This is a genomic window from Paenarthrobacter sp. YJN-D (assembly GCF_015040335.1).
Lineage (GTDB): Bacteria > Actinomycetota > Actinomycetes > Actinomycetales > Micrococcaceae > Arthrobacter > Arthrobacter nicotinovorans.
The window spans coordinates 2,112,835-2,228,177 of record NZ_CP053549.1 but is presented as its reverse complement, the minus strand read 5'-3'; the positions used below and the strand labels follow the sequence as shown (position 1 = coordinate 2,228,177).

General features: G+C 63.7%; 106 protein-coding genes, 1 tRNA gene and 1 pseudogene (2 of these 108 only partly in view). 43 read left to right on the top strand and 65 right to left on the bottom strand.

From position 1 onward, the window contains the following. Both HMI60_RS10490 and HMI60_RS10485 read left to right on the top strand, forming a co-directional pair. Window positions 1-1,358 carry the 3' portion of a DUF58 domain-containing protein gene (locus HMI60_RS10490; RefSeq protein ID WP_193589607.1) on the top strand. The gene continues 136 nt to the left of window position 1, outside the view, so the window shows 1,358 of its 1,494 coding nt (coding positions 137-1,494); its start codon lies off the left edge, out of view; it ends in the stop codon at window positions 1,356-1,358. Then, complete coding sequence (locus tag HMI60_RS10485; RefSeq protein WP_193589606.1) at window positions 1,355-3,856, top strand: DUF3488 and transglutaminase-like domain-containing protein; 2,502 nt, start codon at window positions 1,355-1,357, stop codon at window positions 3,854-3,856. The genes HMI60_RS10490 and HMI60_RS10485 overlap by 4 nt, the downstream gene beginning before the upstream one ends. Before the next feature lie 127 nt (window positions 3,857-3,983). Here the strand turns inward: HMI60_RS10485 and HMI60_RS10480 are convergent, their stop codons facing one another. Both HMI60_RS10480 and rsmI read right to left on the bottom strand, forming a co-directional pair. Next, window positions 3,984-5,465, bottom strand: coding sequence for an NAD-dependent succinate-semialdehyde dehydrogenase (locus HMI60_RS10480; RefSeq protein ID WP_018777331.1), 1,482 nt, complete (start codon window positions 5,463-5,465; stop codon window positions 3,984-3,986). Window positions 5,466-5,625: 160 nt separating this feature from the next. After that, window positions 5,626-6,555 (bottom strand): 16S rRNA (cytidine(1402)-2'-O)-methyltransferase, encoded by a 930-nt coding sequence (gene rsmI, locus HMI60_RS10475; protein ID WP_370583985.1) that lies wholly within the window; start codon window positions 6,553-6,555, stop codon window positions 5,626-5,628. Window positions 6,556-6,764: 209 nt separating this feature from the next. On the opposite strand from rsmI, the gene HMI60_RS10470 reads away from it, so the two are divergent. From HMI60_RS10470 to HMI60_RS10460, 3 genes are all read left to right on the top strand, one after another. Then, complete coding sequence (locus HMI60_RS10470; RefSeq protein WP_370584106.1) at window positions 6,765-8,441, top strand: dolichyl-phosphate-mannose--protein mannosyltransferase; 1,677 nt, start codon at window positions 6,765-6,767, stop codon at window positions 8,439-8,441. A gap of 10 nt (window positions 8,442-8,451) precedes the next feature. Beyond that, window positions 8,452-10,284 carry a long-chain fatty acid--CoA ligase gene (locus HMI60_RS10465; protein ID WP_193589604.1) on the top strand — a complete coding sequence of 611 codons (1,833 nt, stop codon included), beginning with the start codon at window positions 8,452-8,454 and terminating at the stop codon, window positions 10,282-10,284. Window positions 10,285-10,525: 241 nt separating this feature from the next. Continuing rightward, window positions 10,526-10,918 (top strand): hypothetical protein, encoded by a 393-nt coding sequence (locus HMI60_RS10460; RefSeq protein ID WP_193589603.1) that lies wholly within the window; start codon window positions 10,526-10,528, stop codon window positions 10,916-10,918. Between the two features lie 2 nt (window positions 10,919-10,920). Here the strand turns inward: HMI60_RS10460 and HMI60_RS10455 are convergent, their stop codons facing one another. Continuing rightward, window positions 10,921-12,087: a TIGR01906 family membrane protein gene (locus HMI60_RS10455; RefSeq protein WP_018777326.1), complete on the bottom strand. Its 1,167-nt coding sequence runs from the start codon at window positions 12,085-12,087 to the stop codon at window positions 10,921-10,923. Between the two features lie 141 nt (window positions 12,088-12,228). After that, complete coding sequence (locus HMI60_RS10450; RefSeq protein ID WP_018777325.1) at window positions 12,229-13,224, bottom strand: stage II sporulation protein M; 996 nt, start codon at window positions 13,222-13,224, stop codon at window positions 12,229-12,231. A 126-nt stretch (window positions 13,225-13,350) separates the two neighbouring features. Here HMI60_RS10450 and HMI60_RS10445 point away from each other — a divergent pair, with 126 nt between their 5' ends. Further along, complete coding sequence (locus HMI60_RS10445; RefSeq protein ID WP_110504572.1) at window positions 13,351-14,157, top strand: RDD family protein; 807 nt, start codon at window positions 13,351-13,353, stop codon at window positions 14,155-14,157. Here HMI60_RS10445 and HMI60_RS10440 read toward each other — a convergent pair. From HMI60_RS10440 to HMI60_RS10420, 5 genes are all read right to left on the bottom strand, one after another. After that, window positions 14,141-14,992 (bottom strand): pentapeptide repeat-containing protein, encoded by an 852-nt coding sequence (locus tag HMI60_RS10440; protein ID WP_193589602.1) that lies wholly within the window; start codon window positions 14,990-14,992, stop codon window positions 14,141-14,143. The two genes, HMI60_RS10445 and HMI60_RS10440, sit on opposite strands and share 17 nt — an antisense overlap. A gap of 201 nt (window positions 14,993-15,193) precedes the next feature. Beyond that, window positions 15,194-16,426: an Ig-like domain-containing protein gene (locus HMI60_RS10435; protein ID WP_193589601.1), complete on the bottom strand. Its 1,233-nt coding sequence runs from the start codon at window positions 16,424-16,426 to the stop codon at window positions 15,194-15,196. Between the two features lie 106 nt (window positions 16,427-16,532). Then, complete coding sequence (gene ahcY / locus HMI60_RS10430) at window positions 16,533-18,011, bottom strand: adenosylhomocysteinase (protein ID WP_193589600.1); 1,479 nt, start codon at window positions 18,009-18,011, stop codon at window positions 16,533-16,535. A 45-nt stretch (window positions 18,012-18,056) separates the two neighbouring features. Next, window positions 18,057-18,275: a Trm112 family protein gene (locus HMI60_RS10425; RefSeq protein WP_018777320.1), complete on the bottom strand. Its 219-nt coding sequence runs from the start codon at window positions 18,273-18,275 to the stop codon at window positions 18,057-18,059. 139 nt (window positions 18,276-18,414) lie between these two features. Next, window positions 18,415-18,792 (bottom strand): DUF3499 domain-containing protein, encoded by a 378-nt coding sequence (locus HMI60_RS10420; protein WP_026267105.1) that lies wholly within the window; start codon window positions 18,790-18,792, stop codon window positions 18,415-18,417. A 141-nt stretch (window positions 18,793-18,933) separates the two neighbouring features. Between HMI60_RS10420 and HMI60_RS10415 the strand changes: the two genes are divergently transcribed. Further along, complete coding sequence (locus tag HMI60_RS10415; protein ID WP_018777318.1) at window positions 18,934-19,452, top strand: metallopeptidase family protein; 519 nt, start codon at window positions 18,934-18,936, stop codon at window positions 19,450-19,452. 54 nt (window positions 19,453-19,506) lie between these two features. On the opposite strand, the gene HMI60_RS10410 is transcribed toward HMI60_RS10415, so the two are convergent. From HMI60_RS10410 to HMI60_RS21175, 3 genes are read right to left on the bottom strand one after another with little or no spacing between them, the layout of a single operon-like run. Beyond that, window positions 19,507-21,231 (bottom strand): DUF5719 family protein, encoded by a 1,725-nt coding sequence (locus HMI60_RS10410; protein WP_189075887.1) that lies wholly within the window; start codon window positions 21,229-21,231, stop codon window positions 19,507-19,509. After that, a complete protein-coding gene (locus HMI60_RS10405) occupies window positions 21,224-24,610 on the bottom strand; it encodes a glycosyltransferase family 2 protein (protein WP_193589599.1) in 3,387 nt (1,128 codons plus the stop codon). The genes HMI60_RS10410 and HMI60_RS10405 overlap by 8 nt, the downstream gene beginning before the upstream one ends. An 11-nt stretch (window positions 24,611-24,621) precedes the next feature. After that, the gene (locus HMI60_RS21175; protein WP_018777315.1) at window positions 24,622-25,167 is read right to left on the bottom strand and encodes a WhiB family transcriptional regulator; all 546 of its coding nucleotides are present in this window, start codon (window positions 25,165-25,167) and stop codon (window positions 24,622-24,624) included. A 374-nt stretch (window positions 25,168-25,541) separates the two neighbouring features. Between HMI60_RS21175 and HMI60_RS10395 the strand changes: the two genes are divergently transcribed. After that, window positions 25,542-26,237 carry a TIGR03089 family protein gene (locus tag HMI60_RS10395; RefSeq protein WP_193589598.1) on the top strand — a complete coding sequence of 232 codons (696 nt, stop codon included), beginning with the start codon at window positions 25,542-25,544 and terminating at the stop codon, window positions 26,235-26,237. 24 nt (window positions 26,238-26,261) lie between these two features. Here the strand turns inward: HMI60_RS10395 and HMI60_RS10390 are convergent, their stop codons facing one another. After that, window positions 26,262-26,828 (bottom strand): GtrA family protein, encoded by a 567-nt coding sequence (locus HMI60_RS10390; protein WP_018777313.1) that lies wholly within the window; start codon window positions 26,826-26,828, stop codon window positions 26,262-26,264. 179 nt (window positions 26,829-27,007) lie between these two features. On the opposite strand from HMI60_RS10390, the gene HMI60_RS10385 reads away from it, so the two are divergent. The 5 genes from HMI60_RS10385 to HMI60_RS10365 are packed head-to-tail and all read left to right on the top strand — an operon-like array spanning window position 27,008 to window position 32,636. Continuing rightward, complete coding sequence (locus HMI60_RS10385) at window positions 27,008-28,195, top strand: 5-(carboxyamino)imidazole ribonucleotide synthase (RefSeq protein WP_079581090.1); 1,188 nt, start codon at window positions 27,008-27,010, stop codon at window positions 28,193-28,195. Beyond that, window positions 28,192-28,755, top strand: a complete 564-nt coding sequence (purE, locus tag HMI60_RS10380) for a 5-(carboxyamino)imidazole ribonucleotide mutase (RefSeq protein ID WP_018777311.1) — start codon at window positions 28,192-28,194, stop codon at window positions 28,753-28,755. The genes HMI60_RS10385 and purE overlap by 4 nt, the downstream gene beginning before the upstream one ends. Before the next feature lie 11 nt (window positions 28,756-28,766). Then, window positions 28,767-30,392, top strand: coding sequence for an LCP family protein (locus HMI60_RS10375; protein ID WP_079581091.1), 1,626 nt, complete (start codon window positions 28,767-28,769; stop codon window positions 30,390-30,392). A 54-nt stretch (window positions 30,393-30,446) separates the two neighbouring features. Next, entirely contained in the window at window positions 30,447-31,697 is a 1,251-nt protein-coding gene (gene manA / locus HMI60_RS10370) for a mannose-6-phosphate isomerase, class I (RefSeq protein WP_193589597.1), read from the top strand. A 3-nt stretch (window positions 31,698-31,700) separates the two neighbouring features. Beyond that, complete coding sequence (locus HMI60_RS10365; protein WP_193589596.1) at window positions 31,701-32,636, top strand: peptidoglycan bridge formation glycyltransferase FemA/FemB family protein; 936 nt, start codon at window positions 31,701-31,703, stop codon at window positions 32,634-32,636. Between the two features lie 167 nt (window positions 32,637-32,803). On the opposite strand, the gene glpX is transcribed toward HMI60_RS10365, so the two are convergent. Beyond that, on the bottom strand, window positions 32,804-33,826 hold the full coding sequence (gene glpX, locus HMI60_RS10360; protein ID WP_018777307.1) for a class II fructose-bisphosphatase: 1,023 nt from the start codon (window positions 33,824-33,826) through the stop codon (window positions 32,804-32,806). Between the two features lie 200 nt (window positions 33,827-34,026). Here glpX and HMI60_RS10355 point away from each other — a divergent pair, with 200 nt between their 5' ends. From HMI60_RS10355 to HMI60_RS10335, 5 genes are all read left to right on the top strand, one after another. Next, window positions 34,027-34,701, top strand: coding sequence for a DUF4245 domain-containing protein (locus HMI60_RS10355; protein WP_039240321.1), 675 nt, complete (start codon window positions 34,027-34,029; stop codon window positions 34,699-34,701). A gap of 57 nt (window positions 34,702-34,758) precedes the next feature. After that, a complete protein-coding gene (locus HMI60_RS10350; RefSeq protein ID WP_018777305.1) occupies window positions 34,759-35,373 on the top strand; it encodes a carbonic anhydrase in 615 nt (204 codons plus the stop codon). Window positions 35,374-35,460: 87 nt separating this feature from the next. Next, entirely contained in the window at window positions 35,461-36,888 is a 1,428-nt protein-coding gene (locus HMI60_RS10345) for a class II fumarate hydratase (protein ID WP_193589595.1), read from the top strand. A 185-nt stretch (window positions 36,889-37,073) separates the two neighbouring features. Then, a complete protein-coding gene (locus HMI60_RS10340; RefSeq protein ID WP_193589594.1) occupies window positions 37,074-37,742 on the top strand; it encodes a TetR/AcrR family transcriptional regulator in 669 nt (222 codons plus the stop codon). Beyond that, window positions 37,739-39,412 (top strand): MDR family MFS transporter, encoded by a 1,674-nt coding sequence (locus tag HMI60_RS10335; RefSeq protein ID WP_193589593.1) that lies wholly within the window; start codon window positions 37,739-37,741, stop codon window positions 39,410-39,412. The genes HMI60_RS10340 and HMI60_RS10335 overlap by 4 nt, the downstream gene beginning before the upstream one ends. Here the strand turns inward: HMI60_RS10335 and HMI60_RS10330 are convergent. Continuing rightward, window positions 39,409-39,885 carry an NUDIX domain-containing protein gene (locus tag HMI60_RS10330; RefSeq protein ID WP_018777301.1) on the bottom strand — a complete coding sequence of 159 codons (477 nt, stop codon included), beginning with the start codon at window positions 39,883-39,885 and terminating at the stop codon, window positions 39,409-39,411. The two genes, HMI60_RS10335 and HMI60_RS10330, sit on opposite strands and share 4 nt — an antisense overlap. A gap of 66 nt (window positions 39,886-39,951) precedes the next feature. Beyond that, window positions 39,952-40,503 (bottom strand): A24 family peptidase, encoded by a 552-nt coding sequence (locus tag HMI60_RS10325; protein WP_193589592.1) that lies wholly within the window; start codon window positions 40,501-40,503, stop codon window positions 39,952-39,954. 61 nt (window positions 40,504-40,564) lie between these two features. On the opposite strand from HMI60_RS10325, the gene HMI60_RS10320 reads away from it, so the two are divergent. Together HMI60_RS10320 and HMI60_RS10315 are read left to right on the top strand one after the other, a co-directional pair. Beyond that, entirely contained in the window at window positions 40,565-41,326 is a 762-nt protein-coding gene (locus tag HMI60_RS10320) for a hypothetical protein (RefSeq protein ID WP_193589591.1), read from the top strand. 31 nt (window positions 41,327-41,357) lie between these two features. Further along, a complete protein-coding gene (locus tag HMI60_RS10315) occupies window positions 41,358-42,002 on the top strand; it encodes a GNAT family N-acetyltransferase (protein ID WP_018777298.1) in 645 nt (214 codons plus the stop codon). Window positions 42,003-42,097: 95 nt separating this feature from the next. On the opposite strand, the gene HMI60_RS10310 is transcribed toward HMI60_RS10315, so the two are convergent. Further along, window positions 42,098-43,492, bottom strand: coding sequence for a PhoH family protein (locus HMI60_RS10310; RefSeq protein ID WP_227453513.1), 1,395 nt, complete (start codon window positions 43,490-43,492; stop codon window positions 42,098-42,100). A gap of 237 nt (window positions 43,493-43,729) precedes the next feature. Then, on the bottom strand, window positions 43,730-44,533 hold the full coding sequence (locus HMI60_RS10305; protein WP_051088482.1) for an isoprenyl transferase: 804 nt from the start codon (window positions 44,531-44,533) through the stop codon (window positions 43,730-43,732). Window positions 44,534-44,640: 107 nt separating this feature from the next. Here HMI60_RS10305 and HMI60_RS10300 point away from each other — a divergent pair, with 107 nt between their 5' ends. Then, on the top strand, window positions 44,641-45,282 hold the full coding sequence (locus HMI60_RS10300) for a hemolysin III family protein (protein ID WP_039240310.1): 642 nt from the start codon (window positions 44,641-44,643) through the stop codon (window positions 45,280-45,282). 357 nt (window positions 45,283-45,639) lie between these two features. Here HMI60_RS10300 and HMI60_RS10295 read toward each other — a convergent pair whose 3' ends face one another. After that, complete coding sequence (locus HMI60_RS10295) at window positions 45,640-45,948, bottom strand: hypothetical protein (protein ID WP_055975197.1); 309 nt, start codon at window positions 45,946-45,948, stop codon at window positions 45,640-45,642. A 106-nt stretch (window positions 45,949-46,054) separates the two neighbouring features. Beyond that, entirely contained in the window at window positions 46,055-46,960 is a 906-nt protein-coding gene (gene mca, locus HMI60_RS10290) for a mycothiol conjugate amidase Mca (RefSeq protein WP_039240309.1), read from the bottom strand. 73 nt (window positions 46,961-47,033) lie between these two features. On the opposite strand from mca, the gene HMI60_RS10285 reads away from it, so the two are divergent. Together HMI60_RS10285 and greA are read left to right on the top strand one after the other, a co-directional pair. Further along, window positions 47,034-47,492, top strand: a complete 459-nt coding sequence (locus tag HMI60_RS10285; protein ID WP_018777292.1) for a DUF4307 domain-containing protein — start codon at window positions 47,034-47,036, stop codon at window positions 47,490-47,492. A 152-nt stretch (window positions 47,493-47,644) separates the two neighbouring features. After that, a complete protein-coding gene (gene greA, locus HMI60_RS10280; RefSeq protein ID WP_018777291.1) occupies window positions 47,645-48,139 on the top strand; it encodes a transcription elongation factor GreA in 495 nt (164 codons plus the stop codon). 105 nt (window positions 48,140-48,244) lie between these two features. Here greA and HMI60_RS10275 read toward each other — a convergent pair whose 3' ends face one another. From HMI60_RS10275 to HMI60_RS10260, 4 genes are read right to left on the bottom strand one after another with little or no spacing between them, the layout of a single operon-like run. After that, window positions 48,245-48,859, bottom strand: a complete 615-nt coding sequence (locus HMI60_RS10275; RefSeq protein WP_018777290.1) for a rhomboid family intramembrane serine protease — start codon at window positions 48,857-48,859, stop codon at window positions 48,245-48,247. A gap of 14 nt (window positions 48,860-48,873) precedes the next feature. After that, a complete protein-coding gene (gene ilvA, locus HMI60_RS10270; protein WP_018777289.1) occupies window positions 48,874-50,112 on the bottom strand; it encodes a threonine ammonia-lyase in 1,239 nt (412 codons plus the stop codon). Between the two features lie 3 nt (window positions 50,113-50,115). Further along, window positions 50,116-51,393 carry an AI-2E family transporter gene (locus HMI60_RS10265; protein ID WP_018777288.1) on the bottom strand — a complete coding sequence of 426 codons (1,278 nt, stop codon included), beginning with the start codon at window positions 51,391-51,393 and terminating at the stop codon, window positions 50,116-50,118. Between the two features lie 60 nt (window positions 51,394-51,453). Further along, a complete protein-coding gene (locus HMI60_RS10260; protein WP_227453512.1) occupies window positions 51,454-52,404 on the bottom strand; it encodes an aldose 1-epimerase family protein in 951 nt (316 codons plus the stop codon). A 99-nt stretch (window positions 52,405-52,503) separates the two neighbouring features. Here HMI60_RS10260 and galT point away from each other — a divergent pair, with 99 nt between their 5' ends. The 3 genes from galT to HMI60_RS10245 are packed head-to-tail and all read left to right on the top strand — an operon-like array spanning window position 52,504 to window position 56,104. Continuing rightward, complete coding sequence (galT, locus tag HMI60_RS10255; RefSeq protein WP_193589589.1) at window positions 52,504-53,655, top strand: galactose-1-phosphate uridylyltransferase; 1,152 nt, start codon at window positions 52,504-52,506, stop codon at window positions 53,653-53,655. After that, a complete protein-coding gene (gene galK, locus HMI60_RS10250; RefSeq protein WP_193589588.1) occupies window positions 53,652-54,812 on the top strand; it encodes a galactokinase in 1,161 nt (386 codons plus the stop codon). Before galT ends, galK begins: the two co-directional genes overlap by 4 nt. A 53-nt stretch (window positions 54,813-54,865) precedes the next feature. Beyond that, window positions 54,866-56,104: an acetyl-CoA C-acetyltransferase gene (locus HMI60_RS10245; protein ID WP_193589587.1), complete on the top strand. Its 1,239-nt coding sequence runs from the start codon at window positions 54,866-54,868 to the stop codon at window positions 56,102-56,104. 110 nt (window positions 56,105-56,214) lie between these two features. On the opposite strand, the gene HMI60_RS10240 is transcribed toward HMI60_RS10245, so the two are convergent. After that, window positions 56,215-57,123 (bottom strand): Bax inhibitor-1/YccA family protein, encoded by a 909-nt coding sequence (locus tag HMI60_RS10240; protein ID WP_018777283.1) that lies wholly within the window; start codon window positions 57,121-57,123, stop codon window positions 56,215-56,217. 418 nt (window positions 57,124-57,541) lie between these two features. Here HMI60_RS10240 and HMI60_RS10235 point away from each other — a divergent pair, with 418 nt between their 5' ends. The 5 genes from HMI60_RS10235 to HMI60_RS10215 all read left to right on the top strand — a co-directional run bounded on the left by HMI60_RS10235 (window position 57,542) and on the right by HMI60_RS10215 (window position 62,644). Beyond that, complete coding sequence (locus tag HMI60_RS10235) at window positions 57,542-58,876, top strand: branched-chain amino acid ABC transporter permease (RefSeq protein ID WP_227453511.1); 1,335 nt, start codon at window positions 57,542-57,544, stop codon at window positions 58,874-58,876. A gap of 9 nt (window positions 58,877-58,885) precedes the next feature. Further along, window positions 58,886-59,854 carry a branched-chain amino acid ABC transporter permease gene (locus HMI60_RS10230; RefSeq protein WP_018777281.1) on the top strand — a complete coding sequence of 323 codons (969 nt, stop codon included), beginning with the start codon at window positions 58,886-58,888 and terminating at the stop codon, window positions 59,852-59,854. Then, entirely contained in the window at window positions 59,851-60,927 is a 1,077-nt protein-coding gene (locus tag HMI60_RS10225; protein WP_193589586.1) for an ABC transporter ATP-binding protein, read from the top strand. The genes HMI60_RS10230 and HMI60_RS10225 overlap by 4 nt, the downstream gene beginning before the upstream one ends. After that, window positions 60,924-61,694: an ABC transporter ATP-binding protein gene (locus HMI60_RS10220; RefSeq protein ID WP_018777279.1), complete on the top strand. Its 771-nt coding sequence runs from the start codon at window positions 60,924-60,926 to the stop codon at window positions 61,692-61,694. The genes HMI60_RS10225 and HMI60_RS10220 overlap by 4 nt, the downstream gene beginning before the upstream one ends. A gap of 92 nt (window positions 61,695-61,786) precedes the next feature. Next, window positions 61,787-62,644: a phosphotransferase family protein gene (locus tag HMI60_RS10215; RefSeq protein ID WP_064721921.1), complete on the top strand. Its 858-nt coding sequence runs from the start codon at window positions 61,787-61,789 to the stop codon at window positions 62,642-62,644. An 87-nt stretch (window positions 62,645-62,731) separates the two neighbouring features. On the opposite strand, the gene HMI60_RS10210 is transcribed toward HMI60_RS10215, so the two are convergent. The 5 genes from HMI60_RS10210 to HMI60_RS10190 form a co-directional block, all read right to left on the bottom strand. After that, a complete protein-coding gene (locus tag HMI60_RS10210) occupies window positions 62,732-64,090 on the bottom strand; it encodes an ABC transporter substrate-binding protein (RefSeq protein WP_018777277.1) in 1,359 nt (452 codons plus the stop codon). A 238-nt stretch (window positions 64,091-64,328) separates the two neighbouring features. Continuing rightward, entirely contained in the window at window positions 64,329-65,441 is a 1,113-nt protein-coding gene (locus HMI60_RS10205; RefSeq protein ID WP_227453702.1) for an ABC transporter permease, read from the bottom strand. A 74-nt stretch (window positions 65,442-65,515) separates the two neighbouring features. Then, window positions 65,516-66,205 (bottom strand): ABC transporter ATP-binding protein, encoded by a 690-nt coding sequence (locus HMI60_RS10200; protein WP_189075902.1) that lies wholly within the window; start codon window positions 66,203-66,205, stop codon window positions 65,516-65,518. Next, window positions 66,202-67,287, bottom strand: a complete 1,086-nt coding sequence (locus HMI60_RS10195; RefSeq protein ID WP_193591102.1) for a peptidoglycan-binding protein — start codon at window positions 67,285-67,287, stop codon at window positions 66,202-66,204. Before HMI60_RS10195 ends, HMI60_RS10200 begins: the two co-directional genes overlap by 4 nt. After that, a complete protein-coding gene (locus HMI60_RS10190) occupies window positions 67,284-67,649 on the bottom strand; it encodes a hypothetical protein (protein ID WP_110504374.1) in 366 nt (121 codons plus the stop codon). The genes HMI60_RS10195 and HMI60_RS10190 overlap by 4 nt, the downstream gene beginning before the upstream one ends. A 424-nt stretch (window positions 67,650-68,073) precedes the next feature. On the opposite strand from HMI60_RS10190, the gene HMI60_RS10185 reads away from it, so the two are divergent. Together HMI60_RS10185 and HMI60_RS10180 are read left to right on the top strand one after the other, a co-directional pair. After that, window positions 68,074-68,742 carry a response regulator transcription factor gene (locus HMI60_RS10185; protein WP_110504372.1) on the top strand — a complete coding sequence of 223 codons (669 nt, stop codon included), beginning with the start codon at window positions 68,074-68,076 and terminating at the stop codon, window positions 68,740-68,742. Continuing rightward, window positions 68,708-69,931, top strand: a complete 1,224-nt coding sequence (locus HMI60_RS10180) for a HAMP domain-containing sensor histidine kinase (RefSeq protein WP_193591101.1) — start codon at window positions 68,708-68,710, stop codon at window positions 69,929-69,931. The genes HMI60_RS10185 and HMI60_RS10180 overlap by 35 nt, the downstream gene beginning before the upstream one ends. A 648-nt stretch (window positions 69,932-70,579) precedes the next feature. Here HMI60_RS10180 and HMI60_RS10175 read toward each other — a convergent pair. The 23 genes from HMI60_RS10175 to HMI60_RS10065 all read right to left on the bottom strand — a co-directional run bounded on the left by HMI60_RS10175 (window position 70,580) and on the right by HMI60_RS10065 (window position 93,858). Beyond that, a tRNA-Leu gene (locus tag HMI60_RS10175) sits at window positions 70,580-70,653 on the bottom strand. 21 nt (window positions 70,654-70,674) lie between these two features. After that, window positions 70,675-71,595 (bottom strand): N-acetyltransferase, encoded by a 921-nt coding sequence (locus HMI60_RS10170; protein ID WP_193591100.1) that lies wholly within the window; start codon window positions 71,593-71,595, stop codon window positions 70,675-70,677. A 91-nt stretch (window positions 71,596-71,686) separates the two neighbouring features. Continuing rightward, window positions 71,687-73,141, bottom strand: a complete 1,455-nt coding sequence (locus tag HMI60_RS10165) for an NAD(P)/FAD-dependent oxidoreductase (protein ID WP_018777275.1) — start codon at window positions 73,139-73,141, stop codon at window positions 71,687-71,689. A 38-nt stretch (window positions 73,142-73,179) separates the two neighbouring features. Continuing rightward, the gene (locus HMI60_RS10160) at window positions 73,180-74,583 is read right to left on the bottom strand and encodes a S8 family serine peptidase (protein ID WP_193591099.1); all 1,404 of its coding nucleotides are present in this window, start codon (window positions 74,581-74,583) and stop codon (window positions 73,180-73,182) included. Then, entirely contained in the window at window positions 74,580-75,536 is a 957-nt protein-coding gene (locus HMI60_RS10155) for a Ppx/GppA phosphatase family protein (protein WP_018777273.1), read from the bottom strand. The genes HMI60_RS10160 and HMI60_RS10155 overlap by 4 nt, the downstream gene beginning before the upstream one ends. After that, window positions 75,533-76,213, bottom strand: coding sequence for a DUF501 domain-containing protein (locus HMI60_RS10150; RefSeq protein ID WP_193591098.1), 681 nt, complete (start codon window positions 76,211-76,213; stop codon window positions 75,533-75,535). Before HMI60_RS10150 ends, HMI60_RS10155 begins: the two co-directional genes overlap by 4 nt. Before the next feature lie 68 nt (window positions 76,214-76,281). Then, on the bottom strand, window positions 76,282-77,040 hold the full coding sequence (locus HMI60_RS10145) for a septum formation initiator family protein (RefSeq protein ID WP_193591097.1): 759 nt from the start codon (window positions 77,038-77,040) through the stop codon (window positions 76,282-76,284). A gap of 146 nt (window positions 77,041-77,186) precedes the next feature. Next, entirely contained in the window at window positions 77,187-78,467 is a 1,281-nt protein-coding gene (eno, locus tag HMI60_RS10140; RefSeq protein WP_193591096.1) for a phosphopyruvate hydratase, read from the bottom strand. A 116-nt stretch (window positions 78,468-78,583) separates the two neighbouring features. Continuing rightward, on the bottom strand, window positions 78,584-79,183 hold the full coding sequence (locus HMI60_RS10135; protein WP_227453701.1) for a MazG nucleotide pyrophosphohydrolase domain-containing protein: 600 nt from the start codon (window positions 79,181-79,183) through the stop codon (window positions 78,584-78,586). A gap of 64 nt (window positions 79,184-79,247) precedes the next feature. Continuing rightward, window positions 79,248-80,390, bottom strand: coding sequence for an adenosine deaminase (locus HMI60_RS10130; protein WP_018777268.1), 1,143 nt, complete (start codon window positions 80,388-80,390; stop codon window positions 79,248-79,250). Between the two features lie 28 nt (window positions 80,391-80,418). Then, entirely contained in the window at window positions 80,419-81,102 is a 684-nt protein-coding gene (locus HMI60_RS10125) for a DedA family protein (RefSeq protein ID WP_055975192.1), read from the bottom strand. A gap of 192 nt (window positions 81,103-81,294) precedes the next feature. Further along, window positions 81,295-81,945: a DedA family protein gene (locus HMI60_RS10120; RefSeq protein ID WP_018777266.1), complete on the bottom strand. Its 651-nt coding sequence runs from the start codon at window positions 81,943-81,945 to the stop codon at window positions 81,295-81,297. An 85-nt stretch (window positions 81,946-82,030) separates the two neighbouring features. Next, on the bottom strand, window positions 82,031-83,341 hold the full coding sequence (locus HMI60_RS10115) for a thymidine phosphorylase (RefSeq protein ID WP_018777265.1): 1,311 nt from the start codon (window positions 83,339-83,341) through the stop codon (window positions 82,031-82,033). Next, on the bottom strand, window positions 83,338-83,742 hold the full coding sequence (locus HMI60_RS10110) for a cytidine deaminase (RefSeq protein ID WP_018777264.1): 405 nt from the start codon (window positions 83,740-83,742) through the stop codon (window positions 83,338-83,340). The genes HMI60_RS10115 and HMI60_RS10110 overlap by 4 nt, the downstream gene beginning before the upstream one ends. Window positions 83,743-83,744: 2 nt before the next feature. Further along, window positions 83,745-85,034 carry an ABC transporter permease gene (locus tag HMI60_RS10105; RefSeq protein WP_018777263.1) on the bottom strand — a complete coding sequence of 430 codons (1,290 nt, stop codon included), beginning with the start codon at window positions 85,032-85,034 and terminating at the stop codon, window positions 83,745-83,747. Further along, window positions 85,031-86,380, bottom strand: a complete 1,350-nt coding sequence (locus HMI60_RS10100) for an ABC transporter permease (protein ID WP_193591094.1) — start codon at window positions 86,378-86,380, stop codon at window positions 85,031-85,033. The genes HMI60_RS10105 and HMI60_RS10100 overlap by 4 nt, the downstream gene beginning before the upstream one ends. Continuing rightward, on the bottom strand, window positions 86,370-87,890 hold the full coding sequence (locus HMI60_RS10095) for an ABC transporter ATP-binding protein (RefSeq protein WP_026267097.1): 1,521 nt from the start codon (window positions 87,888-87,890) through the stop codon (window positions 86,370-86,372). The genes HMI60_RS10100 and HMI60_RS10095 overlap by 11 nt, the downstream gene beginning before the upstream one ends. Window positions 87,891-88,023: 133 nt before the next feature. Next, complete coding sequence (locus HMI60_RS10090; protein ID WP_179128338.1) at window positions 88,024-89,091, bottom strand: BMP family protein; 1,068 nt, start codon at window positions 89,089-89,091, stop codon at window positions 88,024-88,026. 282 nt (window positions 89,092-89,373) lie between these two features. After that, on the bottom strand, window positions 89,374-90,396 hold the full coding sequence (locus HMI60_RS10085) for an NADP-dependent oxidoreductase (RefSeq protein ID WP_110504352.1): 1,023 nt from the start codon (window positions 90,394-90,396) through the stop codon (window positions 89,374-89,376). Further along, the gene (locus HMI60_RS10080) at window positions 90,393-90,824 is read right to left on the bottom strand and encodes an organic hydroperoxide resistance protein (RefSeq protein ID WP_018777258.1); all 432 of its coding nucleotides are present in this window, start codon (window positions 90,822-90,824) and stop codon (window positions 90,393-90,395) included. Before HMI60_RS10080 ends, HMI60_RS10085 begins: the two co-directional genes overlap by 4 nt. 65 nt (window positions 90,825-90,889) lie before the next feature. Then, entirely contained in the window at window positions 90,890-91,324 is a 435-nt protein-coding gene (locus tag HMI60_RS10075; RefSeq protein WP_193591093.1) for a MarR family winged helix-turn-helix transcriptional regulator, read from the bottom strand. Window positions 91,325-91,445: 121 nt separating this feature from the next. Then, window positions 91,446-92,651 carry an amidohydrolase gene (locus HMI60_RS10070; RefSeq protein ID WP_018777256.1) on the bottom strand — a complete coding sequence of 402 codons (1,206 nt, stop codon included), beginning with the start codon at window positions 92,649-92,651 and terminating at the stop codon, window positions 91,446-91,448. 109 nt (window positions 92,652-92,760) lie between these two features. Continuing rightward, complete coding sequence (locus HMI60_RS10065; protein WP_018777255.1) at window positions 92,761-93,858, bottom strand: mannose-1-phosphate guanylyltransferase; 1,098 nt, start codon at window positions 93,856-93,858, stop codon at window positions 92,761-92,763. Window positions 93,859-94,147: 289 nt separating this feature from the next. Between HMI60_RS10065 and sdhC the strand changes: the two genes are divergently transcribed. The 5 genes from sdhC (at window position 94,148) to HMI60_RS10040 (ending at window position 98,557) form a co-directional block, all read left to right on the top strand. After that, window positions 94,148-94,528 (top strand): succinate dehydrogenase, cytochrome b556 subunit, encoded by a 381-nt coding sequence (gene sdhC / locus HMI60_RS10060; protein ID WP_018777254.1) that lies wholly within the window; start codon window positions 94,148-94,150, stop codon window positions 94,526-94,528. Window positions 94,529-94,531: 3 nt separating this feature from the next. Next, window positions 94,532-94,993: a succinate dehydrogenase hydrophobic membrane anchor subunit gene (locus HMI60_RS10055; RefSeq protein ID WP_017197835.1), complete on the top strand. Its 462-nt coding sequence runs from the start codon at window positions 94,532-94,534 to the stop codon at window positions 94,991-94,993. A gap of 99 nt (window positions 94,994-95,092) precedes the next feature. Further along, window positions 95,093-96,892: a succinate dehydrogenase flavoprotein subunit gene (gene sdhA / locus HMI60_RS10050; RefSeq protein ID WP_018777253.1), complete on the top strand. Its 1,800-nt coding sequence runs from the start codon at window positions 95,093-95,095 to the stop codon at window positions 96,890-96,892. Further along, on the top strand, window positions 96,892-97,674 hold the full coding sequence (locus HMI60_RS10045) for a succinate dehydrogenase iron-sulfur subunit (protein ID WP_018777252.1): 783 nt from the start codon (window positions 96,892-96,894) through the stop codon (window positions 97,672-97,674). The genes sdhA and HMI60_RS10045 overlap by 1 nt, the downstream gene beginning before the upstream one ends. A 115-nt stretch (window positions 97,675-97,789) precedes the next feature. Continuing rightward, window positions 97,790-98,557, top strand: coding sequence for a carboxylesterase (locus tag HMI60_RS10040; RefSeq protein WP_193591092.1), 768 nt, complete (start codon window positions 97,790-97,792; stop codon window positions 98,555-98,557). A 72-nt stretch (window positions 98,558-98,629) separates the two neighbouring features. Here HMI60_RS10040 and HMI60_RS10035 read toward each other — a convergent pair whose 3' ends face one another. Next, window positions 98,630-99,931, bottom strand: coding sequence for an ABC transporter substrate-binding protein (locus HMI60_RS10035; RefSeq protein ID WP_193591091.1), 1,302 nt, complete (start codon window positions 99,929-99,931; stop codon window positions 98,630-98,632). Between the two features lie 109 nt (window positions 99,932-100,040). Between HMI60_RS10035 and HMI60_RS21265 the strand changes: the two are divergent. Both HMI60_RS21265 and HMI60_RS10025 read left to right on the top strand, forming a co-directional pair. Continuing rightward, window positions 100,041-100,856: pseudogene (locus tag HMI60_RS21265) on the top strand (glycoside hydrolase family 43 protein); the annotation flags it as partial. Window positions 100,857-100,907: 51 nt separating this feature from the next. Then, window positions 100,908-103,157, top strand: a complete 2,250-nt coding sequence (locus HMI60_RS10025; protein ID WP_370584105.1) for a hypothetical protein — start codon at window positions 100,908-100,910, stop codon at window positions 103,155-103,157. A 16-nt stretch (window positions 103,158-103,173) separates the two neighbouring features. Here HMI60_RS10025 and HMI60_RS10020 read toward each other — a convergent pair whose 3' ends face one another. The 9 genes from HMI60_RS10020 to HMI60_RS09980 all read right to left on the bottom strand — a co-directional run bounded on the left by HMI60_RS10020 (window position 103,174) and on the right by HMI60_RS09980 (window position 110,325). Beyond that, window positions 103,174-103,326: a hypothetical protein gene (locus tag HMI60_RS10020; protein ID WP_018777248.1), complete on the bottom strand. Its 153-nt coding sequence runs from the start codon at window positions 103,324-103,326 to the stop codon at window positions 103,174-103,176. An 18-nt stretch (window positions 103,327-103,344) separates the two neighbouring features. Next, window positions 103,345-104,430 carry a YihY/virulence factor BrkB family protein gene (locus HMI60_RS10015; protein WP_018777247.1) on the bottom strand — a complete coding sequence of 362 codons (1,086 nt, stop codon included), beginning with the start codon at window positions 104,428-104,430 and terminating at the stop codon, window positions 103,345-103,347. After that, window positions 104,357-105,034 (bottom strand): 2'-5' RNA ligase family protein, encoded by a 678-nt coding sequence (locus HMI60_RS10010; protein ID WP_018777246.1) that lies wholly within the window; start codon window positions 105,032-105,034, stop codon window positions 104,357-104,359. The genes HMI60_RS10015 and HMI60_RS10010 overlap by 74 nt, the downstream gene beginning before the upstream one ends. A gap of 4 nt (window positions 105,035-105,038) precedes the next feature. Then, a complete protein-coding gene (gene trpS / locus HMI60_RS10005) occupies window positions 105,039-106,148 on the bottom strand; it encodes a tryptophan--tRNA ligase (RefSeq protein WP_039240278.1) in 1,110 nt (369 codons plus the stop codon). Window positions 106,149-106,168: 20 nt separating this feature from the next. Further along, window positions 106,169-107,002, bottom strand: coding sequence for an exodeoxyribonuclease III (locus HMI60_RS10000; RefSeq protein ID WP_055974664.1), 834 nt, complete (start codon window positions 107,000-107,002; stop codon window positions 106,169-106,171). 10 nt (window positions 107,003-107,012) lie between these two features. Further along, the gene (locus tag HMI60_RS09995; RefSeq protein ID WP_018777243.1) at window positions 107,013-107,579 is read right to left on the bottom strand and encodes a hypothetical protein; all 567 of its coding nucleotides are present in this window, start codon (window positions 107,577-107,579) and stop codon (window positions 107,013-107,015) included. Between the two features lie 139 nt (window positions 107,580-107,718). Further along, a complete protein-coding gene (locus tag HMI60_RS09990) occupies window positions 107,719-108,552 on the bottom strand; it encodes an ABC transporter permease (protein ID WP_193591090.1) in 834 nt (277 codons plus the stop codon). Next, window positions 108,549-109,403: an ABC transporter permease gene (locus HMI60_RS09985; protein ID WP_064721934.1), complete on the bottom strand. Its 855-nt coding sequence runs from the start codon at window positions 109,401-109,403 to the stop codon at window positions 108,549-108,551. Before HMI60_RS09985 ends, HMI60_RS09990 begins: the two co-directional genes overlap by 4 nt. Further along, window positions 109,396-110,325, bottom strand: a complete 930-nt coding sequence (locus tag HMI60_RS09980) for an ABC transporter ATP-binding protein (RefSeq protein WP_193591089.1) — start codon at window positions 110,323-110,325, stop codon at window positions 109,396-109,398. The genes HMI60_RS09985 and HMI60_RS09980 overlap by 8 nt, the downstream gene beginning before the upstream one ends. A 312-nt stretch (window positions 110,326-110,637) precedes the next feature. Between HMI60_RS09980 and aqpZ the strand changes: the two genes are divergently transcribed. Beyond that, window positions 110,638-111,417 carry an aquaporin Z gene (gene aqpZ, locus HMI60_RS09975; protein ID WP_227453699.1) on the top strand — a complete coding sequence of 260 codons (780 nt, stop codon included), beginning with the start codon at window positions 110,638-110,640 and terminating at the stop codon, window positions 111,415-111,417. A gap of 86 nt (window positions 111,418-111,503) precedes the next feature. On the opposite strand, the gene HMI60_RS09970 is transcribed toward aqpZ, so the two are convergent. Continuing rightward, a complete protein-coding gene (locus HMI60_RS09970) occupies window positions 111,504-112,397 on the bottom strand; it encodes a bifunctional methylenetetrahydrofolate dehydrogenase/methenyltetrahydrofolate cyclohydrolase (protein WP_018777238.1) in 894 nt (297 codons plus the stop codon). A 133-nt stretch (window positions 112,398-112,530) separates the two neighbouring features. After that, complete coding sequence (glyA, locus tag HMI60_RS09965; RefSeq protein ID WP_227453698.1) at window positions 112,531-113,829, bottom strand: serine hydroxymethyltransferase; 1,299 nt, start codon at window positions 113,827-113,829, stop codon at window positions 112,531-112,533. A 237-nt stretch (window positions 113,830-114,066) separates the two neighbouring features. Between glyA and purU the strand changes: the two genes are divergently transcribed. After that, entirely contained in the window at window positions 114,067-114,918 is an 852-nt protein-coding gene (gene purU / locus HMI60_RS09960; RefSeq protein ID WP_193591088.1) for a formyltetrahydrofolate deformylase, read from the top strand. Between the two features lie 21 nt (window positions 114,919-114,939). After that, window positions 114,940-115,343, top strand: partial view of a class I SAM-dependent methyltransferase gene (locus HMI60_RS09955; protein ID WP_193591087.1) — the 5' portion only. 256 nt of this gene lie beyond the right edge of the window; only the first 404 of its 660 coding nucleotides appear in the window; it begins with the start codon at window positions 114,940-114,942; the stop codon falls past the right edge of the window.

Here is a 115,343-nt window from a genome sequence, read left to right as displayed (position 1 = left end):
TCCTGCTCCCCCTGGTTGCCCTTGCCGGAGTACGGGTCCTCAAGCCCAAGTTCCAGGTGTACAGGGAGTTCAATCCGTCCACGGTGGAAACATCCAGCACCACCACAGTCCGCTTGGCTGTTGCGCGGACGTCCTATTCCACGGGGCATGTGATCATGGAGGAACAATTGCCGCCCCGTTTCGGCCAGCCGCCTGCTTTCCGTTTCCCCGCCCGTTCCGCTTCGGGAGGCACAAGCCGCTACGAGTACCACCTCCGATCCGGTAAGCGCGGACAGTTCCGGATCGGTCCCGTCACCGCAGAGTTCAGCGATCCCTTCGGCCTTTCCTTGCGGCGGCACTCAATCGACGACGGCGACCTCCTCACCGTGACGCCGGCCGCCGTCGAGCTTCCGGTCACCGGCCTCGCCGGGGCCCGCGGGAACGACGGCGTGACAGCGACGCGGATCCGCGCCAACCCCAGCGACGACGACATCATGACCCGCGAATACCGGCACGGCGACCCCATGCGCCGCGTCCATTGGGCTGCCACGGCACGTCACGGCCAGCTCATGGTCCGCCAGGAGGAATCCGTGACCACCCCGGAGGCCACCATTGTCCTGGATCAGCGCTTCTCGGCCTTCGCTGCCGGCGCTGGTTCCGTTTTTGGCGGCCATGACGAAGACTCCGACCTGGTGACTGGCCCGGATTTTGAATGGATGGTGACCGCCGCCGTATCGATCGCGGCGCATCTGTCGGAGCGGAACTATTCGCTGCGGATTCTGGATGTGTTCGGCGCACCGGCATTCCTCCGTTCCCGCTCGGCACCGGATCCCGACGCGGAGGAATTCTCCGGTGTTGGCGGCCTCCAGGCCATCGCGGAAGGGTTGGCGGCCATCGAGCTCAGCGGTCCCCGGCACGCCAGGGCGGAGCATCACCGGCCGGAGAACGGTTCCGGTCGCCCGAGGCCCCGGCCTGCACGCACCGAACATCCGGCAACAGGGCAACGCGACGTCAGGACGGGCCAGGCACCGGCCGACGCTGCAGATTCAGTCTTCGACGACAGGCTTATGGACAAGCTGGCGGCACACCGTTTGCGGGGACCGCTTCTGGCGTTGTTGGGTGCGCTGACACCCGCGGAAGCCAGGGCGCTGGCCCCTGCGGCCGCCTATGGCGCCAACGCCTTCGCCCTGGTGGTCAGCGATTCTTCGCGAAGCAGCGAGGATGCCCTGGAGATCCTGCGCCAGGCGGGCTGGCGGGTTGCCGCCGTGACCTCGAAGACCCAGTTGGCGTCTGCCTGGTCCTCCTTCGATGAAGGTGGAATAGTCGCCGCCGCAGGGGCTGCCATGGATGTCAGGCGTGGAGCGGCGGTGCCCCGATGACGACTACTTCCCACCGGAACTCCCCGGCCTCAAACCCAGCGAACGGAACGCCCGGCCAGAAGCAGCCAACACCACCGGCCCGCCCAAGGACTGCGGGTCCGGGACCCTACCCATGGGTCATGGCCGCTGCCATTTCCGTAGCCGTCCTGGGCGCCGCTTTGTCGCTGAACGGTGTCCTCAGGGGCTGGGCCTGGTTCCTGCCGCTGATCACCACTGTCCTGGTGGTTGGCCTGACCCTGGCCGTCCTTCGGGCCCTCCGCGCCCAGCCCTTGCTGGCCACGCTTGGATCCTTTGTCTCCCTGGCAGCCGTGCTCACCTTCACTTTCTGCCGCCAGGACAGCCTGGCCGGCTTCATCCCCACTACCAGTACCTTTACCGCCGTCGGGCGCCTGATCAAACGAGCGGCCGAGACGGTGGTCTCGGAGAGCGCGCCGGTGGCACCGAACGCCGGGATCGTATTCGTCATGTGTGCGTGCCTGGGGCTCCTGGTGATCCTCATTGACGCTTTGGCGGTTCCTTTGTCCATGCCTGCTGCCAGTGGCATCGGGATCCTGGCGGTGATGGTGGTCCCGGCCACCATCAAACCCCAGAGCGTGGGCGTTGCCGGTTTCCTGGGTGCCGCCGTGGGATACCTGCTGATTCTCGGGTGCAGCCACTGGTTCGCCCCCGATGCCCGCCTGCAGTCCGGGGCGGGGCGGGGCGCCGGGCAGTTCCGGCGGTCGTTGGTGACCGGCGGCCTGGCGCTGGCCTTGACCATGGTGGTGCCCCTGGCGATTCCGGGATTCGAAACGGGAACGTTTCCTGAGGGTTCGCGGCTGAGTCCCTGGGGTGCTTCCAACGGACTAAACCCGATGATCACCTTGGGCAACAGCCTTCGGAGCCCCACCGGATCAGGCCGGATCACTTACTCAACCAGCTCCAGCGCACCGCTTTACCTGCGCTCGGTCACCATTGACCACTTCGACGGCGAAACCTGGGCGCCGGATGACCGCACGGCGCAGCGCCGGGCAGGTGCGGACAGGATCGAAACGGGCTATGCAGTCCAGGGTGAAATCGTTAATGCCGTTACTTCCGTCAGCGCCGGCCAGTTCACCAGCCCCTACCTCCCCGCACCGTTCGCCCCTGCCTCCGTCAACGGCCTCAACGGTCGATGGACCTGGGACCCTGACACCCTGAGCATCATGAGTACGGAAACCACGACGCGAGCACAGCGCTACGTGGTTTTCTCGGCCGCACCCAAAGTCACGGCAGCGGCCCTGGCCCAAGCTACCGCGCCACCCCGCTCCATCTCCGATGATTTCCTCCGGGTTCCCGGCAACCTGCCGGACATCGTCCGGCAAACCGCAGACTCCGTTACGGCGCCCGCGGGCAACAACAATTACGCCAAGGCGTTGGCCATCCAGAAGTACCTGAGGTCGGGCGCGTTCACCTATTCACTGCAAGCACCTGTCCAGAACGGCTACGACGGCAACGGCCTCTCTGTCCTGGCCGATTTCCTCACGGTCAAGAGCGGCTATTGCGTCCACTTCTCCTCAGCCATGGCCGTCATGGCGCGCGCCGAAGGCATCCCGAGCCGCATCGCGGTTGGCTACGCTCCCGGCCGCCTTACGGGAGAATCGGTTGCCCTGGTGGGACAGGGTTCGTTCCCTGAATATGAGGTGGACGCCAGGGACGCCCACGCATGGCCTGAACTCTACTTTGAAGGTCTTGGCTGGGTCCCGTTCGAGCCCACACCCTCGCGCGGCGTGGTACCCGACTACGCAACGGAAAGCTCCGTTGCCGGCAACCTCAGCACCAACACTGACGAGAAAGAAACCCTCACCACTCCCGCCCCGGTGGCTACCGCTCCCGGCCCTATCCCGGAGGTGGGCACACCCGCAGCAGGGTCCCCCGGCGTCAATCCCCTTCCTGCGATCGCAGCCGCGACGGCAGGGGTGTTGTTGCTGCTCGCTTTCCTGTGCTCGCCGAGGCTCAGCAGGATTGCCCTTCGACGACGCCGGTTGAGCATCAAACCCAGGGCTGACTCGGACATTCTGCCGCCAGGATTCAAGGATCCCGCCCCGGAACTGGCATGGGCTGAACTGCAGGATCTTGCCAGCGACTACGGGGTTCCTTCGACCTCCAGCGAGACGCCCCGGCACTTCTCCAGCAAATTGCGTTCCAGCGCCGCTTTGGGCGAGTCGGGAGGGCTCGACGACGCCGCGCACCAGGCCGTCGCGTCCCTCACCTCGGACTTTGAACGGCAACGCTACGGCCGCCTTACGGTGGCGGCCCCGGCGGCCGCGCCCCGCATCGCCGTCGTGCGTGAGTCGTTGCGGAACAATGCACGCTGGCTGGTCCGGTTCCGCGCGGAGTGGCTCCCGCCGTCGATGATGCGGCGCTGGGCCCGGGCACTCGGTGCGCCGTTCCGGGCCGTGGCTGCGCTGGGCAAGGCTGTGGCTTGGGCAGCCGTCCGCGGCTGGCGGTCCCTGCGCGGGGTCCTCCCCCAGCGGCGCTGACGCAGCGCCGGCGGTCTACGTCACTGAACGTCAAAGGGCCCGGCAGCGGAACTTGTGGTTCCGCTGCCGGGCCCTTCAATCGTCAACCGTCTTGTTGCGAGAGCGGTGGACGGGATCCCTGCGCAGTCTAGTCGGCGTACGGGTCCGCGATACCTACGTACTGGGTGTAGAGGTACTCTTCGATGCCTTCGGAGCCGCCTTCGCGGCCCAGGCCGGACTGCTTGACGCCACCGAACGGTGCGGCGGCATTGGAGATCACGCCGGCGTTGAGGCCAAGCATGCCGGTCTCGAGGCGTTCGCTGATCCGCAGGCCACGGTTCAGGTCCTTGGTGAAGACGTAGGCCACCAGGCCATATTCGGTGTTGTTGGCCAGGCGGACGGCATCGTCTTCCGTGGAGAAGGTGATGATCGGGGCTACCGGTCCGAAGATCTCTTCCTGCAGGATGCGGGCATCAGCAGCAACGTTCTTCAGCACCGTGGGCTTGTAGAAGTAGCCGGGACCATCCACGTGCGCACCACCGGTAACCGCCGTGGCGCCACCTTCGACAGCTTCGGTGACGAGGGCGTGGACGCCGTCGCGGGCCTTGCCGTCAATCAGCGGACCAACCTTGGACTCAGGCTCGGTACCACGGGCGGTGGTCAGCGAACCGATCTTCGCGGCGAACTTCTCAGCGAAGGAATCCGCGATGGACTCGTGCACGATGAAGCGGTTGGCCGCCGTGCATGCCTCGCCCATGTTGCGCATCTTCGCGGCGATGGCGCCTTCAACGGCTTTGTCCAGGTCCGCGTCCTCGAAGACAACGAACGGGGCGTTGCCGCCGAGTTCCATGGAGGTACGCAGGACTTTGTCCGCAGCTTCACGGATGAGGGCCTGGCCCACCGGGGTGGAGCCGGTGAAGGAGATCTTGCGGAGGCGGTCGTCCTTGATCAGCGGACCCGTCACGGCACCGGCCGTGGAGGTCTGGATGACGTTCAGGACGCCGGCCGGGAGGCCTGCTTCCTGCATGACCTGGGCGAACAACAGGCTGGTCAGCGGGGTCAGGTTGGCGGGCTTGAGCACCATGGTGCAACCGGCGGCGACGGCGGGGGCAACCTTGCGGGTGGCCATGGCCAGCGGGAAGTTCCACGGGGTGATCAGCAGGCAGGGACCAACCGGCTTCTTCTGCACGAGCAGGCGGTTCTTGCCGTCCGGGGCTGCGGAATAGCGGCCGGAAACACGCACCGCTTCTTCGGAGAACCAGCGCAGGAACTCGGCACCATAGGTCACTTCACCACGTGCCTCGGCCAACGGCTTGCCCATTTCCAGGGTCATGAGGAGGGCGAAGTCCTCGGCGCGCTCAGTCACCAGCTCGAAGGCGCGGCGCAGGATCTCGCCGCGTTCGCGCGGGGCCGTGCGGGCCCAGTCAGCCTGGGCGGCAGCAGCGGCGTCGAGTGCGGCGGCGCCGTCCTCAGCACCGGCGTCGGAGATGCTGAGCAGGACCTTGCCGGTGGCCGGGTCCTCAACATCGAAAGTTTTTCCCGATCCGGCCGGACGCCACTGACCGTTGATCAGCAGGCCGGTGGGAACGGAAGCCAGCAGTTCGCTTTCGCGTTCAACCGTGACAGTCATGGCGACTCCTTCGTCTAGGGTGCTTTGGAGATTTGCACCACTGGGGGTTCCTTGCCAGAAGTGGCTTGAATTACTGCCACGGTACTGCCCGGCCGGAAGCAGTGTCTACGCCTTGACGCACTGCCATACGGATGCCAATTTGTGCAGGTGCACAGCCATGTCAGCGGGCAGCAAGGACCGCCGAGTACAGCTCCCGTTTGCTGACCCGGGCGTCCTCGGCTACTGCCGCAACCGCTTCCTTGAGGCGGATCCCCTGCGATATGAGCTCGTTGACTGCCGCAACGTGGTCTTCGGGTTTGCCGGGCTCCTGTTCAGGCGCACCACCGACTACCACTGCTATTTCGCCGCGGACTTCGTTGTTCTCGGCCCACTCCAGCAGCTCACGGAGGGTTCCGCGGATGACTTCCTCGTAGGTCTTGGTGAGTTCCCGGCAGACAGCAACCCGGCGTTCGGCGCCGAAACGCTCGTGCAACGCGCGCAGCATGACCTCAAGCCGGTGCGGAGCCTCGAAGAAGACCATGGTGCGGCGTTCATCAGCGAGGTCGGCCAGGCGCGAGTTCCGCTCTCCCGACTTTCGGGGCAGGAAGCCTTCAAAGCAGAAGCGGTCCGTGGGTAGCCCGGACAGGGCAAGGGCGGTCAGAACGGCCGAAGGACCAGGGACCGCAGTGACCGTCAAACCGGCTGCAACGGCACCTTCCACCAAGCGGAACCCGGGGTCCGAGACTGCCGGCATGCCGGCGTCGCTGACCATCAGGATGGTTTTTCCGGCGCGGACGTGGTCCAGGAGTTCGCCTGTCTTGGCTACTTCATTGTGCTCGTGGTAGCTGATGACGCGTCCGGAAACCTCCACGCCCAGTGCTGTCACCAGACGGTGCAGGCGGCGGGTGTCCTCTGCCGCCACGATGTCGGACGTAGCCAGGAGCTCCACCAAACGGGTGGACGCATCGCCGACGTTCCCTATGGGAGTCGCCGCCAGGACGATCCTGCCGACCCCCGGTGCCGCACCGGAACCCGGGGCTACCGAAGGAAGCGCCCCGTCCTCGTCGTCGCTGAAGCGGGCCTCGTCCGGGGTATTGCGCTGTTCGTCCACCTGCCAAGCCTAATGCCGCGATGCCTGCAACGCCTCACCTCAACGCTGCGGCAAGCATGGAAAGGTAGCATGGGCGGGTGAACCAGTCGCCCGTTCCTGCCGCCGCTTCCGGCACTCCTGTGGCGTCGTCCGCCGTAGCCGAAACGGATGAGCCCGCAGTCCAACGTCCAGCCGGCCACCTCGACGACGCCGCGAAAGCACATAATGCAGTGCGCGGCGGCACGAGGCAGGCCGGCACCGGATACCTGCCGGGCCGGGGCCTTGAACGCCACCGTTGGATAGAGCGGCCCGCAGAGGCTTTCAGCGTGGAGGCCCTGCGCACCCGCCTGATCGGCGGAATCCAGAGCTGGCGCGACTACCCTGCGTCCCTGCGGTTGTGGTTCTGGCTGATTCCCACCATCACCGCCGTCCTGGGCGGAATTCTCCGCTTCTTCAGGCTTGACGCCCCGCACAGCCTGGTTTTTGACGAAACCTACTACGTCAAGGACGCGTACTCCTACTTGGTGAGCGGCTATGAACGAAGCTGGCCGTCCAACGCCAACGACTCCTTCAATGCCGGCAATCCCGATGTCCTCCTGAACACCCCCGAGTATGTGGTCCATCCACCGGTGGGCAAATGGATGATCGCTTTCGGAATGTGGCTGTTCGGCGGAGACAACCCCTTTGGCTGGCGCTTCAGCGCGGCACTGACCGGCACGCTGACGGTATTCCTCGTGGCGCTCATCGCCATGAAGCTTTTCCGCTCCCACACGCTCGGGGCGGTTGCGGGCCTGCTGCTCGCCGTTGACGGACACCACCTGGTGCTCTCCCGGACAGCCCTGCTGGATGTCTTCCTCGCGTTCTGGATCTTCGCCGCCTTCGGTGCCCTGCTGTTGGACCGCGACGACGGCCGCCGTCGTCTGGCTTCCCGGCTCGCCGCGCAGGCGGCTGCTTCACCAAGCGGCATCCCGTTGACCAGCCAGCTGGTGGCAGGTCCTTGGCTGGGCATGCGGTGGTGGCGCCTCGTTGCCGGCATCTGCCTCGGACTCGCTGTGGGCACCAAATGGTCGGCGCTGTTCTTCGTGGCTGCCTTCGGCGTGATGACTGTGCTCTGGGATCTGAACGCCCGCCGGATTGCCGGGATCCGGAATTGGTTCAGCGCAGGCATCATCAAGGACGGGATCCCGGCGTTCTTCACCATCATTCCGGTTGCCGTTGTCACCTATATCGCCAGCTGGACCGGCTGGTTCCTGTCCAAGGACGCCTACTACCGGCAATGGGCCACCACCAACCCGGCACCTGGCTGGGACTGGCTGCCTGACCCGGTAAGGTCCCTGGCCCACTACCACCTGGAAGCCTACAAATTCCACCAGGGGCTCAGCTCAGACCACCCCTATGAATCCAGCCCGTGGACGTGGCTGGTCATGGGCCGTCCCACGTCGTTCTATTACCAGTCCCCCAAACAGGGAACCTCGGGTTGCCTCGTGGAGACCTGCTCCTCGGCGATCCTGCCCGTGGGAAACCCCGTGGTCTGGTGGGGCGGAACCATTGCCCTGGTCATCCTCTTGTTCTGGTGGGCGGGACGTCGCGACTGGCGGGCCGGTGCCATCCTCGCCGGTGTTGCTGCCGGCTACCTGCCCTGGTTCATGTACCCCGAACGCACCATGTTCATCTTCTATGCGGTCTCCTTTGAGCCCTTCCTCGTGCTTGGCCTGACGTACGTGTTGGGATTGGTGCTGGGCCGCAGCAGCGATCCGCCGTGGCGGCGACGGTCAGGACTCTACGTCGTGGCCGTGGTCCTGGTGCTGGCTGTCCTCGCAACGGCTTTCTTCTATCCGGTGCTCACGGCAGAAGTCATCAGTTACCAGGAATGGCGCATGAGAATGTGGATGCCATCGTGGATCTAGGAGGCAAGCAGTGAGGGAAGCAAGCACGGAGCTCCTCTTCGAAGCCGACACGGACTCCAACGTCACCGACCTCCTTCTGGAGCGGTGCGCCAAGGATCCGTTCGGCGTCCTGTACGCGCACAACACCCCCAACGGGTGGCTGAACGTGTCAGCTGCCAGGTTCCTGGCGGACGTCACCGCCCTGGCCAAGGGCCTCATCGCAGGCGGCCTCACCCCAGGTGACCCTGTGGCGGTGCTGTCACGTTCGAGCTTCGAATGGACCTTGGTGGACTTCGCCATCTGGATGGCGGGCGGCGTCACGGTGCCCATCTACGAGACCTCCTCTGCCAGCCAGATCGAATGGATCCTGGCTGATTCCGGAGCCCGCCGCATCTTCGTGGAGGACGCCTCAAAGGCCGCGCTCGTCCATTCCGTCGTGGAAAAGTCAGGCCTCCTCGGCGAGGACCCCGTCGCCATCATCCGGATGGAGCACGACGGTGACGCACCCAACCTGACCAGTGTGTCCGCCGTCGGCATCGGCGTCATGGACGCTGAGCTGGAGCGGCAACGCAGCACGGCAAAACTGGCCGACATCGCCTCCATCGTTTACACCTCAGGCACCACAGGCAAACCCAAAGGGTGCGAAATCACCCACGGCAACTTTGTGCTGGTGGCCAGGAACGTTATTCCGTTCCTCCCGGAGCTTTTGATGCAGCCCGGCGCGCGGACCCTCATGTTCCTTCCGCTTGCCCATGTCCTGGCCAGGGCTGTGCAGGTTGTTTGCCTCACTGCCGGTATCACCCTGGGGCACAGCGCCGGTGCCAGCGGTCTGATGGCGGACCTGGGTTCGTTCAAGCCGACGTTCCTGCTTGCGGTTCCCCGGATCTTCGAGAAGGTCTACGCCGGGGCCAGCCACAAGGCCGCAATGTCAGGCAAGTCCGCCCTCTTCTCGGCGGCTTCTTCAACAGCGGTGGAATATTCGACGGCGGTGGACCTCGCCTCCCGCGGTGAGGGGCCGGGTCCGGGTTGGCTGCTGAGAACCAAGCACAGGACCTTCGACAAACTCCTGTATCCCAGGGTGCGGGAAGTCTTTGGCGGCGATGTCGGCTACACGGTGTCCGGCGCCAGTCCCCTGAGCCCACGGGACAACCACTTCTTCCACGGTGCCGGGGTTCCCGTCCTGGAGGGCTACGGGCTGACCGAGACCACGGCGCCCTGCACAGTGAACACCCCCACCATGTCCCGGATCGGAACGGTGGGCATCCCGTTGCCGGGCACCACCATCCGCGTGGCCGACGACGGTGAGGTGCTGGTCAAGGGCATCGGAGTGTTCAAGGGCTACCACGGAAACCCGGAGGCCACGGAGGCCGCCTTTGTGGACGGGTTCTTCCGCACAGGGGACCTGGGCGAGCTCGACTCCGACGGCTTCCTGACCATCACCGGCCGCAAGAAGGATCTCCTGGTGACGGCCGGCGGCAAGAACGTCGCTCCCGGCCCCCTGGAAGAAAAGTTGCGCGAACACCCGTTGGTGGGTCAGGCCGTGGTGGTCGGAGACGGGCGTCCTTTTGTGGCGGCCTTGATCAGTCTCGACCCCGAGGGCCTTGCGGATTGGTGCTCGGAGAATAAAACCGGTGCCCTGTCCCTCGAAGAAGCAGTCCGCGACGACCGCGTCAAGGCGGCCGTGCAGTCTGCTGTTGATGAGGCCAACAAGCTCGTCTCGGCCGCCGAATCCATCAGGAAGTTCGCTTTCATCACGGCGGAGCTCAGCGTCGAGTCCGGACACCTGACTCCGTCACTCAAGCTCAAGCGGGCGGCTGTGGTGGGAGACTTCGCGTCGATTGTCGAAAAGCTATACGCCAAGTAGGCCCACCACCTAGCAGCTCGTGGCCACCACCTGGTTCTGCCCTTTTCAGCACCTAATTTTGCCCAATCACCACCTAGCCAGGCCAATCTCTGCCTAGGTGGTCCTGGTGCACCCGTAGCGTTTCCTTCACGAACCAACGTTCAAAAGGGATCTCATGACAAGTCCATCACGCATACCAACACCCGCGCTCTACTATTCGCGTGTCCGGTCTACCTTGGTACCGCGAATCATGGGTTTCACCATGATTACGCTAAGCCCGGTGCTGTTCGGGCTGATCGTCCTCAAGAACACGCCGGAAGTGCTCTTCGCACCGCTACTCACCACCGCAGCTGGTTCATTCATCGCTTTCATGACCGTCACCGTCAAGGTCGACCCGCAAAACGTCGTGATCGCCTTCTGCGACGTCTTCAAGCGGACACTGCCCAGGGACCACATCGCAACGGTGACCACCGACAACGCGGCCGGTCCCAGCGGTTACGGGCTCCGCTATCTGGGGCCCGGGATGGTCGGTTACCTCGTCGGCGGTCCCGAGATCCATATCGGGATGAAAAGCGGCAAGGCCGTTATCGCCAGCACGGACCGCCCTGAACAGCTCATTTGTGTTCTGACCGGAAGTCACCCTCCGGGACAGTAGGTCTAGCGCTTTGAGCTCGTCGTTTCCTTGGAAAGGGCATCATCGTCTTCGGCTGCGCCGTCAACCGCACCATCAGAATCCTCGTCATCGAGCTTCTCCTGGGAAACGGCAACGCCGCGGCGCCGCTTCGTGGGCCACGTGAAGATGAACGTCAACGTCGCCGCGATGAACACCAAAGCACCGATCACGATGCCCGCGTCAACCCAGAACTGTCCCGGGAAGAGCCGGATCAGGGTGTCCTCCAAGGAGAACGTCCATGTGCCATTGGCAAAGAAGATCCGGTGGAATTCGGTGAAGAACTGCTGCCAGCTCAAAGCTGCCAGAACCGCAAGGCCGATGATGATGACAAGCGTGACAATGGAGCCGGCGAACAAGCCGCGGCGGATCCCGCCATTGCTGCGCTTTCGCAGGTACACAATGGCGATAATGCTGAGGATGATGAGCAGGACTCCCGCGCCGAATGAGGACAGAATCACCATCTTGACGTCCGCCATGTGCGCGACTTCGCTGTCCTTGAACAGCTTGGCGCCGTCTTGGTTGACCAAGCCTCCCAGGTACCGGGGACCCGCCCAGTTGCTGAGGTAGTCAACGGCATAGGAGCCATAGGTCATACGGTCGTCAGTGTTGAAGCCATAGCCGTCACCGGGGAAACCGGGACGGTTGTACTCCACCCACAGGAACAGTGGACTCGTGACCGCCCTGACTGCCAGAACCAAGAGGATCACGGGGTAGAAGACAGCCAACAGCACCTGGAAAACCCGGGGCCCTACAGGCTTGACCTTTGCCGCCTGCTCCCGTTCAGCATTGCGCCTGGCCACCTCATCTTCCGGCGGCCGGACCTGGAGGGCCGACGTCGGCAGCGGTTCGGAATAGTGCGACGGCTGCTTGCCGGAAGAGGCATTCGCAAGTGTGTCAGCGAACAGCGGCGGCTCCGTGTCGGCGTCCGCGGCTTCTGCAGCCTTCCGGTCTGCGCGGCTCTCCGGCTGGGCCGTTCCGGGCGCAGCTGACGCTTTTCCAGGCGCTCCAGACGCCGGTGCAGGCGCGGCGGTTGAGGCCGCGGATGAGGCACCACTGGACGTCTTTGGCTTCATCCAGTCGAAGGCCGGTTCGTTGGGGTCCTCGTGGACGTCCGTGTCCGGTTCTTGTGGTTTTGGGCTCTTGTCGCTCACAGCGGGGGTTCACTTCCGTAGGCATCCACCGGCGATTGCGTGCTGCCGGCTCTCTTGTCTGCCTTCGAGCCTACCGCCCGGCTTTGCGCCGACACGAGGAACTACCCCGCCTTGGAGCAGATTGAAACGCAACTGTAAGGTCTACGCGGCGATGCTTCTGTAACCGCCATCGTTGGCGTCCAAGTCACCTGTCTCCCCCGCACGGACAGCCCGGCCGCCAACAAGCAGCGTGTACGTCCAATAGCCGGCCAGCACCAGCGCGCCGATGGTGATCTTGGCCCAGACGGGGAGCTGGCTCGGAGTGACGAATCCTTCAACGATGCCGGAAACCAGGAGGACCAGCACCAGGCCCAGTGCGATGGTGATCAATGACCGCCCTTCATCCGCAACAGCCTGCATCCGGGTCCTGGGGCCGGGCCGCACCATGGCCCAGAAAATCCTGAGCCCTGCGGCGCATGCAATGAACACAGCCGTGAGTTCCATCAGGCCGTGGGGCAGGATGTAGCTGAAGAAGACGTCGATCTTGCCCGTTGCCAGGAAGACACCGGCGGCAACTCCCACGCCCTGGGCATTCATGAAAAGAATGTAGGGCACCCAGAATCCTGTGATGCCGAAGGCCACGGCTTGGGCGGAAATCCAGGCGTTGTTGGTCCACACGGCGCCGGCGAAGGAAGCCGCCGGATTCTCGGAGTAGTAATCGATGAAGTCTTCCTCGACGTACCTGCGCACCCTCTCGTCGCTGCCGAAGACGGCTCGAAGCGCATCCGGGGAGGTACCTATCCAGAAGGCATACGCGGCACCGACAACCGTGAAGGCCAGCCCGCACCAAAGGGTCAGCCACCTGATCCGGTAGAAGGCGGCCGGCAACGAGATGACGAAGAAGCGGGCCAGGTCTTCCATGAAGTTCGAGCGGGCACCGGTAAACCTGGTGCGCGCCTGCGCCAACGCGGCGGACAACGACGACGACAGACCGGTTTCAGGAGCCACCGAACGGATCAGGGACAGGTGCCCGGAAACTGTTTGGTACAAGCGCAGCAGTTCATCCGCCTCGTCTCCCGTCAACCGGCGCTTGTGCGCCAGGAAATGAAGCCGCGACCATTTGTCCCCATGTACGGCCGAGAAGGCATCGATGTCCACGGCACCACCCTAATGCCTGAGGCCCGCGCGAGCGCCTGATCGGCGTCGTTTTGGCCTGTCACGCCGCTAGACTCGTTGTGCAGGCGCTGCTGGGCGCCGCATTGTCCGGAAGGCGTGGGGGCTGGCTTGAGTTCGATCATCACAGGCGAGGCAGTGGTCCTCGAGCTGCGCTCAGCGTCTTTTGCGGCCCGGGGGCTGGGCCTGATCCTCGACGTCATCTCGCAGGTGGTCCTCGCGATACTCCTGATCATCCTGGTCCTGATGGCTTCTTCGGACCTGGACGAGTCGGCCATCCGGGCTCTGGTCCTCAGCAGCGTCGTTTTCTCTGTGGTGGTCGTCCCTGTCACTGTGGAGACCCTCACCCGAGGCCGGTCGCTGGGTAAGCTCGCCACGGGTTTGCGGATCGTCCGTGACGACGGCGGTTCCATCCGTTTCCGGCACGCCCTTATCCGCGGGCTCCTCGGTTTCCTGGAAATCTACCTGACCTTCGGCGGACTGGCCATCGGAGTGGCGCTGTTCAACGAGAAATCGAAGCGGCTGGGCGATATCGTTGCCGGCACGTATTCGCTCCGCCTGCGCGTTCCCTCGAAACCCCGTATCGTGCCCAACGCACCGCACTATCTGCAGGGGTGGATTGCCATGGCGGACATCGGCAGGGTCCCGGACGCCACCGCGCGCCGGGCAGGGACGTTTGTACAGCAGGCTTACCTGATGGCTCCCGCCTCACGCCTGGCCATGGCGATGTCCCTGGCCACGGAACTCGCACGCTATGTCGCACCGCCACCGCCGCCCGGCACGATCCCCGAGGACTACATTGGCGCAGTCCTCGGGGAACGACGCAACCGGGAGCTGGCGCGCCTGCGTCAGGCCGAACAGCGGAACGCCACGGTGGGCGCCCGCTTGCGCAAGCTGCCGTTTACCCAGGAGCCCTAGTTCCGGGCTGCCGGAGCCAGTGATCCGGTCTGGTGAGTTCCGTGGGCAGGAGCGTCCGTGCATCGCCTTCGGCAGCATTGACCTGCGGTTGAGTCAGGTAGAGGGCCCTGGACAGGTCCGCCCCCGCCAGCTCTGCACCACGAAGATCCGCCCCCAGAAGATCCACGTCAGCCAGGTCGCTGCCTGCCAGGTTGGCCCCTATCAGGTACGAACCCCGCAGATCTGCTCCACAGAGGCGCTGGTTCCCCAGGTCTGCGCCCATCAGGTCGGCACCCGGCTGGAGGCCGCCGTCGTGACTTTGCCGGTCTTCCGCGCCGTAGGACGCGCGGACTTCTTCGCTGACCTCCATCAGGAGGGCCCGCACCTGCCCGTGGTAGGTTTCGACGTCGGCACCCAGGACCGTGGCTGCGTCACCCACGGCGGTGGTCGCCAGCTGTTCCGCAAGGTGGGCGGCTGCAGAGGCGAGCTCGGGGTCGAACGTCCGTTGCCGGGCCTCGTTCAGGTACCAGAGCATCTCGTGGAGTTGCCTGACCCTTTTGAAAACGTCGAACATCGAGGACGCGGAGGCAGGGTTGTCCCGCCAGCTGTTTCCCCCGAAAGTGTGCTGGGAAACGAGCTGGCCGGCGCCGAAGCAATCGAAAACTGTGCAGCCGCGGAAACCGCGGGGGCGCAGCCGTTGGTGGATGGCACAGGAAAAGTCCCCGGCCAGGTTTGGGCACGCCGAGGCGGCAGGCTTGTCGATGGCAAAGTCCGCTGAGCGGGTAAATCCCAGTGCGGTGCAGCACAGCGCAAAGCAGTTGCTGCAGTCAGGGCGAAGAATTGGTGTGATGGTCATGCGGTGCTCCAAATGATGAAGAGGGTCCGGGGTAAGGAGCCGGGGAACCCGTCAGCGGGTTCCCCTGAGGGACACCCGTGATCACCAGAGGGCAGCACAAAGTGGAGGCCAACACATGGTCGGCACAAATAGTCCGGGTCAAAGCGAAGTCCGGGTCAAAGCGCGCAGGAAATAATCACTGCGGCCATCTTAACAGCAGGTCTACCGTTGGGCGTAGCTGGCCCAGGGAATGTTCCAGTCGCCGAAACCCTCCAGTGGCTCGACAGCCGGGGCTCCCGTGTTCAGGATCTGCACCACGTCGCCGGTCTTCATGTTGTTGAAGAACCAAGCGGCATCATCCGGCAGCAGGCCGACACAGCCGTGCGAGACGTTGACGCGGCCGATGGCTCCCCACGCTGATTCCAGCGCCTGGTGGACATAGACTCCGGACCACGTGAGGCGGTTGGCGTAGTCCACCACCATTGGGGCGTAGTAGCCCTTGTCGCCGGGCTTCAGGCCGATGCTGCCGGCGTTGAAATTGGATTTGCGTTCCTGCTCCAGGATCACTGCGTAACCGGTGGGCGAGAGCCAGTCTTCGCCGCCGAGAGACACGGGCGCGGTGTGGAGCAGTTGGCCGTCGGAGTACACGTTCATGGTCTTGGTGGTGTCATCCACCACGGCAATCCGCTGCGGACCCGTCGTAAAGGTGGAGACGACGTCCCCATTACCGATCATGTTGTTGCCGAAATCCACACCAAGCAGCTTCATGTCCACTGTGACAGTAGTGCCGGAGGCCCAGAATGCCTCGGGCCGGATCCGCACTTTCTTGTCGGAGTACCAGTGCCATGCCACAGGTTGGCCGGACGACACAGTGATGGCCACCCGCTTCTCCATGGCCACCTTGTCCACGACGGGTTCGCTGAAGTTGATTTCGATGGGCTGGCCTGAGCCTGCCGTGGTGCCGTTACGGGGGTAGATGGACGCGTCTGCCTCGTACGCGGCGGAAACCGTGGTGAAGGTCTGGGTCTTCTTGGTTTCCTTGCCGGCGGTGTCCACGACGGTGAAGGAGTAGTTGTACTGCGTCTTGAACTTCAGGACTTCCTGGGTAGTCCAGGTAGAGCCGTCAGGACTGATCTTGCCCACCACGGGCGCCCCGCCACCGGCAGGGGTCAAAACGACATCCTTGACCTTGCCGTTGACCGCCTTGATCTGGGGACCCACCACGGGATTCCATTCAACAGCCCCATCCAGCGGAGTGATGCCCAACTCCACGGGCTTGGCCTCGATGGTGGGAGTCGGGGAAGGTGCAGCAGCGTTGTTCTGCGTAGAACCGGGGAGCAATCCGGGTATGGTGGCCACGCCGATTCCGCCCGCCACAATGGCGGCGCAAATCCCTATGATGGCAAGGACCTTGCCCGTTTTCCGTTTGGCGGCCTGTGTCATGGTTCCCGTCATCCTGTCCCCCGGCAAGCTATACCGAACACCCAATTCTAGCCGAAAGGCCGGCCACGCTGTTCGCGTGTCCGGCCTTTCGCCATCGAATGTTCTTTGCGGAGGGCTGCTAGTAGCGGTAGTGCTCCGGCTTGTACGGACCCGCAACGTCCAGGTCCAGGTAGTCTGCCTGGTCCTTGCTCAGCTCGGTCAATTCCACTCCCAGGGCGTCCAGGTGCAGGCGCGCCACCTTCTCGTCCAGAATCTTCGGCAGAACGTAAACCTGCTTCTGGTACTCGCGCTCCCCGGCTGGCTGGTCCTTCTTGGTCCAGAGTTCGATCTGCGCGATCGTCTGGTTGGCGAACGAGTTGCTCATCACGAAGGACGGGTGGCCCGTGGCGTTGCCCAGGTTCAGCAGGCGGCCTTCGGACAGGACGATGATGGACCGCTCGGAGGCTGTCCCGGAGTCGAAGACCCACTCGTGGACCTGCGGCTTGATCTCGACCTTCTTGACGCCGGCAACCTTGGCAAGACCTGCGATGTCGATCTCGTTGTCGAAGTGGCCGATGTTGCCCACGATTGCTTTGTTCTTCATGCCAAGCATGTGCTCGGCCATGATGACGTCCTTGTTGCCGGTGGTCGTGATGAAGATGTCGCCTTGCGCCAGCACCGTCTCAAGCCTGGCCACCTGGTAGCCGTCCATTGCTGCCTGGAGGGCGCAGATGGGGTCGATCTCAGTAACGATGACCCGCGAACCCTGGCCACGCAACGCCTCGGCGGCGCCCTTGCCGACGTCGCCATAACCGCAGACGACGGCGACCTTGCCGCCCATCAGCACGTCCGTGGCCCTGTTGATGCCGTCCGGGAGCGAGTGGCGGATGCCGTACTTGTTGTCGAACTTGCTCTTGGTGACGGAGTCGTTGACGTTGATGGCCGGGAACAGCAGCTTGCCCTGCTCGGCGAGCTGGTACAGGCGGTGGACACCGGTGGTGGTTTCCTCGGTGACACCCTCGATGCGCGCTGCCAAGCGCGTCCACTTCTGCGGGTCGGCTGCGAGGGTCCTGCGGAGGAGGTTCAGGATGTGGACGTACTCTTCGGGATCGTCCTCGGTGGCGGCAGGAACTGCGCCGGCTGCCTCGAAGTCCACGCCCTTGTGCAGCAGCAGTGTTGCGTCGCCGCCGTCGTCGAGGATCATGTTGGGACCCAGCTCGGGGTTGGTCTCAGCGCCGGGCCAGGTAAGGATCTGCTCGGCAGTCCACCAGTACTCTCCAAGGGTTTCGCCCTTCCAGGCGAAAACCGGAACACCCTGGGGATCTTCCGGGGTGCCCTTGCCCACAACGACGGCAGCCGCGGCTTCGTCCTGGGTGGAGAAGATGTTGCAGGAGGCCCAACGCACCTCTGCGCCCAACGCGGTGAGGGTCTCGATGAGAACGGCCGTCTGGACCGTCATGTGCAGCGAACCCGCGATCCGTGCACCCCTGAGCGGCTGCGAAGCACCGAACTCGGCCCGAAGCGACATGAGGCCGGGCATTTCGTGCTCGGCAAGGCGGATCTGGTGGCGGCCTGCCTCGGCGAGGGAAATATCAGCCACTTTGTAGTCGAAAGTCATGGAAGTCCTTAGGGGTACCGTGCGGGTGTTAAGAAAAAGGGGCTGCTAGGCCTTGGCATCATGCTGGCTGGAGCCGGCCGCGTTGGCCGCTGCCAGGAGTTCCGGCGGCAGGAGCAGCGGAATGCCGTCCTCGATCGAGTAGCGGAGCTTTTCGCCGTCCGCGGCGGCAGCTGTTGATACCAGCTCCTCGCCCTCCTGGACCAGCGGTGAACCCGTCACGGGGCAGCGCAGGATGGACAACAGTTCAGGACTGACCTTTGGCATGAATGATGCTCCCTGGGTGGCGCCGGCCTGGCGCCGCTGGCGGATTTATCTGCAGATTCCAGACTACCGCGCAAGATCGCAGGGTTTTGATCACGACGCCGCTTTGAGTCACGACGCCGGTGCAGTCACCTTCGGTGGCTTAGGACGGTTCGCGGAGGATCCGCAGGTGTCCCCGGCGGGTACCTTCGACGCTTGCGGGCGGCTCCATCTGCGTGTGGTTGTGGCGGGCCGGCGTTTCGGGTGCCGCGGAGGCAGCCTCACGGACGGCGTTGGCCAGAGCGAGCAGATCGTCGGGTCCGGGCTGCGGTGGCGTGCTGGGCATGGCCAGGCGCAGCACTTCCCAACCCCGGGGAACGGTGAGGCTCTCGGCGTGCTGCGTGCAGAGGTCGTAGGCGTGCGGTTCGGCGTACGTGGCTAGGGGACCCAGGACGGCCGTTGAATCGGCGTACACGTACGTCAAAGTGGCCACCGCAGACTGGCGGCAGGCTGATCTTGAACACTGACGAATAGCACCCACAACATCCCAGATTAGCGCCACTTGGCTCCCGTGGCGCGCATTGAGCGTCCGTGGCTGCCCGGGAGGGGCTGGTATCGGCAGCTCCGGCGCGGTGCGCACGATGATGTCGCGCTGGCGGTTCCTCAGGACTAAAGTCGATATATGCAGTCACAGCCACATGTTCCCGGGTTTACCGTCCGGTGGACTGACGCCGATGGCGATCAGACAGAGGAACACGCCGTACCGGGCGTGCGGGGGTTCCGGAAACGCCGCCGCAACCGTCATGGCAGGGGACTGCGTGGCGAGCTGATGCTGCCCAATCTTCCGGGTTTCCGGACGCGTTCCGAGCGTTTCGACGACATGGTGCTTGACTCCGCCGAACGCCTTCAGGACATGTGGGGCAAACAATTGGACGGCGTTCTCTTCGCCGTTGATGAGATCCCGCCGAACCTGGAGCAGCTCGTTGCCACCGGCAACCCTGCACCCATGGGGTCCTACACTCCCGGCGGCCGTGGAGAACCGCCGATGATCACGGTCTACCGCCGGGTGGTGGAGCAGGGCTCCAACACCAGGGAAGAGTTGCAGGATCTCGTCCATGACGTCGTGGTGGAATACACCGCGGAAATGTTGGGCGTACCGCCGGAGACACTGGACCCGGTGTACCGGCGCCGGTACCAATAGGACGACGCCGGTCACCCGGCTGGCCGGTGAGGCCTGCAGCGGACCGAACCGCCGCTAGTAGCCGACGGAAACGGGAACCTTTTCAAGTCCCGCCGCAGCATCCTGGATCGCGACAACAGACACATCGTTGCGGCCCTGTTTTCCAAGGACCAGCGCGCCGTAGACGGGATCGCCGGATGCGGAAACAACGTAGCCCGCTATGACCGCGTCCCCGGCCTTTGCAGGGAGTTCAATGACTGACGTGGTTCCACCGGCAAGGTCCATGTCAACAGCCTTGCCTACTTTGCCGTCGGCCGTGACCGGGGCGTAGCTGACGGTAGCGCGGCCTTCGGGCACCCCGAAGCTCAGGGAACGCAGGCCATCGCGGGGAACGGCCACCAGGTGCTGGCTGCCAAGCCGGGCCGATGCTGGAGACCAGGCGAAATCGGTGGCCTCTTCGGCCTTTGAGCCGCGGGTGACCCTGGCCGATGCCACGAAGGAAACGTCCGAGCTGGCACGGATTGTGTAACTGCCGGCCGGAACTCCGTCGAGGCTCAGCGAGGCCACCGATCCACCCTTGACCGTCACCACTCCCCCGTTGGGAAGCTTTCGCTCGCCGTTCGCACCATACAACTTGACCTGGACCACGGCGTCCGTTGAGCCCGGAACAGCGATCTGGAGGGCCGGCACAGCGTCCGCGAATCCTGACTTGGCGGCGAGTGCCTTGATGCCTTCCGAGTCCTGGATGTCGACGCCGGACATCACCTGGAGGTTCGACGGTCCTTCACCCGGCGAGAGGTATTCGACTCCCCCGGGAGCCAGCCCGCGCAGTACGCTCTGCTGGATGGTTCCGGCCACCGGACCACCAGTGCTGCGCACGCGGATGCCCAGCTGGGATTGGCCCGGAGCGAGCCCGGCGAGGTTCACGGAGCGGGTGGTTCCCGGCGCCACCAGAAGCCCCCTGGCTCCCGGAGCCTGAATCTGACCTTCGTACCCGTAGAGATCAAGGCTCACCGTGGCGGGCGTCTCTGATGAATTGCTGAGATTGAGGACAGCTGTGCGGCCGACAGCCGTGTTCGCGCCCAGCACCCACGCATCGTTGCTCGGCGGCTGGCATTGTGCGGAAGCGAGGCCACGGAGGTCGCCGTCGGTTGCCGAGTAACTGAGGTGGGCTGCCAAGGATGCTTGCTCGTTTCCGATGGGCCCGGCTTCCACCACCGTGGGCGAGGTTACCGGACTGATGGAAGCCACGCCCGCAGCAAGCACAGGGGGACCCGCCGTCGGCGTAGGAGTGCTCGTGGGAGTCTTGGCGATTTCCGCGACGTTCCCGCCTCCAAGGGAAGTGACCTTGCTGCCGGGAACGGTGCCGGCCGGATTGCTCAGCACCACAGCGTTGAGCGCGCTGGTAGCCGTCGTCGACACGGGGCTGAAGTCAGCATCCGTGCCCACCACTGTCCCATTGACCAGGCGGGCCGGTTCCGGGCAGACGCCCAAGGCCCTGCCGGCGGGAACATCCGCCTGCTGCACGTCGGTGCTCGTGCCGCCGGAGGGACCCGGAACCATCGAGCTGGCAGCCACAGCGCCTCCCCCGGCAGCCAGGATGACCACTGCCGACAGAACACCGGTGACCATGCCTTTGCTGGAGCTTCGGGACCCCCGCATGCTGCGGGAAGACTGTTCGCTGCGGGAAGACTGTTCGCCGCGGCGAGACTTTCCTTTAAACGTTGGCTTGTCCTCGACCGGCGTTTCGCCGGCCGTCTGCGGTGCGTCGTCGGCGTTTTTCTTCTGCTCGTCAGACACTGCTGTACTCCTTACGGAGGGAGACTTCGTCCCTCGACATGCCGGTACGGGACCGGCGGGCAGGCATCGGGATCGCCAGCAGGACCGTCAAGGCGATCACTACGGCCTGCAGGATCCCGAGCCACAGGGCCCACGGGTTCGTGTAGCGGATCTCCAACTGTCCGCCACCGGCCGGCAGGTCGAACGCCTGTGACCACCCGGATGTTGTTGCCTGCAGCTGCTTACCGTCCAACGTGGCCGTCCAACCGGGATCGGATCGCTCAGCCACGACCACTTTCCTGCCCCCATCACCGGATGGGACGCTGGCGTTGACGTTCACATCCTCCGAAGGCAAGGTGCCCACAGTGCTTCCTTGGGCGTCGATGATACGGACACGATGCGCCGTTTCTGCGGCGCCCGCCGAGGGCTGGTTCCGCGGAGTTACGCGCCACAACCACCCGGCGTCGGTCTGGCCGACAGCCACCAACCCTGGGACGGCGTCGATTCTGCTTGCCGTCAGTTGGGCAGCATTGTCCGCGGCCTTGAGGACCACGAAACCGGCACCGAGTTGCTCGAGGTCGGGACGCGGGTCAACGCCGGTGCTCGCCACGATAGTGGCCACTGCCCGCCGCAAAGACGCTGTAGCGGCATCATCGCTCGTGATTTCCTCGCGTCCGGGAGCGCCAATGATGGTCCTCGCCGAGGCGATGGTGGACAAGCTGTCCAGGGTTGTTCCGGCCCCTCGCATGAGCGAGGAGGTAAACGCACCTTGCTCGCCGCTGGTGATCACCAATGTCCGCGTCCGCTCGGGTCCCTGGCCGCGGTCGACGGCGGTAGCAGGCAGCGTGCCTGATTCCATCGGCCGGACCTGACGCGGGCTACCCAATGACGAGGCCGCTTGCCGGGCTGCCGGGGCAGCCGGTGAATCCGTCGACGTCGAGGGCTGCAGGACGTTCTGCGCAGCCCAGGCACCCATTCCGGCCACAGGCCCGGCAACGAGGAGAGCAACCACCACACCGGACGCGACGCGACGCACCTGGAACTTCCGGCGGGCAGGATCGGATGCCCGCCGGCTCGCCGAAAAGAGCTTCTCCGCTCCGAGCAGGGCAGCACCGAGCAGCAACATGCCTGATGCTGAAACCGCCGGACCGGTAAACGGCCCGACAATGACGTTGTTGTTGACGCCGGTGGCTACATGCCCCACCAACCAGGCGCTGGCCAAGGTGGCCAGCGCAGCCAACCAGAACACCCTGGCCAATGCTGTGCGTTTGCCGGGGAGGAACAGCGAGGCCACCGCAAGCAGCAACACCGGAGCACCAATCAGCAAAGCCAGGATCAAAGCCCACGGAACAGCACCGGGACCGAACACCGACAGTCCTGTCAGGCCGCCGTCGATACTGAAAGCCAGCGGTTGGCCGAGAAGCTGCTGCCACAAGGGAGCCGCATCAAAAGCAAGGGGAAGTCCAGGATCAGCCAGCAGGGACCGGGGCCTGTCGAGGACGGAAATGCCGTACGGAAGGAACAACGCAAGAGTCGGCAGCAACGACCACCACATGGTTTTGCCGCGCTGTCCCAGAACTACGGCAGCGAGGATCACTGCAACGGCAATAGGGCCCAGCAACGACGGTGCTGAGGCGGTGACGACGGCCATCACCAGGCCGGCGGCCGCTGCAGCCGTCCAGGAGGATGTCCCGTTAATGCCGGGCTTACCGCGAAGAGGGGCCGGGAACCGGCCCGCAACGGCTGACGCGCTTCGCTGCGCGCCCGCCGTGCTTGATTGTGCCGTGCTCGTTTGACCGATGGCAGATCCGGACGCCCGCACCAAGGCCAGGAGCAGCAACGGCATCATGATGTGCGCCACGAGGGCACCGACGCGGCCTTCATTGATGGCGATCAGGAGACTCGGCGCACCGGCCCACAGCAGGGCTGCCACGGTCCGGAACCGGCGCTTGGTGGTCAAGGCACCCGATGCGAACCATGCTCCGACAGCGGACAAAGGCATGGCCAGGACGAGGAGCCACGCCATGGATGCATTCGCATCCCCGCCACCGAGGAGCGACAGCACCCATAAGACGTAGCCAAAGGGATCACCGTGGCCCGGAAGTCCGGCGCCCAGGGAAATCCACCACGTGGAGCCGTTGGCCCAGATCCCGGCCGGTGTCGCGGAAAGCGGGAGAAGCCCACCACCGGTGATCGCGTCGGAACGGAGCAGACCCAGCAAACCCACGAGGGCCGCTGCCAGGGCAACGCATGCGGCGGCAACAGCACCCGTTCCCACCCAACCACGTTCGTTCGTGGCCAGGGCGGCGAAGTCGTCGGCGGCGTCGCCACTTGGTTCGGGAGCCAGCAGGTCGCTCATGGGCGCGGCGTCATCGGCAGGCCGGATGGCTTCCAGCAAGGAGCGCCGGTTGGCCCGGACCTCGCGTGTTGGTGTCTGGAGGCCCCGGACGACGGAACGATGGACCCGTCGCGTTTTCGCAGCTGTGCGGCGCCCCCTCGCGATTGCGACAGGACGCATCAAAGCGGCAAGTGTGGCAGTGAACTGGGAGAAGCCATAGCCTGGCTCCTTCACCAGGATGCTCAGCACCAGGCGGACAACCGCGCCAAAAAGTGCTCCCAAAGCCTGGAACGGAACGTTCCACCAGGGCGTGTGCTTCAGGCGCAGGTGGATCTGGGCCTTGCGCGCTGCCGAGGACGTTCCCAGGCCATGGGGACGGTGCTCAACGTGGAACATCCGGGCGCTGGGCACAACCACCACGCGGTTCCCGGCGAGCCAGTTCCGCCAGCAAAAATCGACGTCGTCGCCGCTGCCGGGCAGCGCGGGGTCGAACCCGTCCAACTGTTCCCAGACATCGCGTCGGATCAGCATGCCCGCCGAATTGACCGCGAACGTGTCGGAGCGGGCGTCGTACTGCCCTTGGTCGACTTCGTCGGCGTCAATCAGGGTGAGTCGCTCAGCCCAGCGGCTCGTTGAGAGGCCCACATCCACCAAGTGCCGGTCGTTGTCCCAGCCGAGCTGCTTGCAACCAGCGACGGTTACCGACGGCGCGCGCTCAACGGCATGGAGCAGCTCCGCCAACGCGTCAGGCGCGGGCGCCGCATCATCGTGCAGGAGCCAGATCCACTCCACGGTCCGGCTGTCATCGGTCGCAGCAGCGGCGGGAGCGAGCTCCTGCAACCCCGCACGGACAGCCGCGCCAAAGCCTGACTTGGCTTGGTGGAAGGTGGTGGCATTGCCTTGGCCAAAGGCCTCCCGGAGCAGGCCCAGGGAGTTGTCCGTGGAACCTGTATCAACGCCAATGGCGGCATCTGCCGAACGCGTCTGGTCCGACAATGCCGCCAATGTCCTGGGCAGATAGTTGCCGCCGTCGTGGGAAACCACGACGGCGGTAACGTGCACTTCCTTGAGAATTAGACCGCTCGCTTCCTTAGCCGACGGCGCTCCCGCTCGGAAAGCCCGCCCCAAATACCGAACCGCTCGTCATTGGCGAGGGCATACTCCAAGCACTGCGAGCGAACGTTGCACGCTCCGCACACTTTCTTGGCATCCCGGGTCGATCCGCCCTTTTCAGGGAAAAACGCTTCAGGATCGGTCTGCGCGCACAACGCGTCCGTCTGCCAGCCAAGTTCACCTTCGTCATCGAAATCCCCTTGGCCGGGGAGACCGATCCACACAGGCTGTCCGGGCGTCTCAAGCGGACGGCGCAGCTCCATGGGAGGATCGTCGAGGTCTTCTTCCGGACCAGCCGGCAGGTCGCCAATCAATGCCTCATGTGCTGCGAGGAGGGCTGTCGCCTGATCCTCCAAAGACTGCTGCACATTCTGGTTGTATCGGTCTGCCGCTTCCGGATCCGCAGGATCTACGTACCAGTCTCCCGGCACCTCCCGCGAACGGTATTTCACCGACGCATGTTCTGCGACGACTGCATCTTCCTGGATACGCAACGCTTGCCCCATGGCGTCCCTCCTGAGTTTGCAGCTGCTGCTTGGATGTGTTTCCGATTCCCGGTGTCCCGGTTGTCTGCGCAGCGGCGTTGATTACTAATTACACGCGTGTAACTACCCGCCAGTCAAGCCGCGCCGGGATAATAATCAAGAAGCTGTGGAAAAGTGGGATGCGCCACGCCCAACATCCAGGCCGCGGCTTCCGCGGATTGCCGCGGGAAATGGAAGCACAGGATCGGTTGAGGTTAACTTTCGTTGAATTTCCGCGGAAATAGCAGCGGCACCCTCCCGAAGCCCAGCGAATGGACAAACATTGATGTGTCGCAATTCACATCCAAGGGGTTGCTGCCCGGAGTGGTGCGGAACCTGCGTGGCAAGATTGATCCATGAGCATTCCGGCAGTGAACTTGATGACCGCCCTGAGGTCCGGGAATTCCACCTCGCCCAGGCTCACCTGGTACGGCCCCGGTTCCGAGCGTGTTGAACTCTCCGGACGGGTCTTCGACAACTGGGTGGCCAAGACTGGCAACCTGCTGCAGGACGAACTCGATGCCGAGCCGGGAATGGCCGTCCGGCTGGACCTCCCCGCGCACTGGAAGTCCTTTGTATGGGCCCTTGCCGCCTGGCAACTGGGCATGGAAGTCGTGCTTGACGGCACCTCGGCGGAGCTGCTGATAACCGACAAGCCCGACGACGGCGCCGGGGCGGGCTTCGACGCGGTCGTCGCCGTGCCGCTCGCAGCGCTTGCGATGCGCTGGCCGGGCGAGCTGCCGTCCGGCGTCGTGGATTACGCGGCGGAAGTCCGCTCCCACGGCGACGTGTTCATGGCGCATGACGAACCCGGGGCGGAAAACTCCGCGGTACGTGGCACGGCCGGATACGCGCACTCGGCTCTCCTCGAGGGATTCGCGGCTGCGCAGGAACCGGGTGTCCGCCTCCTGGTCCGCGCCGGCGATGGCTTGGAATCATGCCTCTCGGCCGCCCTGGGAGCATGGAAAGAAGACGGCTCCGTAGTGCTGGTGCACGAAGATGTCGAGGTCACCGCGCATCTTCTGGACAACGAGCGCGTCAGCCGGCCTTAGCGTTTGTGCCGGCCTTAGCGTTTGTCAGGGCTTCTTGACCGAAGGAAACTCGCCGGTCGACGGGTTGCCGGCGCCGGCTTCCGCCCCCGCCTTGGCCTTGGGATGCATGTCCAGAAGTTCGTGGTCGTGCGAGAACTCGGGTTCCTGGTCGAGTTCCTTGTTGAAGACCAGGAAGCGGTAGGCAAAGAAGCGGACCACTGTCGCCACCAGGATGCCGACCACGCCGGCCGCGAAAAGCATGTTCTTGTCAGTGATGTTCAACCAGTAGTTGGCAATGAACGTGAAGCCGGTGGAGATACCGATGCCGATACCGTTGATGATGACGAACATCACGAACTCGCGCACAACGTTGTCCTGCCGGCGGTGCCGGAAGGTCCAGAACCGGTTGGCAATCCACGAGAAGATCGTCGCCACCACGGCACCGACAAAACGTGCCTTGGACGGGCTGTCGGTCATGGGGCCATGCATCAGGTAGTACGTGAGGCCGTTGTCGATAACGAACGCAACACCACCAACAGCGCCGAACTTGGCTACTTCGCGCCAGAAAAGCGAAGCAAGTCCGCGGATGCGATCTGCGAGTGTGGTGATCATGACCCTCCATGGCCGTTGAAAGTGGGCCGATGGGCCTCGACCATTTTAGCGCCGATTTCCAAGCGCTGCCCGGGAGTACGCTGTGAGAACGCCAATACAGTGGCCGGAACTGACGATAAATGGCGCCAAAAGGGCGGCAGAATCAGTGATCCCCCTGCCGGTTCGGTAGGCTGAACCTTGTGACTTTTCCAGTAATTGGCGTTGTTGGCGGCGGCCAACTCGCACGAATGATGGCTCCGCCCGCTACCGCACTGGGCTTTGAACTCCGCGTTTTGGCCGAAGGCGAGGACGTTTCGGCTGTGGCTGCCGTAGCCACGGCCCCCATTGGCGACTACAAGGACCTCGAGGCCCTCCTTGAGTTCTCAAAAGGCCTGGACGTACTGACGTTCGATCACGAACACGTCCCCACCGGGCACCTGAGGGCGCTGTTGGACGCAGGCGTCAATGTCCAGCCCGGCCCCGATGCCCTGGTCAACGCCCAGGACAAGCTCGTGATGCGGGCCGCCATTGACCGCCTGGGCCTGCCCAACCCCGAATGGTCTGCCGTGCACACGGTTGACGAACTGGTCGCCTTCGGTGACAGGATCGGCTGGCCCGTAGTGCTGAAGACACCTCGTGGCGGCTACGACGGCAAGGGCGTCAGAATTGTCGACTCCGCCCAGGAGGCCCTGGAGACCAACGATTGGTTCCAGGCCATGAGCCCCCTGCTGGCCGAAGCGAAGGTGGAGTTCAGCCGTGAACTCTCAGCCCTGGTGGCGCGCACGCCCAGCGGCGAGTCCCGGGCCTGGCCGGTGGTCCACACCATCCAGGTGGACGGAGTCTGCGACGAAGTCATAGCCCCGGCACAGAACATTCCCGTGGAAGTAGCTGCCGCTGCCGAGGAAGCTGCGCTCCGCATCGCCAATGAGCTCGGCGTCACAGGCGTGATGGCGGCAGAGCTGTTCGAAACTCCCGGCGTCGGCGCGGGCTTCCTGATCAATGAACTTGCCATGCGTCCGCACAACACCGGCCACTGGACCCAGGATGGTTCCATCACCAGCCAGTTCGAACAGCACTTGCGTGCAGTTCTGGACCTGCCGCTGGGCGCCACCGATGCGCTCGCTCCGGTAGTGGTGATGAAAAACTTCCTCGGGGGCGAAAACCAGGACCTCTTCAAGGCCTTCCCGCAGGCGCTGGCCTATGAGCCCGCGGCCAAGGTGCATTCCTACGGCAAGTCCGTCCGCCCTGGCCGCAAGATCGGTCACGTCAACCTCGTGGGCACCTCTGCCTCCGACGTCGACTCGGTGCGCCAGCGCGCGACCACCGTGGCCAACATCATCCGCGACGGCCGCAAGCCTGAGCAGCCCACTCTGGAGGAGACCGTATGACGACAACACCGCAGGCCCCGCTGGTAGGACTCGTCATGGGCTCGGACTCCGACTGGCCCGTCATGGAGGCCGCGGCCGATGCCCTGGCCGAGTTCGGCATACCTTTTGAAGCGGACGTCGTTTCGGCCCACCGTATGCCCACGGAAATGATCAGCTACGGACAGAACGCCCACCAGCGCGGTCTCCGCGTCATCATTGCCGGAGCCGGCGGCGCGGCCCACCTTCCGGGCATGCTCGCCTCGGTGACCCCCCTCCCGGTAATCGGCGTTCCGGTTCCGCTCAAGACACTGGACGGCATGGACTCCTTGCTGTCGATCGTGCAGATGCCGGCCGGCGTCCCCGTCGCCACGGTGTCGATTGCAGGGGCCCGCAACGCCGGCCTCCTGGCCGTGCGGATGCTGGCCTCCGGTACTGATGAACTTGCCGCCAAGCTTCGTGGCGACCTCCTGGCTTTCGCCCAGGAACTCAACGATGTGGCCACCAAAAAAGGGGAGAACCTTCGCCACAAGGTTGAGGAAGTCTTCTCCCCTGCCAACCCGTCAGCCCGGAGCCCCCGCTAGGAAGGCAGCGGATGACTACCATGCACAAGAACACGAATCAGCCCGGTTCCGCCCTGACTGATCCTGTCCGCTATCCATCCGGCGCCAGTGCGCCGGTGCGGACCAAACGCGCCTTCGTGCTGGTCCTCCTCACGCTCCTGGTCCCCGGCAGCGCACAAATCGTTGCGGGCGACCGCAAACTTGGCCGCATCGCGCTGCGCGTTACGCTCACGGTGTGGGCGCTGGCGCTGATAACCATCGTCATCGCAGTCACCAACCGGACCATGCTGCTGAGCATTGTCACCCACCCCGTGGGGTCGCTGTTCATTATCGTGGTCCTCGTGGCGCTGGCCCTGGGATGGGCCTACCTGTTCCTCAACACCCTGCGGATCATCAGGCCGACACTCCTGGCACCCGGCATGCGTCCCATCATTGCCGTCGTGGTGGCAATCTCCACCGTGCTGGCGAGCGGATCGCTGGGCTACATTGCCTATGTCCTGAACGTCAGCCGCAACGCAATCGGCAGTATTTTCGACGCCGGTCCCGCGATCGATCCCGTGGACGGGCGTTACAACTTCCTGATGATGGGTGGCGACGCCGGCGATGACAGGACGGGACGCCGTCCCGATAGCCTGTCCGTGATCAGCGTCGATGCGAAAACGGGCGAAAGCGCCATCATTTCAGTCCCCCGCAACCTCCAGAACGCACAGTTCAGCGAGAGTTCGCCCATGCGGAAGATCTACCCCGAGGGCTACAACTGCGGCGACGAGTGCCTCATCAACGCCGTCAACACCGAGGTGACCAACAAGTACCAGGACCTGTATCCGGGCGTTCAGGATCCGGGCGCACAGGCAACCCTGGAAGCTGTGTCCGGAACCCTCGGTATCACGGTCCAAGCCTATGTCCTGGTGGATATGGATGGGTTCGCCAAACTCATCGACGCCATGGGCGGCATCCGCATCAAGGCCGGCGGTTGGGTACCCATCAGCGGCCCCGTCACCGATGAGGCCAACGGAATCCATGGCATGCCCGACGGCTGGATCCCTGCCGGCGACCAGCATCTGGACGGCTTCCACGCCCTCTGGTACGGCCGCTCCCGCGAATTCGTGGACGACTACGCCCGCATTGCACGCCAGCAATGCGTGCAGCAGGCCATGCTCAAGCAGCTGGACCCGGCCACTCTCCTGACCAAGTTCGAGGACATCGCCAACGCCGGGACCAAGGTGGTCGATTCCAACATCTCGTCCAACCAGCTGGGCAGCTTTGTGGACCTCGCCTTGAAGTCCAAGAACCAGCCCGTCAAACGCCTCACCATCGGGCCGCCGGACTTCGACGCATCGTTCTCCACGGTGCCTGACTTTGACCTGATCCACTCCAAGGTCCAGGAAGTCCTCGCCTCGTCCAACAGCCCCAAGGCAAGTGACGCCGTCGTGACCCATGACCGTCCGGGCGCCGGGCCCGTCATGGCCGCCGGTCCGGTTACTGGCCTGCTGCCCGCAAGCCAACTGCCTTCACCCTCTGCGGACTTCACTCCGGTGACCACAACCCCCGACGGCACGCCGATCACCATTGAGTTGTTGAACGGCCTCAAAGCCCAGGGCGATGAGCAAGGCATCCGCGACCTCGTGGCCACCAACGGCCAGTGCGCACCACTGTAAATTCCCCCTTTGAGCTCCATCCCACGTCCAGCGCAACGATAAGGACTTTCTTTCGTGTACCAGATTGAGAATGTTTTGCGGCCCTATGCGTGGGGTTCGACGACGGCCATCGCCGGACTGCTGGGCCGGCAGGCCTCGGGCGGCCCGGAGGCCGAAATGTGGATCGGGGCCCACCCGGACTCCCCTTCGACGGCCATTCACCCCAACGGTGTCACCCAGCCCCTGGATGCCTTGATCGCCTCGGATCCGCAGCGCTTCCTTGGCTCCGAAAGCCTCGCCGGATTTGGTCCCCGCCTGCCGTTCCTCACCAAGCTCCTGGCGGCCGAAAAGCCGCTTTCCCTCCAGGTCCATCCGAGCCTGGAGCAGGCCCGTGAAGGGTTTGCCCGCGAGAACGCCGCCGGGATCGCCCCCGACGCCGCTGAACGCAACTACCGCGATGACAACCACAAGCCGGAAATGATCTTCGCCCTCACGCCCTTCAAGGCGTTGTGCGGCTTCCGCTCCCCTGCTGACTCCCGCGGCATCTTTGAACACCTGGCGCACGTCCTTGACTCCGCCGCCATCGACGTTCCCTCGGTTATCGCGGACGTCGTCACCGACCTTGCGCAAGCTGATGCTTCCGCTGCGCTGAAGGCTGCCTTCAGCCGGCTCATCCAGGGCGGCAGTGACGTCTCCGATGCCATTAACGAGGTAGTCGCGGTACTTTCTGCCGGGGCACCGCTGGAGCCGCACCGGGAAGCGCTGACCGCAATGCTGGACATCAATGAAGCCTTCCCCGGAGACCCCGGCGTCCTCATCTCCCTGCTCCTGAACCATTTGTCCCTCGAACCCGGTGAAGTGGTCTACCTCCCTGCGGGGAACATCCACGCCTATCTGCACGGCCTGGGCGTCGAGGTCATGGCGTCCTCGGACAATGTCCTTCGCGGTGGACTCACGCCCAAGCACGTGGACGTTCCGGAACTGTTGAAGACCGTACGTTTCGAATCCCTCGGGGTTCCACGCGTCGAGGCCAGCGGGACGGAGTTCGGACAGGAGCTGTACCGCCCGCCGTTCAAGGAGTTCCAGCTCCAGCGCATCGAGCTCGGCCCTGACGCAGCACCGGTGCCGCTGGCGCAGACCGGGCCCGCCGTCGTCGTGGTTGTTTCCGGCTCCGTGCTTCTCGACTCGCCCAAGAGCGACCTCCAGCTTGGACGTGGCGCTGCAGCGTTCATCCCCGACGTCGAAGCCCCGGTCAACGTCCACCCGGTCCAGGGCGCGACGGACACCAGCATTGCCTTCGCAGTCACGACAGGCTTGGGGAACTGAACCGTGGAATTCTTCCTCCAAACGCCCGCATGGGCGGCAGTCCAGCGTTCCCTGGGGCGCCGCGTCCACGAAAAAACCGGCCCCGGATGGAGTTTCCTCGCAATTGAGGAGAAGAACCCCGCCGGCAAAGTCATCTATGCCCCCTATGGGCCGGTGGCTGATTCCGTCGAAGCATTCGACGCCGCCACGGCGGCTTTGGTGGCGCTGGCCAAGGCGGAGCACGCCGTCTTCGTCCGGATGGAACCTGCTGCGGCAGGTTTTACCGCGTCCGACGCCGGTCCCCTGCTCCGCGCGCGGGGCTTACGGCCCGCGCCGGTCAACCAGCAGCCGGAACTGAGCTGGATTGTGGATCTGGACGGGGATTTCAAGGACGTCCTCGCGGGCATGAAGCCAACAAACCGGAACTTGTACCGGAACATCCACAAAAAGGGAGTGACGTTCCGGACCTCCCAGGACCCGGCGAACATCTCCATCCTGCTGCACTTCCTCCACCTGACGGCGGCGCGGAATGGCTTCAAGCCGCAGAGCGATGAATACCTGACCCAGGTGGCGGCGTCATTGCTGCCTGCAGGGGCCGGAACCTTGTTCATCGCCGAACTGGAAGGTGAGCCCATCGCGGCCGCCTTCGCCTACGATTCGGCAGATACCCGGGTCTACGCGCACGCGGCACTCGATGACACGCACCGCAAGCTCAGCGCAGGCATCCCCCTCCTGGTAACCCTCATGGCAGACGCCAAGGAAAAGGGTCTCAAGCACGTGGACCTCTGGGGCGTCGCACCCGAGGACCAGCCGGACCACAAATGGGCGGGCTTCACGGCGTTCAAGAAATCCTTCGGAGGCCGCGAAGTCTCCTACCCCGGCACCTGGGACCTCCCGGTCAACAAACTCCGCTACGGCGCCTACCAGCTGGCCAGGAAGCTCCGCAACAAACTCCGCTAAGCCTTTCCCCGCTCCACCCGCGCCCGGCACACCCCACAACAGCGCGAAGCGGAAGCCGGCCGGACACAGAGAAGGACGGCGGGTATCGCGACAGCGGCATCAAATCGACGAGGTACGAGGAGATAGCCGCCGAGCGATGCTCGCCGTCCTTCTGTGAGCTGCGGAGGTTACGCCTTGCGCGCGTACGTCTCCCACTTGGATGCGTGGTGCTCAGCATCAACGAAGCGGACGGTGCCGGACTTCGAGCGCATCACGATGGACTGGGTCAGGACGCGGTCCTTCTGGTAGCGGACGCCGTGCAGGAGGTCGCCGTCGGTGATGCCGGTGGCTGCGAAGTAGCAGTTGTCCGAGGTGACGAGGTCGTTGGTGGACAGGACGCGGTCGAGGTCGTGTCCGGCGTCGATGGCCTTCTGCTTCTCGTCGTCCGACGTCGGCCAGAGGCGGCCCTGGATGACGCCGCCGAGGGACTTGATGGCGCAGGCTGCAACGATGCCTTCCGGGGTGCCGCCGATGCCCATGAGGGCGTCGACGCCGGTGCCGGTACGGGCTGCTGCGATGGCGCCTGCGACGTCGCCATCCATGATGAACTTGGTGCGCGCGCCGGCTTCGCGGATTTCTTCAACCAGCGGGCGGTGGCGGTCACGGTCAAGGATCATGACGTTGAGCTGGTTGACCTTGACGCCCTTGGCCTTGGCGATGAGGTGCAGGTTCTGCTTGACGGGCAGGCGCAGATCCACCATGTCGGCGGCCTCGGGACCCGTGACGAGCTTCTCCATGTAGAAAACAGCGGAGGGGTCGAACATGGAGCCGCGCTCAGCGACTGCCAGCACTGCGAGGGCGTTGTTGATGCCCAGGGCGGTGAGGCGGGTTCCGTCGATGGGATCGACGGCGACGTCGCACTCGGGACCGGTGCCGTCACCAACCTGCTCGCCGTTGAACAGCATGGGGGCTTCGTCTTTTTCGCCTTCACCAATCACCACGACGCCGTTGAAGTGGACGGTGTGAAGGAACGAACGCATGGCGTCGACGGCGGCACCGTCGGCTTTGTTCTTGTCGCCGAAACCTACCCAGTGGCCGCCGGCAATTGCCGCGGCTTCGGTGACGCGGACGAGTTCAAGCGCAAGGTTGCGGTCGGGTTCGTCGATGCCGACGGCGAGCGACGGCGAAATCGTGGAATACTGCTGGGTCATTGGTGCAGGAGACACTTGAACCTCTTCTTCGAGTGACGATTCACGGGACCGGACATGGTTGCGCGGGGCAACCCGGGGTTCCTCTACCAACGATCATAGTCGCCACGTCCACTCCGGGTGGTTGAATGACCACCGGCCGCAATACCGGCGGTGAGGTTGCCCGATGTGTGTTCCCTGCCCCGATAAGGGATCATGGAAGGGTGAGTGAAACGCAGGACAAGCCCGCTGCCGGCAACCAACCGGATGCTGCCGCGGCTGAGCCAACCAGTGCCCCGGATGCCCCCTTCAAGCCCGTCATCGCGGCGAAAGCTGCCAAACGGGCCAACGCGTCCGTGATTGGCATGGTCATTGCCCTTTTGGTCTGCGTGCTGGCTTTCCTCCCCATCGTCCTGATGAATCCGGCTCCGAAGGGCGACGGCTTCAGGCCTCCCATCGATGTCTCCTCCATCGCCAGGAACGCCGAAGGTGTGGCGGGATTCACACCTGTCACTCCCGATACCGGCGACACATTTACCCCGAATTACGCGCGGTGGGAATCGGGCAGCGGGACAGGCGTGCCCACTTGGGAGGTCGGTTTCCTGACTCCCAAGGAAGCTTTCATCGGCCTCACCCAGACCAATAAGGCCAATCCCACCTGGGTATTGCAGCAGACGGGCAACCTCCCGGTCACCGGCACGCGCAACGCCGGCGGGCAGGAGTGGGAACTGCGCGATTCGGGCAAGGAAAAGCGCAGCATGGTCCTGGACTACAAGGGCACCACCATCATCCTGAGCGGCACGGCAAGCCTCGAGGAATTCGCGACGTTGGCCACCGCCGTCGTCAAGTCAGCGGACCAGAGCACCGCACCTTCGGCCTCAGCTGCCCCGTCCGCCTGACCGATTGGCGCGCAACAGTTTCACTGACTGCTGCCTCTGCGTCGTAAAGTAAGGTTCGTGCCTACTTACCTGACTCCAGCCCTGGCGTGGCGCCGTCTCCGCGAGGGCAACGAACGCTTTGTCTCCGGCGAATCCCTGCACCCCAACCAGGATGCCGCCCGTCGCTCGTCCCTCATCGAGGACCAAAACCCCTTCGCCGTCATCTTCGGTTGTTCCGATTCCCGGCTCGCTGCAGAGATCATTTTCGACCTCGGCCTTGGTGATGCTTTTGTCGTGCGGACCGCCGGCCAGGTGATTGACGATGCCGTCCTCGGTTCCCTGGAATACAGCATCAGCCAACTCCGGGTTCCGTTGATCGTCATCCTCGGCCACGACAGCTGTGGTGCGGTGAAGGCCACCAAGGCAGCTGTCGAGACCGGTGAGATGCCTGCGGGCTTCATCCGGGACCTCGTCGAACGCATCACCCCCTCCGTCCTGACTGCCAAGCGCAACGAGCAGGAAGACGTCAACGACATGGTGGTGGAGCACGTGAAGCAGACCGCCGCACGCCTGGCTGACAGCTCCCGTGTGATTTCCGACGCCATCGACGACGGCCGCGTCGCCGTCATCGGCCTGTCGTACAAGCTCGATGAGGGCCGCGCGGCCCTCGTTTCCGGGATCGGCAAGCTCTAAGAGGACGTGCTCCGGCGGCAACGCCGGAGCACGTAGCACTCTCCTCCGGGTTTTCTGTGAGGCGTCGGATCGCCATAAGCTAGCCCCATGACTTCCACCACTGAGTTCCGTATTGAACATGACACGATGGGCGAAGTTCGCGTCCCCGTGAACGCCCTGTACCGCGCCCAGACGCAGCGTGCTGTGGAGAACTTCCCCATCTCCGGCAAAACGCTCGAGCGCACACACATTGAAGCCCTTGCCCGGGTCAAGAAGGCCGCCGCACTGGCGAACGCCGAACTGGGGGTGCTCGATGGCGAGCTCGCCGAGGCCATCGCCGCAGCTGCCGATGAGGTTGCAACGGGCAAGTACGACGGCGACTTCCCGATCGACGTTTTCCAGACCGGCTCGGGTACCTCGTCCAACATGAACACCAACGAGGTCATCGCGGAACTGGCTTCCCGCGCCCTCTCGGCCGCCGGCAGCGACAAGGTGGTCCACCCCAACGACCACGTCAACGCTTCCCAGTCCTCCAACGACGTCTTCCCGACTTCCGTCCACGTAGCCGCCACCTCGGCCCTGATCAATGACCTGATCCCGGCCCTTGAGTACCTGGCAGCTTCCCTGGACCGCAAGGCCGTGGAGTTCAAGGACGTCGTCAAGTCCGGCCGTACGCACCTCATGGATGCGACCCCGGTCATGCTTGGCCAGGAATTCGGCGGTTACGCAGCGCAGGTGCGCTACGGCATCGAGCGCATCAACGCCGCTCTCCCCCGCGTAGCCGAGGTCCCCCTGGGCGGTACCGCTGTTGGTACCGGCATCAACACCCCGGCAGGCTTCCCGGAGCGCGTCATCGAACTCCTCGCAGCCGACACCGGCCTCCCGCTGACCGAAGCCCGCGACCACTTTGAGGCACAGGCGAACCGCGACGGCCTGATCGAGGGCTCCAGCCAGCTGCGCAACATCGCGATCTCCTTCATGAAGATCAACAACGACCTCCGCTGGATGGGCTCGGGCCCCAACACGGGCCTGGGCGAAATCGCCCTTCCGGACCTCCAGCCCGGCTCCTCGATCATGCCCGGCAAGGTCAACCCGGTCATCTGCGAAGCGTCCATCATGGTGTGCGCCCAGGTCATCGGCAACGACACCGCCATCGCCTGGTCCGGCACCAACGGCGCCTTCGAACTCAACGTCGGCATCCCCGTCATGGCCGCCAACCTCCTCGAGTCCATCCGCCTGCTGGCCAACACCAGCCGCGTCATGGCCGACAAGATGATCGACGGCATCACCGCCAACGTCGAGCGCGCCCGGTTCCTGGCCGAGGCCTCCCCCTCGATCGTGACGCCGCTGAACAAGTACATCGGCTACGAAAACGCCGCCAAGATCGCCAAGACCGCCGTCAAGGAGGGCCTGACCATCCGCCAGGCTACCCAGCAGCTCGGCTTCGTTGGCGAAGGCGAAGGCAAGGTCTCCGAGGCCGACCTCGACAAGGCTTTGGACGTCACCACCATGACGTCGCCGGCCCACAAGGCCTGACCCTTGGCTTAAACCCAAAGCACGACGACGGCCGGTACCTTTCGCACGAGAGGTACCGGCCGTCGTCGTACCCGGGAGTTTTTGTACACCAGGTGCCCTCAAGAAACCTCCTTAGCGGCATCAGCTGTACAAAACCTCCGAGCGAGATTTTGCACCCTACAGCGTAAAGTGCAAAACTTTACTTTGTGAGTAATAGTGCAAATATCGACGGCGGCCTCCGCGAGCGCAAGCGCGCCGCCACGCGGCTGGCCATCACGGCATTCGCACGAACCCTGACCGCCGAACGCGGCCTGAATGGCTACACTGTGGAAGAGGTGTGCGAAGAGGCGGGCATCTCCCGCCGGACCTTCTTCAACTACTTCCACTCCAAGGAAGACGCAGTCATCGGAGCGTTCTCCGATGACCTGCCCCAGGATTCGCTGGATAACTTCAACCGGGATCCTGAACGGCTGCCAGACGGCATCTCCGCCACGTTGCTCGCTGCCCTGTACCACCTCACCGTGGACATCGTGGAGCGTTCCACCATCAGCCGTACCGAGATCCAGCAACTGATTGCTGCCATCAAGGCCGAGCCCCAGCTCCTGGGCCGCATGACCCTTGAAGGCGAGGCCAGGGAGCGGCAGTTCATGGAACTGATCGCCGCCCGTGAGGGCCTCTCCCCCGGACATCCGGAGATCATCATGGCCTCGGCCGTGTTCGGCGCTGTTTCCAAGAAGACATCCCATCAGTTCTTCTCGGAGGACAACACGCGGCCTTACCGCGAGCTCCTGGACCAGAACCTTGCCGCAGCCCGGAAACTCTTATCGCAACCGCTGGACACCACTCCTGCACAGACACCGAAGGACCCCGCATGAGTACACTCTCGAAGGCGGCAGAACCACTGCTGCTGACCCAGAAACGGATCTGGATCATCTTCTCGGCGCTGATCGCAGGCATGCTCCTGTCCAGCCTCGACCAAACCATCGTTTCCACCGCCATGCCCACCATCGTGGGAAAGCTCGGCGGTGTCGAGCACCAGGCCTGGATCACCACGGCCTATCTCCTGGCCACCACGATCGTCATGCCCATCTACGGCAAGTTCGGTGACATCCTGGGCCGGCGCAACCTGTTCCTGGTTGCCATCGCCCTGTTTACCCTCGCTTCGGTGGGCTGCGCTTTCGCCACCGACTTCTGGGGCTTCGTGATCTTCCGCGCCATCCAGGGTCTGGGCGGCGGCGGCCTGATGATCCTCTCGCAGGCCATCATCGCCGACATCGTTCCCGCCAAGGAGCGCGGCAAGTACATGGGTCCGCTGGGCGCCATCTTCGGTCTCTCCGCCGTCGCCGGACCGCTGCTGGGCGGCTTCTTCGTGGACCACCTCACGTGGGAATGGGCGTTCTACATCAACATCCCCATCGGAATCGCGGCCTTTATCACCGCATGGTTCACCTTGACGCTTCCCAACAAAAAGGCCGAAAAGAAGATCGACATCCTGGGAGTCATCTTCCTCTCTGCCGCCACCACCTGCCTTATCTTCTTCACCGACTTCGGCGGCAAGAAGGACGAAGGCTGGGATTCACCCCTCACCTGGGCCTTTGGCGCCGGCATGGTGCTGGCCGCTTTTGCCTTCGTCATGGTTGAACGGCGCGCCGAGGACCCCATCATTCCGCTGAGCCTGTTCAAAAACCCGATCTTCATCAACGCGACCGCCATCGGCTTCACGCTCGGCCTGGGCATGTTCGCTGCCATCGCGTTCGTTCCCACCTTCCTGCAGATGTCCTCCGGTACTTCAGCAGCCGAATCCGGGCTGCTCATGCTGCCGATGATGGTTGGCCTGATGGGCACGTCCATCTACTCCGGTATCCGTATTTCCAAGACCGGCAAGTACAAGATGTTCCCGATCCTGGGTGCGGCGTTGACCATTGCGGCCATGCTGTGGCTGACCACCCTGACGGCAGCAACCCCGATCTGGGTCATCTGCGTGCAGCTGTTCATCTTCGGAGCCGGCCTGGGGCTGATCATGCAGGTCATCGTCCTGGTGGTGCAGAACTCCGTTCCGGCGGACCAGATCGGCACGGCAACCAGCACCAACAACTACTTCCGCGAGGTCGGTGCATCACTGGGTGTCGCCGTGTTCGGTTCCATCTTCACCAACCGCCTGGCTGAATCACTCAGGGAGGCATTCACCGGTGCCGGCGCTTCTGCGGAGCAGGCTTCGCAGTCCACCAGCACGCTTGATCCCCAAGCCCTGCCGCAGCTGCCTGAGCAGTTGCGGGATGCGATTGTGAACGCGTACGCCAATTCCTTGGCTCCAGTGTTCTGGTACCTGGTGCCGTTCATCGCCATCGCCCTGGTTTTGGCCATCACGCTGAAGCAGATCCCACTCTCCGACACCGCCGGCATGGTGGCCCGTGGTGAAGCAATCGGGGGCGCGGAGGCTGACAGGCTTGAGGCTGAGCGCCGTGAAACCACGCAGACGGCGCCGGACGAGGACGACCTCAGGACGGATCGCCCGACAGCCGACGCCGGAAGCCAACAGCACTAATCCTCCATTTGGTAAGCCACGGGGCCTTCGGGCTCCGTGGCAAGCCTGATGGCTTCAAGGTTGCCGGCGCTCATCTCCGGAAGATCATCCAAGGCGAACCAGCCCACGGCCAGTGATTCGTCGTCATTGACCCTGGCGTCTCCCGAGACGTACCTGCACCGGAAGGTGATGTCCAGGAAGTCGCACACGTCGCCGTTCGGAAAGGTCACGGGACCTACAACGCCGACGCCGACAATCCGTTCCGTTTCCGCCACCACCGCAGTCTCCTCGAAGATCTCGCGCACCAGCCCTGGGGCGGGGTGTTCGCCCGGTTCGAGCATTCCGGTGATGAGGGCCCAGTGCCCGTTGTCGGCCCGCTGGCCCAGCAGCACCCTGCCTTCGTCGTCGAAGACCACTCCCCTGACGGCCGGCAGCCAGAGGGGGTCATGGCCGATCTTCTCCCGCAGTCTGAGCACAAAATCCGGGGCACCCATGGTTCAGCGTTCCTCACAAGAATGGTCGGTCCCGGCGCGGTTTGCAGCCTTGCAGACAGGCTAGCCTCATGCGGGCAGCAGCACCATCGCAACAGCTGCTCCGGCCAGCATGAAAGGACCGAACGGAATGGCCGAACGCAGCGTTCCCCGCCGTGCGGCAAGGATGAACAAGCTCCACAGCCCTCCCAGGAGGAAGGCCGCAAAGGTTCCGGCAAAGATGTGGCTCCAACCCAAATAGCCCAGGTAGAGGCCCAGCACCCCGGCCAGCTTCACGTCGCCAAAGCCCATCCCTGGTGGATGGATGAACCGCAGCACGAAATAGAAGAACCAGAGGGCCGCGCCGCCGGCCAGAACCGCCAGCCCGGGCACCCCCAACAGAGTGGCGGATGCTGCCCCTCGCGTAGGGGTACCGGGGAGCGACGCCGCGATCGCGGCACCGAGCAACAGCACTCCGGCCACACCGTAGGACGGAAGCACAATCCGGTTGGGCAGCAAGTGGCTGCGGACGTCGATGACCGTGAGCCGGACAGCCATCACCACGAAATACAGGCAGGCTGCCGCCACCAGCCAAAAACCCAGCGGGCTGGCTGTCCAGAGCTCGGAGAGTCGTCGGATCACCCTCGGATGCTACCCCGTTTTGCTCGTCCGACCCGTTTGAACGCTTGGGTAAACTGTGGATATGGGGCGCTACAGTGCAGACGAACCGGGCTTTGACTTGTCCTCCACATTCCGGAATCTATGCCGTTCTTCGCCATGGAAGTGGACCACCCTGCGATTTGAATATCTTGAGCGGCCCGGCAGTGGCGCCAATATTGTCCGTGCCTGGCTGCGGCGCCCGGGGGCCCTCCGCCTTGAGACGGCTGACGGTCAATTGCTCCACAGCACCACCGGCATCAACGACTCCCGGGATGACCTGTACGTCAGCTCCACGCGACGGTCCTGGCTGCTGCCGGCGCATCTGGTAACCCCTGTCTACGACGACGCCGGGCTGGTGCGCAGGCGTCCCGAGGCGGCGTACGGTGAGCCGTCCTTCGGCAATGGCCGCCTGGCTGCAGCCTTGGATCCAGTGGAGTTGGCCGGCAACGCGCCGGTTCCCATCGAATTCCCGGACACCAACCGCGTCTTCCTCGAACCCCCCATGGAAGTGGACCACGAGGGCCGTCCTGCCCTGGAAACCATCGTTAGGCCCAGCCGGACCTACGTTCCTTCCGATCCCGCCCAGCCTTTGGTCCATCCCGGCCGGACGCTGATCAGGATCGACACCGGAACAGGGGTCTGCGTGGCCAGCCAGAGCCTGGATGGCGACACTTCCGGTACGGGCCACTGGCTGAAGATCCTGGGTGTCGACGAGTACATGCTCGATGACCTGTTCCTGGCGGAGTCCATGAACCTCACGGACGTCCGGCGGCACATTCCGTGGGACATCGGCCCGGCCGCCTGACCGCGCCGCCTTTTCGGGCTAAGCTACGGCGATGACATCGCTGGCAGACATCTGGCCCCCGTTCGGACTCATTCTCACCACCCCGAGGCTGACCGTCCGTCCGATTCTCGACGACGACATCCCCGCCGCTGTGGACGCGGCCCGCTCAGGTATCCACGAACCCGGCAAGAGCCCCTTCAGCACGCCGTGGGCTGAAATGCCGGCGGACGAGCTGGCACCGAACATGGCCCAGTGGTACTGGCGGTGCCGCGGAAACTTCACCAAGGATTCCTGGACCCTCCTCCTGGCGGTCTGGCGCGACGACGAATTCCTCGGCGTACAGGACCTCGGTGCCAAGAACTTCGCGACGCTCAAAACAGTAAGCACGGGTTCCTGGCTCAAGCAGTCCGCGCAGGGCCAGGGCGTCGGCAAGGAGATGCGCGCCGCCGTCGTCAGCTACGCCTTCGATTACCTTGGCGCCGAAGTGGCCGAATCCGAAGCAGCGTCGTGGAACCAACAATCCCTGGGCGTCTCCACCAGCCTCGGCTACGAACTCAACGGCATCTCCCGGGACGGCTGGGGAGAAAAAATCGAAGAAGTCCAAAGAGTCCGTCTCACCCCCACCACCTTCAAACGCCCCGACTGGACCCTCAAAGTCCAGGGCCACGAAGAACTAAAGAACTACCTGAAGCTGTAACTGCACCTGCACCTGCGTCGTGTCTAAGCGACGGCGAAGGGCCGTGGCCCGGCGAACCGGACCACGGCCCTGGACACCACGTTCCAAGGAGATGCTTAGATCTCGGCGCCCTCCAGCAATTCCGTAACAAGGGCAGCAATCGGCGAACGCTCGGACCGGGTCAGCGTGATGTGCCCGAACAGCGGATGTCCCTTGAGGGTCTCCACGACGGCGGCAACGCCGTCGTGCCGTCCCACGCGCAGGTTGTCGCGCTGGGCAACATCGTGGGTGAGGACGATCTTGGAGTTTTGACCGATGCGGCTCATGACGGTCAGCAGGACGTTCTTTTCGAGCGACTGGGCTTCATCCACGATGACGAAGGCGTCGTGCAGCGAACGCCCGCGGATGTGGGTCAGGGGCAGGACTTCCAGCATGCCGCGGTCCATGACTTCTTCCACGACTTCCTGGCTGACCAACGCGCCGAGGGTATCGAACACGGCCTGGGCCCACGGGTTCATTTTTTCGGACTCGGATCCGGGAAGGTAGCCGAGCTCCTGGCCGCCCACTGCGTACAGGGGCCGGAAGACGACCACCTTCCGGTGCTCACGGCGCTCCAGTACGGCTTCAAGGCCTGCGCAGAGGGCGAGCGCGGACTTGCCTGTGCCGGCCCGTCCGCCGATGGACACGATGCCCACGGAAGGGTCCATGAGCATGTCGATGGCCAGCCGCTGTTCGGCGGAGCGTCCGTGGAGGCCAAAGACGTCCCGGTCGCCCTTGACCAGACGGACCTGCTTGTCGGCTCCCACGCGACCCAGAGCGGATCCCCTGTTCGACAGAAGCACCAGTCCGGTGTTCACGGGGAGTTCGGCGGCTGCGGGAATGAAGACAGGTTCATGGCCGTAGAGCGTGGTGATTTCGTCGTCGTTGGCTTCTATTTCCGCCATGCCGGTCCAGCCGGAGTCCTTGACGAGTTCGTTGCGGTACTCGTCCGCCTGGAGTCCCATGGCGGACGCCTTGACCCGCATGGGGAGGTCTTTGGAGACCACCGTGACGTTGTGGCCCTCGTTGGCCAGGTTCTTGGCCACGGCCAGGATCCGGCTGTCGTTGTCGCCACCGCGGAAGCCCGCAGGAAGCACGTCCGGGGAAATGTGGTTCATTTCCACCCTGAGCAGCCCGCCGTCGTTTCCCAGGGGAATCGCCCGGTCCAGTCCGCCGTGTTCGATCCTGAGGTCGTCGAGGAGACGCAGGGCTTTCCTGGCGAAGTAGCCAAGTTCCGGATCGTGGCGCTTTCCCTCGAGTTCACTGATGACCACGATGGGAACTATGACCTCATGTTCTGCGAACCGCAGGAGTGCGTGGGGATCGGAAAGCAGGACGGATGTATCGATCACATAGCTGCGGCCCGTGGCGGACGCTGTTGCCCGCGCTTTTTGTGGGACCCGCTTGGCGCGAAAGGTAGCTGCACTTTCCCCGTCGGAAACCATTGCGGGCAGTTGCTCAGAAATAGCCACATCGACTCCAGCCCCGGGCGGTCGCCCGGCCTAATGGTGAAGCGGCTCGGCCGGAAGGCCGGGCGTGGCCTCCCATGTAACTGGTGCGATGTTCCGCTCCATATACTGGCCTCCCCGATCAGCGGGCGGTTTTGCCTGCTGATGGGATTAACGTAATCCCCGACACATTCATTTCCGCAATCCGTCGTCGGCAAGTCGCATGTCGGGCTCGTTAATTTTCGGTGAACCGCGCCTGGGCTAGGTTCCGTAGCGGCGCTGCCGCCCGGCATAATCCCTGAGCGCACGGAGGAAATCGACCTTGCGGAAGGCGGGCCACAGGGCTTCGCAGAAGTAGAACTCGCTGTAAGCGCTTTGCCACATGAGGAATCCGGAGAGCCGCTGCTCGCCTGAAGTGCGGATTACCAGGTCCGGATCGGGTTGGCCCCGGGTGTAGAGGAACCGGGAGATGTCGTCCACTGAAAGTTCATCTGCCACCTCGGTCATGGTGCGTCCTTTGGAGGCGGCGTCGTGCAGGAGTTCCCTAACGGCGTCGACAATTTCGCGGCGGCCACCGTAGCCGACTGCGACGTTGACGTGGATCTTTTCGTGGACCGGCGTCCGGGACGTGAGTTTGTTCAGCCGATCAGCCAGGTAGTCCGGCAAAAGTTCCGGTGCTCCCATGGCATGAACAGACACGTCTTCGTCTTCGTCGAGCCGGTCCATGGTGTTGGCGATGATGCCCATGAGCAGGTCCAGTTCCTCACCGGAGCGGTTCATGTTGTCCGTGGAGAGCATGTAGAGCGTGACGACCTTGACGCCCAGTTCCTGGCACCATCCCAGAAATTCGTGGATTTTGTCTGCGCCGGCCTGGTGTCCTTGGCTGGTGGGGGCATTGAACTGGCGCGCCCAGCGCCGGTTGCCGTCCACCATGACGCCGATGTGCCGTGGGATCTGGTCCTGCTTGAGTGAGCGCAGGAGTTTGCGCTCGTAGAAGCCATAGAGGAAACCGGGCAGCTCCACCGGACTCTCACCTGACTTCCTTGCTTGTACGACGACGCACATCCAAGGCTACCTTCCCGAGCTGCCGGGGCGGTGCAGTGGACAGTCAAAAACCGCCCAACACTTGTTACCCAGAAGTAACTTACCGAAACGTAGGTTATTCTTGGAGCATGGCTGAGCTCCTCGAAACCAAGCCCCTCTGGCGTGGATGGATCCACGCAGTTGCCGCTCCTTTTGCACTTGCAGCAGGGATAGTCCTGGTGACGGTTGCTCCCACTCCGGACCGCAAAGTCACGTCCACCATCTATGCCCTGACCGGTTTCCTGCTGTTTGGCGTCAGCGCCGTGTACCACCGGGGAAACTGGTCCCCTAAGGTCCGCATGCTCCTCAAACGGCTGGACCATACCAACATCATGCTGGTGATCGCCGGGAGCTACACGCCCCTGGCATGGTCCCTGCTGGAACGCTCTGAAGCTGTCACCTTGCTATGGCTTGTGTGGTCCGGGGCGATCGTCGGCGTCTTGTTCCGGATTCTGTGGACCCATGCTCCGCGCTGGCTCTACGTCCCGGTTTACATCGCCCTCGGTTGCGGGGCCCTGTTCTACCTGCCGCAGTTTTTCGCCGCGAATGCCGCCGCAGCCATCCTCATATGCGTCGGCGGCGCCCTGTACATTGCCGGCGCAGTGTTCTACGCCCTCAAGAAGCCAAACTTCAGCGCCCGGAACTTTGGTTTCCACGAACTGTTCCACGCCTTCACCGTGCTGGCCTTCGCCGCGCACTTCATCGCCATCATGATGGCCGTCCTGAGCTAGCCCGGACAAACGCTAGCCCGGAAAGACGGGTTCACCGCCCACAGCCATGGCCGCCAGCCGCGCCCCAGCCATGGAGGCAGCAACGGGACGTCACTCCGGGGGCCGCCGACGCGTCGTCGTACGTTTGATGGGCGACCACCACCCCTGGGCGGGCGACGTCAGCAACGCGCCGCACAGTTCGCGGCGATGCCGCGAGCCAGGACCGGCGACGGCGGCCGCAACCCGGCAGCGGCAAACGCCAAGCCGTCATCCCCGAACGGACGGCAGTGGACGGGATTGCCCGCGTGTTGCCGGAGATAGGCAGAGGGTTCCGAACCCAAGGCATCGCTTGCCCCGGGACAGCCGGTTCCGCCCGTTTTAGCGGGCTCCGGGGCCGCCATTGCCGATCTCGTCAGTGGGACCGCCGCTTTGTGCCGGATTCCCGTCCGCGGACGGCTCACCCGCTTCAGCAGCCAGACGGGCTTCCTCTACCTGTGCGCGATAGCGGACGCGTCGGATCCTCCGGACCATGTCCACGATCAGGAAGGTAGTGAGGATCACGATGAAGGCCGTGAGGACGAAACCCCACGTGCCCGGCGTCACCTGATCCTCGGACAGGCCGGGCCGCAGCGTGCCCGTGGGATCGGGCGACGGAGTGACGGTCAGGGCGAGAATCAAGTGGTGCACGGTCAAACCTTCTATGGGAACTGGTGCGCGCCGGCCGGCAAAGCGTAACCGGGATGCTGATGGGCCATCCGGTAATTTCTACGAACGATAGAAACTACCGGCGTTCTTATCTTATCCCTGCGAAGAGATCCTTTTCCGGCAGCTCGGAAGGCACACGGGACTTGATCAGGGTGTAGTCCTCCCAAGGCCATGTGGTCCGCTGCAGCTCCGGCGATACGGCAAAGAAGAAGCCCAAAGGGTCGATCTGGGTGCGGTGGGCCCGCAGGGCGTCGTCGCGGACCTCGAAGTAGTCGCCGCAGTCGATCTGGGTTGTGGTCTGGTGACCGCCGGCGGGTGGCGTGTGTCCCTCGGCGTCGGCCTCCAACCACGCCGCCAGCCGCTCGGCGTACGGAGACTGCAGCCCTGCTTCCTCCAACGCGAAATGGAGGGCACGGAAACGTGCGGGGCTGAAAGCACGGTCGTAGTAGAGCTTGTCCGGGGCCCACGGCTCGCCCATGCCGGGATAGCGTTCGGGATCGCCCGCGGCTTCATAAGCTTCAACCGCCACCTTATGGGCCATGATGTGGTCCGGATGCGGATAACCGCCGTTTTCGTCGTAGCTGAGGATGACGTGCGGCTTGAACTGACGAACCAGGCGCACAAGTGGAGCTGAAGCCCGCTCCAGCGGCTGCAACGCGAAGCATCCCGGCGGCAGCGGCGGGAGGGGATCTCCTTCCGGCAGGCCTGAGTCCACGAATCCGAGCCAGCGCTGTTTGATTCCCAGCACCGCTGCCGCGTTGGCCATTTCCAGCCGGCGCGCACCGGCCATGTCACGCTTGGGATGCGGGGCATCCTCCATGGCGGGGTTCTGGATGTCTCCACGTGATCCGTCCGTGCACGTGGCGACCATGACGTCCACGCCTGCGGCGGCGTACATCGCCATGGTTGCTGCACCCTTGCTGGACTCATCATCCGGGTGGGCGTGGACGGCGAGCAGCCGCAGCTGCTGGTCGGAACTGCTGGACGCTGTCACGTGACGGCTCCTCTTTCATGGATCTGCTTCAGGGGCGGCAAAGTGCCACCGGGATCGGCACTAAACTGGATGGGTGACTTCAGAGGACCTTTCGGCCACCCAAGTACCGGCAAGCACCAGCCTAGCCAATCGCTACGGCGGTCAAAAGCGCGCCATGACAGGCAAAACCAAGCGGAACATCATCATCGCCGCGCTGGTGGTCGCCATTGGCTTGGCCGGGTATGTCGCGACAGGGTCCGCGCAGGCTCCGGTCACGTTCAAGGACATTGGCTACAGCACGGTGGACGACACCCAGGCCGAGGTCGATTACCAAGTCACCAAGTCCCCTCGCGCCACCGCGAAATGCGCCATCAAGGCCCTGGACTCGAAGTTCGCGGTAGTGGGTTGGAAGGTGGTCGAGATCGGCGCCAACGAGCCCCAGGACGACCCCGACGGCGGGAGGACCACTGTCCAGCGGACCACCCTGAGGACCGAGTCCCCGTCCGTCTCCGGCGTCGTGGATAACTGCTGGATTGTGGACAGCGGCAAATAACAAACGTGTGACCTACGGCTCAACCGGTTTGGGTTCGTCCAGAGGATTTACTACAATGGATGAAACCTTCACCCCGTTAAGTTGGTTACTGAGTTTTACGAGTGGCCACCTCGGCGGGGTCTTTTGCATTGTCAGATCTAGAGGAGAAATCCGTGTCTACCACCAACAGCGCCACTGCGGCTTGGCTTACCCAGGAAGCTTTCGACCGCTTGAAGGCTGAGCTGGACCACCTTTCCGGCGCTGGCCGGGCGGAAATCGTCCAGAAGATCGAAGCTGCCCGCCAGGAAGGCGACCTCAAGGAAAACGGCGGCTACCACGCAGCCAAGGAGGAGCAGGGCAAGATCGAAGCCCGTATCCGCCAGCTGACCGCCCTTCTGCGCGATGCGCATGTGGGCGAGGCCCCGGCCGACGACGGAATCGTCGAGCCCGGCATGCTGGTTGTTGCCCGCATCGCCGGTGACGAAGAGACGTTCCTGCTGGGCTCGCGCGAAATCGCCGGAGATTCCGATCTGGATGTCTTCAGCGAGAAGTCGCCCCTCGGTGCAGCCATCATCGGCCACAAGGAAGGCGACAGCCTCAGCTACGTCGCTCCCAACGGCAAGGAAATCGCGGTAGAGATCGTCTCCGCCAAGCCGTACGTCGCCTAGGCATCAGCCCGGGCACCACAAGCACGACGCCGGCCCCCTCCTTTGTGGAGGGGGCCGGCGTTTTTTGTGCCCGGCCCAGCTTTGGGACTTACTGTCCCCGTTGGGTCAGGGGGTGATGGCGGGCTTGGGCCGTAGCAAGAGGGCCGCGATGATGCCGCCGATGGCGCCACCCAGGTGGGCCTGCCAGGAGATGTAACCCATCACCGTAGGCAACACCCCGAAGAGGATGCTGCCGTAGGCCATGAACAGCACCACGGACAGCAGGATCTGCCACCAGCTCCGGTTGAAGAAACCCCGGACCAGTAGGAACGCGAAGAAGCCGAACACCAACCCGGAGGCCCCAACCGTCACCCCTCCCCCGCCGATGAGCCACACAGTCAGCCCCGAGCCCAGCCAACTGAACGCCAGGGCCGTGATGAACACGCGGATGCCGGACAGGAACACCAGGAAACCGAAGATGATCAGCGGCAAGGTGTTCGAGATCAGGTGGTTGAAGTTTGCGTGAAGCAAAGGAAAGGTGAGGATGTCCAGGACACCGTCCATGGAGCGTGGGCGGAGTCCGAAAGTGGCGTTCAGGGCGTGCCGCATCAGCGTATTGAGAATCTCGATGACGTAGAGCAGGACCACGAACCCGCCCATGAAGAGCAGGCCGCCCTTCGCCCGTCCGGCCAGCGATTCCTCGGCTTCGGCTCTTGATCCTTCAGGCGTTCCAAGCACCATGGGCGCTCCTCCCGTCAGTGCACCACGATCGGCTGGAAGCCCTCGGCCCGCAAGGCGCCAAGGACCTGTTCGCCGTGTTCGTGGCCCTTCGTTTCCAGGTTGATGGTGATGGAGACATCGCCCATGCTGATGGAACCGCCAAGGCGCGTGTGGTCCAGGCCGGTCACGTTGGCATCGTTCTCTGCGATGATCCGGGCGATCGTAGCCAATGAGCCGGGACGGTCATCGAGCATCATACGGACCGTCATGAAGCGGCCTGCAGCCGACAAACCGCGCTGGATGACCTTCAGCATCAGCATGGGATCGATGTTGCCGCCGGAAAGCACGACGGCGGTGTTCCCTGGGTTTTCGATCTTGCCGTCCATCAGTGCGGCTACTCCCACCGCGCCGGCGGGCTCAACGACCATCTTTGCGCGTTCCAGCAGGAAAATGAGCGCACGGGCCAATGAGTCTTCGCTGACGGTGACAACGTCGTCCACAAGCTCGCGGATGATGCTGAACGGCAGCTGTCCCGGTCGTCCCACTGCGATGCCGTCAGCCATCGTGGATACCTTCTTGAGCGGCACCAGGGCATCGGCAGCCAGGGAGGGCGGGTATGCCGCGGCGTTTTCTGCCTGCACACCAATGACCCTGATCTCACGGCCAAGCTCCTTGGCGCGGGCTTTGATGGCCACGGCCACGCCGGCCAGCAGTCCACCGCCGCCGACGCCCATAAGGATGGTGTCCACATTGGGGATCTGTTCCAGGATCTCCAGTCCGATGGTGCCTTGACCCGCTACGACATCCACGTTGTCAAAGGGGTGCACGAACACGGCACCGGTTTCGTTGGCGTAGCGTTGCGCTTCGGCCAGTGCCTCGTCCACATTGTGGCCGTGAAGGATGACCTCTGCCCCGTGGCTGCGCGTGGCGGCGAGTTTGGGGAGGGCGACGCCCAGCGGCATGTAGATCCGGGCGTTGATGCCCAGGCTCTTGGCGGCCACTGCGACACCTTGGGCGTGGTTGCCGGCGGAGGCCGCCACTACACCGCGCTTCTTTTCGTCGGCAGTGAGGCGGGCCATGCGTACATAGGCACCACGGACTTTGAACGAGCCGGCGCGCTGCAGGTTCTCACACTTGAAGAAGACATTTCCGCCCACAAGGTGGCCCAGCGCCCGGGACGACTCCACCGGAGTCTTGGTAATAATGCCCTCGAGCAGCTCCTGCGCCTTGAGGACATCGTCCAGGGTGACGGGCAGGGTATCGAGGGTATTCACTGACTATTCTCCTTTGTTGGTGTCGGCCTCGGGGCCCTCAGCAGAGGTGCTCCCCGGAGCCTTGGTCGTGCCGGCGCCGCCCCTGGCGAGACGGGATTCGGACTTTGGAAGGTGCACTTCCTTGAAGTTGGCGTCGCCGGAACCCGCGGAAGCGGCCGCCGGTTGGAGTCCGGCGCCACCCAATCCTTCATCATGTTCCCACGTCCGGCCGGCAATGTAGCGAACTGCCGTGTTTACTACGGCGAGCAGGGGAACTGCGAACAGGGCTCCCGGGATGCCTGCCAGATAAGAGCCTGCAGCCACCGAGAGGATGACGGCCACCGGGTGCAGGGCAACAGCCTTGCCCATGACCAGCGGCTGCAGGATGTGACTCTCAAGCTGCTGCACCAGCAGGACGATGGCCAGCATGATCAGGGCATTGACGGGCCCATTGGCGACGAGGGCCAGCAGCACCGCGATGGCACCGGTGACCAGCGCGCCCACAACAGGGATGAACGAGCCGATGAAAACAAGGACGGCGAGGGGCAGTGCCAAGGGGACCTGGATGATCGCAGCACCGACACCAATGCCCACGGCGTCCACGAAGGCAACAAACATCTGGATACGGACGTAGCTGACCATCGAGGTCCAACCCCGCCGGCCTGCACCGTCAGTTGCCCTCCGCGCCGTTTTAGGCAGAAGGCGTACCAGGAAGGCCCAGATCCGGCTTCCCTCCAGCAGGAAGAAGATCAGGATGAACAGCGCCAGCACCAGGCCGGCCGCGAAGTGTCCTGCGGTACTGCCAAAGGACAAGGCACCGCTGAGGATGCTGCTGCTGTTGTTCTGCAGGGCGTTGGCACCATCGGCGATGTACTGGTCGATCTGGTCGGCGGTGAGATGGAGGGGGCCGTCGGCCAGCCAGGTCTGGATCTGCTGGATTCCGGCGAGCGCTTCCTGCCACAGTGCGCCGAAGCCGGAAACCAACTGCCGGCCCACAAGAGCCAGGGCGCCGGCAATGACGCCGATGAACCCGACTACGGTAATGGCGACGGCAGCGCCATTGGGAAGTTTGCGGCTCCGCAACCAGGCCACCACCGGATAGAGCAGACCGGCCAGCAGCGCTGCCACCATGACGGGGATGATGAGGAAGCTGACCTTCCCCAGGAGCCACACCAGAGCACCGATCATGAGCAGTATCAGACCTGCCCGCCACGACCAGGCTGCAGCAATGCGCACCCCATAGGGGATGTCCTCGGCGATTTGGCGGTCAGAACGGGGCTTGGCGTCCGGTGTTGGCGTCATGAACCCATAATTCCGTAGCCCGCTCCGTATGGGAAACCGACCCGCAGGCAGCGCCGCGGACTAAAGGGATGCAGTAATGCCCCAGTTCATGGTGAACGACTCCCCCGGCGCCAACCAGCGGAGGCCGTCACCACTGTTGAAGGCGTTCGCCGGGCCAGTCATCGGTTCGATGGCCACTGCCCTGGAACGTCCAGGAAAGGTGTCAGTGATGAAGACATGGACATACTGGCAGTTCGTGTCCTGCTCCAGGCTTACACTGCGGCCATCAGGTGCGGTGAGCGTATGGCGGGCCACGCCGCCGTCGAACTCCAGGTCCGTTAACGCGACGTCCACCAATGACGGGCCAACCGCGATGCCTGATGAAAAGTCGTACGGCCCGTCCGCCGGGGCCGTGCTGCGCGGGATCAGGCGCTCATCCGCCACAAGCCGGGTCCGGGCGTTGACGGTAAGGATGAGGTCTTCGGGGGCAGTGTCGCCCAAGCGCAAGTAAGGGTGGGCGCCAAGGACAAAAGGAGCCGGGCTCTGCGCCTGGTTGATCAAGGTCTGGGAAACACGGAGGTCCAGGGCGTCGTCGAGTTCGTAGCGCACCCGGTGAAGCACCAGAAACGGGTAGCCGTGCTGGGGAAAAACGGTGGCTTCCAGGGTGACGGAGAATTCGGACTCATCCACCAGCGCATAGCCGGTGTTGCGCAATAGTCCGTGGCTGGCGTTGTTGCGTGAAACTTCCGTGATGTCGAGCTGCTGCTTCTTGCCGTCGAGGTACCAGATTCCGTCTTCCACCCGGTTGGCCCACGGCGCAAGGGTGATGCCGGTGGCCCCTGGAGAGATTTCAGCGTCGCCGTAGCTCTCGGTCAGCTGGATGCCGCCGCGGGAGTACAGCCGCAGTCCCGCAGCCAGTTCCGTGACGACAGCAACGGCGTTGTCCCGTCGCAGCTCGAACTGCCGCCCCGTGGCGAAACGGCGGGATTCGGGGTGGTGGGCGCTGTCGGCTGGCATCGAAGAGGCAGGCATGGCATTACCGTACTGCATTCGGAAGGTCGGACCGGACCCGGCAATGTTTGCTTTTGTTAGAAACTATGCGCTTTTGGTCATTTGTGGAACAATGAAGTCATGAGCCGCATCACCACAACCCGCCTGGCGGACAGCCGGGAGCTGATCTACTTTGACGACCCCGGAACGCCGGAACGGTCACCGGAATCACTGGTTGACCATCGCCGGCTCCCCGCGCGGGGCGAGCCCGGCGAAGTCAGGTACGACGCATTGTCAGGAGACTGGGTGGCTGTGGCAGCCCACCGGCAAACACGGACGCATCTCCCCCCGGCTGATCAGTGCCCCATCTGCCCCACCACTGCCGCGAACCCCTCGGAGATTCCGGCGCCGGACTACGACGTCGTGGTGTTTGAAAACCGCTTCCCGTCCCTGGGACCGGCCCTGGGCGACATCCCTCCGCTGCCTGCAGCGGGACAGAACGCCCACGGCATCACAGGTCCCGCTTTTGGCCGCTGTGAGGTCGTGGCTTTCACGCCGCAGCATACTGGCTCCTTCGCAGGGTTGGGCGAGACCCGCGCCCGGACAGTGATCGAAGCGTGGGCTCAGCGGACCGAGGCGCTGAGCGCCCTGCCCGGCATCAAGCAGGTCTTCCCCTTCGAGAACCGCGGCGCCGACATCGGCGTCACCCTGCACCACCCGCACGGCCAGATCTACGCCTACCCGTACGTGACGCCGCGGGCCGCCCAGCTCGGTGCCGTGGCCCGCAAGTATTACGACGACGTCGACGCGAAGGAAACGCTCGGGGCCTCGCTCCTGAAGGCGGAACGTGAAGACGGCAGCCGCATGGTCCTGGAGGCCGAGCACTTCAGCGCCTATGTTCCCTTCGCTGCGCGCTGGCCCTTGGAAATCCACCTGGTGCCCCACCGCAGCGTGCCTGACCTTGCGGCGCTCACAGGCGCCGAGCGGGACGAGCTCTCGCACGTCTACCTGGACCTGCTCAAGCGCCTCGACGCCCTGTACCCCACTCCCATGCCGTACATCTCCGCGTGGCACCAGGCACCACTGGATCCCTCGCTTCGTCCGGCGGGCCAACTGCACCTGCAGCTCACCTCCCCCCGGCGCGCGGCCGATAAGCTCAAGTACCTGGCCGGATCGGAAGCGGCCATGGGAGCGTTCATCAACGACACCACCCCCGAAGCCGTGGCCGAGCGGCTCCGCAACGTCGCCGTTGCACCGGCCACCGACAAGACCATGGAAGGCATCCGAGCATGACCACCACCACGGACGCCAGCGCCCTCACCGCCCGTTTCCAGGAAACGTTCGGAGCAGCTCCCGACGGCGTGTGGCAGGCCCCGGGACGCGTCAACCTGATCGGCGAACATACCGATTACAACGAAGGCTTTGTGCTTCCCTTCGCCATCGACAGGACGGCGAAGGTGGCCCTGCGCGTCCGCGACGATTCGACGGTGCGCATGCTGTCCACATTCGGCGGCCACGGGATGGTGGAAGCCAGTCTCGTGGAGCTGGAACCCGGCTCGGGCGAAGGCTGGTCCCGTTATCCCCTGGGAGTCGCCTGGGCCTTGCAGGAGCGCGGCATCACCGTACCCGGCTTTGACCTGCTGCTCGATTCCGACGTCCCCTCGGGCGCCGGACTGTCTTCCTCCCACGCCATCGAGTGCGCCGTCATCTCCGCACTCAACGAACTCACGGGTGCCGGCTTTGCGGCGGAGGAGCTTGTCCTGGCCACCCAGCGCGCCGAAAACATCTTTGTCGGAGCTCCCACGGGAATCATGGACCAGTCGGCATCCCTGCGTGGCGCCAAGGGACACGCTGTCTTCCTCGATTGCCGCGACCAACACGTTGAGTTGGTCCCGTTCGACGCCGAGGCCTCGGGCCTGGTCCTGCTGGTTATCGACACCAAGGTCTCACACTCACACGCCGACGGCGGATACGCCTCGCGCCGCGCGTCCTGCGAGCTGGGAGCCGAAATCCTCGGCGTTAGAGCACTGCGCGACGTCGGCGTCGAGGATTTGGAGGAAGCTTCCGGGCTGCTGGATGAGACCACGCTTCGGCGGGTGCGTCACGTGGTCACCGAAAACGACCGCGTTCTCCAAACCGTCGAGATACTTGGCACCCGGGGACCTGCGAGCATTGGAGCCCTGCTGGACGCCAGCCACGTTTCCATGCGCGACGACTTCGAGATCTCCTGCCCCGAGCTCGATCTGGCCGTGGATACCTCCCGTGCCAGCGGCGCAATCGGTGCGCGAATGACCGGCGGCGGTTTCGGTGGTTCTGCCATCGCCCTGACGCCGGTGGGCCAGGAACAGCAGGTGAGGGACGCCGTCGTGCGTTCCTTTGCGGAGGCGGGCTTCACCGCACCGGACATCTTCACTGTCACCCCCGCTGCAGGCGCCTTCCGCCTGGCCTGACGCGCCCGGCCTGCGCCCGGTAAGCACAGCGATGCCGGGCGTAAGCTGGGGCCATGACTGAGGCTGTCATTGTTTCCACTGCCAGAAGCCCGATCGGGCGCGCCTTCAAAGGGTCCTTGAAGGATGAACGACCCGACGACCTCGCCACTGCCATGGTGCAGGCGGCACTGGCCAAGGTTCCTGGCTTCGACCCGGGCTCGGAGGACGGACGCGGCCTGGACGACATCCTCCTGGGCTGCGCGGAACCCAGCGGCGAAGCAGGCTCGAACATGGCCCGCGTCGTGGCGGTGCTGGCCGGATTGGACCAGGTTCCGGCAGCCACCATCAACCGCTTCTGCGCATCGAGCCTCCAAACCCTGAGGATGGCCTTCCATGCCATCAAATCCGGGGAGGCCCACGCGGTGGTTTCCGCCGGGGTGGAGAGCGTTTCCCGCTACCGGAACTGGGTGGGCGCCGGCGAAACCGACACCGCCGACCACAATCCGCGCTTCGAAGCAGCCGCCCAGCGCACCGCAGCCCGCGCCGCTTCCAACATCCCGTGGACGGACCCCCGTTTTGGCGGCCGCTTGCCGGACATCTACATCTCCATGGGCCAGACCGCGGAGAACGTCGCCACGAGCTACGGCATCAGCCGCGCCGAGCAGGACGAATGGGGCGTCCTGAGCCAGAACCGTGCCGAGGCGGCAATTGCCTCCGGGTTCTACGCCCGGGACATCACACCCTTCACGCGTAAGGACGGAGTGGTGGTTGACCGTGACGACTCCCCCCGGCCGGGGGTGACCCTGGAGGCGGTGTCGGCACTGCAGCCCGTGTTCCGCCCAGGGGGCACTGTCACGGCAGGTAATGCCTGTCCCCTCAACGACGGCGCGGCGGCCGTGGTGGTCATGAGCGATACCCGGGCACGCGAACTCAGCCTGGAACCCTTGGCGCGGGTGGTATCAACAGGCGTCAGCGCACTCTCACCCGAACTGATGGGCATGGGGCCGGTGGAGTCCACCCGGCGGGCACTTTCCCTCGCTGGCCTGACCATGGACGACATCGATCTGGTGGAGCTTAACGAGGCCTTCGCCGTGCAGGTGGTGGCAAGTGCCAGGGAGTTGGACATCGATCCTGCAAAACTCAACGTTCACGGCGGCGCCATCGCCCTGGGCCATCCATTCGGCATGACTGGCGCACGCATGACCAGCACGCTGCTGAACGGGTTGAAGGACCGGGACGGGACACTGGGGCTGGCAACACTCTGCGTGGGTGGCGGCCAGGGCATGGCCGTGGTGTTCGAACGCCTGAGCTGACGCGAGGGGTTGGATCCCACCCCTTTGACACACCCTTTCCCCCGAAACCTCACCCCTCGAAGACACGAAAAAGCCCCGAAGACGAATCTTCGGGGCTTTTTGCTGTGTAGCTAGTCGTCGCCTCGCAGGATGGCGAGCAGTCGAATGATCTCGACATAGAGCCAGACCAGCGTGACTGTCAGGCCGAATGCTGCAACCCAGGAGTAACGCTCCGGGGCACCGGCGCGGACGCCTTCTTCGATGCTGGTGAAGTCCATGATGAGCGAGAACGCTGCCAGGCCGATGGCCAGGATACCGATGAAGACACCCAGCGGGATGCCGGCAATGGTGATGCTGGTGCGGAGACCGAAGGGCTCCTGCACGGCACCCGTCCACATCATGACCAGGTTGATCAGCGCGAAGACCGCATAGCCGATGGTCGCGATCATGAAGAAGCGCACCATCTTCGGCGTAGCGCGAACCTTGCCGCTCTTGAACAGCACGAGTGTCACGCCGAAGACTGCAAGGGTACCGATGACGGCCTGCAGGCCGACGCCCGGGTACATGCCATCGAGGATCCGGGTCAGGCCGCCGAGGAACAGACCCTCGAGTCCGGCATAGGCCAGGATCAGGGCCGGTGACGGCTGCTTCTTGAAGGTGTTGACCAGGGCCAGGACGAATCCGCCCAAGGCGCCAACGATCATCAGCAGGCTGGACAGGCCAGGTGCCACAAACAGCGTCACGGCTGCGCCGATCACGAGGACCACCAAGCAGGCAACGGTCTTCATAATGACATCGTCATAAGTCATGCGGCCGGTGTCAGCGGGGCCTGCCGCCGGCTGGTTGTACATCTGCTGCAGTTGTTCGTTGGTCATGCCCTGCTGCTGGGCTGACCATGCGGCCTGGCCGTCCATGACCTGTCCGGGCGCCCGGCCAGCCTGGTTAAACTGCTGGCCGTACGGATTTTGCGGTACAGGCGGGGCCTGCTTTGCTCCACGGAAATTCTTTCCGTTGAAGACTGGGTTTCCGCCAAGTGCCATTACGGGTGTCCTCCTGAAAAAGGGCTAAGTGATAGTTCACGGTACCAATTACCACGCGTGCGCGGCAGGGAAAGTTCCCCTGTTCACCGAGACGAAACGCAACCGTGACACGGCAGGGGACGAATCCGGGACGCGTTTCGGCCCGCGAAACTTAAGTGACACTGCCACACAACAAACTTTTTGTTTAGGAATCCTGCATTAATAGTTGCCTATAGCTTCACAGTTGTTATCTGATCGCGATCTTCGCACCCCCGAACTGGGCATTCATTCGGTCCGTCGAGCGGTAACATAGGCCACACATGGGTGACTTAGATCACAATCGAGGCAGCTAGGCAAGAACTGTTCACAAGCCCCATGACCCGTTCGCACCGGCTGCAATGGCGCAGTCGGGACCACCCCCACTGTGGAGGTTTCCATTTTGAGAAGCACACTGCGCGACCCGTCCAAGAGACGGTCCAAGGGACTGCAGAGAGTCGTGGGGGCACTGTTCGCAGCCCTGATCGCAACTCTGTTGATCGCCGCCCCTTCGGCACAGGCAACCACCCCCTCGCCTTCGCCATCACCCACCAATTTCCAAAACAACATCAGCGGGTTCCTCCGCGATGACGCCCGGGCCCCCATACCCGGCGTCAAGATCAAGGCCTCGGGCAACGGATTCGAAGGTGAAGCCACCTCCGGAGCCAACGGTGCGTGGAGCATCGGGGTACCAGTCCAAGGCACCTATACCGTTGAGCTCGATACCTCGACCTTGCCCGATGGCATCAAGCTCGCCGATGGCCAGGACAACCCCAGGGATGTCACCTTCAGCCAGACATCCAACTTGTCGGTGATCTTCGCCTTCGGCAAAGGCATCGTGGTCCAGCAACAGGACTTCGGCCAGAACCTCTTGAACCGCCTGGTGGCGGGTTTGAGCTTCGGCCTCCTCCTCGCATTGGCTGCAGTGGGACTTTCGCTGATCTTCGGAACCACCGGCCTCACCAACTTCGCCCACGGCGAGATGGTGACCCTCGGCGCAGTCCTCGTCTTCATGTTCAACGGCTTCGGCCTCCCCTTCTGGCTGGCGATCCTGCTGGCCCTCGTAGGCGGTGGGCTCTTCGGCTACGTCCAGGACGCAGGACTTTGGCGTCCCCTGAGGCGGCGCGGTTCCGGACTGGTCCCGATGATGATCGTCAGCATCGGCCTCGCCCTTGCCATCCGGTACGTCATCCAGTTCTTCTTTGGCGGTGCTACACAGCAGCTGCCGGGAGCACAGAGCGCTGAGATCCAGATCGGCCCCGTATCCATCTCCCCCAACAACCTGTGGTCGTTGCTCATCAGTGCCGTGGTGATCGCCTTGATCGGGTTCATCCTGTTGAAGACCCGGCTGGGCAAGGCAACCCGCGCGGTCGCCGACAACCCGGCGCTGGCAGCAGCCTCCGGCATCGACGTCGACTCCGTCATCCGGATCGTGTGGATCGTCGGCGGCGTCCTGGCCTCCCTGGGCGGCATCCTCTGGGCCTACTACCGCCCGGGTGTCACCTTCGATATGGGTTCACAGATCCTGCTGCTCATCTTTGCGGGTGTGACGCTCGGTGGATTGGGCACAGTATTCGGTGCGCTGATCGGTTCGATCGTCGTAGGCATCTTCGTGGAACTGACAACAGTCTTCGGCCTTCCCGCCGACCTCAAATACGTCGGCGCCCTTTTCATCATGATCGTTGTTCTTCTGTTCCGACCGCAGGGTATCCTCGGCCGGCGTGAGCGTGTGGGTTAGGAGCGGGCCATGGATTTCGGATTTATTTTCTCCAGCGCCCTTGGTGAATTGTTCAGCCCGACGACGGCGGCCTACGCGCTTGCCGCTTTGGGCCTTGCCGTGCACTTCGGCTACTCGGGCCTCCTGAACTTCGGCCAGGCAGGCTTCATGGCTGTCGGCGCCTACGGTTTCGCCATCTCCACTCTCACCTTCGATGCCCCGTTCTTTGTAGCCCTGCTCGTTTCGGTCATCTGTTCGGTCATCTTCGCCTTCATTCTGGGTATCCCCACGCTGCGGCTTCGAGCCGACTACCTGGCAATCGTCACCATCGCAGCCGCGGAAATTGTCCGCTACGTGGTCACCACCAACCAGCTCACCAAAGTCACCGGTTCCGCCAACGGCCTGGCTGCCTTCGAGAACACGTTCTACGCCATGAATCCCTTCCCCGAAGGGTCCTACATGGGAATGAACAACCGCGATTTCTTCATCCGCGTCGTGGGCTGGGGCCTGGTTATCGTCTGCTGTGTCCTGGTGTGGTTGCTGATGCGCAGCCCGTGGGGCCGCGTCCTGAAGGGCATTCGTGAGGATGAGAACGCTGTCAGGTCCCTGGGCAAGAACGTTTACGCCTACAAGATGCAGGCACTCGTCATCGGTGGTGTCCTTGGCGCCCTGGCCGGCATGATCTTCACGCTCCCCCGCGGTGCTGTCCAGCCGTCCAACTACGGAACAGAACTGACGTTCTTCCTCTGGACATGCCTCCTGCTCGGCGGCATGGCCACCGTACTGGGGCCCGTTATCGGAGCAATGATCTTCTGGGTTGTCCTCTCCCTGACCCAGAGCCTGCTCTATGGCCTCATCGAATCAGGGGCGGTCACCTGGCTGACAACGGTCCAGGCGGGCCAGCTGCGCTACATCCTTGTGGGCGTGGCGCTGATGCTCCTGATGATCTTCCGCCCACAAGGCGTGTTCGGCAATAAGAAGGAGCTTGCTTTCGCATGAGTGAGACCAACGACAGCAATATCGGCAACAGCGAAAATATTGATTACATGACAGATTCGCGCCCGATCGCAGTTGGGGAAAACACACCCGGTTGCAAGAAACGCGATCCGATCGTGGTGGCAGAGGACGTGACCCGCTCCTTTGGCGGCATCAATGCTGTGGATGTCGAGTACCTCGAAATCCCCCGCCACAAGATCACCGCATTGATCGGACCCAACGGTGCGGGCAAAACCACCCTGTTCAACCTGCTGACGGGCTTTGACACTCCCAACTCCGGGAAGTGGCAGTTCGAAGGCAACAGCCTTGCCGGTGTTTCCTCCTACAAAGTGGCACGCATGGGCATGGTCCGGACCTTCCAGCTCACCAAGGTCATGGGCAAGCTGACGGTTATGGAAAACATGCGCCTGGGGGCAGCAGACCAACCGGGCGAGCGGCTCTCCAGGGCTCTGTTCAAGGGCATGTGGGGCGGCCGTGAAAAGGAGATCACCGCCCAGGCCAACATCCTGCTGGAGAAGTTCAAGCTGGATGCCAAGAAGGACGATTATGCTGCGTCGCTTTCCGGCGGCCAGCGCAAGCTCCTGGAGATGGCCCGCTCCTTGATGGTCAAGCCCAAACTGGTCATGCTCGATGAGCCGATGGCAGGCGTGAACCCGGCACTTACGCAGTCGCTGCTGGACCACATCAAGAACCTTAAGGCCGAGGGCATGACCGTCCTCTTCGTCGAGCACGACATGAACATGGTCCGCCACATCGCTGACTGGGTGGTGGTCATGGCCGAAGGCAAGGTAGTGGCCGAGGGACCTCCTGGCGAAGTGATGAAGAACCCTGCCGTCATCGATGCCTACCTTGGCGCCCACCACGACGTCGATCTTGGCGACGCTGAAGGCATCAAGGAACTCGAGGCCGAGCTGGAGGCCGACGACGAGTCGGTGGTCGGCACGGAAGACGCCGGCATTCTGTCGGACATCATCGAACCCAGGATCGTTGAACCGAAACACGCTGAACCGAAACACGTTGAACCCAATCACGTTGAACCCAATCATGTTGAACCCAGGAATGAGGAGGGGAAATGAGCAGCACCAGCGCCATGCCGGCTCCGGCTCCGGCCCCCACAGGCGATTCAGTGGTGAAGGTCACCAACCTCGTTGCAGGTTACATCCCGGGCGTCAACATCCTGAACGGCTGCAGCATCGAAGCCCGCAAAGGTGAACTCATCGGCATCATTGGCCCCAACGGCGCCGGCAAGTCCACGCTGCTGAAAGCCATGTTCGGTTTGGTCAAGGTCCACTCGGGCACCGTTGTGGTGCGAGGACAGGACCTCACCGGGTTGAAGGCCAACAAGCTGGTCACCCAGGGCGTTGGTTTCGTACCGCAGACCAACAACGTTTTTGCCACGCTGACCATCGAGGAAAACCTTCAGATGGGTATGTTCCAGCGGCCCAAGGTGTTCGCCGAACGCTTTGACTTCGTCACCAGCCTCTTCCCGGAGCTGGCCAAGCGGCGCGCCCAGCGTGCAGGGTCACTTTCCGGAGGTGAACGCCAGATGGTGGCCATGGGCCGGGCGCTGATGATGGATCCCGCAGTGCTGCTCCTGGACGAGCCATCCGCTGGCCTCTCCCCCGTCAAACAGGACGAGACCTTCCTTCGGGTCCACGAAATCAACCGGGCCGGAGTGTCCGTGATCATGGTGGAGCAGAACGCCCGCCGCTGTCTCCAGATCTGCGACCGCGGCTACGTCCTGGACCAGGGCAAGGACGCCTACACAGGCACCGGCCGGGAGCTCATGAAGGACCCCAAAGTCATCCAGCTCTACTTGGGAACCTTGGCTGACGAGGTCTAGCGAAAAACAAAGCGGGGTCACTTCCTGCCCATGTTGGGTCTCCCAACGGGCCGGAAGTGACCCCGCTTTGTTGTTGCTGGCATGCTGGACGGATGACTGAAGGCCTCACTGAAGAACAGCGCGCCTTGCTGGAGTCCTGGCTGGGCCACTACCGGGTGGTGCGGGATCATTCCTGGCCACTCCAGGACACCACCGTGCTGCAGTTGGAAACCGCCTACGGAGACCAGGTCATCATCAAGGCGAGTGAGACCAGCCACCATATCCGCCGCGAGATTGCAGCCTATTCCCGTGGATTACCCGGGCTTGATGGCAACGTCCCTGTCATGCTCCACGCCGCCCCTGGCGCCGGTCTCCTGGTCACGCGCTACCTTCCGGGGGCGGTGGTGGCAGGTACGCCGGCAGAGGACGATGCGCAGACCTATCGGCAGGCCGGGGAACTCCTGCGCCTTTTGCATCAGCCGGCAGGAACGTCGGGCAGCTATCTGCGGTCACTCAGCATCAGAACCAGCTCGATGCTGGACAAGGCGCACGGGCTATTGGCGCGGCCCGTGCTGCGCGCCCTGGCTTCGGCGATTGCCGCCGTCGAACATCTTCCCGTCGAGGTAGTGACCACCCATGGCGACTATCAGCCCCGGAACTGGCTCCACGATGCCGGGACCATACGCGTCATCGACTTCGGGCGGGCCGAGCTGCGCCCTTGGGTCCATGACCTGGTTCGTCTCGGCCATCAGCAGTTCCTGGAGCAACCCGGGCTGTCAGCGCCCTTCCATGAGGGTTTGGGCAGGCTTGTGGACACAGAAGAGGAATGGCAGTCGTGGCGGCTGGAGAACCTCAACCAGGCGGTCGGAACAGTGGTCTGGGCACACCACGTGGGAGACCGGGACTTTGAACAACAGGGCGTCCGGATGGTGGAAAGAGTGCTTGACGGTTTCGAACCCTATCCCGGTTGACGCAGCAAATCCGGGTTGACGCGGAACAGGCCCCCTTCCTGGTGTGGAAGGGGGCCTGTTGCAGACCGTGGTCTGTCGGTGTTCGGCTTAGAGCTTGCCGAACTCCTCACGGACCGGCTTGTAGGTGTTGTCGTCCTGGTACTCGTAGATACCGATGTACGCCTCGGTGGGGTCACCGGCGTCGGAGAACGTCACCGGACCCGACTGGCCGTCATAGTCGATGTCCTTGCCCTCGCGGAGCAGAGTGACGCAGGCGGGGTAGCTGGTGCACTTCTCGCCACCTTCGGAGACTTCCTTCAGCTTGGCTGCGATATCCGTGCCCTTGGTGCTCTTTGCGGCTTCGGAAGCCAGCGCGATCAGGTTCACGGCGTCGTAGGATTCACCTGCGTAGCTGTAGTCCTTCAGCGCGGGATCGATGGCCAGGAGCTTCTTCTTGAAGTCGTCCTTGGCGAACGTACCGGGAATCGTTCCCTGTGCACCCTTCAAGGTGCCTGCCTGGAAGTCCTTGCTGTAGTCCGAGGTGTTGCCGTCGACCATGAACAGCTGCGTGGGCTTGATGCCCTTGCCGGTGATCAGGGGGACAATGCTCTTGGCCTGGTCAAAGGTAATCAGGGCAATGGCATCCGGCTTTGCGGCCAGGACCTTGTCAACCTGGCTGCTGAACTGCGAGTCGCCTTCGTTGAAGAGTTCCTCAGCTACAACCTTGCCGCCGGCCGCCTCGAAGGCCTCCTTGACGTTCTTCTGAAGGCCGGTGCCGTAAGCGTCGTTGAGAACGATCATGCCAACGGTCTGGGCGCCACAGGTAGCCATGTAGTTACCAAGGACCTTGCCCTGCAGGACATCTGACGGTGCAGTACGCCAGTACAGACCCTTGTCATCCCAGGTGGTGAAGTCGGGCGAGGTGTTCGCGGGCGAGAACTGGATGACGCCGGCACCCGTGATCTGGTTGATGACAGTCTTGGAAACACCCGAAGACGCCGCACCGATAACCGCGCTGACCCCCTGGCCCAGAAGTGCAGTGGTGGATTGCGTCGCGATGTCGGTCTTGGTGTCGCCGGAGTCACGGTGAACTACGGAAACCGGAGCGCCAAGGACGCCGCCGGCATCATTGACTTCCTTGATACCAAGGTTCACACCAGCGATTTCGGGTGGGCCGAGGAACGCCAGCGACCCCGTTGTCGGCAGGAGCGAACCAATCTTGAGCGGTGTGGACGTTGTAGTGGTCGAGGGGGGTACAGGTCCCGTGTTGGTGGCAGCCTGGCTGTTGCCGGCTCCCGCTCCGCCGCTCGGTGCCGGGCAGGAGATGCCTGCCGCCGCGGAAGCGGAGGAAGACCCAGTCTGTGTCGGCGTCGAAGACCCGCCACAAGCTGTGGCCAAAAGGGCGACCCCAATGCCAAGCGCTGTTAGCTTGGCGGCTCGGGGCGCCGCTGGGGAAAGATCAAACATTCGTTGTCTCCTCGATCGAAAGGTGCGAACTGCCTTTGATGCGATTACTCAGGTGTTCCTGATTAAGACTCAAACTAGTGCAATTGATCGGCGAACATAAGTGATTCAGGTCACATCCCTATAACACTCGTTGCCTGTGGGGAATCTACGAGGTCACTGGGAATTTTCACTGAAGAGGGAATGTGCTCCCCCTGCTTCCTGTGGCAGGGGGAGCCGTCGACGGCCGTACCGGTGCCCGTCAACTGTTCAACGCGGCAGTAGGCGGTGTTCTCGCGGCCCGAACTGCGGGGACAACACCTGCCACGGCGCCTATGGCCACCGTGGCGCCAACTCCAGCCACGAGCACTTCACCAGGTATGTCGGTGAGCCATCCGTTGCTGCGGGAAACGATCGCGGTAATGAACCACCCGAGAGTGACGCCCGCAATCCCGCCGTAGGCGGCGAGCAGCATGGCTTCAACGAGGAATTGTGCTTTGATGTGCCGGCGGGTTGCACCAAGGGCGCGTCGAAGGCCGATCTCACGGCGTCGTTCCAGTACGGAAATGACCATAGTGTTAGCCACCCCGATGCCCCCGACCAACAGTGCGATTGAACCGACGCCTACGAGCAGCCCCGTGAAAGCTAGATCGACGGTGTTCTTCGCCGCGAGCGCATCCGACGGTCGGCTGACCAGCACTTCATTTGGTGCTTCAGGGTTGATGGTGGCGGGGACCAATTGACGAATGCGATTGACTTCGGAATCGGCGGAACGTTGGTAGATGGTGGTAGGGGCGCCGTCATAGCCGAACATCGATGCGGCAACAGGCTCGCCGATCAGCGCTGACATGTCCAGTTCAGGAGCCAGCGGTGAACGATTCAGGATTCCGACGACGGAAAAGGTGTTGCCGCCAACATCAACCAACGCCCCCGGCGCGTTGAGGCCCAGACGTTGTGCGGTATCGAACCCCAAAACTACGGCCGGAAGCTCGATGGTCGCTGAATTCAACCACGTACCGCTCAGCAAGGTAGCACTCGTAGCTTCGAGTAGGTTGACGTCCGCGGCAACTACCGTGAATCCGCCGGAGTGGCTCTTCGGTACCTCTGCATTGCGCAGAAGGGGGACGTTCTTTATCGTCGACGTCGAACTCGCAGAGTCGACGCCCTCGATACGGCGGACGGCCGCTACCGAGTTACTTGGAAGTGAGGTCTCTTTGCCAAAGGCGTCCTCGCCGCTTGTCACTGTCAAAAGGTTCGTGCCCAAAGAAGCCAGTTCGCGTTGAACCAAGGCTTGGCTTGATGAGGAGATGCCGATAACAGCTACCATCGCAGCGATGCCAATTGCGATGCCCAGCGAGGAGAGAACGATGCGCATAGGGTGGGCCTTAAGGCCATGAACGCCCAATACCAGGACATCACTGAGTCGTAGACGGGAGGTAAGCGGCGCACTCATGCGGTTCCGTTCTTCGTATCGTGGATGATTTCGCCGTCGCGAATGGCCACCCGTCGCGGTACTTTCGCGGCAAGCGATTCGTCATGGGTGATTATCGCCACCGTAGTGCCCGTATTGTTGAGTTCGTCAAGGATTTCCATCACGGTGCGACCGGACTTGGTGTCGAGGCTGCCAGTAGGTTCGTCCGCAAGGAGCAACGGCGGTTCCCCGACGATGGCGCGGGCGATGGCCACCCGCTGGCGTTCTCCTCCGGACATTTGCTTGGGCTGATGACGCATTCGCCGGCTAAGTCCCACACGTTCGAGTGCGATCGCGGCCCTGGCCCGACGTTGACGGGCGGGAGCACCCGTGTAAAGCAAGCCCATAGCGACGTTGTCGACCGCACTCACCCCGTCAAAGAGGTGGAACTGCTGAAACACAAATCCGATGGTGTAGGCGCGCAACGCTGAGAGCTGTGCGTCGGTCATCCCTTCCACGTCCCTGCCCGCAATGGACGTCGTGCCTGAGGACGCGCGATCAAGCGTGCCGATCAGATTGAGCAGGGTGGATTTTCCTGACCCACTGGGGCCAACGATTGCAAGGTACTCCCCCTGGGTAATGCGCAGGTCGACCCCTTTGAGCGCCTGGGTGGGCGGAGAACCGTAGACGCGCGTTACCCCCTGAAGGGCGACGATGTCAGTCGTCATCGTCCGACCACCACGTTGTCGCCTTCGGTGAGCTCTCCGTCGGTCACTTCAACATTGCCGCTGGCGAAGGCGCCCAACGTCACTGGAACGGAACGGGTCTTTCCCGGCTCCTCAAGAACATCGACGGCATATCCACCGCCGCTTTGGGCGAGCAACGCGAGTACCGGAACAATCAGCACGTTCCGGCTCCTGACCTGGGTAAGGCCCACGGTCACGGTGACGTTGTCGAAGTCGTTCGCCGCGGAAGGGTCGTTCAGGGTAACAGTGGCCTGGATCTTGAGGGACTTATCCTCCATTTCTTTCGGAAGTCCGACTTTGGAGATCGTTCCTGTCGACTTGGAACCGTTCGGCAGGGCAATGGTGACCTCTGCCCCTGCCACGGCCACAGACTGAAGCGACGGGTCCAGGGCTGCGACTACTTCTTTGCCGAGCGCGGACACAGCGAGCAGTGCAGGGCCCGAAGGGTCGCCGACCGATGCATTGATGGCCGATACCCGCACATCGCCGCCCGCAAAGACAATACGGCCTACGGGGATGGTACCAGTTACTTCCAAGCCGATTGACATTTGCCAGGCTTTGATCGCATCGGCTGTTTGCCAGCTGAATTCGCGGTCGGGCTGACCAGTAAAATACCCCAGAGCCGCCAGATTTTGCTCCAACTGGAGTACATCCGTTCCAGCCTCCATCCCGGATGCGAACCCGCGCCACACCGGTAAGGCGCCGTGCATGAGAACAACAGGCTGGTCGTCGACTCGAAACAGCTCCCGCCCTGCGCCAATTACGGACGCCAAGTCCGGTAGCGCTGTTAGGACGCCGGGAAGAGGGGTGCCTATTGACCTCATCCCGGCGTAAGCCAGGGTGCCGGAAGCCCGAACCTGTTCGGTGAGGTCTCCCCGGGTCACCGCGACCGACTCAAGCGTGACCGTCGTCGCCTTCGACTCCGGCGTCGGTTCCATGAGGACCCCAACAAGGGCCAGTGTCGCAGCGACCGCCAGCCCTGCGCCGGTGAAAGCCCTGATGCGCCGCAACCTTCGGGAATGTACCGGCGCCGGGCCTGCGGGTTCAGTCGTTGTCGAGGTCACTTGCTTCCTCCGAAACCATTAAGGAAGTTCTCGCCATAAGCCTTGGACATGCAGTCGGTGAGGATTGTGCGGTCAAAGTCCCCCGGGCTGACGGCTTGTCCGGCCGAGGTGTCGTCCGCGTCGGGGTCCGGGTCCGGGTAGTCGTATCCGGCTTCGCGCATGCACTTTGCAAAAGCAAGGTCCATCTTCAGGCTTTCCTCCCTGGACGGTCGCGGCGGACCGTCGACCTGCGGGGGCGGGCCGACCTCTGCGTAGCACTTTGTGTAGGCGGCCTGGGAACCACCATTCGGCTGTCTCTTCCGGTTGGGATCCACCCCCTCTGCTGCGAGGCAGTCGTTGAGTTTCGTCTGCCAATCCGCCATCAGTGCTTGCCCGTTTCCAGCACTCGGCGCCGTGCCAGGGTCCGCATCCGGTTCAGGGGAGCACGCAGCCAGCGACAATATCAGCGCCACAGCGGCCGTGCCCAGCAGTGAACATGCAAAAAACGGTTTTGAATGGGTTCGGGTTCTCAACAATCCGGGTCCTCGATACTTCTGCTTTGACGGAGACCTTGTGTCACCGTCTGGATGAAGCACATCAAGGAGAAGGTTTTGTTAGCGTAAAGTGATCGGCTTTCGGGCCTGGCATAGTCGAATTTGCCTTCAAGACGTCACCAGCGTTGCCTCAAACGAGGGCCCCGGGAGACCGGGGCCGGACCCGGCGTTGGATCATCCCTCGTCAGCGGCTTTACCAGGAAGTAACCCCGGCTCTGCTTAACTGTTTCCGGGAAGAGAGGAGGGTTCGCGCATGCGGGTTCTGATCGTGGAAGATGAAGCTTTCCTGGCCGAGGCCATCCGCGACCGTCTTGAAGTCGACGCTATTGCCGGGGATATCGCCTTTGATGGTGACGCTGCCCTGGAGGCGACGACGCACACACAGTACGACGTTGTTCTCTTGGACCGCGATATTCCAGGCATCCACGGAGACGAGCTATGTCAATTGCTGTCCTCGAACCCGGAGGGACCGGCTGTCATCATGCTGACGGCGTCCGGGCATCTGGATGACAGGGTTGGCGGACTCGGGCTCGGTGCAGATGACTACCTCACCAAGCCGTTTGAGTTCACCGAACTGATAGCCAGACTCCGTGCGGTCCACCGAAGGCAGTTTGTGTCCCACCCACCCGTCCTCCGTTCCGGCGGGATCTCGCTGGACCCGTTCCGTCGTGATGTGACTCGAAATGGCCGGGCTGTGAATCTTACCCGCAAAGAGTTCGCTGTCCTGGAACTATTGCTCCGCGCAGGCGGGGGAATCATCAGCGCAGAAACGATTCTGGAGAAGGCTTGGGATGAAAACAGCAACCCATTCACCGGAACCGTCAAAGTAACAGTGAGCAACCTCCGGCGGAAACTCGGGTCTCCGGATCCCATCACCACTGTGATTGGTGTCGGTTATTCCATCACTGACCCTGGCCGCTGATATGCCCGTCCGACCCGCTTCCCGGTCCCGCCGCCGTCGGCTGACCATTCGAACGCGCTTCGCACTCACCTACGCCGGACTATCCATTGCCACCGGCACCCTCATGCTGACGATGATCTACCTGTTCATGCGTTATGTGCCGAACTACGACTTCGCTGTGTTCGACGGCAAAACGCTGCAGGTTGGCCCGTCGGTACCACCCGATGGTGGTAACAGCGTCACCAGTGGTGCGGCCGCTCCCTTTCTCATTTCCTCAACCGAAACCCTCTTCAACGTACTGCTTGCGACCTCGGCTGTGGTCCTGCTTATCCTCATTGTCGCGGGGATCGCAACAGGTTGGTGGATAGCCGGGCGAATGGTCTCTCCGCTCCTGGCCATCAACGCAGCGGCCCTGCGGGCAGCCACCGGTACACTTGACCAGCGTGTAAATTTGCTGGGGCCCCGCGATGAGATCTCGGACCTTGCCGCGGCTTTCGACCATATGCTTGACCGGCTGCAACACTCAATGACAATGACCGGTCGCTTCGCCGCGAATGCCTCCCACGAGCTCCGCACGCCCCTTGCCACCAACCGGGCGATGCTCGACGCAGCCGTCGCGCGGGTAACCGATCCCGCAGAACTGAGCCTGCTGAGCCGTCTCCGGCTCACTAACGAGCGCAGCATCACCATCGTTGAGGCACTTTTGGATCTGGCCGAGATCGAGGCCACGAGTGCACCGCTGACGCCGACCGAACTGTCAACGGCCACACACGAGGCACTCGCCAGCTGTGCAGACGAGGCCCGGTCCCGCGGTGTTGCAATCGAACTGCATCTGGACCCGGTTGTCATCTATGCGAACCAGGCGCTCCTCGTGCAGCTCATCTCGAACCTTCTGCAGAACGCAATTCGTCACAATGAGCCGGGTGGATTTGTGCAGGTGAGCGTCGCGGCGAGCACGGCCGACGCGCTTCCCCGTTTGGAGATTCTCAACAGTGGCCCGGTGGTCGACGAGCAGACACTCGCGAAGCTGACCGAACCGTTCACCCGTGCCGAAGGTCGTACCCGATCAACCGGCTCAGGGTCGACTGGTCGCGGCCTTGGCTTGTCCATTGTTTCCGCCATAGCAGTGCGCCTCGACGCAGACCTCGACCTGAAGGCGCGACCCGAGGGAGGATTGCGGGCCACAGTATTCTTCCCGCTCACAACGTGAGCGCGGCCCTCGCGCGCCGGTCCTGCTGGGAGGCGAATAAAACTCCATGACAAAAGGCCGATGTGCACCTCCGTAGACAGTTCGAGAACCCTGGCCCGGCCCTGAAGACCGTGGCCTCCCGCCTGTCTCGGGGCGTTTACCAGAGTAGTCGGAGGCCGTCGGAGCCATCGATCACGGATACGCGAGGCCGGTTGGTGCGAGCGGTCGGGATGGTGCACACCTTTCTGAGTGCTGGCCAGATCGATGAACTGGTGGCTCTGTATGTGCAAGGCATGACTCTGCCGGAACTAGGCGAGAGATTCGGCGTACACCATCGGACTGCCACGGCGCATCTCGTTCGCCGGACGGTGCCGCAGGTCTACTGCGGCGAGCGAGTGTGCATCACTGCAGTGAAGGCAAACCTTTCGTCAGGCGAGACGTGCAGGTGAAGGTTGACGGGACCCGCTATTGCAGCGTGGCTCACACGACGACCCTGCACCGGTTGCGTTAAGGGTTGCATCCGCAACTCCGGGGTTGCACGGCGCAATCGTGCGCACCAGTCCGCACCACCACCCAACGCTCCAGCATCACCTTCGTGCACCCACGGGAAAGCCCTCTGACCAGCCTATTTGCAACAATGTTGCGGAGCGGGCTCCCACTTGCCCTGTGTGCCCCAGGTGGGACTCGAACCCACAACACGCGGATTTTAAGTCCGCTGCCTCTGCCAATTGGGCTACTGGGGCGCCCGGACCATGGTATCCCAGCTACAGCCGGTTGAAGGGTTCGGCGTACCGGAAGGTGCCGTGAACGCCGTCGGGCCAGTCCGGCAGTGCCAGCAGCTGGAAGTGATCTCCCCACCCCGTTTCCGGTGGTGCCACGCCCAGGGACCTTGCCGGCACGAAGCCGAACCGCTGGTAGTAGCCCGGGCTGCCCAGCAGCGCGATCCCCGGTTCCCCCATGGCGGTGGCACGGGCCACCGTCTCGCGTATGAGGGCAGAACCGACACCACGGCCCTGGAACTGCGGAAGCACGCCGATCGGCCCCAGCCCAAGGAGCTCCAGGTCTCCCACCCACCCCCGGGTTGAGATCGCATGGCCCACTATTTCGCCGCCTGCCTCAGCCACCACACTGAGTTCCGGAAGGTACCCGCTGCAGTCAAAGAGTTCCCGGAGCAGCCCTGCTTCAATCGGAACGCCCTCCACCGGCTCGCCCGTCACCGGCGAAATGGCGAAAGCGCGCGCGGTCAGTTCCAGGATCTCCGGGCGGTCTGCCGGCCGCTCAGTGCGCAGGACCAGACCCTGCGCCAGCAGCCGCAACACACCCATCGCCCGCGGCGCGTCCGCCACCGGCACCAGCAGGTGGTCGTGGTGGAAACCGGCAAGGACGTTGCAGCTGATGCCGGCGTGCGTGAGCGCTGCGCTGACCGCAGCGGTCAGTCCCACGGCTTCCAGCGCGGAGCGGACCTGCAGCGTAATCCACGAGGCCACAAAGTCGTAGCTGAGTCCGAGCCTGTCCGCCTCATCCCGGTGCAGCACCACCGTCAGGCCCTCGGCCTCCCGGACAGCGGCCTCGATGGCGCCTTCCAACGGCCGACCGTGGGGCCAGAGCGCGTACACATAGTCGCCGTCGCGGAATACGGGGTGCAGGGATTCCAGCAGGGTGGTCAGATCTGTTTCACCGGGCATGGCTTCAGTCTAGAAGACGGATTAAACGACGACGGCGGCCACTCCCCGCAGGGGGCGGCCGCCGTCGTGCTTGTAGTGCTTGGTGCTTGTACTACTTGGCGTCAGCAGTCACCGGGGTCTTATCCTCGACAGGCTTCCCGGGCGCAGGAGCGGGCGCCGGAGCTGCGGCAGGCTTGGGAGCCGGCGTTGCTGCGGCCACGAACGCACCGCGCGGGTTGTCGAGGTCGATCAGCTGGGTGGTGTCGCGGCCTGCGAAGAAGGACAGGATCCAGCCAAAGATCACACGGAACTTGCGCTCAACCGTCGGCATGGCCATGCCGTGGTAGCCACGGTGTGCAAGCCAGGCGAGGCCGCCCTTGAGGCCGATGCGGCCCAGCAGGTTGATGTTGGCAACGCCCTTCCACTCGCCGAAGCCGGCAACAGCACCAAGGTTCTTGTGCTTGTAGTCGTGGAGCGGCTTGTCCCAGCGGGAAGCCCACAGGTTCTTGGCAAGCTTCTTGGCCTGGCGGAGTGCGTGCTGGGCGTTGGGGACGCAGGTGCCGTCCGGCAGGCCCTTGCCCGTGAGGTCCGGAACAGCGGCGATGTCGCCGGCCGCCCAGGCGTTCTCCACGATGCCTTCGTCGCCTGCGATGCGCAGGTCCGGGAGGACGCGGACGCGGCCGCGCGGTTCCAGCGGGAAGTCGGTGGACCGGATCATCGGGTTGGCCTGCACGCCGGCAGCCCAAACGAGCGTGTCTGCTTCGACTTCACCGGCAGAGGTCTTGTCCGGCAGGTTGATGAGCTTGAGGTTGCCCTCGGCGCTGTCCAGGGAGGTGTTGAGCAGAACTTCGATGCCACGGCTGCGGAGGTGCTCCACGACCCACTCGGCCTGCGAGGCGGTGACCTCGGGCATGATGCGGCCCATGGCTTCAACCAGGATGAAGCGGACTTCTTCCTGGCGGACGCGCGGGTTGTTGCGGACTGCTGCGCGGGCGAGGTCTTCCATTTCGGTGAGGCACTCGATGCCTGCGAAGCCACCACCGACCACTACGAAGGTCAGTGCCTTGGCGCGCTCTGCGGGGTCGGTCATGGTGGAAGCGGCTTCAATGCGCTCCAGGACCTTGTTGCGCAGCGCAACGGCTTCTTCGATGGTCTTCAGGCCGATGCCCTTGTCCGCGAGGCCCTTGATGGGGAAGGTGCGGGTGATGGCGCCGGCTGCGATCACGACGTCGAAGTACGGGATCTCGAAAGGCTCACCGCCATCGGAAGGAGCCACGACCGCAGTGCGGTTGGCGTGGTCGATGCTGGTGACGCGGCCCTGGATGAGCTCAGTCTGCTTCAGGTGCTGACGGTGGGAGACGACGGCGTGGCGTGCCTCGATGTTGCCACCTGCCACCTCGGGGAGGAACGGCTGGTAAGTCATGTAGGGCAGCGGATCCACGACGGTGACGATGCCACCGGCATTCGCGATCTTCTTCTGCAGTTTGAGTGCTACGTACAGGCCGACGTAGCCGCCGCCGACGACGAGAACCCGGGGACGGTCAATGAGCTCTGGGGTGGTTGCCATGGATCCAGAGTACAACACTTTGTGAAAATCTTCACTAACTACGTTTTGCCGGGCGGATCCACCGTCTCCAAGGTGCCGGTTTCAACCTCTTCAGGCACGGCGGGAGGATTCTTCGACACCCGCCGCAGCTGGATGGCGGCGCCGGCCACCAAGGCGATGAAAAGCGCGCCAAAGCCCAGTACGACGGCGGCGGGCAAGGCATCGTCGACGGTCGCCGGAGACTTGGCGGCAGGAACGGTGGGGTCGGCCAGGGTGGGCACAGCACTGGTCGGGCTGGCTACCGGTGCTTGTGAAGGCTCACTGAGCACCCCGCGGCGATGCACCCGGATCCAGTCCGCGATGGATCCCAGCGGATTGCTGCTGGTAGTGGGAACATCGGCCTTAAGCGCAGCCTCGGCGTCGAGGACGCCATAGCCGTACAGCGGATCCTTCCCAGGCGCTCCGGCATCCTTGGCCGTACTGACAATCCGGTTGATGACCTGGCTGGCACTCATCTCCGGCCATTTGGAGCGGATGAGGGCCGCCACGCCGGAAACGATGGGAGCGGCGCCCGAGGTTCCGGCCCATTCGGCGTAGCCGCCGCCGGGAATGCCTCCCACAAGGTTCTCCGCCGGTGCGGCCACCCCGATGCTGATGCCCTGTGACGACGAGTCCACGCTGGCGCGGCCTTCGCCGTCGAGCCCGGCAACGGTAAGGACGCCCGGGATGGTGGCCGGGGCCCCTACCTGGACGTTTCCGCCCACGCGGTTGCCTGCGGCAGCGACAATGACGACATCCTTCTGCTCCGCATAGAGGAAAGCCGCGTCCCAGCTCTGCGGCCAGTCCGGTGACGTACTGCCGAGGGAAATGTTGATGACCTTCGCGCCGTTGTCCACGGCCCAGCGAACGGCGTCGGGAATTTGCTCCTGATCGGTCTTCCCGCCGGGGTTGGGCGAACCAAGCCAGGTGGACACCGACAGGATCTGGGCTTCCGGTGCCACGCCGGTGATCCCGTCCGGTCCCCCGGCAGGAGGAGTCGTGGGGACAGGCGGGGACGAGGGTGTCGCGGAAGCCGAAGCCGACGCCGACGGTGGGGGCGTGGGCGTCGCATGCCCTCGCCCTGCCAGCATGGTAGCCACCAGCGTTCCGTGCTCGGTCTTGGCACCGATGCTCTTTTGCCCGTCGGGGGTACCGGCTCCGGAGACATCCGTACCGCCCACCACGGCACCCTTGAGGTCGGGGTGGTTCCCATCGACGCCGCTGTCGATGATCGCCACTTTGACCCCTGCCCCCTTGGAGACCTGCCAGGCGTTGGCAACCCCGGAATCCTTGATCCAGAACTCCTTGTCACGCCAGGCGTCCGCCACCGCGGCCGGAGCCGTCACGACGGCACCCAGCAGCGCACCGCCGGCCAGCACGGAGGCAAGGGCGGCGGAGAGGGTACGGCGGCGCAGCACCGTCATTCAGCGTCCCGGATGCTCAGGGCAATGCCGTCCAGGATGTCGTGCTCGCTCGAAACGGCTCCACGGATCCTGCCGTTGCCGGCCTCAGCCAGCCGGGCCAGGATCCGGCGCCACACCAAGGCTCCGGCCCCGATGACATCCACGCGTCCGGGATGCATGTAGGGAAGCGCTGCGCGTTCGGCCCGGGTCATTTCCAGCAGGCTGGTGCAGGCGTCGCTGATGGTCACAAGGTCCAGGGATGCGCCGTGGATCCGCTCGGGCTGGTATTCGCTCAGGCCCAACGCGTGCGCGGTGATGGTGGTGATGGAGCCCGCCACTCCAACCACGGCTGTGGCGCGGTCAAACGGGACCGTCCGGGCCGCGAGGTCGATCGCGGCATCGACGTCGGCCTCTGCGGCAGCGATTTGAGCGGCAGTGGGCGGATCGTTGCGAAGGTGGCGTTCGGTGAGCCGCACGCAGCCGATGTCCACGGATCGGGCGGCGATCACGCCGCCAGAGTCGCCCAGGACAAACTCCGTGCTCCCGCCGCCGAGGTCCACCACCAGGATGGCGTCCTCCCCCGTGACGGGCAGGACGCTGCTTGCGCCGGCGAAGGACAAGGCAGCTTCCTCGTCACCGGAGATGACCTCGGGCTCAACTCCCAGCAAGTCCCGGATCCCGTCCACGAAAACCTGCCTGTTACGGGCATCGCGGGTAGCCGAAGTTGCTGCGAAACGGACCCGCCGGGCGCCATGGTCCTCGATCAGGCGCGCGTAATCGCGGGCGGCTGCGAAGGTACGCTCAAGGGCCTCCGGAGCAAGCTCGCCGGTGGCATCCACGCCCTGGCCCAGCCGCACCACGCGCATCTCACGCACGACGTCGGTCAGCGGCCCCGGTGCGCCGCTCGCCGAAGCGTCGGCGATGAGGAGCCGGATGGAGTTGGTTCCGCAGTCGATGGCGGCCACACGGCTCATGCGTTTCCCTCTTCTGCAGGGGTTGTGGACTGGGCCTTGCGCACCGGCGCCGGGCGTCCCACGATCTCCGGAAGACCCTGGGGTCCGTGTCGGCTCAAGTCCCGGGAGGGCGCCTCCCCCGCGGTGTCCCATGCTCCGTCGCAGTAACAACGGTCCTTGGTCCACCACTCGGAGATGGCTTCGATGGCCTCGTCGCCGAGCGGATTGACGCCCGGACCAGCGGCCAGGGCGTGGCCCACCAGCACGTGCAGGCATTTCACGCGGGTCGGCATGCCCCCGGCGGAGATTCCGTCGATCTCGGGGACGGCACCGGTGCCGGAGCGGCCGGCGATGTCGTTTCGAGCCTGCAGATACGCCTCATGGGCGCCCCGGTAGGCGTCAGCAAGGTCCTGCTCACCGGTCAGGCGCTGGTTCATTTCGTTCATGAGCCCACCTGCTTCAAGCCTCGAAACAGCGGAGGTGATGACCGGGTGGGTCAGGTAGAACGTGGTGGGAAACGGGGTCCCGTTGCTGAGCCGCGGCGCGGTCGCCGCCACCAGCGGGTTGCCGCACACACAGCGTGCCGGGATCTCCACGACGTCCCGGACCGGCCTGCCGAGCTGGCGGCTGAGGACCTCGAGGTCGTGTGCTGATGGCTGGCGGGATTCCTGCGGCACGGCTGCCGTGTTCTCTTCCACTTGCGCTGCCAACCTTCCTGCCCTTGTTGCCGTGTCCCATGCGGACACGACGGCGGTGGGCGCCGCGTCTAGTCTGTTGCCGATCGTCTGATGGACTCCCAGAGAGCATCCACCCAGGGCAGATTCTCCGGGTTTGCAGTTGATCCGGAGCCGGTGCGGCCACCCGGCGTGCCGGCGGCATCTTCCCCGCCAAACACCCAGTAACCTGTTTCACCCGGCATAACCATGTTAATGCGGTCGCGGGCCTGCTGTTTCACATAGTTGGGATCCTGCCACCGTGAGATCTGCTTGTTCAGCTCAGTTTGCTCCGCCTTGCGGCTGGCAATTTCGGCCTCCAGGGCTGAGATTTCAGCACGCTTCTCCAGGAAGATCTTCACGGTGGGCGCCAACAGGATGGTGATGGCAATCATCACCACGGCCAGCGCCAGCATCCTGCCTGAGAAGGCTTTTGCGGGCACGGGATCAAGATTGTCGGAGTCCTTGTCCGTCTTGCCTGCGGTGTCGCCCGCCTTTGCTGACGCACCTTTGCCGCCGGAGCCCGTCTTGCTGCCGCCTGCTTTGCCGGAACCTGTTCCGGCCTTGCCGGTGCCTGGCGCGGGGGTGCCGGGCGCTGTGGTGCGTGGCGCGGTCGGTTTGTCAGAGGTGCGCGGCTTATCAGCAGCGCGTGAGGCACCCAGGGAAATGACGTCGGCGTCCTCGGAGGCCTGCGGGGTGGCATGGCCGCCAGCGGACGTCCCGGGAGGGCGTGTTGCGCCTGCGGGGCGGGCTGTGCCTGAAGAACGGCCAAGGGCGTCGGCCCTGGGTACTTTTGGACGACGGGTGGCCATGACACTCCTGTAATGCCCGGTGCTTGCCTGGCGGGGTTGCTGCACTTGCTTGTCGAAACTTGCTTGTCGAATCTGGCCAGCTTTAAACAGAACCGGTGGCCATGGTCTTTCCACCATAGCCACCGGTCAACTGATTTCGCTGAAGGCTAGCCCTTGAAACGCGGGAAAGCGCCGCGGCCGGCGTAGCGTGCGGCGTCGTCGAGTTCTTCTTCGATGCGCAGCAGCTGGTTGTACTTTGCGACACGCTCAGAGCGGGCCGGGGCACCGGTCTTGATCTGGCCGGCGTTGGTGGCAACGGCGATATCGGCGATCGTGGTGTCCTCGGTTTCGCCGGAGCGGTGCGAGGTGATGGTGGTGTAGCCGGAGCGCTGGGCCAGGGAAACGGCGTCCAGCGTCTCGGTCAGGGAACCGATCTGGTTGACCTTGACGAGCAGGGAGTTGGCCGTGGCGGCGTCGATGCCCTGCTGCAGGCGGACCGGGTTGGTGACGAAGAGGTCGTCGCCCACCAGCTGGACCTTGTCACCGATGGTGTCGGTAAGGGTCTTCCAGCCTTCCCAGTCGTTCTCGTCCAGCGGGTCCTCGATGGAGACCAGCGGGTAGTCGGCAACGAGTTCGGCGTAGTAGGCGCTCATCTCGGTGGCGGAGAGTGCTTTGCCTTCGAACTGGTAGGCGCCGTCCTTGAAGAACTCGGAGGAGGCAACGTCCAGGGCCAGTGCTATGTCCGTACCCGGGGTGTAGCCGGCGTTCTTGATGGCTTCCTGGATCAGGTCCAGTGCAGCGCGGTTGGACGGCAGGTTGGGGGCGAAGCCGCCTTCGTCGCCGAGGCCCGTGGAGAGGCCCTTTTCCTGGAGGACAGCCTTGAGGTTGTGGTAGACCTCAACGCCCCAGCGGAGGCCTTCGGAGAAGGTTTCGGCGCCGATCGGGGCGATCATGAATTCCTGGATGTCGACGTCCGAGTCGGCGTGCGAGCCACCGTTGAGGATGTTCATCAGGGGAACCGGAAGCACGTGGGCGTTCGGGCCGCCGAGGTACTTGTACAGCGGCAGGTCAGCCGAAGCTGCTGCAGCGTTGGCCACGGCCAGGGAAACACCAAGGATGGCGTTGGCGCCCAGCTTGCCCTTGTTGGGCGTGCCGTCGAGGTCGATCATGGCCTGGTCGATGCTGCGCTGGTCAGTGGCGTCGAAGCCAATGAGTGCCGGGGAGATCTCGTCGATGACGGCGTCTACGGCCTTCTGGACACCCTTGCCGAGGTAACGGCCTTTGTCTCCGTCGCGGAGTTCGACAGCTTCGTGCTCGCCGGTGGAAGCACCGGAGGGAACTGCTGCGCGGCCGATCTGGCCGTCGGAGAGCAGGACCTCAACTTCTACGGTCGGGTTTCCGCGGGAATCAAGGATCTCGCGTGCGTGGATGGCATCGATAAGCGCCATGGATGTGCTCCTTATGGGCAAATTACAGGAATGAGGAGGGAAATTCTCAACGTCCTCGTCGCTACTAGCGTAGTCCAGAGTGGCTCAGGTTACGGAACGGCTTCCAACCTTTCACGTCATGAAGGCTGGCCCGGGCTGTTCTGAAACGATCGAACTGCGGCGCGGAGGGCGCGTTCGGCGTCGAGTCCCTGCTCCCTGGCCCCGGCGACGACCGCCAGCAGCAACTCGCCGAGCGCCTCTTCCGTGGCAGGGATGACGGGAACAACGACGCCGGCCGGCGCGCCTTGCGCGTCGACGTCCAAGCCTGCACGGACCGCCCGGTCCAGGGACTTCTGCGCCGCCGCCAACGCCGGAAGGTGGGGCGGAATGCCCTCGAAGGGGTCCTCCCGCTCCGGTTTCTCCGCACGCTTGGCCGCGTCCCACTTGAGGATGATTTCCTCGACACTGGCCGGAGAGCTTTCCTGGAGGGAACCGTCGGGCTTGAAGACGTGCCGGTTCCGCCGGATCATCTTGGCATTGATGTCCGCGGCCACGGCCTCGAAGTCGAAGCTGCCGCGCTCCTCGGCGAGCCGGGCGTGAAGTACTACCTGAAGCAGTACATCGCCCAGCTCGCCGCGAAGCTCATCGTCAACAGCACCCGCCTCGATCGAGTCCACCACTTCATAGGCTTCCTCGATCAGGTACTCCACCAGCGACTCATGAGTCAGGGCACCCATCCAGGGGCAATGCTCACGTAATGCGGCGATCGTCCCGATGAGCTCTGTGAGCCCGTAGCAATTGTCAGCCGAGGTTGGCGTAGGCATCGTTGATGTACTCGACCAGCGCCTCGCGCTCATCCAGCGGCAGGAAGGCCGCTTCGGCTGCGTTGAGTGTCAGTTCCAGCAGGTCATCGAGGTCATAGTCGAACGTCTCCACCAGGAGCTCGAACTCATCCGTCAGGGTGACGCCGCTCATGAGGCGGTTATCGGTGTTGATGGTCACGTTGAAGCCGAGCTGGAAGAGCATGTCCACCGGGTGGCTTTCAATGCCCTCGCCAAAACCGGAAATGGCGCCGGTCTGGAGGTTGGACGACGGGCAGATCTCCAGGGCGATGCCGCGGTCGCGGACCCAGGCAGCCACGCTGCCGATGGTCACCATGCCCACGGTGTCTTCGCCGTCGTCGTCCGAGTTGTCCTCGAACTCAACCGAGATGTCCTCGGCGATCCGCACGCCATGGCCAAGGCGCAGTGCCCGGCCGTCCACGAGTGCGGACTGGATGCTTTCGAGTCCGGCTGCCTCTCCTGCGTGGACTGTGGCGGGGAAGTTGTTCTCCGCCAGGTAGGTGAACGCATCCTTGAAGCGCGAGGGCAGGAAGCCGTCCTCGGCCCCGGCGATATCGAAGCCGACGGCTCCATTGGCCCGGTGACGGACGGCGAGCTCAGCGATTTCCTGGCCACGGTCGGCGTGGCGCATGGCGGTGATTAGTTGCCCGACCTGGATCTGCTGGCCACGCTCTTCTGCTGCATCCACGCCCGCTTCGAGGCCGGTCTGGACGGCTTCCACCACTTCGTCCAGGGTCAGGCCCTTCTGGAGGTGCTGTTCCGGGGCCCAACGGACTTCGCCGTACACCACGCCGTCTTCAGCCAGGTCCTCAACGAATTCCTTGGCGACCCGGAACAGGCCTTCCTTGGTCTGCATAACCGCGATGGTGTGGTCGAACGTTTCGAGGTAACGGACCAGCGAGCCGGAGTCGGCGGACTCGCGGAACCATTCACCGAGGGCGACAGCATCGGTGGATGGCAGCGTGTGGCCTACGGCTTCGGCCAGTTCGATGATGGTGGCGGGGCGCAGGCCTCCATCCAGGTGGTCGTGAAGGGAAACTTTGGGGAGGCTCTTCAGATCGAAGTCGAGGGCAGGGGCGGCGTCAAGTATGGGCTCAGTCACGTACTAAGACTAGGGCGACGGCGGGACCTTAGCCAGCAGGCTTTGAACGGTCGACGCCGACAACCGCCTTTTGGGACTTTTCCACCTCAGGTGCCTCGGCACTCGCGGCGGCGTCCTTGGAGTGATCCTTCTTCTCGAGGTACTTGTGCCACCAGCGGAGCGCGTGATCGACGACGATACCCAGGACTACGGCAAAGGCAACCGCAATGCCAACGCCCAGGAGTGGGTTGTTGTGGACCCACTGCCCGGCGAGCAGACCGATCCCGATGGAATAGGCCACCCACGTGATGCAGGCGAAGGCGTCCAGTAGGAAGAAGGTCCGGTGCCGGAATCCGGTCTGCCCGGCGACGTAGTTGACAGCTACGCGGCCCCACGGGATGTAGCGTGCCGTGAAGATGAGCACCGCGCCGCGCTTGTCCAGTTCGTACTGGGCCCACGCGAACATCTTCTGCACCTTGGGGCGGCGCATCCACTTCCACCGTGTGAGCCCGATCTTGCGGCCGAGCATGTAGGCCATGTTGTCGCCCGCCATGGCTCCCACCAGGGCGGTTGCCCCCAGTATCCACAGGTTGGGCTCTCCGCTGTGAAGGGACAGCGCCGAGAGGCCAACGATGGCTGTTTCGCTGGGAAGGATGGTGGCAAATCCGTCGATGAAGAAAAAGACCAGAAGTACCGGATATATCCAGGGCTGCCCGGCTGCATGCTCGAGCATTTGGTTCAAAAACTCCACGCGGCGGTAGCTCCTAGATGAATATGACTTGACAGTGTGACCGAAGTCGCTCTTAGTGTCCCATGGCCGGGACGTCGTTCGCTACGCCCCAGCCCCGGGATCACACGCTTAACGCTATCGGTCACGCTTCGTGGAGGCGTCAACCGGCGGACTGATCTTGGGAGGCCGTGAGTGTCATACCGTGGGTGGAGGCGGGACGTCCTGCCCGGGAATGTTCTTGCCGTCCAGGGGCACGGATCCGCGCACCCGGCTGATGATGCGGTCAATGATGATGCCGAGGATCACTGCCACCACAATCGCTATGACGGCACCCAGCAGATGGTTGTGCTCGAACCAGACGCCGAAGAAGTATCCGAGCACCACTGAGTAGCTGGCCCAGAGAACTGCCGAGGCTGCGGTCAGAAGAACAAAGCGGCGGTGATTGAAATGCGTGGCTCCGGCGGTGAGGTTGACCGCCACCCTGCCGATGGGAATGAACCTGGCGACCATGATGAGCGAAGCAGCACGCCTGCGCAGTTCCTTGCCGGCCCAGCGGAAGGCGCCCTGCATCCGTTGCCTCCGCATCCAGCGCCAGCGCTGCGTGCCGATCCGCTGGCCGATGATGTAGGCAATGTTGTCGCCGGCGAAAGCCCCCAGTGCCGCCATCAAGCCCAGCAGCCAGATGTTCGGCGAACCGCTGCTGCCCGAGACCGCGCTCAGGCCCACCACCACGGACTCACTGGGGATCGGTGGGAAGAAGCCGTCAATGAGGCAACAGGCGAGCACCAGGAACAACACCCACGGCTGTTCCGCCGCGGCGAGGATGAAGTCGTTGATGCCCTGCACGGTTTCCTTCGAGTAGCGGCTCCCCCACAGGCGCCGGACGACGATTATTCCGGGCCATCCGCAGGACGGCCCGGAATAATCCAGCCTAGGCGATGCGGCTGATAATTAGCTGACGGGCGGGACGTGAACCCTCAGGGGCAATGACCACCGCGTCCTGCAGGGCTTCCTTGGCACGATCAAACTTCTCCGGAGTGTCCGTCAGGAGCGTCATGAGCGGCTCGCCGGCGCGGACCAAAGCGCCGGGCTTGGCGTGCATGCGCACGCCTGCCCCGGCCTGGACCTGGTCCTCTTTACGTGCCCTGCCGGCGCCCAAGCGCCAGGCTGCGACGCCCACGGAAAGAGCGTCCAATTCCACCAGGACCCCATCTGCCGGGGCGTAGACAACCTCGGATTCCTTGGCTACCGGCAGTGCGGCCCGGGGATCGCCGCCCTGGGCTTCGATCATCCGGTTCCAGACATCCATGGCCCTGCCGTCCTTCAGCGCCGCTGCCGGATCAGCATCGTGGATACCGGCACCGGCCAGCATTTCCTCAGCCAGGCGGACCGTCAGTTCGACGACGTCTTCCGGACCGCCGCCGGCCAGGACCTCCACGGATTCCTCTACCTCGATGGCGTTTCCGGCTGTCAATCCGAGCGGGGTGGACATGTCCGTTATCAGCGCCACGGTGTGCACGCCGGCGTCCTTGCCCAGGGCCACCATGGTTTCGGCAAGCTCCCGGGCCCGGGCTTCATCCTTCATGAAAGCACCCGAACCAACCTTGACGTCCAACACCAGCGATCCCGTGCCCTCCGCGATCTTCTTGCTCATGATCGAGGAAGCAATCAGCGGAATCGCCTCCACCGTTCCCGTGACGTCGCGGAGTGCGTACAGCTTCTTGTCCGCAGGCGCCAGCCCCGAACCTGCCGCGCAAATGACCGCTCCCACGTCCTGGAGCTGGGACATGATCTCGTCATTGCTGAGGTTGGCCCGCCATCCGGGAATAGCCTCAAGCTTGTCCAGGGTCCCGCCGGTGTGGCCAAGTCCGCGGCCCGACAACTGCGGTACCGCGACGCCGAAGACGGCCACGAGAGGTGCCAGCGGCAGCGTGATCTTGTCCCCGACCCCGCCGGTGGAGTGCTTGTCGCTCGTAGCCTTCATGCCGCCGTCGGGCCTTGTGAGGGACGAGAAGTCCATCCGCTCGCCCGAGGCGATCATGGCGGAAGTCCACCGCGATATTTCGGCGCGGTCCATGCCGTTGAGGAGGATGGCCATGTTGAGCGCTGCCATCTGTTCCTCGGCGATCACGCCACGGGTGTACGCGTCGATTGTCCAATCGATCTGCTCAGGCGTGAGCGTGCCCTTGTCCCGCTTGATGGTGATGATCTGAACGGCGTCGAACGCTTCGGTACTGGTCACGTGGTTTCCTCCAGGTGTTCCGGACCAAAGGCGTCGGGCAGTACCTGGTCCATGGTTTTGATGCCTTGGGTGGTCATGAGCTGCATGCCGGGGGCCCTGAATTCATAAAGCAACTGGCGGCAGCGGCCACACGGCATGAGGATGTTGCCTTGCCCGTCCACGCAATAGAACGCGGCAAGCCTTCCGCCACCGGTCATGTGGAGTTGGCCCACCAGCGCGCACTCGGCACAGAGGGTCAGCCCGTAGCTGGCGTTCTCGACGTTGCAGCCGCTGACGATCCTGCCGTCGTCGGTGAGGGCAGCAGCCCCCACCGGGAACTTCGAGTACGGAGCGTAGGCGTTTTCCATGGCCTGTTTCGCGGCTGCTTCCAGGGCGGGCCAGTCGACGTCGTTTTCCGGCATCGTCAACCCTTCACGTACGGTATGCCGCTTGCGGCCGGTGGCCGCGACTTACCCACCAAACCGGCGACGGCGAAGATGGTCACCAGGTACGGCAGCATGGCCATGAACTGGCTGGGCACCGGGGTACCGATGATGCCCAGAATCGACTGCAGGTTGTACGCGAAACCAAAGAGCAGCGACGCCAGGAACGCGCCGATCGGATTCCAACGGCCAAAGATCAGGGCAGCGAGGGCAATGAAGCCGCGGCCACCAGAGATGTCCTTGGTGAAGGAATCGATGGTCACCAGGGTGAACACAGCCCCGCCGATACCGGCGATCGCACCGCCCAGGGTGACATTCCAGAATCGGGTGGCGTTGACATTGATGCCCAGGGTATCGGCCGCTTGCGGGTGCTCACCGACAGCGCGGACGCGCAAGCCCCAGCGGGTCTTGAACAAGCCGAACCACACCACGGCCACCGCGATGTACATGAGGTAGCCCGCGATGGACTGCTCGAACAGGATGGGCCCGATGATGGGGATATCCGAGAGCAGCGGGATCGGCAGGATGTCCAGGCGGCCCGGGGTGTTGAACTGCTCCTTGTTGGGAACCATGAGGGTGCCGTACAGGAAGCCCGTGAGGCCCGAGACCAGGACGTTGAGCACCACGCCGACGATGATCTGGTTGACGAGGTACTTGATGCTGAAGACCGCGAGGACCATGGACACCACCGCGCCGGCGGCAGCAGCCGCAATCAGGCCGATGTACGGGCTGCCGGTCATGGTGGCTACGAGCGCCGCCGTGAAAGCGCCGCCCAGAAGCTGGCCTTCGATGGCGATGTTGACGACGCCGACGCGCTCACACAAAACACCGGACAGCGAGCCGAAAACCAACGGAACAGCGAGGGTCACCGACCCGGCGACCAGGCCCGCCAATGAGATGGATGGCTGGCGGGCCCCGGCCACGATCCACACCAGGAGGGCGAAGACAAAGACCACGGCAAAGGCAATGGGGAGCCACTTCGGCGATTTTTCCCCCTGCGTCCAGAGGTAGATCGAGTAGGCAGCCATGGCCAGCAGCAGGATGCCGAAGACAATGCCGCCCACCTGTCCCGGAATCATGAGGGCAGGAACGGCAACGGCGTCACCGGCGTCGCTGATTTTCATCTCCGCGGTCTTGTCCGAGCCCAGGAAGCCGAAGAACACCAGCGCGATGAGGGCGAGGACGCCCAGCGAAACCGGAACCTTCAGTGAGGGCCGGAACCCCGGCAGGGCCGTGGACCCGGGCGTTGGAGCGGTGGTTGTCGCGCTCATTTGGCACCTCCGGTGGCATTGGCAAGGGCAGCTTCAGGAGCCGCCTTCGGTGTCTTGTTCTTCTTCTTTTTCTTGCCCTCGAGCCGGAAGATTGACCTGATCAGGGGCGGTGCGGCGATGAACAGGACGATCAGGGATTGGACCACGAGCACGATGTCGATGGGGGTTCCCGTCTGGATCTGCATCTGCACGGCACCGGCACGGAAAGCCCCGAACAACAGTCCGGCGAAGAACGTGCCCCACGGTGTACTGCGGCCCAGCAGGGCAACAGTGATGGAGTCGAATCCGATCTGTGCAGCCACGCCGCCGGTGAGGACTTTCTCCGTGCCCGCAACCTGTGCGACACCGCCGAACGCCGCCAGGGCACCGGCCAAAGCCATCACCATGATGGTGGCGCGTGGCACCTTCACCCCGGCCGTACGCGCGGCCACGGGGTTGGCGCCGACGGCACGGAATTCGAAACCGATGGTGGAGCGGTTCAGCAGCCACCACACGCCATAGGTCAGCGCGATGGCCACCAGGAAGCCCAGGTGGAGCCGGGATCCCGGGATCAGCACCGGATAGGTGGCCGATTCATCCAGACGCGGCGAAATGGGGCTGTTGTCCCCAGGGCGCCGGAAGGCGGCGGTGTTCAGGAGGAAGTCCAGCAGGAACAGCGCCACGTAGTTCAGCATGATGGTCACGATGACCTCGTGCGCGCCGGTCCTGGCCTTAAGGATCCCAACGATTGCGCCCCATGCGGCGCCACCGAGGACACCCATGATGATCACCAGGAGGAGGTGCAGGCCAAACGGCAGGTGCCAGGTGAAACCAACATAGGCGGCCAGGGTGGCACTGATGATGATCTGCCCCTGCGCACCGATGTTGAACAGGCCTGCGCGGAACGCCAGGGCCACGCCCAGGCCCGCGCAAATGAGCGGCGTCGCCACTGTCATGGTTTCAAGCAGCGGAGCGAACCCCTGGCGGGTGTTGAACACCGCACCTTGGAAGAGGGCCACGTAGCTGTCCGTCATGGCAGACCACAGCGCACTCAGGAAGTCGCTGGGGCGGGCGAACAGGTACCCTGCGGTCTTGGCCACCTGGGTGTCCGTACTGGCAATCAACAGTCCACCGAGGAAAAGGGCCACGATCACGGCCAGGACCGAAACGAAGCCATTGCCCATCACGATCCGACGCATGACGTTGCCTTGTTGGTGCCCCGGTTCGCCGCTCTGGGAGGAGACAGGAACGATCGACGGCTCCAGCGCACCGCCGGCAGTATCCAAGGCAACGTCAGCTGCCCGGACTTCCGCGGTGGATTCTCCAGGTCTCTGGTCCTTGGCGGACCCGTCGCTGCTACTGGTCATCGGAGCCTCCTTCGGGGCCGACGCCGGCCATCATCAAGCCGAGCGTGTCGCGTGGTGTTCCCGCCGGGACGATGCCCACGAGTTTGCCCTTGTAGAGCACGGCTATCCTGTCTGCGAGCTCAATGACTTCATCAAGCTCTGTGGAAACGATCATGACCGGCGTTCCGACATCCCGCTCGGCGACGATGCGCTTATGCAGGAACTCGATGGAACCGACGTCCACACCGCGTGTGGGTTGGCTTGCAATGAACAACCGCAGCGGACGCGAAAGTTCCCTGGCCATGACCACTTTTTGCTGGTTACCGCCGGACAGGGTCCCCGCAGCCGACCCCGCGGAGGGGGTACGGATATCGAATTCCGCGATCTTGGCCTTGGCATGCTCTGCAACCTTGGCAGGCTTCATGCTGATGCCGCTGGCAAACGGTGCTTGGTCGTAGAGGTCAAGCACCAGGTTTTCGGCCACGGAGAACGGGCCCACCAGGCCGTCCACGGTACGGTCTTCAGGAACGAAGCCGACGCCGGAACGCAGGACTTCCTTGACGGGCAGGCCGAGAAGCTGCTTCCCGTCCAGGACCACCGAACCTGTGACATGTTCCTGGATGCCGAGGATGGCTTCCGTCAGTTCCGTTTGGCCGTTGCCCTGGACACCGGCGACGGCGAGGATCTCACCTTGGGCGATATCGAAGCTGATGCCGTCCACGACGTTGGTGCCGTTGGCGGCGCGGACAGTGAGGTTTTCGACGACGAACGTGGTTTCCTTCGGCTGCGCGGCAGCCTTGTTCAGGCTCAGGCTGACCGGCCGGCCCACCATCATGGAAGCAAGCTCCGTGGCCGATGCCGTAGGAGGGGCGTCGCCTACCACTTTGCCGCGGCGGACCACGGTAATGACGTCGGAAACAGCCTTCACTTCCCGCAGCTTGTGCGAAATGAAGACGATGGACGTGCCGCCGGCTTTGAGCTGGCGCATGATGTCCAGGAGCTCATCGGTTTCCTGCGGGGTCAGCACGGCTGTGGGCTCGTCCAAGATGAGGACCTTGGCTTCCCGTACCAGCGCCTTGATGATCTCCACGCGCTGCTGGACGCCCACGGGGAGGTCCTCCACCAGGGCATCGGGATCGACGTCGAAGCCGTACTTGTCGGAGATTTCCCGGATCTTCTTCCGGGTTTCATCGATGCTGAGGACACCGCCGAACGACGTCGGTTCAGCACCGAGCGCAACGTTCTCGGCGACCGTGAAGACCGGGACCAGCATGAAGTGCTGGTGCACCATGCCGATGCCCGCCGCCATGGCATCGCCGGGGCCGCGGAAGTTGACGGGTTGGTCATCTACCAGGATCTGGCCGGCGGTGGGCTCGTAGAGCCCGTACAGCACGTTCATGAGGGTTGATTTGCCGGCACCGTTTTCGCCTAGAAGGCAGTGGATCTGGCCGGATTCGACCACGAGGTCGATGTCTTGGTTGGCGTAGAAGGTCCCGAAGGCTTTCGAGATCCCCTTCAATTCGAGTTTCACAACTCCCACCGTTCTGTGAGTCCGAGGGACAGCTGAACAGCTCCAAAGCAACGAGCTTTGGGTTCAGCCTAGTCAGGGCAAAAACGCGCCGCCAGTACCGGGGCTCGGTACTGGCGGCGCGTCCAGGAATTGCTTACTTCTTGGGGCTTGCCTTCGATTCGACCACGAGCTTGCCGGAGACGATATCCGCCTTCAGAGCGTCAAGTTCGGACTTGGTTTCTGCAGAAACAGCCGAGTCGAGATCGTGGAACGGGGCAATGGCCACGCCGTCGTTCTCCAACGTGCCAACGTAGGCTTTGTTGCTGAACTTGCCGTCCTTGTCGTCCTTCACCACGGTTTCGACGGCCTCGCCCATCTGCTTGACCACGGAGGTCAGCATGAGGTCCTTGTATTCGGGAGCCGTCAGGTAGCCGTCGGAGTCAACCCAGATCAGCTTGACGTCCTTACCGGCGGCTTTGGCTTCCTTAAGCGCGGCACCGGCACCCTTGCCAACCGGACCGGCGACGGGCATGACGATGTCCGCGCCCTGGTCCAGGAGGTTGATGGTGACCTGCTTGCCGGTGTCCTGCTTCTCGAAGTCGCCGGTGAAGGAGCCGTCCTGGGTGTTCTTGTCCCAGCCGACAACCTGGACGTTCTTGTTCTTGGCCTTGTTGTAGGCCTGGACGCCGTCGTAGAAACCATCCATGAAGATCGTCACCGTGGGGATCTTGATGCCGCCGAAGGTTCCCACCTTGCCGGTCTTGGTGGTTGCAGCAGCGGCGTAGCCCGCAAGGTATGCAGCCTGGGCGGTGTCGTAGACGACGGGCTTGACGTTGGCGATCGGGGCGTCGTACGCGAAGTCGATGATCGCGAAGTGCTTGTCGGTGTTCTTTTCGGCAGCGGCCTTGGTGGCGTCGCCCAGGAGGAAGCCCACCGTGACAGTCAGGTTGCAGCCTGCGGAGACCATGCCGTTGAGGTTGGTCTCAAAGTCGCTGTTCGCCTTGGATTCGGCCGACTTGGTCTGGATGCCCAGATCTGCTTCGGCCTTCTTCAGTCCCTCGAAGGAGGACTGGTTAAACGACTGGTCGTCGAATCCGCCGGAGTCGGAAACGATGCATCCGAGGAAGTCGCTCTTGGTGGCGGCGCCGGATCCGGCGTCGGGGGCCTGGCCACAGCCGGTCAGCAGGAGCGCTGCTGCGCCGACGGTTGCAACACCGGCCATTGAACCGCGCTTCAGGGTGGCACGCAGTGGTTTCTTCAATTTTCCTCCAGGAAGAAAGTGATTGGCGCTACGACGGATGGTCAATGAGTGTCCGTTTCCTATACCTGAGGCAGAAATTCTGTTTTCACTGATGCTCGCAGCTGCGCCGAAGCGCATTGATGACACCACCCTAGTGGCCTGGAACACACCCGGATAGCACAAAGGCGGCCTGCCGCTCAGATTGTTGACTTTTTGTTACCAAGCAGTAGCCGGGTGTGCAAGTCACACCCGGCTACTGTCGCATCACAGGCGGACGAGCATCTTTCCTGTGTTCGCTCCATCCAGCAAATCAATGAACGCCTGGGGCGCATTTTCCAAGCCGTCAACGATCGTCTCGTCGTAGCTGATGGTGCCGTCGGCAAGCCATCCGGCCATCTTTTGGGCAAACTCGGCAGCATGCTGGCGCTGCCCGCCGACGAGGAACCCGCGAAGGGTCAGCTGCTTGCCGATCGCCACTGCCATGTTCCGCGGCGCTGCCGGAGGTTCAGTGGAGTTGTACTGGGCGATCGCACCGCACATTGCCACGCGTCCGCCTACCGTGAGCGTTGCCAGGGCGGCCTCGAGGTGTTCCCCGCCAACGTTGTCGAAGTACACATCGATGCCGCGCTCCCCTGCAGCTTCCTGGAGCTGCTCGAGGACGGGACCATCGTTGTAGTTGAACGCGGAGTCGAAGCCCAGTTCCAGCAGCCGTGCGACCTTTTCCGGCGAACCGGCGCTGCCGATGACCTTGGAGGCGCCCATGGCCTTGGCAATCTGGCCCACCATGGAACCGACTGCACCGGCCGCTCCGGAGACGAACACGACGTCGCCCTCTTTGAACTCGGCAACCTTCAGCAGGCCGGCATAGGCCGTGAGGCCGGTCATGCCCAGCGCGCCGAGGAAGGCCGAGGTGGGAGCGAGTCCGCCCGGCACCGGCGTGATGTCCGCAGCGTCAACCACCGCGTGTTCGCGCCACCCCAGTTGATGCACGACGACGTCACCCACCTTGTGCGCGTCCGAACGGGACGCGATCACCTCACCTACGGCACCGCCGTCGAGCGCTGCATCGAGGCGGAACGGCGCCGAGTACGACTTGACGTCGTTCATCCGGCCGCGCATGTAAGGATCCACGGACATGAACTGGTTCTTCACCAGGAGCTGGCCTTCAGCGAGCTCCGGCAGTTCAGCCTGTGCCAGACGGAAGTTCTCCGGCGCCGGACGGCCGACGGGGCGGGAGGCAAGGTGGATTTCGCGGGTCTGCACCGGGGTGCCTGCTACGGCGCTCATGCTGCGAACTCCACGAGCTTGAGGTCAACGTTCATGTTGCCGCGGGTGGCGTTGGAGTAGGGGCAGATCTGGTGCGCCTTGGCCATCAGGGCTTCGGCGGTTTCGCGGTCCAGGGCAGGCAAGGCGATCTCGAGTTCGGCAGCGAGGCCGTAGCCTTCGCTGTCGGTCAGCGCGCCAAAGTGGATCTTCGCCGCAACGGCAGAGTCGCTGACGTCGGCACGCTCCTTGCGGCCAACCAGCCGCAGCGCCGAGTGGAAGCAGGCTGCATAGCCGGCTGCGAAAAGCTGCTCGGGGTTGGTTCCCTGGCCGTTGCCACCGAGTTCCACCGGGCTGGCGAGGGCTACATCCAGCTTGCCGTCCTTGGTGCGGGCGTTGCCGTCACGGCCTTCGCCGGAGGCAAGCGCCTCCGCTGTGTAGAGAGTCTTCATGGTGTTTCCGTTTCTCTTCGGGAATGGGATGGCATGGAAAAATTCAGAGTGAGCTGTTCAGGGCCTCAAAGTGAGCTGTTCAGGGCTGCGGTGAGCTTGCCGAGGGTTGCGTGGAGCTGCTCGATTTCGGCTGCGGAAAGTCCGGCAGCGTCGGCCAACCGTTGGGGCACTGCCTGGGCCTTGGCGCTCAGCGCTGTTCCGGCGTCGGTCAGGACCACATCCACGCGGCGTTCGTCCTCGGCGGAGCGTTTCCGCGCAACGAGCCCCAGGCCTTCAAGCCGTTTTAGCAACGGCGACAATGTTCCGGAGTCCAGCCCCAGTTCGGCACCGAGTTCCCGGACGCTTCGCGGCTCCTGCTCCCACAACACCAGCATCACCAGGTACTGCGGGTAGGTCAGGCCGAGGTCGTCGAGGACGGGGCGGTAGACCGCCGTCGCGGCCTTTGATGCCGAGTACAGCGCAAAGCAGACCTGGTGGCGGAGGCGGGGTGCATCACTCATGGATAAAACGATAGTGCACAATTCAATTGCGCACAACTCAATTGGAGGCAGGCTGCCCAAGCAAGGGACAGCGAATGCTCCAAAGAGGGCTCAACGGGACATCTGCTGTCCCCCGGTCGGGCTACTGGGGAAGGTCGCGGATGGTACGGAGTGCAGCCGCAGTGAGGACGCGGACAGCGTAGCCAAGGGCGCGCTCATCAACGATGAAGTCGCCGCGGTGAAGATCGTATTCCTCGCCGCCGGGGGTGTGCGTACCCAGGCGCATCATGGCGCCGGGCAGGTCCGCCAGGAACCACGCAAAGTCTTCGCCGCCCATGGACTGCGGGGTGAGCACAACAGCGTTCTCCCCCAGTTCCGCGCGGGCAGAGGCTTCGATGAGGGCCGTCTCATGCTCGGAGTTCACCACGGGAGGCACGCCCCGGGTGTGCTCCAGGTGCACGTCCACGCCGTAGGGCGCAGCGACCTGCCGGACGACGTCGTCCAGCAACTCGCCCGCACTGTGCCAGGCATCGCGGTCCAGGCAACGCATGGTGCCGGCCATGTAGCCCGTACCGGGAATGGCGTTCGGCGCCGAACCTGCCGAAATCTGTCCCCACACCACGGAGACGCCGCTGCGGACGTCCACCCTGCGGGACAGCACTGCGGGAACATTCACCGCTATCTGGGCCAACGCGAACACCAGGTCCTCGGTCAGGTGCGGCCTGGAGGTGTGGCCGCCGCGGCCGGAGAGCTCGATTTTGATGGTGTCCGACGCTGACGTGATGGCGCCGATGCGCGTGCCGATCTGGCCCACGTTGATCCTCGGGTCGCAGTGCAGTGCCAGGATGCGCGGCACGCCCTCAAGCACCCCCTGCTCGATGCAGGACAACGCGCCGCCGGGCATCGTTTCCTCGGCAGGCTGGAAAATGATCCGCACCGTGCCGCCCAGCGGGTTGTTCTTGTGCATCCGCTGGAGTGTCAGGGCAATGCCAAGCATCGCAGTGGTGTGGACATCATGTCCGCAGGCATGCGTCACGCCGTGGTTCTTGGAGGCGAACGGCAGGCCGGTTTCCTCGATGATCGGCAAAGCGTCAATGTCCCCGCGAAGAGCCGTGGCGATGGGACCCTCCCCCACGTCGACGGTGAGCCCGGTTCCTTCGAGCCGGCGCGGCTTGAGTCCGGCTGCTTCGAGCCGCTCTACGAGTTTGTCCGTGGTGCGGAACTCCTTGAACGACAGTTCCGGGTGCGCATGGAGGTCCCGGCGGAACTCAATGAGCCCGGGGAGCAGTTCATCAACCCAGGGACTCACAACGGGGGCGGGCTCGGTTTCAGTCGTGTAATTGCGCACGTCACAACTCTAGCCATCCGGGGCACCCGAAGACCGAAAGCCACCTCTTGGTTACGCCGCGTTCAGACGCAGGACAAGCAAAGAGGTGGCTCACGGTATAAGGCTCGGGCTACAGGACGTCCGTGTCGCCGCTGGCTTTCAGGGCGTCAACGGTGCCTTTCACCAGTTGGGCATGCTCTTTCGTGGTGACCAACAGGGCATCCGGGGTGTCCACGATGACCACGTCTTTGATACCGATCAGGGCGATCACACGCTTGGTGTCCGAAACCACCACGCCGCTGGCATCCTCCGCGAACACGCGTGCGCCCTCGCCGAGAACCGTCACTTCGTCGACGTCGCCGGCGTTGTTCAGGCGACCGATCGCGGCAAAGTCGCCAACGTCGTCCCACCGGAAGGTGCCAGGCACGACGGCGACGTCGCCGGCTGCCGCTGCGGGCTCGGCTACTGCATAGTCAATCGCAATCTTGGGCAGGGTGGGCCACACACGGGCGGTAACCTCAGCCCGCTGCGGGGTGTCCCAGGCCTCGGCGATCTCCTGGAGGCCGGCGAAGAGTACGGGCTGGTTGGCTTCGAGGTGCTTGAGCATCAACGCGACGGGAGCCACGAACATGCCTGCGTTCCAAACGTAGTCGCCTGCTTCGACGTACTTATTGGCAACTTCCTGGCTGGGCTTCTCCACGAATTCGGCCACCGCCAGCGCGTTCGGAGCGCCGTCAACGTTGAGCGCAGCGCCCGAACGGATGTAGCCGAAGCCCGTGGAGGCGTGGGTGGGCTTGATGCCGATGGTGACAATCTTGCCCGTGGCTGCGGTGTAGATCGCCTCCCGGACAGTCTCCTGGAACAGGTCGTCGGGGCTGATCACATGGTCAGCGGCGAAGGACCCCATGATGGTCTCCGGATCGCGGCGGTAAAGGATGGCAGCGGCCAGGCCGATCGCCGCACCTGAATCCTTGGGCTCGCTTTCGAGCACCAATTCGTCGTCCCCTACTTCCGGGAGCTGGCGGCAGACAGCCGCACGGTGGGCCTCGCCCGTCACTACCAGTACGCGTTCACCGGCCAGTGGCTCCAGGCGGTCGTAGGTAGCCCTCAGCAAGGTGCTGCCGGACCCGGTCAGGTCGTGCAGGAACTTAGGCGCGGCGGCACGCGAGAGCGGCCATAGCCGGGTCCCCACACCGCCCGCCGGAATAACCGCATGGAAGCGGTTCATGGGCGATTCCGGGTATTTCGCGTCTTCTGTACTCACCGCAACACTTTATCCGACGCAAGCGGTAAGCTCCGCAGAACGCCACGCATGTGGCGTTCGTCTCAGACAGTATCCAAAATCGCCTGAATCCGGGCAGGAAACATGGAATTAACAAGCAGAGAAGCCCGTCCTAAATTGAATATGCTGTGAGCGAAGCCTAGATTTAGGCGTGAGCTACGAGTGCTCTCGCAGCAGGCGTTCCCCCCGCGTGGATCCCATGCCAGCGCCGCTGTGTTGCAGGAAGGTTTAATCAGTGCCGACAAAACCAGCTGGCACCTTGTACCGCGGCCGTGAAGGCATGTGGTCCTGGGTTGGACATCGTATTACCGGTGTAGTGATCTTTTTCTTCTTGTTGGTCCATGTGTTGGACACCTCATTGGTGCGCGTGTCCCCTGAGGCCTACACGGCCGTCATTGGTGCTTACAAGAACCCCCTCATGGCCCTGGGGGAAACGGGCCTGGTCGCCGCGATCATCTTCCACGCCTTCAATGGCCTGCGTGTGATCGCGATCGACTTCTGGAAGAAGGGCGCAAAGTACCAGCGCCAGATGCTCTGGGTCGTGCTTGCGCTGTGGCTGGTCACGTTCGCCGGCTTCGCCATCCGCCACCTTTCCCTCGCGCTGGGAGGCCACTAAGCCATGACAACCATCGAATCTCCGCGCAGCGGAAAGATCGCCCCGAAGTACAACCGCACCGGCTCCAGCCGTGGCAACTTCGAGATGATCGCCTGGCTCTTCATGCGCCTCTCCGGCATCGTCCTGGTGGTGCTGATCTTCGGCCACCTCTTCGTTAACCTGCTGGTAGGCGAAGGCATCCACGCCATCGATTTCGGTTTCGTCGCCGGTAAGTGGGCCGATCCCTTCTGGCAGTTCTGGGACCTGGCCATGCTGTGGCTTGCCATGCTGCACGGCACCAACGGTGTCCGCACCATCATCAACGATTACGCCGAGAAGGATTCCACGCGCTTCTGGCTCAAGATGGTTCTCTACGCAGCCACGCTGGTCATCATCATCCTCGGCACCCTGGTGATCTTCACGTTCAACCCGTGCCCCGTCGTCGACGGCGTTCAGCTTCCTGGCGGATTCTGCCCGGCCCCGTAGCGGCCCGTGCCGCATTGGCGTGGCCGGCTTGCCGGCCCGCCTGACGTAGCGGAGCAGCCTCCGCCGACCATCTGAATTTTGAAAGAGAGAGCATCTGGTATGCAGGTCCATAAGTACGACGTCGTCATTGTCGGTGCAGGTGGCGCCGGCATGCGCGCCGCGATCGAGTCCGGTCAGCGTGCACGCACAGCGGTACTGACCAAGCTCTACCCCACCCGCTCGCACACCGGTGCGGCCCAGGGTGGTATGTGCGCAGCACTGGCCAACGTCGAAGAAGACAACTGGGAATGGCACACCTTCGACACCATCAAGGGTGGCGACTACCTGGTTGACCAGGACGCAGCCGAGGTCATGGCGAAGGAAGCCATTGACGCCGTGCTGGACCTGGAAAAGATGGGTCTGCCATTCAACCGCACGCCTGAAGGGCGCATCGACCAGCGCCGCTTCGGTGGCCACACCCGTGACCACGGCAAGGCTCCTGTCCGTCGCGCTTGCTATGCAGCCGACCGCACGGGCCACATGATCCTGCAGACCCTGTACCAAAACTGCGTCAAGCACAACGTTGAGTTCTACAACGAGTACTACGTCCTTGACCTGCTGATCGTCGAGGAAGACGCCGTCCGCGAAGACGGCACGCCGTACAAGCAGAAGCGTGTCGCCGGTGTGGTCTCCTACGACCTCGCCTCGGGCGAGCTGCACGTCTTCCAGGCCAAGTCCGTCGTGTTCGCCTCCGGTGGCGCGGGCAAGGTCTTCAAGACCACATCCAACGCCCACACCCTCACGGGCGACGGCATGGGCATCGCCTTCCGCCGCGGCATTCCGCTGGAAGACATGGAGTTCTTCCAGTTCCACCCGACAGGTCTTGCAGGCCTGGGCATCCTCCTCACCGAAGGTGCACGCGGTGAAGGTGCCATCCTGCGTAACTCGGAAGGTGAGCGCTTCATGGAGCGCTACGCCCCCACCATCAAGGACCTCGCTCCCCGTGATATCGTGGCCCGCGCCATGGCTAACGAGGTGCGTGAGGGCCGCGGTTGTGGTCCGAACAAGGACTACGTCCTCCTGGACCTGACCCACCTCGAGCCGGCCCACATCGAAGCCAAGCTCCCGGACATCACGGAGTTCGCCCGCACCTACCTGGGTGTGGAACCGTTCACCGATCCCGTCCCCGTGTTCCCCACAGCGCACTACGCCATGGGCGGCATTCCCACCAACATCACCACCGAGGTACTCCAGGACAACGACACGATCGTTCCCGGACTGTACGCCGCCGGTGAGGTTGCCTGTGTTTCCGTGCACGGCTCCAACCGCCTTGGCACCAACTCGCTCCTGGACATCAATGTCTTCGGCAAGCGTGCAGGCATTGCAGCTGCCGAGTACTCCAAGACGGCCGACTTCGTCGAGCTGCCCGAGGACCCCGAAGCAATGACCCGCGGCATCCTGGATGGCCTGCTCAGCGGCACCGGCACCGAGCGTGTTGCCCAGATCCGCAAGGAACTGCAGGACACCATGGACGCCAACATGCAGGTGTTCCGTACCAAGGAATCCCTGGAGCAGGTCCTTCGCGACATCGCATCCTTCGAAGAGCGGTACAAGAACGTCACCGTCCAGGACAAGGGCAAGCGCTTCAACCTGGACCTCCTGGAAGCAGTGGAGCTGGGCTTCCTGCTGGACATGGCCAAGGTCATGACCGTCGGTGCTCTGCACCGTGAAGAGTCCCGCGGTGGCCACTACCGCGAGGACTTCCCGGACCGCGACGACGAGAAGTTCATGAAGCACTCCATGGCTTACCTGGACACGTCCGTCACTGCCGCCTCCTCGGCGGAATCCGTTGCGGGCATCCGTCTGGAGACGAAGCCCGTGATCTTCACCCGTTACGAGCCGATGGAGCGTAAGTACTAATGACGACCGAAATGGCAGAGCCCGCATCAAAGATCGAGCTTCCGGCGAGTGTTGCCGGCGACGGTGAAATTCCCACGTTCCACATCACGCTCCGCGTGCGCCGCTACGACCCCGAGATCTCGGAAGAAGCGCGCTGGGACGACTACAAGCTGACCATGTACGGCACGGACCGTGTGCTGGACGCCCTGCACAAGGTCAAGTGGGAAATCGACGGCAGCGTCTCCTTCCGTCGCTCCTGCGCCCACGGCGTCTGTGGATCCGACGCCATGCGCATCAACGGCCGCAACCGCCTCGCCTGCAAGACGCTGCTGAAGGACCTGGACACGTCCAAGCCCATCACCGTCGAGCCGATCAAGGGCCTCCCAGTGGAGAAGGACCTGATCGTGGACATGGAACCCTTCTTCCAGTCCTTCCGCGAGGTCATGCCCTTCCTGATCAACAAGGGCCACGAGCCCACCAAGGAGCGCCTGCAGTCCGTTGAGGACCGTGAGCGTTTTGACGACACCACCAAGTGCATCCTCTGCGCAGCCTGCACCTCGTCCTGCCCGGTCTTCTGGACCGATGGCCAGTACTTCGGCCCGGCAGCAATCGTCAACGCACACCGCTTCATCTTCGATTCCCGTGATGACGCCGGCGACATGCGCCTTGAGATCCTCAACGACAAAGAAGGCGTGTGGCGCTGCCGTACCACCTTCAACTGCTCGGAAGCATGCCCCCGCGGCATCCAGGTGACCAAGGCAATCGCTGAGGTCAAGCAAGCCATCCTGGCCCGCAAGATCTAACCAGCCGTTCCTCGAAGAACAGCACGTCGACGGCGCCGCTCACCTCTGCAGGTGAGGGGCGCCGTCGTCGTTAATCAACTCCCGCAACCACACATCGCAACGCAAGGAGACCAGCGTGTCACGCTCTGAGAAGATCACCTTCACGGGAAGCACCGGCGATACGCTGGCCGGAATCGTGGACGTGCCCGAGGGACCGGTACGCGGCTGGGGCCTCTACTCTCATGGTCTTACCCTGGGTAAGGACAGCCCGGCCGCTTCACGGATCTGCAAGGGCCTGGCTGAGCAGGGAGTAGAGATGCTCCGGTTCGACAACCTCGGCCTTGGCGGCTCGGGTGGCGAATGGTCCGCCGGCTCGTTCAGCGTCAAGGTGGCCGACACAATCCTGGCCGCAGCCTTCATGCGTGAGCAGGGACGCGCGATTTCCCTGCTGGTGGGTCATTCCTTCGGTGGCGCAGCCGTCCTCGCCGCTGCCCGCGACATCCCCGGCCTCAACGCTGTCGTGACCGTGGCGGCGCCCTACGAGCCCAAGCACGTGGAGCACATGTTCGACACTGAGATCGACTCCATCCTGCGCGACGGCAGCGCCGTGGTCGACCTGGGAGGGCGTCCGATGGAGGTTCGCCGCCACTTTGTGGAGGACGTCGAAAGCGCTGACCTGCGCGACTGCATCCGGACGCTCCACAAGCCGCTGATGGTGATGCACTCCCCCACGGACAATACGGTGGGTATCGACAACGCCAGCGAGATCTTCCAAACCGCCCGGCACCCTCGGAGTTTCATCTCCCTGGAGGGCAGCGAGCACCTCCTCACGGGGAAGGGCCAGGCTGCGCGCGTGGCGCGGATCATCGGCGCGTGGGCCGACCCCTACCTGGAAGTCTCCTAAAGCAACGCGGGGTCACTTGTGGCCCATGTTCCACCCCTGGACGGGCCAAAAGTGACCCCGCGTTGCTCCTGGCTACTTGCCGATGGCCGCTTTGCTCTCGCTGAGCCACTGCTCGGCAGCCTTCTCAGGAGTCAGGCGCTTGAACAGGACATCGGTGTTTATGCGCGCAGTGATCTCCGAAACCGCCGTGGAACCGGTGGGGCCGATGAACGTCGGCGCGAAGTCCATCTTGCCGATCTGGTCAATGTAGGCGGCCTCAACCTTGCCTTGGGGAGTGAGCAGGTCCTGGATGGCCGTGCGCATGCCCGGGTTGCTGGGCACCCCGCGGTCGCTCTGGATGATCTTGGCGGCGGCCTCGTTGTTGACCAGGAAGCTCACCAGTTTGGCGGCGGCATCAGTGTGCTTGCTGCGGGCCGAAATCGTGTAGAACTGCGAAGACTGGAGCCAGATGCCCGGGGTGGGAGTTTCGCCCGGGAGCTTGAGCAGCTTCAGCTCCGCGCCGGAAGCCTTGCTCAGTGCTGAAAGGGAGTTGCTCCAGGTAAGCATCATGCCAGCCTGCCCCATGCCCATCAGCGTCTGCTCCGTGCTGACATTGAGCTTCTCCACGGTCTCCGAAGCGCTGGGGGCCGCGCCGGACTCGCTGAGCTTCAGCGAGAAGTCGAAGTAGTCCTGCACAGTGTCCTTGTCGAGCCCCAGCTGGCCATCCTGGGTGTACAGGGACTTGCCGCGTTGACGGGCGAAGGCGTCCAGGGAGTCGTGCGTGAGGACGGTGGCCGTGCCGTACGTTCCCTTGGGACTCTTGGCCGTCACTTCCGAGGCGGTCTTGGCGAAGTCGTCCCAGGACCAGCTGCTGTCATCCGGGACGGCTACGCCGGCTGTCTGGAAGACAGCAGGATTCACTACAACCGCCAGCGCGTTGGCACCTGTGGAGACACCATACTGCTTGCCCTGGACCTGACCGTTTTCCAGGGCGCCCTGGTCCAGCTTCGACAGATCCAGCGAGCCTTGGACCGTTGACAGATCCAGGAGAGCACCCCGGTTGGCGTATTCGGCCGGGTAGGCACCACCCATGGTGATTACATCGGGAGCATCGTTGGCAGCCACTTGAGTGGCCAGTTTGTCGAAGTAGCCACTGATGTCGCCGTATTCGGGTTTGACCTTGATGTTGGGGTTGGCGGCCTCGAATTCCTGGATTGCCTTGTTGGTCAGTTCGGCGCGGGAGGCATTGCCCCACCACGAAAAGCGGATCTCCACGGGCCCGTCTTCGGGCTGGTTTGATGAGGGACTGGAGCAGGCCGCGGTCAGGCCCAGCATGCCCACGGCCGTCACGAAGGCCAGGGATTTGCGAATACTTCGGAGGGATTTACGCGTCATTGGGTAAGCTTCTTTCAACCTTGAGAAAACGGTTCCTGAAACGTATCAAGGCGGTGTATATTCGTCAATAGTTTTGAGCTTGAACTATTCATTCCCAGAGGAGCCCGCCGTGTCACAGCCCTTGGAACAGATCCAGATCCGGGATCCCTACGTCCTGACGCTGCCCGGCTCGCAGGGGTATCTGCTCTTCGGCAGCACGGACCGGAACATCTGGTCCGGACCAGCAACCGGGTTCGACTGTTACCGAAGCAGCAACCTCGTGGACTGGGAGGGCCCGTACCCGGCTTTCCGTCCTGCTCCGGACTTCTGGAGCAAGGAGCAGTACTGGGCGCCGGAAGTCCATGAGTACAAGGGCCGCTACTTCATGTTCGCCACCTTCACCGCTCCGGGTCACACCCGTGGGACCCAAATACTGTCGGCTGCGGCCCCGCACGGACCCTATGAACCATGGAGCGACGGCCCCGTCACGCCCCGGGATTGGGAGTGCCTCGACGGGACGCTTCATGTTGATGACGACGGCGTCCCCTGGATGGTTTTCTGCCACGAATGGAAGCAGGTCAACGACGGCGGCATGGTCGCCCAACGCCTCAGCCCGGACCTGCGTACATCCGAGGGAGGACCGGTGCTGCTGTTCACCGCCTCCGAGGCTCCATGGTCGCGAGCCTTGGAGCAGGCATCCGGCGCGGCCAAGGAAGGCCCCGTGTACGTCACCGACGGTCCGTTCCTCCACAGGCTCACCACCGGCAAGCTCATCATGTTGTGGTCCAGCTTTGCCCACAACGGATATGCCATGGGCATCGCGCGCAGCGAATCCGGGACCGTCCTTGGCCCCTGGATCCAGGAGGTGGAACCCCTGTGGAGCACCGACGGCGGCCACGGCATGATCGGCCGGAAACTGGACGGCAGCCTGTTCCTGACATTGCACCAGCCCAACAAGAGCCCCCACGAACGGGCGGCGTTCTTCCCGCTGCGGGAACTGGAAAACACAGTGGTGCTGGAGCCGGCGGGTGGGCCGCACTCCCCCGGCGGTATCGACCGGAAATCACTCGTGCGGCGCCATAACGTCCACCAACAGGAACTGGATTCCCGGAGCCCCGTATCCGTGGGCAACGGCGAATTTGCCTTCACCATGGACCTCACCGGTTTCCAGACGCTGCCCGATGCCTACCCGGTTGCTTCCCGCAATGACCTTCCGGCAGGCACACTACTGGGCACGCAATCGCAGTGGGGCTGGCACACCATTCCGCCGGCGGAACCCTACGACCTCGCCGGGTCCACCGTCCTCTACGATTCGCCGCGCGGGCCCGTCCCTTACGTCGACATGGTGGGCGACATCGTCAACGACCGCGAGACCAACACATCCGCAGCCGAAGATTGGCTCCGTGCCAACTCCCACAGGCTCGATCTGGGCCGCGTCAGCCTCCGCTGGCTCGAGAACGGTGTGGAGCGCGAGGTACAGCCCGGGGAACTCACGCGTACCGTGCAGACGCTGGACCTGTGGACCGGAGTGGTCACCAGCCGCTTCTTCCTCGCCGGGCACCCCGTCAAGGTCACGACGGCGTGCCACCCGGACCGCGACGAGCTCGGCTTCCGTGTGGAGTCGCCTGCCCTCGGGGCCGGTTTGGTGGTGGGCGTCGCCTTCCCTTACGGCTCGGGTGCATGGCATGACGCGGCCGATTGGAACAACCCGGGGGCACACCGGACCGTCCTGGCTGGTGGGACGCCATCCGATCTACATGCTGGTTCCACTGTGTGGACGGCTGACCGGGAGCTGGACGAATCGCGCTACCAGGTCCTGATCACCGGCCCGGACCTCACCGTGGAGCAAACGGAAGAGCACCGGCTGCGTGTGCTCCCGGGAAGTCCAGCCCACCCCGTCACCAACGGCGTCCTCGACTTCAGCATCTCCTTCCGCTCTTCCGGCGACGGCGACTGCCTTCCGCGGGGTGACCACAGCTCCGGTGACCGTGCGCCGGACCCGGGCGGCGCCGCCACGGCACGTACCGGCGTCGTGCTTTCTCCGGGCAGCAGCATTGCCGCGGCCTCCTCGGCCCATTGGCCCGGGTTCTGGTCCACAGGAGGTGCCGTGGAACTCCATACCACGGAGGACCCCCGGGCTAAGGAGCTGGAACGCAGGATCGTGCTGTCCCAATACCTGATGGCGATCAACTGTTCAGGTTCGCTGCCGCCGCAGGAGACGGGACTCGTCTGTAATTCCTGGCGCGGCCGCTTCCACCTGGAAATGCACTGGTGGCATGCGGCGCATTTCGCACACTGGAACCGGGTGGAGCTGCTTCTGCCTTCCCTGCGCTGGTACGCAAGCATCCTGGAGGTGTCGCGGCAAACGGCCAAGGCACAAGGATTCGACGGCGTCCGCTGGCCCAAGCAGGTAGGTCCGGACGGGCGGGAGAGCCCCAGCCCGATCGGCACCTTCCTGATCTGGCAGCAGCCGCATCCGATCTACCTTGCCGAACTGGTGTACCGGGCCAATCCCAGCCGTGATGTGCTGGAGGAGTTCGCGGAGATCGTGTTCGAGTCGGCCGCGTTCATGGCCGGCTTCGCACACCCGACCCAGCGGGGCTTCGAGCTGGGTCCACCCCTGATCCCGGCACAGGAGAGTTACGGCTCCATCAGGGCATCGGTCACCAACCCAACTTTTGAGCTGGCGTACTGGCAATGGGGCCTGGAAACAGCTGCTGCCTGGCGCGAACGGCTGGGATTGGACCCTGTGGAGGAATGGTCCGTCGTAGCGAAGGCGATGGTGAAACCCAGGGTGATGGACGGCGTCTACGCAGCCATCGACGTGGAACCCTTCACCATCCGCACAGACCACCCGTCAATGCTGTGCGCACTGGGTGTCCTCCCCAAGACCGAGCTGATCGATCCTGACATCATGCGGGCCACCTTGAAGGACGTGCTGGCGGATTGGGACTGGGCGAGTACCTGGGGGTGGGACTATCCAGTGATGGCGATGACCGCTGCGCGCTTGGGAGATCCCGAGGCCGCGGTGGAGGCGCTGCTGTTTGATGCGGGAAAGAACACCGTGCTTCCCAACGGCCACAACCGCCAGACTGATTCGTTGCCGCTGTACTTGCCGGGCAACGGCGGTCTCCTGGCCGCTGTGGCACTGATGGCGGCCGGCTGGGACAACGGACCCGGGCGGAACGCTCCCGGGTTCCCCGAAGACTGGACCGTGACGTGGGAAGGGCTGGTGCAATCGCCCTAGCTGGAGGGCACTGCTCCTAACCGCGGCGGGGGCCCACTGCTGCGCCCACGAGCGCTCCGAGGCCAACGCCGATCAGGATGCCCAGGAAAGGCGAATTGAAGATCAGCTGCCCTGTTATCAAGCCCGCGGCAGCGCCCAGGAGGCAGGCGATCCACAGCTGATTGTTCATTGCGCCTCCACTGGATGCTCAGGTACGCGGTGCTACGCGACGCGAACCGAGGACTTTCTTGCGCGGTGTCTCCCCCGATGCGAGGTCGGCCTCGCGGATGGCTGACCAGGACGCTGAAACGAGGTAGACCTGGCTCACCAGGTTGAACCAGATCAGCAAGCCGATGATGATGGCGAACGAAGCCAGGACAGGGTTGTTGCCGGAGCGGGCCAGAAGTTCCGTACTGAAGAATTGCAGAACCGTTGTCCCGACGCCGGCCAGCACCACGCCTTCGAGGAACGCCCGGCGCGTCAACGCCAGGCTGCCGGCGACGCGGAACAGGACGGCCGCCGTCGCGCAGTTCAGAAGGAGGGGGACGACGATCTTGACGACCGCCGCGATGGGGGCCGCGACGGTTTCGTCGAGCTTCAGGAGGTCGAAGAACCAGTCGGCCGCGGTGCCGAAAATCAGGGATGCCCCGGCGCTGACCACCAGGATCACGCCAAGGAGCAGCAGGGTTCCGGCGTCGATGAGTTTTTGAAGGATGGCGTTGCGGACCAATGGGCCCAAACCCATGACTCCGCGCAACCCCTCCCTGACGCTTGCTATCCAACCCAGCGACGTGAAGATCGTGACGGCGGCGGCGATGACCGCGGTCCAGCCCAGGCCGGAGGGGTTCAGCAGGGATTGTGGATCCACCAAGCCCTCACCGCCATTAACCTGAAGCAAGCCGGGCGCCGCGGATGCAACGCTGCCGATCACGGCGTCCTCCAGAACCGGATTTCCGCCCAGGACAATGCCTGCGACGGCAAAGCCCGTGGTGAGCAAACCTGTCACCGAGAAGAACATGTTGAAACCGATGCCCGCACTCAACAAGGGGCCGTGCTGTCGGGTGTAGTGCTGGAAGGAGCGCATGACGCGATTGGTGTTCAGCCGCGCCATGAACAACGCAAAGAAGGCGCCGGCCTTCTTCAGTGCGCCGTCGCCGGCACGCTTGGCATGGCCCCAGTCCTGCCGCTTCCGGAGCAGCTCAAGCTTGAGCTTTGCCAGCTCAGTTGGCAGTGGAGGAGTGTCCGCCTCCGTGGCCTGAATCCGCTTGCTGTTCTTCGTCAGTATCGCCGCCAAAGTCGAGCTCTTCCCGTAGCTGCCATATTCCGTTGGTGTCGTGCTCGTAAAGTCCCATGCTAACCACAGGGAAGGTGGCCCGGTAATCTCTGAGGACCGTTTCGGCCTCATCAAGATTTTCCTGGGCGACATCGTGAGCCACAGTGACGTGCGGGTGATAGGGGAAGGGCAGCCGCCGCTCAAGGGGACCGGTTTGAAGTTTCTCGTGCAACTGCACGCATTCTTCAAAGCCCTGTTCGACGTTGACGAACACTACCGGCGACACCGGACGGAACGAACCAGTGCCGGAAATCGTAATGTGGAACGGCTCCTGTGTGCGGGCTACTTCCCTGACGTGTTCGCGGGTGGCGTCCCAGTCCTGGGTGGGCGTGGTGGTGATCAAGGTGATGTGGGCCGGGATGACTTCGGCCATGGGATCGCCGAAGGAAGCCCGCCATTCCTGGAGTTCGCGGGCTATCTCCGGGGGGAAGCCAAGGATCACTCCAACGCACATGGCGTCACCGGCGCCGCAGTCGGCGCCGGTGACAGCAGGCTGGCGAGAGTCGTCAGGACCAACACCCTTACGGGTGTCGGTCTTGACGTTGAGCTGGCCAGCAGAGCACATGGAGTTAGCGGACCCCTTGCTCACCGTTGGCAGTCCCGCGGTACGGCAGGAAGCCGACCTTGGAGTAGACGTCAGTCAGGGTGGCTGAGGCGATTTCCCGTGCCTTGTCCGCACCGTGTGCCAGGAGCCGGTCCAGTTCCGCGGGATCGGCCAGGAGTTCGTTGGCGCGTTCACGGATGGGAGCGAGGTGCCCCGAGACCAGTTCCGCGAGGTCGACCTTCAGGTGGCCGTACATCTTGCCCTGGTAGTCGGCCACGATCTTCTCCACCGGCGTACCACTGATGGCCGAGTAAATGGTCAGCAGGTTGGAAACGCCGGGCTTGTTCTCGCGGTCATAGCGGATCTCGGTTTCGGTGTCCGTGACGGCGGATTTGATCCGCTTGGCCACGGTCTTGGGGTCGTCCAGCAGGTTAATGAGTCCCGCCGGTGATTCCGCGGACTTGGACATCTTGGCCGTGGGGTTCTGGAGATCGTAGATCTTGGCCGATTCCTTCTGGATGAAGGCCTCGGGGACCTGGAACGTTTCCCCGAACCGGCTGTTGAAGCGGTTGGCGAGGTCGCGGCTGAGTTCCACGTGCTGGCGCTGGTCTTCGCCCACCGGTACGCCGTGCGGCTGGTACAGGAGGATGTCGGCCGCCTGCAGGATGGGGTAGGTGAACAGGCCGACACTGGCGTGGTCTGATCCCTGTTTCTGGGCTTTGTCCTTGAACTGGGTCATCCGGGCGGCCTCGCCCATGCCCGTGATGCAGTTCAGGACCCATGCCAGCTGCGCATGTTCGGGTACCTGTGACTGGACGAACAAGGTGCACTTGTCCACGTCCACGCCACCGGCGATGTACTGGGCGGCAGTAACCCGGGTGCGTCGTGCGAGTTCCGCAGGATCCTGGGGCACGGTGATGGCGTGCAGGTCCGGGATGAAGAAGACGGCGTCGTACTCATCCTGCATGCGGACCCAGTTGACCAAGGCGCCGAGATAATTGCCCAGGTGCAGGGAGTCCGCGGAGGGCTGCATGCCGGACAGGACACGGTGCTTGGCGCCGACTGCCGGTTTGGTGGACGTGGCGGCTTCCGGTGCGGCCACCGGGTCGGTTTCAGTCGTGGTGGAACTTGTCATGGAGAAATACCTTAGGGAGCTCAGAGCCGGTAGTCGACTACCAGCGGTGCGTGGTCGGAGAAACGGGTGTCCCACGAAGGCGCCCGGTCCACCACAGCGGAGAAAGCAGCTGCAGCAAGGTCCGGCGTAGCCAGGTGGTAGTCGATGCGCCAGCCAGTGTCAGTGTCAAAGGCCTTACCGCGCTGGGACCACCAGGTGTAGGGGCCGGCGACATTTCCTGCCAGGCCCCTGTGGACATCCCTCCATCCGATTTCTTCGCCGAGGAAGCGGTCAAAGTAGGCGCGCTCCTCCGGGAGGAAGCCGGCACGCTTGACGTTGCCCTTCCAGTTCTTGATGTCGAGTTCCGTGTGTCCGACGTTGAGGTCGCCAACCACCAAGGCGTGGTCGCTGTGCTTGGCGAGCTCAGGGAGCCGGGTGATCATGGCGTCCAGGAAACGGAACTTGTCGTCCTGCTTGGGGGTTCCCACTTCGCCGGAGTGCACATAGGCGCTGACCACGGAGAGGGTGGTGGACTCCCCCGCACTGTTCTTGACGTTGAAGTCCGCTTCGACCCAACGACCGGAAGTGTCGAAGTAGGAATCTCCGATGCCGATCCGGGTGGCCGTGGGCTCTTCGCGGGATGCAATGGCAACACCGGCACGGCCCTTGGCTTCAGCTTCGGTGTGGAGGATGTGCCAGCCTTCGCCGATCAGCTTCCGGACGATGTCATCGGGGGCGCGGACTTCCTGCAGGCAGAGAATGTCAACCTCGCGGGGCTCCAGCCATTCCGCCATGCCGTTCTTGTAGGCAGCCCTGAGGCCGTTGACGTTGACTGATGCGATGCGAAGGAAGTCCTTCTTCAATGCCGTACTCACCCGCTCTACTCTAGTCGATGATGGTGCCGGCAACGGGCTCGTCCGAGCCGCCGGAAGACTTGATCATATCCCTGGCGTTGGTGGCCGTAATGGCGATGGTTTCCAACGCGCGGTCGATGGTGTCCTGGTCCGCGGCAGCGCCCTTTGCACGCTCCCCGTCAACCACGCGCACCTGCACCTGCACGATCTTGAACGAGTGGTCCAGCTTGAGGTCACGAACCTCATCGGCCTGGCTGCGCTCGGCCACCACCCGCGTGCCACCGTTGTCCGCAACGTTCGACGACGGCGCGCGGCCGGTTGCCGAGTTGAAGGCGGCTTGGGCTTCGCTCAGCTTTGCCCCGGCCCGCTGTGCAGCCCTGCGGATGCTCAACACGACGAAGGTGGCAAGGGCCAGCCAACCGAAGGCGACGACGGCAACTACCCAGCCCACCACGTCGTTCTGGTTTGCCGCGAAGATGACGGCCACCAGGAAAGCGATGATGACAACGGTCATCCCCAGGCCGCCGATGCGGAAGCCCTTGAACATGCCTTTGCCGGCGGGGGACGTGGACGGGTGCGGGTCACCGAGAGATTGCATGAGCCCATTCTCTCAAACCCGGAAAGGTGCCCGGGACTCTTCCACGGACGGCGAACACGAGCCCCCATCCGTGGGAGTTTTTGTACACCAGATGCCCTCAACACGCCCTTTTGCGGGCAGGAGGTGTACAAAAACTCCATCACTTGAGGAACAGCCGGCGCAGCCTTCCGGTGGTCAGCACGATGCCGAGCGCAATCATCACGACGTAGTAGCCCACATGGATGGCCGTGGCCGGGCTGAAAGACCCCACGCTGATCTGCCGCAGCAACTCCACACCGTGCCACAACGGCATGGCCTGGATAAACCACTGGATGACCTGCGGGTAGACGCTGAGCGGGTAGAACGTGGCGCTGAACAGGAACATGGGCAGCAGGAAAAAGTTGATCCAGTCCATTTGCTGGAACGTCTTCATGAAGCTGGTGATGCCCATGCCGAAGCTTGCGAATCCGAAGGCGATCAGCACCGACGCCGGGATGACCAGGAGGGACCACCAACTGGTGAGCAGGCCCATGACACCCATGACCGCGGTGAACCCTGTGGCATAGAGAAGTCCCCGCAGCAACGCCAGGAAGATCTCGCCAATGGCGACATCCAGCGGCCCCAAGGAGGTGTAGAGCATCCCCTGGTAGAGCTTTGCGAAGTTCATCTTGAAGAAGACGTTCCAGGTGGAGTCGTAAACGGCACCGTTCATGGCGGACACGGCGAGGAGTGCCGGTGCGATGTAGGCCGCGTAACTGATTTCCTGGCCGCCGGGGCCTTCGACTGTTCCAACGATTGAGCCCATGCCCACGCCCATGGCCAGCAGGAACAGCACGGGCTCAAAGAACCCGGACACCAGGACCAGCCAGGTACTGCTCTTGGCCGCCATCAGACCACGGCCCACAACAGCCCTTGCGTTGCGGGAGTACAGGGAACCAAACTTGCGTTCGCGGGCATGGTCGGTGGCGCTGTGGCCGCCTGTGAGGACACTCATGAACCCATCCTTTTCACGAACTGCCGGCGCACGAGAACCCAGCCCCCAACGGCAGCCGCCACCAGGAACACCACGTGGGTGATGGTCAGCAACGGCGGTTCATCCAGTCCGTACGTGAACACCCTGCCCAGCTCGGTTCCATGCCAGACCGGCGAAATCCAGCCGATCCAGCGGACAGCCAACGGCAGGGTATCCAACGGGAAGAAGGTCCCGGAGAACAGGAACAAGGGCATCACAATGAACCGCTGCACCAGCGCGAACTGCCCTTTGTCCTGAGTGATGCTTGCCGCATAGGCCATCAGGGGCAGGCCAAAGGACAGCGCCGCCACGGTCGCCACCAGCGCAGAGACCCAGCCCCACGGACTCGGTGAAGCTCCAAAGATGGCCACTACCGCGAAGTAGACCACTGATTGGAGGAGGAAGCGCAGGGAACTCGCCATGATGTGCCCGCTGGCGATCTGCTGCGGAATCAACGGCGAGGCGTGCGGGCCATAGAACACCCGGCGCCATTTGAAGCCATCCATGACGGGGTACGAGAACTCACCGGACGCCGTCATCACCGCTGCGGAGACCAGCAGCGCCGGCGCAACGAATTCCAGGTAGCTGACGCCGCCGAACGCCGACGCGCTGTTGGCGTCCACCAACGTGGCCAGCCCGACTCCCATGGCGAACAAGTACGCAACGGGCTGCCCCACGCTGTAGAGGACCACGGACCAGCCGTAGTTGCGCATCACGCGGAGGACTTGCTCCGCATAGTAGAAGGAACCCCAGCGGCGAGCCCTGGCGGCCGAAACCTGCGGCGAGTGGGCCCGCAAAGGCTGCTCCGTCGTCGTGGTTTGCTTCTCAGTCAACGAGGCTCCTGCCGGTCAGCCGCAGGAACACGTCCTCCAGCGACGAGCGGCGGACCAGCGAGGTCATGGGCCGCAGTCCGCGGGCGGACACCTGCTCCAGCGCGGCCTCGCCGTCGTGCGCGTATATCAGTACGCGGTCCGGGAGGGTCTCCAGCCGCTCACCGATGCCTTCAAGTTCGACGCCGATGGTCGCGTTCCGCTCGGACCCGAACCTGAGCTCGAGTACTTCGCGCGAGGAGTGCTCGCGGATGAGGTTGGCAGGCGAACCCTCCGCCATGATCCGGCCCTTGTCCACCACGATCAGACGGTCACAGAGTTGCTCCGCCTCGTCCATGTAGTGGGTGGTCAGGATGAGGGTGACGCCGCTTTCCTTGAGCCGGAACAACCGGTCCCAGAGGATGTGGCGGGCCTGCGGATCAAGGCCGGTGGTGGGTTCGTCCAGGAGGAGTATGCGGGGCTCGTTGATCAGCGAGCGGGCGATGGTCAATCGCCGCTTCATGCCCCCGGAGAGCGCGTCCACCTTGGAATTGGCCTTGTCAGTCAATTGCGCGAACTCGAGCAACTCGTCCGCCTTCGGACGCAGGTAGCGCAGGGGCAGGCCGAAATAGCGGCCGTACACGATCAGGTTCTCGCGGACCTTGAGTTCTTCGTCCAGGTTGTCCTGCTGCGGCACCACGCCCAGATGCGCCCGTACCTCGGGGCCGTGCGTTTCGGGGTCCAGGCCCATGATGCTCAGCGAGCCCGACGTGCGCTGGGAGACGCCACCGATCATTTTCATGGTGGTGGACTTGCCTGCGCCGTTGGGCCCGAGCAGGCCGAAGGACTCCCCCGCCGGGACGTCGAAGGAGATGTTGTCGACGGCGATGAGGTCACCGTAGGCCTTGGTGAGGTTCCGGGCACTGATGACGGTGGGTCGGTTCATGTCGAAGCCGGGTTGCAACGATTCTGACTGTGTTGGTGACGGTGTCGATGACGGTGTTGGAGACGGTGACGGGGAGCGGATTGCTTCATTGTGCACCCTCAGCAGACTAGTAGCGCCCACCGACATGTGAAAGATGTGTTCCGCAACTTTCTGGATTTAGCCGATGCAGGCACCGGGGACCTGCGCCCGCAACCAGCTGTCCTTCCCGAAAGACAGGCCCGGAATCGCGTCACAAACACGGGAGCAGCCGCACGACGTTCTTGGGGTGAACCGCCCCCAACACAAACAACCTCCAAAACTGAAAGGCTCAGCATGGCCAGCCGCAATACCAAAACCATCCCACGACCCACGGATCCCGGTGCCGGCCCGGCTTTGGTCTCCAGGCTCGGCGCTGAAGCTTTGGGCACATTTATTTTGGTTTTCGGTGGCGTGGGAACTGCGCTGTTCGCAGCAAGCTTCCCGGATCCAGCTAACGCCGTGGGGGTTGGATTCCTGGGCGTGTCCCTGGCTTTCGGCCTGACGGTCGTCGCCGGTGCCTACGCTTTCGGCCACGTCTCAGGCGGGCACTTCAACCCTGCGGTGACGATCGGACTGGCAGTCGCCGGGCGTTTTCCGGCCAAGGACATAGCGGCCTACATTGGGGCGCAGCTTGTGGGCGGCGCGGCAGGCTCCAGCGTGCTGGCCGTCATCGCTGCCGGCGGCTCCGACGGCTTCTTCACTGCCGCCCGGGCAGCCGGATTCGCCTCCAATGGTTTCGGCGACCACTCCCCCGGGGGCTTTGGCCTTGGTTCGGCGCTGATGACCGAATTCGTCCTGACCGCCGTCTTCGTCCTGGTCATCCTTGGCGTCACTGACCGGCGTGCTCAGGCCGGATTCGCCGCCCTTGCCATTGGCCTCAGCCTCACGCTGATCCACCTCATCAGCATTCCCGTGACCAACACCTCGGTGAACCCGGCCCGTTCGATCGCCACGGCCCTGTATGCCGACATCTGGGCACTGGGCCAGCTCTGGGTCTTCATCGTTGCCCCCATCGCCGGAGCCATCGCCGCAGCCGCCCTGTACCGCCTCGTATTCGCAGCGAAAACACCATGACCGAGGTCCGCTAGGGCGCTCCCCGCGGGACGGAAAAGGGCGCCTGCTCCCAACGGGAGCAGGCGCCCTTTCTGCATTCAGCGAGGTTACGCGATGCCGGCCTGGCGTTCGGCGCTCTCCACGACGTTGGCAAGCAGCATGGCACGGGTCATCGGACCCACGCCGCCCGGATTCGGGGACAACCAGGCGGCGACGTCGGCAGCTGCCGGGTCCACATCGCCGGTGACAACAGCCTTGCCGTTGCCGTCGTCCACGCGGCTGACGCCGACGTCGAGCACGATTGCGCCCGGTTTGAGGTCTTCTGCCTTGATCATGTGCGGCACGCCGGCGGCGGCAATCACGACGTCGGCCTGCTTGAGTTCCGCGGGCAGGTCCACGGTTCCGGTGTGGGCCAGGATCACCGTTGCGTTGACTTCCTTGCGGGTCAGCAGCAGTCCGATGGGACGGCCGATGGTCACGCCGCGGCCAACCACCAGGACGCGCTTGCCCTTGAGGTCGATGTCGTGGCGGCGAAGCAGCTCCACACAGCCCTTGGGCGTGCAGGGCAGCGGCGACTTCATTTCACCGTTCACGTTGGCCACCAGGCGGCCAAGGTTCATGGGGTGCAGGCCGTCGGCGTCCTTCTCCGGGTCCATGGCTTCCAGGATGACGTCCTGGTCGATGTGCTTGGGAAGCGGGAGCTGGACGATGTAGCCGGTGCACTCGGGGTTCTCGTTGAGTTCCTGGACGACCTTCAGGAGGTCTTCCTGGGAGATGTCCTCGGGGAGGTCGCGGCGGATGGACTGGATGCCCACCTCTGCGCAGTCCTTGTGCTTGCCGCCGACATACCAGGTGCTGCCGGGGTCGGAGCCCACCAGGATGGTGCCCAGGCCGGGGACGATGCCCTTGGCGGCAAGGGCAGAAACGCGGGTGGTCAGTTCTGCCTTGATGGCGGCGGCGGTGGCCTTGCCGTCAAGGATCTGTGCGGTGGACTGTGTCATTCCATCTGCTCTTTCTGCTGGGAGGCTCATGCCAACGGGACCCGCCGCCGTAGGTGTGGCGGCGGATCCCGTTGGCTCCGGTTCAGTGCCGGGGTAATGCGTGTTCAGCGCTTGTTGTCGCAGGAACCGCTGGTTACCACTGCTCGTGCTGCGGGTACAGCGGGAAGTTGTCGGCGAGCTTGTCGACGCGTGCCTGGAGGGCCTCTGCATCAACGCTGCCGGCGGCGCCCTTTACGAGTGCGGTGGCGATGATGTCGGCAACCTCGGTGAACTCGTCGGCACCGAAACCGCGGGTAGCCAGGGCGGGCGTACCGATGCGGAGGCCGGAGGTGACCATCGGCGGGCGGGGATCGAACGGAACGGAGTTCCGGTTCACGGTGATGCCCACCGAGTGCAGGAGGTCTTCGGCCTGCTGGCCGTCCAACTGGGAGTTGCGCAGGTCAACCAGGACCAGGTGGACGTCGGTGCCGCCGGTCAGGACCGAGACGCCGGCTTCGGCGACGTCGGCCTGGTTGAGGCGGTCAGCGATGACCTTGGCGCCCTCAAGGACGCGCTCCTGGCGTTCCTTGAACTCTTCGCCGCCGGCGATCTTGAAGGCAACGGCCTTGGCTGCGATGACGTGCATGAGCGGGCCGCCCTGCTGGCCCGGGAAGACGCTGGAGTTGAGCTTCTTGGCCCACTCCTGCTTGCCCAGGATCACGCCGGAACGCGGACCTGCCAGGGTCTTGTGGACCGTGGAGGTGACGACGTCGGAGTGCGGCACCGGGCTCGGGTGCAGTCCTGCTGCTACAAGGCCTGCGAAGTGCGCCATGTCGGTCCAGAGGAGCGCACCGACTTCGTCGGCGATGGAACGGAAAGCTGCGAAATCGAGGTGGCGCGGGTAGGCAGACCAGCCTGCGATGATGACCTGCGGCTTCTCGGCGATGGCCTGCTCGCGGAGCTTGTCCATGTCGATGCGGAAGTTGTCCTCTTCCACCTGGTAGGCCGCTACGTTGTAGAGCTTGCCGGAGAAGTTGAGCTTCATGCCGTGGGTCAGGTGTCCGCCGTGGGCCAGGGACAGGCCGAGGATCTTGTCGCCCGGGTTGATCATGGCGGACAGTGCTGCAGCGTTTGCCTGGGCACCGGAGTGGGGCTGGACATTGGCGTATTCGGCGCCGAAGAGTTCCTTGACCCGGTCGATGGCGAGCTGCTCAGCGACGTCGACGTATTCGCAACCGCCGTAGTAGCGGCGGCCCGGGTAACCCTCGGCATACTTGTTGGTCAAGACGGAGCCCTGGGCTTCCATCACAGCGCGGGGGGCGAAGTTTTCGGAGGCAATCATTTCCAGGGTGCCGCGCTGGCGGCCAAGCTCCTGGTCGAGGACTGCTGCGATCTCGGGATCGAGTTCGGCGAGCGACTGGTTGCTGACAGACGCTGAAGTGGTGGTAGTCACGGAGATCTCCTGGCTAGGGAACGGGTGGTGCTACAGGTCAGGCTACCGGCAGCAGCATTCCCGCGTCCCCTTGATGACAGGAGGCATCGGTCACTTGCGTGCGACGGTAAGACATGACCCTCGGCCCAGGCGTACGATCCGTGGTCTTCGTGATTGCCGCTCCCTGGTGGTAGTCCACCCAACGCCAGTTGCGACCCGTTAACAGTACAACAAGGCAGCACCGGTAGGCTTGTCCGTGTGACTGACTCCACCGCTTTTGTTGTGACCCTCTCCTGCCCCGACCGCCCCGGCATCGTGCACGCTGTTGCCGGCGCACTCCTTGACGCCGGGTGCAATATCGCCGATTCGCAACAATACGGAAGCCCCACCACCGGCAACTTCTTCATGCGCGTGGAGGCAACGACGTCGAGCACCCAGGCGGAACTGGCCGCCGCCCTGCGGCCGGTGGCCGAATCCTTCGGCATGACGTGGCAGATCAACCCCGTTGGCCGGAAGGTGCGCACCATCATCCTGTGCTCCAAGGACGCCCACTGCCTCAACGACCTGCTGTTCCAGCAGCGCACAGGCACCCTGCCCATCGAGGTTCCGGCCATCGTCTCCAACCACCGCGATCTGGAGGAACTGGCCAACTTCTACGGCATCCCGTTCCACCACATCCCCGTGACACCGGAAACCAAGCCGCAGGCGGAGGCTGAGCTCCTGAAGCTGATCGCCGAGCACGACGTCGAATTGACCGTCCTGGCCCGGTACATGCAGGTCCTCTCCAACGAACTCTGCACGGAGTTGAACGGCAAAGCCATCAACATCCACCACTCGTTCCTCCCCTCTTTCAAGGGCGCAAAGCCTTACCACCAGGCGCACGCCCGCGGCGTGAAGATCATCGGCGCCACGGCGCACTATGTGACCGCAGACCTGGATGAGGGGCCGATCATCGAACAGGAGGTCATCCGAGTGGACCATGCGCGCACGGCGGCCCAGTTCGTCCAGATGGGCCGCGACGTCGAGGGCCGCACGCTGGCCCAGGCAGTGCAGTGGCACGCCGAGCACCGCGTCCTCCTGGATGGCACCCGGACCGTGGTGTTCAACTAACACCACTCCTAAGCTGGGGGTATGCAGGGCCTTCCTGATCCGGAGCGCGACCTCGCCGTCTATTACGACCGCCATGCCGCCGCACGGAATACCCGCTCGCTGACTCCCCACCGGGTTGAGTGCCGGGAGTGGTTCATCCGGCTGCTCAAGTCCGAACACCGTCGTTCCTTGCTGGAGCTCGGCTGTGGCACCGGTGTTGAAGGCGTGGAGTTCGTCCGTGCGGGGCTGCACTACACGGGTGTGGACCTGTCGCCGGAGAGCGTCCACGTGGCCCGCGCCGCAGGACTCGACGCCTCGGTTGCGAGCGGGCGGGACCTGCCGTTTGCGGATTCGGTCTTCGAAGCGGCGTGGACCATGAGCACGCTGTTACATGTCCCCAACAGCGGGATTCACGACGTCGTCCGCGAACTCGTGCGGGTCACCGC

Coding starts and splice junctions, on each gene's coding strand:
- HMI60_RS09980 (WP_193591089.1), bottom strand. CDS start 110,325: ATGAACCGACCCACCGTCATCAGTGCCCGGAACCTCACCAAGGCCTAC.
- HMI60_RS10390 (WP_018777313.1), bottom strand. CDS start 26,828: ATGATCACCACACTCGCAGATCGCATCCGCGGACTTGCTTCGCTTTTC.
- HMI60_RS10440 (WP_193589602.1), bottom strand. CDS start 14,992: ATGACCATCACACCAATTCTTCGCCCTGACTGCAGCAACTGCTTTGCG.
- HMI60_RS21175 (WP_018777315.1), bottom strand. CDS start 25,167: ATGGGGCAAGCGTTGCGTATCCAGGAAGATGCAGTCGTCGCAGAACAT.
- HMI60_RS10100 (WP_193591094.1), bottom strand. CDS start 86,380: ATGACCAGTAGCAGCGACGGGTCCGCCAAGGACCAGAGACCTGGAGAA.
- HMI60_RS10315 (WP_018777298.1), top strand. CDS start 41,358: ATGACATCGCTGGCAGACATCTGGCCCCCGTTCGGACTCATTCTCACC.
- HMI60_RS10215 (WP_064721921.1), top strand. CDS start 61,787: ATGACTGAAGGCCTCACTGAAGAACAGCGCGCCTTGCTGGAGTCCTGG.
- HMI60_RS10225 (WP_193589586.1), top strand. CDS start 59,851: ATGAGTGAGACCAACGACAGCAATATCGGCAACAGCGAAAATATTGAT.
- HMI60_RS10145 (WP_193591097.1), bottom strand. CDS start 77,040: ATGGCCACCCGTCGTCCAAAAGTACCCAGGGCCGACGCCCTTGGCCGT.
- HMI60_RS10425 (WP_018777320.1), bottom strand. CDS start 18,275: ATGCCAAAGGTCAGTCCTGAACTGTTGTCCATCCTGCGCTGCCCCGTG.
- aqpZ (WP_227453699.1), top strand. CDS start 110,638: ATGGCCAGCCGCAATACCAAAACCATCCCACGACCCACGGATCCCGGT.
- ahcY (WP_193589600.1), bottom strand. CDS start 18,011: ATGACTTTCGACTACAAAGTGGCTGATATTTCCCTCGCCGAGGCAGGC.
- HMI60_RS10435 (WP_193589601.1), bottom strand. CDS start 16,426: ATGACGGGAACCATGACACAGGCCGCCAAACGGAAAACGGGCAAGGTC.
- HMI60_RS10205 (WP_227453702.1), bottom strand. CDS start 65,441: ATGCGCATCGTTCTCTCCTCGCTGGGCATCGCAATTGGCATCGCTGCG.
- HMI60_RS10210 (WP_018777277.1), bottom strand. CDS start 64,090: ATGTTTGATCTTTCCCCAGCGGCGCCCCGAGCCGCCAAGCTAACAGCG.
- HMI60_RS10275 (WP_018777290.1), bottom strand. CDS start 48,859: ATGGTGCTTGGAACGCCTGAAGGATCAAGAGCCGAAGCCGAGGAATCG.
- HMI60_RS10105 (WP_018777263.1), bottom strand. CDS start 85,034: ATGAGCGCGACAACCACCGCTCCAACGCCCGGGTCCACGGCCCTGCCG.
- HMI60_RS10155 (WP_018777273.1), bottom strand. CDS start 75,536: ATGAGCCGTGTGGCCGCCATCGACTGCGGAACCAACTCCATCCGGCTC.
- trpS (WP_039240278.1), bottom strand. CDS start 106,148: ATGACAAGTTCCACCACGACTGAAACCGACCCGGTGGCCGCACCGGAA.
- HMI60_RS10375 (WP_079581091.1), top strand. CDS start 28,767: ATGACTACCATGCACAAGAACACGAATCAGCCCGGTTCCGCCCTGACT.
- HMI60_RS10170 (WP_193591100.1), bottom strand. CDS start 71,595: ATGCCCGGTGAAACAGATCTGACCACCCTGCTGGAATCCCTGCACCCC.
- HMI60_RS10220 (WP_018777279.1), top strand. CDS start 60,924: ATGAGCAGCACCAGCGCCATGCCGGCTCCGGCTCCGGCCCCCACAGGC.
- HMI60_RS10185 (WP_110504372.1), top strand. CDS start 68,074: ATGCGGGTTCTGATCGTGGAAGATGAAGCTTTCCTGGCCGAGGCCATC.
- HMI60_RS10125 (WP_055975192.1), bottom strand. CDS start 81,102: ATGCTCGAGCATGCAGCCGGGCAGCCCTGGATATATCCGGTACTTCTG.
- glpX (WP_018777307.1), bottom strand. CDS start 33,826: ATGACCCAGCAGTATTCCACGATTTCGCCGTCGCTCGCCGTCGGCATC.
- HMI60_RS10305 (WP_051088482.1), bottom strand. CDS start 44,533: ATGTGCGTCGTCGTACAAGCAAGGAAGTCAGGTGAGAGTCCGGTGGAG.
- HMI60_RS10010 (WP_018777246.1), bottom strand. CDS start 105,034: ATGTGCTCTGCTGGCCAGCTCAACGTCAAGACCGACACCCGTAAGGGT.
- HMI60_RS10480 (WP_018777331.1), bottom strand. CDS start 5,465: ATGACTGTCACGGTTGAACGCGAAAGCGAACTGCTGGCTTCCGTTCCC.
- HMI60_RS10075 (WP_193591093.1), bottom strand. CDS start 91,324: ATGAGTGATGCACCCCGCCTCCGCCACCAGGTCTGCTTTGCGCTGTAC.
- HMI60_RS10045 (WP_018777252.1), top strand. CDS start 96,892: ATGACGACCGAAATGGCAGAGCCCGCATCAAAGATCGAGCTTCCGGCG.
- HMI60_RS09990 (WP_193591090.1), bottom strand. CDS start 108,552: ATGAGTGTCCTCACAGGCGGCCACAGCGCCACCGACCATGCCCGCGAA.
- HMI60_RS10065 (WP_018777255.1), bottom strand. CDS start 93,858: ATGAACCGCTTCCATGCGGTTATTCCGGCGGGCGGTGTGGGGACCCGG.
- HMI60_RS10080 (WP_018777258.1), bottom strand. CDS start 90,824: ATGAAGACTCTCTACACAGCGGAGGCGCTTGCCTCCGGCGAAGGCCGT.
- HMI60_RS10160 (WP_193591099.1), bottom strand. CDS start 74,583: ATGACGGTGCTGCGCCGCCGTACCCTCTCCGCCGCCCTTGCCTCCGTG.
- HMI60_RS10395 (WP_193589598.1), top strand. CDS start 25,542: ATGAGCATTCCGGCAGTGAACTTGATGACCGCCCTGAGGTCCGGGAAT.
- HMI60_RS10190 (WP_110504374.1), bottom strand. CDS start 67,649: ATGGCGGATTGGCAGACGAAACTCAACGACTGCCTCGCAGCAGAGGGG.
- galK (WP_193589588.1), top strand. CDS start 53,652: ATGACCACCACCACGGACGCCAGCGCCCTCACCGCCCGTTTCCAGGAA.
- HMI60_RS10415 (WP_018777318.1), top strand. CDS start 18,934: ATGCAGTCACAGCCACATGTTCCCGGGTTTACCGTCCGGTGGACTGAC.
- HMI60_RS10240 (WP_018777283.1), bottom strand. CDS start 57,123: ATGGCACTTGGCGGAAACCCAGTCTTCAACGGAAAGAATTTCCGTGGA.
- HMI60_RS10345 (WP_193589595.1), top strand. CDS start 35,461: ATGACTTCCACCACTGAGTTCCGTATTGAACATGACACGATGGGCGAA.
- HMI60_RS10020 (WP_018777248.1), bottom strand. CDS start 103,326: ATGAACAATCAGCTGTGGATCGCCTGCCTCCTGGGCGCTGCCGCGGGC.
- HMI60_RS10330 (WP_018777301.1), bottom strand. CDS start 39,885: ATGGGTGCCCCGGATTTTGTGCTCAGACTGCGGGAGAAGATCGGCCAT.
- sdhA (WP_018777253.1), top strand. CDS start 95,093: ATGCAGGTCCATAAGTACGACGTCGTCATTGTCGGTGCAGGTGGCGCC.
- galT (WP_193589589.1), top strand. CDS start 52,504: ATGAGCCGCATCACCACAACCCGCCTGGCGGACAGCCGGGAGCTGATC.
- HMI60_RS10460 (WP_193589603.1), top strand. CDS start 10,526: ATGATTACGCTAAGCCCGGTGCTGTTCGGGCTGATCGTCCTCAAGAAC.
- HMI60_RS10265 (WP_018777288.1), bottom strand. CDS start 51,393: ATGACGCCAACACCGGACGCCAAGCCCCGTTCTGACCGCCAAATCGCC.
- HMI60_RS10090 (WP_179128338.1), bottom strand. CDS start 89,091: ATGGCCGGTGTTGCAACCGTCGGCGCAGCAGCGCTCCTGCTGACCGGC.
- HMI60_RS10485 (WP_193589606.1), top strand. CDS start 1,355: ATGACGACTACTTCCCACCGGAACTCCCCGGCCTCAAACCCAGCGAAC.
- HMI60_RS10335 (WP_193589593.1), top strand. CDS start 37,739: ATGAGTACACTCTCGAAGGCGGCAGAACCACTGCTGCTGACCCAGAAA.
- eno (WP_193591096.1), bottom strand. CDS start 78,467: ATGGCGCTTATCGATGCCATCCACGCACGCGAGATCCTTGATTCCCGC.
- HMI60_RS10320 (WP_193589591.1), top strand. CDS start 40,565: ATGGGGCGCTACAGTGCAGACGAACCGGGCTTTGACTTGTCCTCCACA.
- HMI60_RS10085 (WP_110504352.1), bottom strand. CDS start 90,396: ATGAGCGCCGTAGCAGGCACCCCGGTGCAGACCCGCGAAATCCACCTT.
- HMI60_RS09995 (WP_018777243.1), bottom strand. CDS start 107,579: ATGCAATCTCTCGGTGACCCGCACCCGTCCACGTCCCCCGCCGGCAAA.
- HMI60_RS10110 (WP_018777264.1), bottom strand. CDS start 83,742: ATGCCGGAAAACGACGTCGACTGGCCCGCCCTGGAAGCAGCCGCGAAA.
- HMI60_RS10260 (WP_227453512.1), bottom strand. CDS start 52,404: ATGCCTGCCTCTTCGATGCCAGCCGACAGCGCCCACCACCCCGAATCC.
- HMI60_RS09970 (WP_018777238.1), bottom strand. CDS start 112,397: ATGACACAGTCCACCGCACAGATCCTTGACGGCAAGGCCACCGCCGCC.
- HMI60_RS10200 (WP_189075902.1), bottom strand. CDS start 66,205: ATGACGACTGACATCGTCGCCCTTCAGGGGGTAACGCGCGTCTACGGT.
- HMI60_RS10165 (WP_018777275.1), bottom strand. CDS start 73,141: ATGGCAACCACCCCAGAGCTCATTGACCGTCCCCGGGTTCTCGTCGTC.
- HMI60_RS10245 (WP_193589587.1), top strand. CDS start 54,866: ATGACTGAGGCTGTCATTGTTTCCACTGCCAGAAGCCCGATCGGGCGC.
- HMI60_RS10300 (WP_039240310.1), top strand. CDS start 44,641: ATGGCTGAGCTCCTCGAAACCAAGCCCCTCTGGCGTGGATGGATCCAC.
- HMI60_RS10135 (WP_227453701.1), bottom strand. CDS start 79,183: ATGGGTGCCCTGACTCATGAGTCGCTGGTGGAGTACCTGATCGAGGAA.
- HMI60_RS10035 (WP_193591091.1), bottom strand. CDS start 99,931: ATGACGCGTAAATCCCTCCGAAGTATTCGCAAATCCCTGGCCTTCGTG.
- purE (WP_018777311.1), top strand. CDS start 28,192: ATGACGACAACACCGCAGGCCCCGCTGGTAGGACTCGTCATGGGCTCG.
- HMI60_RS10055 (WP_017197835.1), top strand. CDS start 94,532: ATGACAACCATCGAATCTCCGCGCAGCGGAAAGATCGCCCCGAAGTAC.
- HMI60_RS10230 (WP_018777281.1), top strand. CDS start 58,886: ATGGATTTCGGATTTATTTTCTCCAGCGCCCTTGGTGAATTGTTCAGC.